Below are 115,343 nucleotides of genomic sequence, written 5' to 3' on the forward strand. Positions count from 1 at the left end.
AAAAGTTTTTCTTTTTTTAAAAAATAGAAAACGAGAAGCGTATTCTTCTCGTTCTCTTATGATTATACAAGTTCTTTATATTTTTTCTGTTCTGCTTTATTTGCCCAAACGTAATGTCCAGGTTTGATTTCAACCATTTCTGGTTTGTCGGTTGAATAATCATGCTGATCAGGATCATAAACTTTCAGAACTTTTTTGCGTTCTAGAATTGGATCTGGAATCGGTACAGCTGATAGTAGAGATTGTGTGTATGGATGAATTGGATTATTAAACAATTCTTCCGTTTCAGCTACTTCTACAATAACTCCTTTGTAAATAACCGCAATACGATCAGAGATAAATCGAACGACTGAAAGATCGTGTGCGATAAAGAGATAGGTCAAGCCCAACTCTTTTTGGAATTTCTTAAGGAGATTTAAAACTTGCGCACGTACGGATACGTCAAGGGCTGAAATTGGCTCGTCTGCGATAACAAATTCTGGTTCCATTACCAAGGCACGAGCAATCCCAATCCGCTGGCGTTGTCCACCAGAAAATTCGTGAGGATAACGAGTTAAATGCTCTGCTAGAAGCCCCACTTCATGCATAATCTCTTTTACTTTACGTACTCGGTCTTCTTCATTTTCGAATAGGTGATAATTGTACAAACCTTCTGAAATAATGTAGTCGACCGTTGCACGCTCATTCAAACTTGCTGCCGGGTCTTGGAAGATCATTTGAATTTTTCGGATTAATTCATTTTCATCCTTACGCGATTGCTTCCCATTGATTTTTTTACCATCATACAGGATGTCACCTGCACTAGTGTCATTCAAACCAATGATTGCACGACCAATTGTTGTCTTCCCACTACCAGACTCACCAACAAGAGAAAATGTTTCCCCTTTGTTAATGAAGAAATTTGCATTCTTTACAGCTACAAATTTTTTATTTCCTTCACCGAAGGAAATTTCTAGATCTTTAACTTCTATTAATTTTTCTGTCATTTCCTTCTCCTAGTCCTTGATTGTAGTGAATCCCATTTTCGCACTGATCTTTTCATGAAGATTATCAATAATTTCTGGTTTATTGACTTTTGGTGCATCTTCATGTAAGAGCCATGTTTTAGCCCAATGTGTATCTGAAACGTTGAAGACTGGTGGATGTTCCTCGAAATCAATTTGCATCGCATAGTCTGAACGCAAAGCAAAGGCATCCCCTTTTACTGGTGAATACAATGATGGAGGAGTCCCTGGGATAGAATATAAATCACCTTTAGAGGTAGACAATTGTGGCAAACTTGAAAGGAGACTCCATGTATAAGGATGTCTTGGATCGTAGAAGATTTCTTCTACTTTACCAAATTCTACAATTTCACCAGCATACATTACAGCAACCTTATCTGCAATACTTGCGACTACACCTAAGTCGTGGGTAATAAAGATTGTTGTAAAGTTATATTCTTTTTGCAATGATTTCAACAAGTCAATGATCTGGGCTTGGATGGTTACGTCAAGGGCCGTTGTTGGCTCGTCACAGATCAAGATATCCGGACGACAAGCAAGCGCAATAGCAATAACGATCCGTTGACGCATCCCGCCTGAATATTGGAAAGGATATTCATCAAAACGACGTTCCGCTTCTGGGATTCCCACCTTTTCCATATAATCAATGGCCATTTCTCTGGCTTCTTTGGCACTCTTGCCTTGGTGTTTAATAATAACTTCCGTAATTTGTGATCCGATTGTATTAATCGGGTCCAAACTGGTCATTGGATCTTGGAAGATTGTTGCAATTTTTGCACCACGGATATCTTCCCAGTCTTTGTTTGACTTGAGTTCTGTTAATTCTTGCCCACGATAATTAATGTTACCATTGGCAATTCGGCCGTTGTCTTCTAACATTCCTGTGAAGGTTTTTGTCAGAACAGATTTACCAGAACCTGATTCACCAACAAGTGCCATGACTTCACCTTCAACAAGGTCTAAGGACACATTGCGAATGGCTGTTAAGACACGATCCCGAACATCAAATTCTACTACGATATCGCGAGCAGATAAGATTACATTTTTATCATTTGTCATACCTACTCCTCCTATCTATGTGTACGTGGATCGCTGGCATCTGCAAGGTTTTGTCCAACGATATAGAATGACAAGGATACCAAGACTAAGACTGTCAATGGAATCCAGAAAAGATACGCATTGGTTGTTACGTTTTGTGAGTAGTCTGAAATCAGACGACCTAAACTTGGAACTGTAATTGGCAATCCCAATCCAAAGAAGGAAAGGAAGGCTTCAGTTGAAATAAAGGCTGGCAACAATTGAGTTGTCGTCGTCACAATAACAGATACCAACTGCGGCAAAATATTTTTTGTCACGATTTTTAGAGTTGGAGTCCCCAAAGTACGGCTGGCCAAATTGTACTCTAAATCACGGTAACGCATAATTTGGACACGGATAGAATAAGCAATCCCAATCCATCCTGTTACCGTCATCGCCAAAATCAAGTTCCAGAAACCAGCACCGATTGAGTAAGTCAAGACAATAACAATCAACATGAATGGAACGTTTGAAATAACGTTATAAACTTCCATCATGAAGCGGTCGATTGATTTTGACACACCCCAAATCCCACCAATCACTACACCAATCACAACGTTGATCAAGGTAGCAATAAAAGAGATGATAATCGAATTGCGGGCACCAAACCAAACTCCATCAAACAACGATTTACCATTGTTATCTGTACCAAAGAAAGCTTTGGCACTTGGAGGATTCAAACGAGCAGTGAAATCATTTACTTTACTTACATCATTGTAATCAAAGTTTGAAAACATTGGATAAACAAAACTCATCAAGAGAATCCCCACCAAGACTGCTAACATAAAAATGGTTGATTTCTTTTTGAAAAATTGGCGAAATACTGATTTCCAGTAGGAGTACGACGGCGCATCAATTGTTTCAGAGGCAAAGTCGTCACGTTCAACAAATTGGAATTTCTTTTTATCGATTGTAGACATTATTTGCCTCCTTTCTTAGTTGTCAATTTGATACGAGGGTCTACCATAACCATGAGAATATCACCGGCCATCGCTCCAAATACAGCAAGAACGGTGAAGATGAAGACAAGACCCACCACCATAGTATTATTCGATGCTTTGATGGAATCAATCAACATTTTACCCATACCAGGGAAGGCAAAGACAGTTTCTGTCAAGGTAGCTCCTGAGATAACCAAGACCAATTGAACAGGAATACCTGTAACGATTGGAACCATTGCATTCTTGAAAATATGCTTGCGTGAAATTTCTTTTTCGGAAAGTCCTTTAGCACGTGCAAAACGGACAAAGTCTTGTGAGTGCAAGTCAATCATATAACGACGAATCCAAACAGCCAAACCTGGAGCGGTCAATAGTCCCAGGATGACAGAAGGAAGAACGTACGATCTCCAGTCCTGAGCTCCTAAGACTGGGAAAGAGTCTGGAAGACCAATTGTTGAACCAACCAAGCGGACGATGTAGACCAAGGCAATCGTTGGAAGAGCCATCATCAATGTCAAGACAGCTGTTGAGGCACTATCAAACCATGTGTTCTTCAACAAGGCCATGTATGATCCCAATGGAATTGCGATCAAGTAAGCAATTGCAATCCCGATCAAGCCGATAATAGAAGAGCTCACAATCATGGATGGATTTTCATAGTTACTCAAAGTTGCTGTATAAGCATCTCCTTCACCAAAGCGGGCAATATCTTGAGCATCTGCCTTGCTTGGTGATTTGTAAGTACGTGAGTAGATATCGATAGAAGATTCTTTTTTCCCTGTTGGGAAGTTTACTTCACTCTTCTTGGTAGTACCTTGTCCTTGTGTAATAACCTGAAGAACCGGCGTATTTGAATAAGTTGGATAAGATTCACCCAAGTTTAACGATACAAAATTTTGATGAACGAACGGGAATTGACCATTGAAATACAAAAGATATTTATGTTTAGTCCCCGAACCAACTACTGACCAACCAATAGCTGGATCATTTTCAATGCGAATATAGCGTTCAAGTTTTGGATTGGAAGCATCTTTGATGACATTTGGATGATCAATCTGAATCAGGTTGCCGTAGAATCCAATAACACGTTCAAAGACAGGGACTTCACGAGTTGCGTAAAAGCCTTTGTTTTCAGGGAAACGTTTCAATACCCAGCCATTTCCAAGATTAGAAATGTACTTTTTGTAGATCTTTTCGTTTTCTTTAGTAGGCTCTACAGTTACTGATGAGTCTTCCTTGCTTGCTTTTTCTTTCAAAGCTTTTGAATCAAGATATTCTATATACCCCATACGATCATAGACTGTGTTTTCATAATTGATTTTAGAATCCTTAGTCTTTGCAATCTTATTGTAGTTAGGGTCGTTTTTGAAAATTAAATTTCTTGGGGTTAGCGTATAAATAATTGTATACGTCAATGTCGTAACTAAAAAGATCGACACTAACGAACGTAAAATACGCATAAATATATATTTTTTCATATTCCGTTCCTTTAATGTTCAAAAGAACTTTCTCCCCTATTAGAGAAAGTTCTGATGAAGGTGATTATTTAACGTGTTTTTCTAGTTCTTGCTGAGCTTTTTTATTTGAATCAGCTTTTTCTTTCAACCATTTTTCACGTTCTTGATCATATTGTTTTTTAGTGACAGGTTCATCTTGAACTTCAACATATTTGAAATAAGTTGATCCTTTGTTACCTGTTTGTGATGATGGTCCAGAGAATGGAACTACTTTTGAAACAACTGTTCCAGCACCTGAACTTGTCATAGTTGGAATCACTAATGCGCTATCTGTTAACCAAGCTTGAGCTGCTGCAAATTTGTCGTAACGAGTCACTACATCTTGAGTTTCTTTTTCTGCATCATCAAGCAATTTCGCAAATTCATCTAAACCGACTGCTTTAGCAGAAGCATTGTCGACACCACCAGCAAATCCAAGGTAAGTCTTAGTTTGGTCTGGTGAAGATGGTTGCAAGGTGTCAAGGTAAGTAGATGGATCATCGTAGTCTGGATTCCATCCTACAAGCCCTTGAAGATCCCAGTCAGTTTCTGCAGCTGATGGTACGTTCAATGTAATGTTCAAGACTTCATCTTGGTCCATCATTTGAAGGTCCACAACAACGTTTTCTGTACCAAGTGTTTCTTCAACTGATTGTTTGAAGGATTGCATCCGTGACACAAAGTTTGTTGAGTTTTGTGCAACCGGAACATCCAAGTGGATTGGGAATTGAACACCATCTTTTTGGAGTTCAGCTTTTGCTTTTTCAAACTGAGCTTTTGCTTTTTCCTTGCTATAAAGTCCGTTTTGACCGTCTGCAAGATTCACACCACTCCATTGATCTCCATAAGTTTGCAACTTGTCTGCTACTACATCACCAAAGTCTTTACCATTTACTTGAACAAAGGCAGGTGCGGTGTACATGTTCCGAATAGCAGCCTTAGCATAGTCTTTACCATTGACTTGCGCTGAATAATTCTCACGGTTCAAGGCAAAGGTGATGGCTTGACGGAAATTCTTGTTCAAGATAGCTTTCTTCGTAGAAGATTTCTGCTCATCTGAAGTTTTAGATGTGTGGTTGTAGGCTTGACGGTCAATGTTGAAACCTAAGACTGCTACACCAGAACCAGGCTGTGTGTTGTAGATATTATCTTTGTATTTTTCTTCAACAGACGCAAAGTTTGAACTTGCTGGGAAGAGACGAGCAACTGTGTATGATCCATCACTAAAGCCACGCGCCAATGAATCTTGGTCTGATCCATCATAATAAGACAATTTGATCTTGTCGATATGAACGTTGTCTTTATCCCAATAATCTTCGTTTTTCTCAAAAGTAATTTCTGATTTAGAAGTGATTGATTTCAAAAGGAATGGACCATTGAACAAGATTGATTTGACATTACCTGGCTGACCAAATTCATCACCCTTGCTCTTCAAGAATTCTGTACTAATTGGGAAAAGAACCCCATTAGTTGTTTTTGAATTCCAGAAAGTTTCTGGTTGGTTCAAAGTATACTCAAGGGTATAGTCATCTACTGCTTTGACTCCAACCTCAGAGAAATCTGAAATTTTTCCTTCTGAGTAATCTTTCAATCCTTTGATTGAGTCTTTTACCAATGGAAGAGATTCTGACTTCTTGTCCGCCGCATGCTTCAATCCAGTAACAAAGTCATGAGCTGTTACTTCCCCATGCTCTTCACCATCAGCATCATACCATTTAACACCCTTACGGATTTTGTAGGTATAGGTCAAACCGTCTTTTGAAACAGACCAATCTTCAGCAATAGATGGTACAAGGTTTCCGTATTTGTCGTTCTCCAACAAACCATCTACACCGTTTGTTGTAATATCGTGTACGGAAGCTTTTGAAGATACAGTGTAATCCAAAGTTGTTGGATCATCTGTATAAACATAGCCATATGTTGTATCTTTTTTTGATGCAGACTTGCTATCTTTTGAGCCAGAACATGCTGCAAGGAAAGTTGCTGCGAGCAATGTTACTCCGGCAAATGCAAAAACTTTACTTTTTTTCATTTTGAGTCTCCATTTTATTGAATTTAGATAGAATTATAGCATAAGTGAGACAAAAAGTAAACTAAATTTTCTGAATATTTGGCAAGCGAAAGGAGCCACTAAGCGGAGGACTGTCTAAAAAATCAATCCTTTTTAGTGGCTCCTTCCCCTACTTGAACTTATGCGTTCTTACTTTCCCAGCTATTTCGATTCGATGTGGTTCTTTAATTCTTCTTGGGCTTTTTTATTGGATTCAGCCTTTTCTTTCAACCATTTTTCTTTACTTGCATCGTAATCCTTTGTCTTGATGACTTCTTCTGAAAGTTCAAGATATTTATAGTTGGTTCCTGTACCTTTTGTTCCAACCCATGAAGCAGCACGACTATATGGGACAGTCCGTTGCAACATTGGCGTTCCACCATTTGAAACAGTTGGTAAGATCAACGAACTATCGGTTAGCCATGCTTGAGCGGCTGCGTATTTCTCATACCGTACAGCTTGGTCACTCACTTCTGCATTGGCATCTTTTAAGAGCTCTGCATACTTCCCAAAGTCAACTGCTGTAATAGCAGGGCTGTTTGAACCTGCATCCACACCTAGATAGTAGAAAACAGAACCGTTAACAGGACTTAAACTCTCTAAATAAGTAGATGGATCTTGGTAGTCTGGAACCCATCCTCCGCCTGCAAGGTCATAATCTTTCTCAGCAGCAGTGTCTGTAAAGTAGGTAATATTGTTAAAGTCATCATCAGATAATTTCTGAATATCTACGACAACATTGTCTGCACCAAGAACAGCTTCTACGGATTGTTTGAAGGAGCTAGCTTGTTGTACCTGACTGTTATCTGTCTGACTAACAACGTAATCCAAATGAATTGGGAATTGTACCCCTTCTTTTTGCAGTTGTTCTTTAGCTTTTGCAAATTCAGCCTTGGCTTTTTCTTGATTGTAGAGGGTGGTTTGGGCATCATCTAGATTTACGTCTTTCCACTCATCCCCATAGGTCACCAATTGTTTCTCGACAACCTTACCGAACTCTTCGCCATTTACTTGAACAAAAGTCGGTGGAACCAAGGTGTTTCGAAGAATCTTGGTCGCTGCATCTGCGCCAGATGTTTGAGCAGCATAGGCTTCACGGTCAAAGGCAAAGTTGACAGCTTGACGGAAATCCTTATTTAAAATCGCTTGTTTTGTAGACGATTTTTGAGCATCTGTCGTTTTGGCTGTATGGTTATACTTCTGACGATCGATGTTGAAGCCTAGATAGTAAGATGTACCATATTGAACACCATAAACAATATTATCACCAAATTTCTTTTTCACACTCTTATAAGTAGAGCTATTTGGCATTACTGTCGCAAATGAATATTGACCATTTTCAAATTTCTTGATGACCGATTCTGGATCTGATCCATCATTGTAAGTCAACTTCACATTATCAATATGAACATTCTTTTCATCGTAGTATTCTTTATTTTTTACAAGTTCAATTTGAGATTTTGAAGTTAAATTCTTCAAATAATAGGGACCGTTATAGAGAATACTACTTGGTTTTAAAGAACCAAAGTCTTTTCCTTGAGATTCTAAGAACGCTGCGTTAACTGGGAAAAGGACACCTGATGTCGTCTTAGAATTCCAAAAGCTTTCTGGACGTTCCAAGGTATATTGAACGGTGTAATCATCTAGGGCTTTCACGCCAACTGTCTTGAAATCTGTTGTTTCACCCTTGGCATAGGCATCCAAACCTTTAATGGAGTTTTGGATTAAGAAGAGACCTTCAGATTTGGATTCCACAGCATGTTTGATCCCTGTCACAAAATCGTGAGCTGTTACAGCACCATACTCTTCCCCTTCACTGGTATACCATTTGGCATCTTTTCGAAGTTTATAGGTATATACTAAGCCATCTTCTGAAACTGTCCAGTCTTCTGCCAAACTTGGGATTAAATTTCCATATTTATCATTTTCTAACAAACCATCAACAAGGTTACTTGTAATATCAGACGTCGTTGTACGAGTCGATGCAATGTAGTCCAAAGTATTTGGATCCGTTGAATAAATATAAGAATAAGTAGATTGATTGCCGCTTCCACCACCGCATGCTGTTAATAGAAGAGCGCTGGCTAGAGAAACACCGGCCAGTACAAACCGTTTATTTACTTTCATCACTATCTCCTTATGTTAGGTTTTCTACCATTATACACTATTTCTTCCATTTTACCAACTATCTTTACAATTTACTTATAGAGTTTTAAATTAAGTGAAGGTGAAAATAGGATTAAAGCAGTTGCCTTCTTTTATGATACAATAGTAGAGACAAAAAACAATCGAGGATTCAAACGTGAAAAAAATAATCACTTTACTTCTTTGTATAATTCTTACCCTTCTCAGTACTTCTCCTGTAAGAGCGGAGGACCTAGACCTTGGAGCTCAGCATGCTATTGCAATCGATGGGACAACAGGTAAAATACTCTACGAAAAAAACAGCAATGAGAAAAAAGAAGTTGGTGGAATCAGCAATCTCTTGACTACTTATCTCGTTTACGAAGCCATTCAGCAAGGAAAAATCTCTTTAAATGATGACGTAGATATTTCGGACAAAGCCTACCAACTGACCGCTGTTGAAGGAATCAGCAATGTCCCCATGGAAGCTCGTAAATACAAAGTTAAGGACCTGCTCACTGCTCTCCTCGTATCAAACGCCAATAGCGCCGCCATTGCCTTAGCTGAAAAAGTAGCTGGTAACGAAGAACAATTCGTCCTGCTCATGAAAGCGAAGCTCAAAGATTGGGGGATTACAGATGCGACGATTGTGAATGCTAGTGGTTTGAACCAATCTATCATTGATGGGGATGAGGATGAGGAAAACAAAAAGAAAGATACAGAAAACAAGCTGAGTGCTTATGATGTAGCAGTCATCGCAAAACATCTTCTGGAAGACTATCCTGAAGTTACAAAAATCACCTCCCTTTCCCATGCAGAATTTGCTGGAATTCAATTGGAGAGCAGTAACTATATGTTGGAAAACATGCCCAACTATCGAGCAGGAGTGGATGGCCTAAAAACCGGAAATTCCGATAAAGGGGGGATTTCATTTGTTGCTTCTACCAATAAAAATGGTATTCGCATGATCACTGTTGTCATTGGTGTTGAGGCAATCGATGGAGATCCCTACGCACGATTTGTTGCAACAGCCAACCTGATGAATTATGTGAGCCAAAACTTCGTTCCAAGCCTCATTGTCAGTAAAGGCGAAGCTTACAACAACAGTAAATCAACGGTTCTTGATGGCAAGAAAACAAACGCCACTGCTGTTGCCAAGGATGACTTCATCGTGATCGAACGACAAGGAAGCCAAGCAGAACCTAAAATCACCTTTAAAAGTAGCCAATCTTCATTTAGCGCTCCTATAAAGAAAGGTACTTCTCTCGGAACCCTTACCTACACTGATCCAGAACCCATCGGTCGAGGGTATATCGAAGGTAAAGCCCCTAGTATGGAAATGGTGAGCGGAGAAAATATCCAAAAAAGTTTCTTCTTAAAAGTGTGGTGGAATCAATTTGTTCGTTACGTCAACGAAAAACTATAAATGCTCATAAACAAAAAAAGAGGTCACCCTCTTTTTTTGTTTATTCAATTCCGTCAACAGAACTTCTATCGAACTTCGAAATAAGGAAAAGCAGTGTCGCTGTCTATTGGATGAGTCGGAATCTCTTCTTCAATCACCGCACGCCAACCTGCTACCAATTCTTCAAAAGATAAGCTAGCTTCAGAGTAGCTGTTGTTAGCTTCCGACCAAACCACGCCATGGTCGCCGTTTCTAATTGAAGCATGGCATAGCTAATCACAGGAACATTGGCAGCTTCGTAATTTTCATTGACTGCATGGGATACAGCTGGGGCTTGAGGCAAGAGTTGAAGGCGGATTTTTTCTACAAGTTCTGGATCCAATTCTTGCCAAGAAATTAAATTCCCATCGACTTGATAATACAAATCAAATGTTTCTTGACCCGGTTTAAAATTCACTAGCATAAAGGCACGATCCGCTTTATCAGGACCGCCAACAGCCTTCACAGCATTGATCAAGAGGTTTTGTTCCATTTGTCTCCAATAATCATCTGCTTCTTCAGCTAAATCGTTTGCAAATGGCGGAATAATTTCTTCTGCAGGAATTTCGCCCTTATTCGCTTTTTCGACATTACCAAATAATTTTTTTAGGAATCCCATTGGCTTCTCCTTTTATCTCCTTAACCGACAGATCCTTCCATTTCGTAGCTAATCAATCGGTTCAACTCAACTGCATATTCCATTGGAAGTTCTTTAGTGAAGGGCTCTACAAATCCCATGACGATCATTTCAGTCGCTTCTGATTCTGATAAACCACGGCTCATGAGGTAATAGAGTTGTTCTTCTGAAATCTTAGATACTTTGGCTTCATGTTCCAAAGCAACTTGTGAATTATGAATTTCATTAAATGGGATGGTGTCAGATGCAGACAAGTCATCCATGATGATGGTATCACACTCAATGTGACTGACAGATTTCGCTGAATCTTTATTGAATGTCACTTGTCCACGGTAGTCAACCTTTCCTCCACCTTTCGCGATGGATTTTGAGACGATTGAAGAGCTGGTATGTGGAGCATTGTGGATCATCTTGGCACCAGTATCCTGGTGTTGCCCTGCATTAGCAAAGGCAATAGAAAGCATGGTACCACGCGCTCCTTCTCCATCTAAGTATACAGATGGATATTTCATAGTTGTTTTGGCACCCAAGTTCCCATCAATCCACTCAACAGTAGCATCTTTTTGAGCCTTAGCGCGTTTTGTAACCAAGTTATAGACGTTATCAGACCAGTTTTGGATAGTCGTATAACGCATGTAAGCTCCATCCAAAGCAAAGATTTCTACAATAGCAGCATGCAAGCTATTGCTTGAATAAGTCGGTGCTGTACATCCTTCTACATAGTGGACGCTAGCGCCTTCGTCAACAATAATCAAAGTCCGCTCAAACTGACCTGTATTTTCATTATTAATCCGGAAGTAGGTCTGCAAAGGAACATCGACCTTAACACCCTTCGGCACATAGATAAAGGTTCCACCTGACCAAACAGCTGAGTTGAGGGCTGCCAACTTATTATCCGTTGGAGGTACCAACTTAGCAAAGTATTGCTTAAACAAGTCTGGGTATTCCTTCAAAGCCGAATCTGTGTCCGTAAAGATAATTCCTAGCTTTTGGAATTCTTCCTTCATATTATGGTAAACTACTTCAGACTCATACTGAGCAGCTGCTCCGGCCAGGTAAGCACGCTCTGCTTCTGGAATACCAATCCGTTCAAATGTTTCCTTAATTTTTTCAGGCACTTCATCCCAGCTACGTGCAGGTTTATCAGATGGTTTTTGATAATAAATCAAATCATCAAAATCAATATCTGACAAGTCAGCCCCCCAAGTTTGCATCGGCATTTTTTTAAATGCTTCATAAGACTTTAAACGGAACTCCAGCATCCATTCTGGCTCATTTTTCGCAGCAGACAACTCGCGAATAACCGATTCATTCAACCCTTTTCCTGTTGACAAGATTGGGTCTACATCATCATGAAAGCCAAATTTATATTCACCAAGATCAATTGGTTTTGGTTCTACTCTTTCTTCTGTCATATCTTTCCTTTCATTTTCTTTTTTAGCACTCTTTCCATGTGATTACTCTTCTAGTCTGGACCATCAGCACCCGAATGTTAATAGCACTTCTCACCAGAAGCTCGGTTAAAAAACAGACTTGAATCTTCATCACTTTTATTCATCATTAGGCTTGAGCATCGATTGCTTTTTTGAGAGCATTCCAAGCCAGGGTCGAGCACTTGATCCGTTGTGGAAATTTAGCAACCCCAGCTAAAAAGGCTGCATCTCCCAACTGGTCTTGACGAGTATCTTCTTTGCCTTGGACCATTTCTGAAAAAATAGTCGCCAACTCTAGCACTTCTTCTTTGGATTTTCCTAGGACAACGTCTGTCATCATACTAGCAGAAGCCGTCGAAATCGTACAACCTGAGTTTACAAAGGCAATGTCTTTGATTACTCCTTCATCATCAAACTGAACAGACAAACTAATCACATCGCCACAGGTTGGATTGTTTAAGTTGATTTGTTCAACCCCTTCAATCTTTCCATGGTGATGGGGATTTTTTGAATGGTCAGCTACTACAGCCATATAGAGGCTATCTAATTTAGAAAGTGCCATTGAAAAACTCCTTTGTTTTTATCAGCGCTTCTACAAGCTTATCACAGTCTTCCTTTGTATTGTAGAGATAAAAGCTAGCTCGAGCAGTCGCTGGAACCTCCAAATACTGGATCAAAGGTTGAGCACAATGGTGGCCTGCCCGAACGGCAACTCCTTCATAATCCAAGGCAGTCGCAAGATCATGAGGATGCAGATCCCCTAAGTTGAAGGAAATCACCCCAGAGCGTTTCGCTAAATCTTGGGAGCCATAGATTTTCAAGCCTTCAATCGCTTGAAGTTTAGGAAAGACGTAGGCAATCAAGTCTTGCTCGTGGTGCTCAATGACATCCATGCCAATGGCCTCCAAATAATCAATTGCCGCAGCTAAACCAATTGCGCCAGCCATATTTGGAGTCCCTGCTTCGAATTTCCAAGGGAGTTCCTTCCAGGTTGCGGATTGTTCATAGACAAAGTCAATCATTTCCCCACCAAATTCAACAGGTGACATTTGGTTGAGATAGTGCTCTTTTCCATACAAGACTCCAATTCCTGTCGGTCCAGCCATTTTATGCCCGGAAAAGACAAAGAAGTCTGCATCTAGTTTTTGAACATCAATTTTCATATGGGGGACCGATTGAGCCCCATCCACTACCATAATAGCACCTTTTTCATGGGCTAATTGAGCGAGTTCCTGGATAGGATTAATTACCCCGAGTACGTTAGAAGCATGGGTAATGGAAACAAACTTGGTTCGATCTGTCAATTTTTCTCGGAAATCCTCTAAATCCAGACCACCGTCTTTCAAGTACGCATAGATCAACTTCGCCCCTGTCTTCCGACAAGCTTCCTGCCAAGGAAGGATGTTGGAATGGTGTTCCATAATAGAGATGAGGACCTCATCCCCCTCTTCGAGGATTTCCTCTGCAAACCGCCCAATCCAGTTCAAGCCTGTCGTAGTCCCTCTCGTAAACAAGACCTCTTTGGTCGAGGAAGCGTTTATAAAACGACGGACCGTTTCTCTTGCTGCTTCATAGGATGCGGTCGCCCGTTCCGCCAAGGTATGAACCCCGCGGTGAACATTGGCGTTATCCTCTTGGTAATAGCGATTCACCGCCTCTAAGACAGCTTTTGGTTTTTGTGTCGTCGCTGCATTATCTAAATAGACAAGCGGCTCATCATTCACTATTTGATCTAAAATCGGGAAATCTTTCCGAATCTTTTCGACATCTATCATGTTTATCTCTTCAATAATTTATCTTCAATGGTTTGGATCATTTCTTCACGAACTTCTTTGACTGGAATCTCCACAATCACCGATCCAAGGAAACCACGAACCACTAGGCGTTCTGCAGTTGCCTGATCCAAGCCACGGCTCATGAGGTAGTACATGTCTTCTGGATCTACCTGACCGATAGAAGCTGCGTGACCTGCAGTCACATCATTTTCATCGATCAAAAGAATTGGGTTAGCATCGGAACGAGCTTGGTCAGAAAGCATTAACACACGGCTTTCTTGTTGGGCATCTGCCCCTTTTGCTCCCTTGATAATGTGGCCAATCCCGTTGAAGGTCAAGGTTGCCTTTTCAAGAATGACCCCATGTTGGAGAATGTTCCCTACCGAATTGCAACCATAGTTGGTTACACGGGTATCAATCCCTTGTACCTGACGACCACTAGATAGGGCTACGACCTTCAAGTCAGCATGGCTGCCGTTTCCTATCAAGTCACTATCAAAGTCAGCAACGACATTTCCTTCGTTCATGACACCGATTGCCCAGTCAATGCTAGCATCCTTACCTAGTTTCCCACGGCGGCTAATGTAGGCAGTGACATTCTCACCAAGACGATCAATCGCAGCAAACTTCACTTGCGCACCTGAACGCGCAATCACTTCTACTGTGATATTGGCAGTTGCTTTAGCACTACCTTCTCCACGTGACTCTAACCGTTCAAGGTAACTGATCTTACTGTTCTTACCAGCGATAATCAAGATGTGCTTGTTAAATGGCACATCGCTATCACTATCCTGGTAGAAGACACCCTCGATTGGCTCCGCGATTTCTACATGATCTGGAATATAAAGAACAGCTCCACTATTGAAATAAGCTGTGTGGTAGGCTGCCAACTTGTCATCATCATATTTAACGGATGACATGAAAAATTCCTCTACGACCTCTGGAATTACTTCCAGGGCTGAGTGGAAGTCTGTAAAGATGACTCCCCGGTTGGCCAAGTCAACTGGAATCTGTTCAAATACTGTATGAGTTCCATGCTGAACCAATTTTAATTGATTGTCAATCGCAGTGAAGTCTGGCACAGCAGTGAGTGGTTCACTTTCTGTGATTGTTCCATCCCCAAGATTCCAACGATGAAATTTCACGCGTTCAATCACAGGTAGTTCTAAGTCATCAATTTTATCAAAAGCCCTCTGGCGCAAGTCCTGCAACCATTGGGGCTCTGCATGCATTTCTGAAAAAAGTTTGATATTTTCTTTGGTCATTTACTCCTCCTCAAAGATCCTGTTCAGTTTTGGACACAAGATTAGAGTTCTTCTTTGTAGTCGTAACCTAACTCTTCTGCTAATTTCGCGTATCCTTCACGCTCCAAACGCACAGCAAGTTCAGGACCACCTGAAAGGACGACACGACCTTCCATCATCACATGAACCACATCAGGAGTAATGTAGTTTAAAAGACGTTGGTAGTGGGTAATGATCATGGCACCAAAACCTTCGCCACGCATTTCATTGACCCCTTTTGAAACTACTTTAAGGGCATCAATATCCAAACCGGAGTCAATCTCATCAAGGAGGGCAAACTTCGGTTCCAACATCAACAATTGCAGAATCTCATTGCGTTTCTTCTCACCACCTGAGAAACCTTCGTTTAAATAGCGTTCTGCCATTTCTTCCTTCATATTGAGGAGTTCCATTTTCTGGTCTAATTTTGTGATGAATTCACGAACAGAAATTTTTTCGTCCTCTTCTTTGCCTGCATTCATGGCTGCACGAAGGAATTCAGCATTGGTAATTCCTGGAATTTCTGATGGGTATTGCATAGCCAAGAAAAGGCCCATGCGAGCACGCTCATCCACTTCCAATTCAAGGATATTCACTCCATCAAATAGAATTTCACCCTTGGTCACTTCATAGTTTGGATTCCCCATGATCGCTGCAGATAGGGTTGATTTCCCTGTCCCGTTAGGTCCCATGATGGCTGCAATTTCCCCTGTTTTAAGGGTCAAGTTCACGCCTTTTAAAATTTCCTTGCCTTCAATTTCTACATGAAGATCTTTAATCTCTAATACTGACATTTGTATTCCTTTCTGCTATAGAGTTTTGTCTTATCTAGTATAACAAAAAAAAGCCTAAAAGGCTTTTCTGGTGTTTAGAATCGTTCTTATTTAGTCTTGTTTTTTCTATTTTGTCGAACTTCCTCTCGATAGGCAGAATTTCCTATATAGCGTAAGCAATTGAGGAGCGGACTATGGTTAGGACCTAGGACTCCAATCAATTCTGCTAATAATTCAACTCCTAATACCAAACCGATGACAAGCAGAACGCCACCAATACGAGTCGAAATATTCAATAGAAGAGAAATCATAGCAAAAATCATCGAAATTCCATAGATAACCAAGACAGTTCCACGATGCGTTAAGCCCAAAGAAAGTAGGCGATGGTGCAAGTGATTCCGGTCTGGGGCATAGAACTTCTGACCAGAGAGAGTCCGACGAACAATCGCTAAAAAGGTATCCGTAATGGGAACTCCCAAGATAATCATCGGCGTAACAACCGCAACTGCCGTCGCATTCTTAAGACCTTGCAAGGACAAAACAGCGATCATAAAACCAATGAAGAGGGCTCCTGTATCCCCCAAATAAAGAATCGCTGGATGATAATTAAAGGGGAAGAAACCAGCAATGGCCATGACTAATACAAAAATCGTCATAGTTAGGAAGAGATTGGGCACTGGGAGAAAGAAATGAGAAACAATCCCCATCGTCACCAAGGAAATAATCGAAACCCCACTGACCAGACCATCCAAACCATCAATCAAATTGACTGCATTGGTAATCGAAATGATCCAAATGACTGTTAAAATATAGGACAACCAGGGATCAAAATGAAGAAATGGCCCTCCAAAAGGGATCTTGAAATCATTTAAGCGAAAATCTGTAAAGATCCAGATCACACTGGCCCCTAGGAAAATCCCCAGCATCTTTAACCGCGGTGATAGTTCTTTTATATCATCGATTAAACCAGTCAGACCAATGATCCATCCTCCAACGACAACTGGTAAAGTATAGGTCAGATAAGATGTCTTGGCTACATAGCCTTTGGTAATCATCGGTAGCAATACCACGGTTGCAATGGTAAAAGCAAGAAGAATGGCTAAACCACCAGCGCTGGGCATGGGTTTTTTATTGATCCGACGCGCATTTGGATAGTCTACGGCATCTATTTTAAAGGCCAATAACCTCACAAAGGGAGTTAGAATCAAACTGATCAAAAAAGTTGCAATCAGGACCAGGATAAATTGTAATGGAAAAGTAATCATACCAAATTAACCTTTTGAAGTTCGTGAATAGCATCTGAGACGAGCAAGAGATGACCATGTTCCTGGAGGACAGCTCTAGTAGTATCTGTGTCTTCTGCATATTCACGCATGGTTGCCAAGAGCCAACCTGGATAATCTTGCGGGCACCCTTCCAAATCAATCAAGACGGTTAAATAGTAAATCCCGTCCATTTTATAAAGCTCCGAAGTCTCGACCGCATAATGAACTGTCTTTGTAAACCGAATCACTTCTTCTAACTGAGAAAACTGGAGGATATAATAAATATACCGTGTATCTACTGGATGATTCGGCGTATCTTCTTCTGAAAGCTGATTCTCATCAGCCAATTCCTCAGCTTCTAAATGACGGATAGCATCGCCGTCTCCCTTACTCTTTTCAGAGATGGTTTTTTCCAAGGTCTTGATAAATTCGTCTGGAGACATTTGCGACAATTCTTCCATATCAGGCAAGTCGGAAAAATCTTCAAAATTTAGATGCTGATCAATTTTTGATTTGGTCACAAAAACATCAAGCTTATCTGGCTTAGGAGTCACTCGGAAACTCAACATACCACTGTCTAAGAAGCTTTCTGGCATTTCCAATTCATCTAAGATGGTATAGAAAAATTCTTCTGTTTTTTCTTGAGGCACCAAAAAATCGGCCATTTCCATGCCTCGTTCTTCTAAATCCTCTAATTGAATCGTGATTTTAATCGTTGAATCACTGATTTGCTTCATCTTCATGACTGCACCTCATACTGTTAGTCTTTCTATTATACTAAAAAGGGACATATTTTTCAAAACATGACCCCCCACCTCAGATATGAAAAAACCTTAAACAAAAGAGCACTTCCTCTCCCCTCAAACATAGCCATTTGAAGAGAAAGAAGAAGCACTCCTATCTCATGATTAGATAAAGATTTTTATTACTGCATAGACCAGCAAAATCGCTCCCAAAACAATCCGATATTTTCCAAAAACCGTGAAGTCATGAGTTTTAACATAATCTGTCAAGAAGCGAATCGCTACCATACTGACTCCGAAGGCAACTGCCATAGCGACCAAAAGGATCGTCCCTTGGCTGAAACTTAAAGCATTTCCTCCCAAGACAAACTTAGCGACCTTTAATAGGCTAGCTCCAAACATGGCAGGAATCCCCAGATAGAAGGTAAATTCTGTCACAACAGAACGGCTAACTCCATTGACCAAACCACCTACAATCGTTGCACCTGACCGACTGGTCCCTGGGAAAAGTGACAAGACTTGGAACAAACCAATATAGAGAGCAGTCTTATAAGGCAACTTGTGTAATTCCGTCACTTCTGGTTCTACTTGCTCCCGTTTTTCAAGGTAAATAAAGGCCCAACCATAGGTGATCAGCATGATGGCTACAGAAAAAGAGTTATGAAAATGAGCTTCAAACCAATCATCTAATTTAAAGACAAAGAGCAAAGGCAGGGTCGCCACAGCAACCTTGGCCCACAATTGCCAAGTCCGTCTCACCTCTTTTTTCGATTTTCCAGGCTTAAAGGGATAAAGCTTGTCGAAGTAAATCACGACGACGGCCATAATTGCACCAAGCTGAATAACGACATTAAACATCTCCATAAAGGCAGGGTTTTGATCCTTAAACTGGATAAAGTCTTGGATCAAAATCAAATGACCTGTACTTGAGATTGGAAGCCACTCGGTGACTCCTTCAACGATTCCAAAAAGAATCGCTTTTATCACTTCAATGATAAACATCTTCTTCTCCTAAACTTACATTTGCTATATTATAACACATTTCTAGCCATAGAACCAGATGTGCTTGCAAGGATGCATAGACTAAAAAAAGTGAGGTAGATCCTACCTCACTTCTTTAAAATTGTAACTACAACTGTGGCTAGCTAGCACTTGTGCGACTCTAAAAAGCACCGAAACCACCGCCACCACCGCCACCAGAGAAGCCACCACCAGAACTACCGCTTGAAGACACTGTAAAATGACTAGCAGTTGTCGCGGTCGTTCCATAAGTAGATAAGAGATGGCTGGAATGGATCAGATTACTACGAAATGGAGTGTAGACATAGGCATCCATACTTGGGTTATCCAAGTGGATTTGACGAAGTTTCATCACTTTACTTACTTGATCTGCAAAACCAAACAGAGTAGCATAGACTAATAAGCGATTCCATAAAACCAGCGATTGAACTTCTGCTTCTTCCAAATGAGCGATATCCCGCAACATATTACGGAAGCTATCCCAGTAATAGCGCTGTTCTGCACCGAGGTCCGTTGGGACTCCATCCCGTCGATAGAGGGTGAACTTCCCTTGGAAGGATGCCGGAAGAATCCACATTATCAACACATAGATCACACAAAAGATAGAGAGCCAATTCAAGATGAAATAAGCAATTAGGCCGGCTACCAAAGCAATGCTCCACGCAGCCCATCCAAAGAAGAGACACATACGGCCTGCACGTTCCTCCCCTACCTCTAAAGGACGGTAGTAAGGAGAAAGGGCAAAGGTTTGGATCTTTTGTTGAACTGCCTGAGCGACACGAGAAATCGCTGCATCAATCCGATCTTGCGCTTGTTTTCCTCTCTTGCGAATGGCATCTTGCTCTTTCTCAGACGCATATTTATAGAGAGAATCCGAAATTTCATAATCTGAAAACAAGTCATCTGTTCTACAATATTTTTGAGAACCGAAAGCAAGTCTAAGAAACTCGCGCTCAAATTCATCCAATGTATCTTCATTTTGAATGGTTAAAACTGTATGAGTGTCGTATTGCTCACAGATGATATTTTTTCGATCAATCAAATCAAGTAAGGTTGCTTGCACCAACTGATCAAATTTAAAGGCGCCCCGAGCATGTTTTTTGGTTGGAGAAATCTCATCTAGCTCTGTAGAGTATACAATCGAGGCCATTAGTAGAGGCGCAACGTCATTTGGAATCTCATACAAGCGGCTATTTTTTGGGAAAACTCTGGTAGAAGTCACAGATTGCATGAATCGATAACGATAATAAATAGCAAGAAGAAGGATGAACAGAATAAGGATTGGGAGTAGGACCTTCATAAATAGGCGAATCCAGGTCCGTTTTTGAACAATTCCTGCTTCCGTCCGATGATAGTTGGACTCCTCCATCAAACCTGTATCGCGATAGGATTCCCCAAAGGAAGCTACATCCGATTTCCGCCAGTAAGCATAAATCTCAACACCTTCTTTTCGTTTCAGATTCTCTAGAGTAGCCTTATAGTTTGCTTCTTCTTTCTGAACAGTTGCCTCAGCCCCCATATAAGCCGTATGGATATTCAGTTCCGATTTCGAGGCAGGCGTGGCAAATTTCGGGATAACCTGTAACTCTACTTTTTTGACCTCTTGATCCCCATCACTGATTGGTTTCCAGTTCAATAATAGGATATCTTGGTGAACATAGAGCAGGTTTTTTAAGCGCCAGGTAACCTTTATCTTGACAGTATCCCCTGCACTTCCGCCGTTATAAATCTTCACCTGATAACCATCGCCTAAATTATGAACTTCTGGTTCTTGCGACAAGGTTCTACCTTCCACTTCCACCAAAGGAGGAATTACTATTTCAAAACCTTGAGGCATTTTACCCGCACTTCCCAAGGTGACATATTGACCATTATAGGAAGTTGTAAAATGATAGACCAATTCTTCCTCATAGGTAGCATCGTCCCAAGTTTCCAAGGTAAGAGTCCCCCGATAAGACTGAACCTCATAGGAAGGACCATCCGCTTTTACAAAACCTGTTATAAATAGACAGGCCATCACTGCCAATAGAACATACAGAATTTTTTTCATTTCCCCTATACTCCTTTGGTTTATTATAGCATTTTTTCATGAAAAGGTTATCAGGTTTGAAAAGTAGACCAATTTCCTGTACAATAAGATGATACTATTTATAAAGGAAGAGGAGACTACATGAAAAAAACAATTTATGCTCTCTTTACCGGACTACTTTTGTGTCTGGGAATGAGCCATATTGTCAAAGCAGATGAGTATCTCCGGATTGGAATGGAGGCTGCGTATGCTCCTTTCAACTGGACTCAAGAAGATGATTCAAATGGAGCCGTAAAGATTGATGGCACCAATCAATATGCCAACGGGTACGATGTTCAAATCGCCAAAAAGGTTGCTGAGGGACTAGGTAAAAAACCTCTGATCGTAAAAACATCTTGGAACGGACTAATTCCAGCCCTCACTTCTGGGAAAATCGATATGATTATCGCCGGGATGAGTCCTACTGCTGAGCGCAAAAAAGAGGTTGCTTTTTCTAATAGCTACTATACTAGTGAGCCAGTCATGCTGGTCCGCAAAGATGGAAACTATGCGAATGCCTCTAGTCTAGATGACTTTAAGGATGCAAAGGTCACCTCTCAACAAGGGGTCTACCTCTACTCTCTCATCTCCCAACTCAAGGGTGCAAAACAAGAAACTGCAATGGGTGATTTTGCCCAGATGCGTCAAGCTTTAGAATCTGGTGTTATCGATGCCTATGTTTCTGAGCGTCCAGAAGCCTTGACAGCTGAGTCCGCTAATTCAAAATTTAAGATGATCCAATTCAAAAAAGGTTTTGAAGTTGGGGAGGAAGATGCAACCATCGCTATCGGGATGAAGAAAGGGGACAGTCGAATTGACCAAGTCAATGCTACACTAGCTAAGATTTCATCTGAAGACCAAGTCAAACTCATGGATGATATGATCAAGAAGCAACCCGCTTCCAGTGATGCTAGCGATGATGAGCAGACTTTCTTCAGCCAAATGATGAAGATTTTGAAAGATAATGGCCCACAGTTCTTACGTGGAACTGGTATGACCCTCCTCATCTCCATGACAGGGACAATCGCTGGTTTGATCATCGGTTTGTTAATCGGTGTCTTCCGGACTGCTCCTACGTCTAAAAACAAGGCTCTCGCTGCCTTGCAATCATTCTTTGGTTGGTTCCTCAATGTCTACATTGAAATCTTCCGCGGAACTCCGATGATCGTTCAATCCATGGTTATTTTCTACGGTTCGGCCCAAGCCTTCAACATTTCCTTGGATCGTACCTGGGCCGCCATCTTTATCGTTTCGATCAATACAGGGGCTTATATGAGTGAGATTGTTCGTGGAGGAATCTTGGCAGTGGATACTGGTCAGTTTGAAGCAGCGACTGCTCTAGGAATGACCCATGGACAAACCATGCGCAAGGTCATCCTTCCTCAGGTCGTTCGGAATATCTTGCCAGCGACAGGGAATGAATTTGTCATCAACATCAAGGACACATCTGTCTTGAATGTTATCTCTGTGGTCGAACTTTACTTTACAGGAAATACGGTCGCAACTCAAAACTACCAATACTTCCCAACCTTTACTATTATTGCGGTTATTTACTTTATCCTGACTTTCACTATCACCCGTATCCTTCGTTACATTGAACGTCGCTTAGATTCTGATACTTATACTACAGGTGCCAATCAAATGCAAGTCAATGAGGTGAAATAATGGCAGAAAAAATTCTTGAAATCCAACATTTAAAAAAATCTTATGGTCAAAATGAGGTTTTGAAAGATATTTCCCTTACGGTTGAAAAAGGAGAGGTGATCTCCATCATAGGGAGCTCTGGTAGCGGAAAATCAACCTTCCTTCGCTCCATCAATCTTCTAGAAACTCCTACAGCTGGAGAGATTCTCTATCGTGGACAAAATGTTCTTGATCCTGAGTATGATCTTACCCACTACCGCGAGAAATTAGGGATGGTTTTCCAAAGCTTTAATCTCTTCGAAAATTTAAATGTCTTGGAAAATACGATCGTTGCACAAACGACCGTCCTCAAGCGTGATCGTGAAACCGCAGAAAAAGTTGCCAAAGAAAACCTTGAAAAAGTCGGTATGGGATCTCAATATTGGGCTGCCCGTCCGAAACAACTTTCAGGTGGTCAAAAGCAACGGGTCGCTATCGCGCGTGCCCTTTCCATGGATCCTGATGCCATCCTCTTTGATGAACCAACTTCCGCCCTGGACCCTGAAATGGTTGGGGAAGTTTTGAAGATCATGCAGGACCTCGCTAAAGAAGGTTTGACCATGATCGTCGTAACCCACGAAATGGAATTTGCTCGCGATGTCTCAAGTCGTGTTATCTTTATGGACAAGGGGGTCATCGCTGAACAAGGTGATCCGAAAGAAATCTTTACCAATCCAAAAGAAGAACGGACCAAAGAATTCTTACAACGTTTCTTAAACTAAAACAAACTCCCTCACTGGAAATCCTTCCGATGAGGGAGTTTTTAAATACCATCAATTGAAAGCACGATTCCACACATAAACTTGTTGAAATCCTTTGATAGATATGAAGTAAGCTAGTGATACTTTCCTACGATATCCTGATTTATACTATATAAAAAGAAGGGAAGCTTTTTCCCTTCTTTTTTATATCTAAGTTTAATTTTCGAATTTTTGATGATTCTTATCATAAAAATCGATCAAGCCAAGCGCAGTTTCAAACGAAATGTTCTTCACTTTTGCACGACCTTGCGCAAGTGCAATGATAGACATTTCACGGGCATTCGTTTCTTTACTGATACGATAGCCAGTGATCTTTTTATCACGTACCCAACCAACAACTGATTCCACTTTTTCGAAGTTCGATTTAGCCATGATTCTTCTCCTATATTATTATTTCCAATACTAATATAAAATTTTTTGCATATTTTGTCAACCATAATAACTGAAAATACGAACAATTTTAAAAAAGTCAGATATTTTGTTATTTAGCTTTTAAAGCTGAGAGGATTTGGGTGCGAATATTCTCTACGCCATCCGGATTTGCTGGTAAGAAGAGGGTATTGGTGCCTTGTTTTTCTGCAAAGTTATTCAAAGTATCCAAATATTGGTTGGTCAAAAGAATCGACATAATCTGTTCTTCTGTCAAATTCACATTGGTGTCTTTCAATTCCTTGATAGAATCTGCCAAACCATCTACAATAGCCTTCCGTTGTTCTGCAATCCCGACCCCGTGAAGGCGATCTTTTTCAGCTTCCGCTTCGGCTGCGGTAACAATCTTAATCTTGTCCGCTTCAGCCAATTCTTGGGCAGCCACACGTTTCCGTTGAGCAGCGTTGATCTCATTCATTGACTGCTTGACTTCAGCATCTGGTTCAACCTTGGTAATCAAGGTTTTTACAATGATATACCCGTAGGTTGACATTTCTTCAGCTACTTGTTTTTGAACCTCAAGGGCGATTTCATCCTTTTTCTCAAACAATTCATCCAAGGTTAACTTTGGAACAGAGGAGCGCAAGGCATCTTCGATGTAAGATTTGATCTGAGCTTCTGGACGCATCAATTTGTAGTAAGCATCCGTTACATTGTTTTCATTTACGCGGTATTGTGTCGCGACATTCATGGTAACGAATACGTTATCTTGTGTCTTAGTTTCAACTACAATCTCGCTTTGCAAGAGACGCAATTGCACACGCGCAGCAATTTTATCGATACCAAATGGTGCACGGACATGAATCCCACTGTTGCTGATCTTTTGGTAGCGTCCAAAACGCTCAATAATCGCAACAGATTGTTGTTTCACCACATAGAGTGAGCTAATGAATACAGTAGCTCCAACTACTAGAATAGCCAATAGAAAAATCCAAATCATTTCCTGATTCTCCTTTATATTTTATTACTTTTTTGAAGTGACTCTTTGTTAAAGAAGCCATCATACCAACATGTTATAGAGGGTTTCATTTCCATTTAGGTTAATGAAAGAAGGGTCAAATTGTTCAATCCGATTGATCAGACCTGCATAGTCATGCTTATCTGCCAAAGCAACCCCAATCAAGACTGGGCCAGTCCCCTTACTTGCTCGTTTGATGTACTCAAACCGCGTGATATCGTCATTTGGTCCTAAGATATCATTTACAAATTCTCGAAGAGCTCCTGGACGTTGCGGGAAGTTGACGATAAAGTAGTGTTTGATACCATCATAGATCAAAGCTCGCTCTTCCATCTCTGGCATCCGGTTAATATCATTGTTCCCCCCAGAAATCACACAGCAAATGGTCTTTCCTTTGATATACTCTCTCAACACTTCTAAAGCCGCTACACTGGCAGCTCCAGCTGGTTCTGCAACCAAGCCTTGCTTAGAATAAAGATCAATCAAGGTCTCAGAGATCAAGCCCTCGTTGACGCCAATCAAGGTCTCAACATTTTTTTTCGTTGCCTCATAAGTCAACTGGCCTACCTTTTGAACAGCAATCCCATCCGCAAACTTATCAATCTGTTTGAGTTTTACCGGGCCTCCAGCTTCAAAGGCTGCCTTCATCGACCGAGCCCCATCTGCTTCAATTCCAATAACCTCGATGTCCGGCGCTTGTTCCTTGATATAGGTAGATACTCCGGCGATGAGGCCACCTCCACCAACTGGTACTAACACCGCATCGAAGTCGATGGACTCTTTTTTAGCTTCCTCTAGAATTTCGTAGGCTACAGTTCCTTGACCTGCTTGGACATTGGCATCATCAAATGGATCAATGAAGGTACAGTTTTTAAGCTCGGTATATTCCTGCGCAGCCTTAGAAGAAGCATCAAAAGTATCTCCTACTAATTTAATGGTCACATATTCTCCACCGAAGAAACGAACCTGGCTAATCTTTTGCTGAGGTGTCGTAATCGGCATAAAGATGGTCGCTGGGATTTTCATCTCCCGGCAGGTGTAGGCAACTCCTTGAGCGTGGTTGCCCGCTGAGGCACAGACCACTCCTCGTTCTCTCTCTTTCGCATGTAACTGAGAAATCGCGTAGTAGGCTCCACGAATCTTAAAGGAACGAACCCGTTGCGCATTTTCCTTCTTTAAATAGATTTTTGCTCCATACTTTTCGGATAAATAATGATCATAATCTAAGGGAGTCTCAACAACCACACCCTTTAAGACCTTGTGGGCTTTTATGATATCTTTCGATGTTATCATGGTCTTCCTCTTCTTCTCCTTATTTCATCTAATTATATCAAAAGACTGCAAAAATTTCAGCGTGTTTTCCAAATTTTCAGAAAAATCACCCAAAATGTTCGATATGCCACGTCTCTTCATACAGATTCTGCTAAATGGTTGAAAATACCTTCCAATCCATCTCTGCTATTGATGAAAAAGAAGTTGGGATTTCTCCCAACTTCACCATCACCTCATTAGTTATAGATTTTAAAGGCGTCGTCGTCATTTTTTCCAACGAATGGCATTGCTTTACGCAATTCAGCACCAACTTTTTCGATTTCAAGGTTAGCCGCTTGTTCACGGTAAGCAGTCAATTTTGGACGACCAGCTTTGTAGTCGTTCACAAAGTCGTTGGCGAATTTACCATTTTGGATATCCGCAAGAACGGCTTTCATGTTTTCTTTCACTTGTTCAGTGATGACACGTGGACCTGACACATAGTCACCGTATTCAGCAGTGTTTGAAATTGATTGACGCATTTTCTTGAATCCACCTTCGTAGATCAAGTCAACGATGAGTTTCATTTCGTGAAGTACTTCAAAGTAAGCCAATTCTGGAGCGTATCCAGCTTCCGTCAAGACTTCAAAACCTGCTTCGATAAGGGCAGTCAAACCACCACAGAGAACGGCTTGTTCACCAAACAAATCTTCTTCAGTTTCTTCTTTGTATGTTGTTTCCAAAAGACCAACACGTGCTGAACCAACACCTTTACACCAGTCCATAGCGATATCTTTAGCATTTCCTGTAGCATCTTGGTAGACAGCGTAAAGCGCAGGAACACCAAATCCTTCTTCATACGTACGACGTACCAAGTGACCAGGTCCTTTAGGCGCACACATGAAGACATCTACATCTGCAGGAACTTTGATGAATTCGAAGTGGATGTTGAAACCATGTGCAAATCCAACAGCATTACCAGCTTCCAAGTTTGGAGCAATTTCTGCTTCGTACAATTCTTGTTGGATTTCGTCTGGAGCCAAGATCATGATGACATCAGCCAATTTAGTTGCTTCTGCTACTGTGTAAGTATCAAAACCATCTTCTTTTGCTTTATCAAAAGATTTACCTGGACGTACACCGATAATCACATCATGACCTGAGTCACGCAAGTTTTGAGCGTGGGCATGACCTTGTGAGCCATAACCGATAACGGCGATTTTTTTACCGTCAAGTGCTGCTACTTTTACATCTTTTTCGTATTCCATTTGAACTGCCATAGTTTTTTCTCTCTTTTCTATTTTTATTGCCTCTTAGGCTGTTTTAACAAATTTAGGTTGGATTTTAATCGCGGGTAAAGCCAGTTGCACCAGTCCGTGCGACATTTTTAATCCCATAAGGACGAATGACACGCAAGAGAGCTTCGTTCTTCTCTGCATTTCCTGTCATCTGCACGGTGATGGAGCTTGGAGCCACGTCAACCACAGTCGCGCGGAAGGGCTGGATAATAGCCAACAATTCTGCTCGTTTCTCTGCTGGTGCAGAGACCTTGATCAGAATAACTTCACGCTCTAGGTGAGGTTTATCTGTAATGTCTCGGACGCGAATTACATCGACCTGGCGATTGAGTTGCTTGATGATTTGTTCGACTTCATCATGAGATGCAACATCGATGATGATGGTAATCCGCGATACATTCGGATTTTCTGTCGCTCCCACTGAGATGCTCTCAATGTTGACTTGTCGTCTAGACAAGACACCGGTAAAGCGGTTGAGAACCCCAGACCGGTTTTGAAGTTTGGCTGTTAACATTCTACGCATTAAACTTCACCCCCAACATCTCATGATTGCTCTTACCAGCTGGTACCATTGGTAGAACGTGTTCTTTCCGAGAAATGTCAATCTCGATGAACATTGGTACATCTTCGGTAATGACTTCCAAATCCTTCTCGAGGGTCTCGGGATTGTCAAATTTGTAGTTCTTAATCCCATAGGCTTGCGCCATCAATTGGAAGTCTGGCAAGGTTTCAAAGACGGACTCTGATGTTCGTCCATCATAGAAGGCTTCTTGCCACTGCCGAACCATCCCAAGTGAATGGTTATTGAGCATGATGACCTTGATCGGAATCTTGTAAACATTCAAGATTGCCAATTCTTGGTTGGTCATCTGGAAGCCACCATCTCCGACAAAGAGCACGACTTCTTTGTCTGGATTGGCAATCTTAGCACCAATTGCAGCTGGTACACCGAATCCCATGGTCCCTAGACCACCAGAAGTCACTAATTGCCGTTCGTTTTGATATGGGTAGTACTGAGCTGCCCACATTTGGTGTTGGCCAACGTCTGTCACGACGATGGCATCCCCCTTGGTCAACTCACCCACGCGTTCAATAACTGCTTGGGGTTGGACCACGCGTTCTTTCTTATCGTAAGAACGAACCCGGTTCTTATCTTTTGTGACCTTCTCGATCCATTTCTCCGTATTGTTGTGAACGACTGGCTCTGCCAACAATTGTTGTAGAGCTTTCTTCGCATCGCCAACGACGGGAATATCGACTGCAATGATTTTACCAATCTCTGCTGGGTCAATATCAATATGAGCGACTTTGGCATTCTTCGCAAAGGTCTTTGGATTTCCTGTCAGACGGTCATCGAAACGACAGCCAATACTGATCATGAAATCCGCTTCGGTCATGGCAATGTTGGCCGCAAAGGATCCGTGCATCCCACCCATTCCAAGGAAGAGAGGATGGTTTGTCGCAATCGTTCCCTGACCTAAAAGGCTAGTCACTACAGGGATCTGATAGCGTTCTGCTAAGGCTACCAATTCTTCTGCCGCTTCCGCATAGCTAACGCCACCCCCAGCCAAAAGGACTGGTTTCTTAGCCTTGCCCAATTGCTTCAAGATTTTCTTAATCTGCAATTCATTTGGCTCAATGGTCGGTTGGTAACTTGGAATGTTGATTGCTGGGTTGAATACATAATCTGTTTCTAAGGCAGAGACATCTTTTGGAAGGTCAATGACGACAGGGCCTGGACGACCAGTTGTCGCAATATGGACCGCTTCAGTAATAATCCGTGGAATATCTGCTGTCTCTCGTACTTGGTAATTGTACTTGGTGATCGGCATGGTAATCCCAACAATATCTGCCTCTTGGAAGGCATCCTTCCCGATACCGGAACGGTTGACCTGTCCAGTAAATACAAGAAGAGGGACACTATCACTCATGGCGTCAGCAATACCTGTAATGGCATTGGTTGCCCCAGGTCCACTAGTGACGACTGCGACACCCAACTTTCCAGTTGATTTGGCGTAGCCTTCCGCTTCATGCAAACACCCTTGTTCATGTCGACCAAGAATGTGTTTGATCCCTTTAAAACTATAAATAGCATCGTAAAGGGGCAAAACCGCTCCACCTGGGTACCCAAAAATGGTATCAATCCCAAGATCTCGAAGCGTTTCTAGCACAAGCTCTGAACCTGTCTTTGCAGTTTCTAAGGTAATTTTCTCCATGTCTCTCCTTTCTGTTTCTTTGATTATCAAATGAGCATGCTACTATCATATCATTTTTGGAAAATATTTCAAGTAAAAATCACAAATTTTCTGAATTTTCTATCCAAATCCGAATAATGAGAGCTCTCCTAAAAAATTGACAAATCTAATCAAAAAAGAGGCTGGGACAAAAGTCCTAGCCTCTCAATTGTCTTTGGATTGTCGAGCAAGACGCAGTGGTTGAGTGGGCTCTACTACGCTGATTTCATCAGCTTTTACAGCCCTACTCAACTGTGCGGAGGTGGGACGACGAAATCGAATTCTAACCAATTACCGATTTCTGTCCCACTCTCTTTTCTTCCTTATAACCAACCCTTTTCTTGGGCAATCTTTGCTGCCTCAGTCCGATTCTCTGCATTTAACTTGGTCAGAATGGCTGACATATAATTGCGGATGGTCCCGTTAGAGAGAAATAATCGATCAGCAATTTCTTGGTTGGAAGCTCCTTTGGCGACTTCTTTTAGGACTGCTTGCTCCTGAGAACTTAGAGGATTGGGATGGGTCAAGATTCCCTCCATTAATTCAGGAGAATATTCTTTTTGACCTGCCAAAACGGTATGAAGGGTCCCCATCAAGTCCGTGATCCGGCGTTCTTTTAAGACATAGGCATCGACTCCAGCCTTCAGGGCCCGCTCAAAGTAACCCGGTCGCTTAAAGGTGGTAACGATGACAACCTTGAGCTGGGGTTGTTGACTTTTGGCCCATTCCAACACTTCTAGCCCTGTTTTGATGGGCATCTCAATATCTAAGATAGCAATATCAACTGGATGGGTTTCGAGTAAGCGAATAGCTTCTTGCCCGTCTCCAGCCTGCAAGACTTCTTCTACATCCTCTTGCAAAAGCAAGAGCTGGCAGAGGGCATCGCGCAACATACTTTGGTCTTCAGCAACTAATAAGCGCATCTTATTTCCTTTCTTGATAGGGGATCCGTATTTCTATGCGGGTTGGCTTGTGACGACGACTGATCTCTAACTCTCCTCCCAATAAGGCAATCCGTTCGCGGATCGAGTGCAGATCCTTATCGGAAACTTTACTAAAGCCGATGCCATTGTCTTCTGCAACCATTTCTACACCTGTCTCGGTGGAGCAATAAGAGAGAAAGGCCTGCGTCGCTTTGGCATGTTTGATCATATTAGTGGCTAATTCCAGAGACACCATGGCCAGAGCAGACTCTAGGATCGGCGAGATGCTAGCTGTATCGAGCTCATTCTGAATCTCCACTTTGACTTGCGCCACTTCTAGCATTTGCTGGACAGTTTCTAGCTCTCTTGTCAGGGTTCGCTGCTTCAAGTTCTCCACAATCTCTCGGACTTGGTGCATGGACTCTTGACTGATAGCTTGAATCTCTTGCACCTGCTCCTGCGCCTTCTCAACCTGACCCAATGCTAAGAATTGATCAGCTAGGTCCGCCTTGACACTGAGCATGGCAAAGGTGTGTCCTAGACTGTCATGCAGATCGCGGCCAATCCGATGGCGCTCGTTTTCTGCCAACAAGAGATTGATCTGGGCATTTTGCTTGGCATGGTCAGCTTTCAACTCTTCCACCATCCGAATCCGAATCATGCCGTAGGTCATGGCATGGGTAAAAAAGAAAATAATGATTAAAAATACCCATTCATACTCCATCGCACTCTGTTTGAAAAAGATGGCCCCAAAAAGCAGGAATTGCGATAGAAAAACTGTCCAAAGATAGGGAGAGCGAAAATTGCGAATCTCAAAGTGATAGACCAATAGGTTGCTGATGAAGAAATAAAACCAAAAATAGTTGGCGTTAATAAAAAGAGTATTTCCTGCTACATAGGCTAGGAGGTATAGCCAACAAATCCAGGTCAGCTTTTTGTTTTCAGTAATCAAGACTCCTAGATAGGAAGCAATAAACAAGAGGGCTAAAAAGAAGTGCCAGTAGGGGACCTCCCCTAATAAAATAGAGATAAAGGGAAAGCCCATAAAGACTAGGCTAGCGTAAAACATATAATGGATACGCTTGAGTTTTTCAATCATGAACGAACCTCAGAATGACGACGATAAACAATGACAAGGGTAAACAAGACCAGGGTAAACAAGGTTAAATAGAGACTAGCAACAACATTGATCTGCCCCTTGTTTAAAAAGGTCTTGATCAGCTCCATCAATTGATAGGTTGGTAGGCATTTGCCGATGGCTTGCATCCATTCTGGAAAGAGGCTAATGGGCATCCAAAGGCCACCCATGACAGCGAGCCCCATGTAAAGGAGATTACCCACAACAGACATCAATTGACTAGAAGGAAGCAGGGTCAAGACCAGACCCAAAGCCACAAACGCTAGGCTTCCTAGGATGAGAATAAAGGCCGACAAAATCCAATCTTGTAGGGACATATTCACATGGCGCACCACATGGCCCACGGTAAAGACAACTCCAATCGATAGGAGAAAATCGACAAAGAGACCCGCAACCTTTATTAGATAATATTCTACCATAGATACCGGGGTATGGCGCAAGACTTTTTGCCAATTGTTGAGTCGATCGGTTTCAAGAACTGTTGGAAAAGAAAAGATAGCCGTAGACATCATGGAAAAAGCCGTCATGGAGAGGAGATAATCCCTCATAAAGTGAGCGGGTGCCCCTGGTGTGTCCTGGTACATCCCTGAAAAGAAGAGATAAAAGGCCGTGGGCATCCCAATTGATAACAAGTAATAAATGGCTTGGCGTCTAGTCAAATGCCACTCAACCACGCCGAGAGCTTTCATGCGTTTCATCTTCTCTACCTACTTCCTTTGTATTTTCAAAAATAGAATCCAATAAACTTCTATTGGTCACTTCGATCTCTTGGATTGAACATCCTTCTTCCTGCAATCGCCTCCACAAACGATCGGCATCGCCTGTCACAACTTGAAGGGCATCGGGTTTGACCGTCACTTGACCAATCCCTTCCATATCTGCCACTAGAGCTTGGTATCGCAAAGGCAGAGTAAAATGTTTTTCTACCTCTTCACTTCTCATAGCTAGTGGTGTCGTATCTCGAAGCAAATGGCCCTGGTGCAAGACTAGGATCCGATCAGCTGTATGCTCTACTTCCTCGATGTAATGGGAAGAATAGACAATAGTCACACCTTGGTCCTTTAAATGCCCGACGATCTCCCAAAAGCGTTGGCGAGTGGACGTATCCATGGCAGCCGTTGGCTCATCCAGAAACAGAAGACTGGGACGACCAATCAAGGTCAACACAAAGGATAGGAGACGCTTTTGCCCACCAGACAGCTTACTGGCTAATTGCTTCTTTTGTTCTGGAGTAAAACGCAATAAATCATCAATGTCATTGACCGTTAAAGGGTTGGGATAAATGGAGCGAAAGAAACTGATCAGTTCCTGCACGGTTAGCTTTTGCACGATGGCATTCTCTTGAGGGAGATAAGAGACACTATCCTTTAACTGAGGATGACCAGGAGCTTTTCCTTCTATTTTAATGATTCCAGAAGTCACCTTCCTATCTCCTAGGAGGCAATCCATCAAGGTTGTTTTCCCAGCTCCGTTTGGCCCAATCAAAGCCAAGCAATCCCCTCTCTCAACTGTGAAAGAAAGATCTTCTAGGATCACCTTTCCTTTAATACTTTTGTTCAAGTTCTCTACTCTAATGACACTCATGAGACTCTCCTTTCAACCAAATCTGGGCAGCTGGAATGATGACATAGACGACCAAGGTCACTCCCCAAACCGTTTGGAAAAACCAGCTAGGAAAATGGGCAGAAAACCAGCCCGTCATCATCTCAGTTGCCCAAAGGAGCAAACACAAAACAGCTACCAATCCAATTTCAAGTTTCTTTTTCATTGCTCCATCTCCTTTTTAACAGCCTTGACCATTTTTAGACCTTCTTGGACCGCCCAGCTCATGATGCCAATCCCGGCAAACAATTCCCAAGGGAAATGGTAATAGAGACTATCATCCTTTGAAAAGATCAAATAGACGACCATTCCAACCACTGTTAACGTAAACACTTTATAGAACCATTGTTTCATTTTTCCTTACCTCTTACTTTCTGACTATATTATAGCGAAAGGAATAACAGGCCACTAGATGATTTTGTCACTGGCTCACATGACAAATGTCATGGAGAATAAAAAAAGGTCGGACAAGAGTCCAAACCTATGGTGCTGGGGTTTCTTCTTTGAAACCATGGAGTTTTAATCCTGTGAAAACAGTAGACGCCTTGATGTCTTTTAGGTCACCGATACCAAGATCTTTAAAGTAAGATAGATCTTTAACCTTGTCCCAATCAATGGTTTCCATATCAACAGAGACTGTTGAGGCTAATTTTTTCTCTGGAGTGACCTTATATTCGATACTGAAGCCAGCTGTGTCTTTCAGAGCCTTGTATTCTGAATCTGACTGCAAACCTTCATTGATAATTTTTGTCATTTCTTCAGGACTTAAATTAGCTGAATTAGTGGCAATTTTTTCTGGTAGGGCCGATAAAACATCTAACTTTAATTTCTGAACCTTATCACCTTTTGTCGTGATGGTGTAGCGATGTTGATTGCCATTGATTTCTGCAGTGAGAACCTTGGTTTCTTCCTTTGCCTCACTGGTAACAGTTTCACTTTTTTCTATCGAAGTAGTGGTTGAGCTTTTTGATGTTTCTGTGGACTGGGACTTAGTAGCACAACCCGTCATCACAAAAAGCAAAGCTCCTAAAAAGCAGATTACCTTTTTCATTTGCTTTTTTCTCCTATTTCTATTTTTCTAAAGTATAACATATCAAATAAAAATTGTCTAAAAACACCTATCTAATCGCTTTCATAAAGCTTTTTTTATCAAAAAAAGGGCCAAAAAATCATTTTTTGGCTCTTTTTCCTGCTATTTTTGAAATTTTTTGATTATTCAACGCTAAACAAATATGGGTAAACTGGTTGATTTCCTTGATGAATTTCGACTTCGACGTCCTCATATTTAGCCATCAAGTTTTGAGCCAAGTCATTGGCTACTTCTTCTTTACCATCTTCACCGATATAAATCGTGACAATTTCACTATCTTCGTCTAACATCTTGTCAAAGGTTGCTGTCAAGGTTTCCATCATATCTGGATTGGAAACGACGATCTTACCATCAACCATTCCAAGATTGTCGTTTTCATGGATTTCAAGACCATCAATAGTGGTATCACGAACGGCTGTCGTCACACTACCTGAAACAACATCTTCCAATGAAGCGCTCATGCGTTCGTAGTTTTCTTCGATCGACTTGCTCTCATCAAAGGCAAGAAGACTGGTCAATCCTTGAGGGATGGTCTTCGTCTCTACGACTGCTGCTGGTTGCTCAATGACTTCTGCTGCAGATTGAGCCGCCATCAAGATGTTCTTGTTGTTTGGCAAGATAATGATGTTGCGCGCATTCAACTCTTCAACAGCTTTGACAAAGTCTTCTGTTGAAGGGTTCATAGTTTGACCACCAGAGATGATGTAATCCACTCCTTGCGCTTTGAAGATATCCGCTAAACCGTCACCCGCAACGACTGCAATAATCGCATATTCTTTTGCTTCAGCTGGTTTCGCTTGACGTTCTTCTTTTTCAACTTGTGCTTCGTGCTGGTTGCGCATGTTGTCAACTTTTACTTTGACCAAGCTACCATATTTCAATCCTTCTTGCATAACAAGACCTGGATCTTCAGTATGGACGTGGACTTTGACGATTTCATCATCGTTGACGACTAATAGAGAATCCCCAAGATTGTTCAAATAATTACGGAATTCGTCGTAGTCAAAGTCTTTGACATAGGTTGGACCTTGTTTCAAAGCGACCATGATCTCTGTACAGTAACCAAAGGTAATATCTTCGGTTGCCACATGACCTGCTACGGACTTGTGGTGCTCTGCGTTGATCATTTCTGACATGGTTGCTGGAGTCGCCACAAATTCTTCAGAAGCGATAAATTCTCCTGTCAAAGCTGATAGGAATCCTTCATAGATGAAGACCAAACCTTGACCACCAGAGTCCACCACACCGACTTCCTTCAATACTGGAAGCATATCTGGTGTTTTGGCAAGGGCTGTTTTAGCTCCTTCAAGGGCTGCACGCATGACTTCTACTGCATCATTGGTAGATTCTGCTTTTTTCTTGGCACCGATAGCAGCACCGCGAGAAACGGTCAAGATGGTTCCTTCTACTGGCTTCATAACCGCTTTATAGGCTACTTCAACCCCTGCTTGGAAGGCTGCCGCAAGAGCTGCCCCATCCAATTCATCCTTGTCTTTGACACTTTGAGAAAATCCTCGGAACAACTGAGAAGTAATCACTCCTGAGTTTCCACGCGCTCCCATCAAAAGCCCTTTCGCAAAGATATTTGCTGCTTCACCAACAGTTGAAGCAGAGCGATCGGCTACTTCTTTTGCACCATTTTCAATGGTCATCCCCATGTTGGTTCCAGTATCACCATCTGGTACAGGAAAAACGTTCAATGAATTGACATACTCGGCTTGTTTATTTAAGCGAGTAGCCCCTGCTTGGACCATTTCTTGAAATAAACTAGTTGTAATTTTAGACACGATTATTCTCCCACAATTTTAATGTTTTGGATATAGACGTTGACTGTATCCGTTGTGATTCCAAGTTGATTTTCTAAACTGAATTTGACACGCTCTTGAATATTTTTTGAGACTTCGCTAATCTTTGTACCATAGCTCAAAACAGTGTAAACATCAACCGCAATACTTCCTGCTTCCGCTGTTTTCACAACGACACCCTTAGAGTAGTTTTCCTTACCTAAGAGAGCTTGGAAATTATCTTTAATCGCGTTTTTGCTGGCCATCCCAACCACTCCAAAAATTTCAGTGGCTGCACCGCCTACAACAGTTGCGATGACATCATCGGTCAATTCAATTTGACCATCTTTTGTATTGATTTTTACTGTCATAATTTCTACCTCAAAAGTATTTTATATTCTATTTTACCATAAAAGAGGGCGCGTGTAAAAGGGATACACCTTTCTCCTATCGGTTGATACAAATGTCCAAAAAGAGGAAAAATGAAGAAAAAGAAAAGGGAGTGGGAAAGAACTCTGTAAAATAAAAAAAGTTGAAAAGGTTCCCCAAACCTTTTCAATTTTCCCACCCCCGCGCAGTTGATTAGGAAGTACGAATGTTTCAAACATGAGTAGTTCCAATCAACCACTGCGTCATACTACTATTCCTATCAAAAAGCGAAGGCTGGACACTTTATGCCCAGCCTTCTTTCTTTATTAAACGCGTTCTACTTTACCAGATTTCAATGCACGAGCTGAAGCCCAAACTTTTTTAGGTTTACCATCGATAAGGACAGTTACTTTTTGAAGGTTTGGTTTTACGGCACGTTTGGTTTGGTTCATCGCGTGTGAACGGTTGTTTCCTGATACAGTCTTACGACCAGTAAAATAACATACTTTAGCCATTCTGTTTTGCCTCCTATTAGATCTAATATTACGGATGTGCTAGCACCACATACCGTACTATATTACCAAAAAAACTTTCTCTTGGCAAGACCTTTGAATAAGTTTTTCTTAGATCGGCTTATGAAAAGGAATTCTCACCTACATAGATGATTTCTAGGTTCCCCAGTGAGACCTCTCCGACGATGTAAAAGTCCTTGCTGGTTAAATTGCTAGGATTTTCCTGGTGTTGGATGGCTGACAGAGAACTTTCTACATTGACATGAACCCGCCAGTCACTCGGGACATAGAGACTCAAACTTCCAAGGGAGACATCCACCGCAAACTGGGCTGACGGCCCTTCGATCCGGCAATTGTCAAAATAGATAGAAGCTTCTCCCAAACTCACATCCGCACTCCCACCCGTAAAATTCTGGTCATTCAAATACTTGGTCACTGTAGAGAAGGAAACATCGATGTCATTGCCAGCAGTTTGAGAAGATGTTCCTGCTGAGTAAGAGTTCCAAGTCGCTTTTGCTTTTTTGGAAGGCTTGAAGAGAATATTGAGACCGATCACCGCTAAAATAGAAGAAAAGATGACCACTGAATTGGATACTGGAAGAAAATGATATTGGCCGTTAAGGGAGAAGAGGGCCAAAATCCCATATAGGAAGCCCCAACCAAAGTGGCGCTTCAAGAAACTAGAGAGGGAAAGGACTGCGAGCAAGACAACCCAAGCCAGCGTCCAGATACTGATCTCCCATTTTACAAAATAGCCTTGTAAGAGCACCAAAGCTGCTAGGAGGATTAAGAAAATCCCAATTAATTTATTTTTCATTTTGTTACCTCATTTCCTTTAACCGTTCTTTTAAGAGTTGATAATAGTGTCGGGACACGTGTACCTGCTTATGGGTTTGATAAAAGTTTACTGTACTGGTTCCCGAAAAAGATTTTTCGATAGCATAAATCTGCTTGGTATTGACGATGGTCGACTTGGAGATGCGACAGAAAGCAATCGGCAAGATCTCTTCCAACTCGTAGAGTTTTTGGCGGACCTCGTAAGCTTCTTCTTTGGTATGCCCATAGATCTTTTCACCATCTGTCTCAAAAAAGAGAATTTCTGACACATCTACAAAGTACTCGCTTCGGTCCTTGTAAAAGGTCAAGGGCGTCATTTTTTGCTCCAAGATCAGCTGTTGCAAGCGGGCGACATCCTCCGTCAATCGAGGAGCCCGAATGATCATTTCTGGCTCATCCATCTGCGGATCTAATTCGATACGAACTTTCATAGGACTCCTTTCTTAACCTTTGTTAGTAACATTATAACAGGTGTTCAAAATCTTACAAGACCTTTTCGGTAAGTGGTTCTTTTCAGCCCCTAAGTGGTGCTTTCAAACAGCTAAAAAGGACTCGGTCTGAAGAAATCTCTTCATACCAAGTCCCTGAAGCGAATAAAATTGGAAGCATTATTTTTCTTTCGGTGCGTCTGGAAAGAGAAAGCTAAGACCAAGACAAGCCAAGACACCCGCAGTAATCACGACCCCATTTGAAATCGGAAGAAGGTCATAGATGCCATTGGCGATGATAAAACCAATGACGGCACAAATCAAGCTGGACTTGTAGTCTTTCTTGAGTGCATTTTCAAACGTAAAGAAAGCAAACAAGACAACTGGAACCAAGGGCCAAAGATTGGCATCTATTTTCGGATAACCAATGATACTAAAAGTGATAACGGCGAGAGCTGCAAGGATAAATCCAAACCCAATTAATTTTTTCATGATACTACCTCTTTTTATAATGTTATCAGAAGACTGGCTTCTTTTGATAAACCTACTATAACAAACAGAAGCAAAGGTGACAAGGAAATTTGGATAAGCGGTCAAATTATCGGACTATCTGGTTACATGAACATGAATGAACCAGACGAACTAGCCATTTTTAGGGGATGCTTCCTCTCCTTCGTAAAACCATTATAGTTCATGACAATTGAGAAAAGCAAAGATGAGTTTGAAAATTTTTATAATCATTTGGTACAAATTTTGGTACAAAAAGTGATTCAACATCAAAAAAAGCTCGTCACAATAGGCTTTTTCTTGTGTGGTTTGATGCCGAATGCAGGGATCGAACCTGTGACCTACGCGTTACGAGTGCGTTGCTCTACCAACTGAGCTAATTCGGCGATTACCTTCTCAGTATAGCACTCTGATTGCGGATGTCAAGCACTTTTAGTTGATCTTTTTAATCAAAATCTGACAAGGATTTTTAAGATCCCATAGTTGAGGAAAAATCTCTAATTTTTTAAAACCTCAGCGACAACTGCCATTTTTTGCTCTTCATCCTTAACTTCTTTAATAACAAGCATCATAAGTTCCTTTCTTGATTTTAGTCTTACTTTAGCTCTTACGAACCTGCACTTTCGTATGCATCTAATCCCCTATCCCAGAGTTTCAGAGAGATGCAAAAGAAGATAATAGAAATCAGAAGCAAACCACCAATATTAAAGAGTCCATCCTTGCCCTGCAAGAAATAGCTGGCAGGATAGTAGGCCGTAAAGGCGAAAGGTACAATAAAGCTAATTAACCAACGAAGGAGCGAATTGTAAATGGAAATCGGGTACTTGGCAAAATCATTAAACATATAGAAAATGTAAATCATGGCACCTGACTGCTTGGTCCAAAAAGCGATACTGGCTGTTGCAATTTTCAAGGAAGTATAAATCAAGGTCGCAAAAGGAATACAAACTAGAAAAATCAGGAATTTTGGAAGAGTCCAAGCAATGCTAGTCGCCGTTGTCGCTAGTAAAATTCCACCGACCAAAAGTTCACCCAAGGCATCAATCTGAAAGGTCTCAACGAGGATGTGAAAGAGAGGATTGATAGGACGAGTCAGATACTTGTCAAACTCTCCTTTTCGAACTAGTCGTTGACCTAAAGCCCAGAGATTGTCAAAAAAGAGATGATCTAATCCCTTTGGAATTAAGGAAAATCCATAGATAAAGGCAATTTCTTGAAAAGTCCAACCTTCTAGAGAGGGAATGTGTTGAAAGATGACATTGAGAAACAAGAGGTTCAGGCCTTGAGTCAGAAAGACTCCCAACACACCAACCACAAAATCTACCTTGTATTCCATGATTTGCTTGATGTACTGTCTGATAAAAATCAGATGCATGCGTTGATATTTTTTCATACTAACCTCCCTGAATGGTGATAAATGACTGGACTCGTTTCCAAATCAACTGAGACAAGCCCACCATCACTATAAGCCAGAAAAGCTGAAGCAAAAGTGCTTGAAGAATCTGACTAGCATCGTATTTCCCAACAATAATCATGACCGGAGTGTAAATTAAGGATGAGAAAGGTAAGAAGGACAGAATATCTGAAATGACCTTTGGAAAGAAAGCCAAGGGAATCAAACTCCCAGACATAAAGGCCACTATGGAAGTCTTAAGTAGGTTGGAACCCCAAAGATTTTTAAATACAAAGGCTGAAAATCCAAAGCAGATATTAAAGAAAAAGTTAATCAGATAGGCCAGCGTTAAGCTAAAAAGATAAAGGGTAGTTAGTCCCAGCACTTCTACAATCCCTTGCCCAGATAAGATTTTCATCAAAACAATGACACTTAAAAATGGCAGTCCAACAGAGATAAAAATCAACCACTTGGAACCAAGCTCCGTAAAGAGGTAAGAAGCCGCAAAATGCACTGGTCGCAACAAGCGCATGATAATGGAACCATCCTTGACCTCATCACCAATCATAAAGGAAGAATCCGACCTAGTCAGAAGATTAGTCACAAAACTCATGATGATGTAGAGGGTGATATCCGCCATACTGAAGCCCTGAATCAAAGGCTCCTGGGAGGAATCAAAGACAGCCTTCCAGAGATAAAAGGCCACAAAAGCCCCCATGACATCGCCAATCCGATAAAGAATAAAGTTGACTCGATAGCTAATCAACTCCTGAATCCCTGCATTGATAAAGGGTTTATAACGTCTCCACAATTTGACCATCTTAGAGCTCCTTTCGATAGAAGCGACGGATAATATCTTCAATATCCGTATCTACCATCTTCAAATCACGGACCTCAAAATCAGATAAGGTTTGCTTGATAATATCAGCTGATTGGTAGCGGGAACTATCAAATTCAATAGTCAGGTTATTTCCTTGTCTATCAATGGATATATCAGGTAAGCCTTCATAATGAGAGACGAGATGACTTTGACCTGGCGTCAGATCGAAGGAGAGAGTCTTCATCTTGCCAAAGGTCTCCTTGAGCTGGCTCACCGTCCCATCAAAAATCTCCTGCCCCTTGTCAATCATAAAAATCCGATCACAGAGTTGCTCAATATCACTCAGGTCGTGAGTGGTCAAGAGAATAGTAGTTTCTTCCTCTTGATTGATCTGAGTTATGGCTCGACGAATGTTGTCCTTGACCGAAACGTCCAAACCAATAGTCGGCTCATCTAAAAAGAGAACTTTGGGATTGTGAAGCAAGGAAGCTGCAATATCCGCCCGCATCCGTTGACCCAATGAAAGAGTCCGCACAGGATCCTTGATAAATTCCTTCAAATCCAAGACTTCATTCAAAAAGTCCATGCGTTTATGGAAAAGCGAGTCTGGCACATCGTAAATCTCCTTCAAGACCGTGTAGGTCTCTTGCAGTGCCAAATCCCACCATAGCTGGGTGCGTTGTCCGAAAACGACTCCAATATCCTTGACATAATCTTGGCGATTGTCCTGTGGAATCTTGCCGTTAATCCGACAAAAACCAGATGTCGGCTTTAAAATTCCTGTCAGCATTTTGATGGTTGTCGACTTCCCAGCACCATTTGCCCCGATAAATCCTAAAATCTGCCCTTTTGGAACTTCAAAGGTTAAATCCTTGACTGCTTCAAAGATCTGCTTTTCAGGATGAATAAAGGAGCGCAAGGCACCCTTTAACCCCGGCTCCTTAACTGTCTTCACAAAATTTTTCTGAAGATGTTCCACTTCTATCATTGCCATATCTATCTCCCTATCGTAAGAAGCAACATTGTATTTTTGACTACAAATATTCTAAATCCTTACTTTCTACACTTTTTCAATATTATTACAGAAGGCTTTATACCAACCTATTATAATCTAATAAAAATAGGAATGCAAGCGTTTGCTTATTGATTATGAAATTAGAGATTTCTCTCTTAAAATGAAACTTTTAATCAAAAATTCTGTTAAATAGTTTCCTTAAGACACCAAAAAAACCACCCTCACGAGAATGTTTATTGTTAAGAAAAAGAATTTTTTTAATCGAGAAAATTAACGATTCTACTGTTAATCCTCCAGCATTTAATTATTATCATCAGTCTCAATGGATTTTTAAGCCCTCAATTATTCTCCAAAAATTCTTTAATGTGAGAAACAATAGCATCGCTTTGATAATGATAGAGGTCGTGAGGCGCATCCATATAGACGACTCGAACATTAGACTGATCGCTTGCAAATCTCTCTGCATAACGTTGCCACTCTGATTGGCTAAAGGTCGTGCCTTCACCGTTAGAAACCAGGAGTAAGGCTGGAATTTTCGGATTAATGCTAGATGGAACTTTCTTGGCATTTTCCTTTGCCAAACGGGATTCATGAAGCATGGCTTGTGACATCAACTGCTTATATGCTAGTAATTTATATTGTTGTCGTTCAGTTTCAGTCAGAGTTGGATTTTTTATATAAAAGGACTCAGGGAAATAGCGTAATAAGCCAATCTTACTGCTCCAATAAGCCACAGTAAGCAAGGCCTGATTATCCTTTAAATTTTCATAACTCGCTGGCAAGGCCCAATCCAGACCAACCAAGGCTTTCACTTCATTAGGATATTTCTCTTGCCAAGCAAGGCTCTCAAGGCTAGCCATTGAATGAGAAACAATCACATAAGGCCCCGAAACTTCGGCTTGAGACAAAGCTTGACGGGTCTCAGAAAGAACCGTCATCACATCTCTTGATTGATCACTATCTTCACTAAAACCATATCCCGCTCGCTCTACGACGACTACTTTGTATTTTTTGGATAGGGAATCTGTTAGATTCTTAAAGTCTAATATAGGTGAAGCAATACCTGCACCTGAAAGAAATACTATCGTTTCAGATCCTTCACCTTTAATGTATACATTCATTTGATGTCCATTGACTACAACCTTCTTACCTATAGGCATGAGAAGCTTACTTTCATTTCGTAAACTGAATTGATGAAAAACAAATGTAGCACCTAAAAAGAGGATAAGAAAGCCACAAAGAATCCAACTCCACTGTTTAAATTTTTTCATAGCGTTATTGTACAAGTTTTAGAGTATTTTAGCAATACGACTTAGAAATCTTTGTTGCAATTATAAAAGAGATAAATAATCACCTCCAATACCAACAAAAAAGGCTTATCCTTGCGGATAGACCTTCTTACATGTTTATTTCTTTATTCAATCACTTGGCTTTCTGCTACTTTCTTGTACCAATGTGCAGATTTCTTAGGATAACGTTCTTGCGTTTCAAAGTCCACATAAAAGAGACCATAGCGTTTTTCGTAACCATTTGACCAAGAGAAGACGTCCATAAGAGACCAGATGAAGTATCCTTTAACATTTGCTCCATCCGCAATCGCATCGGACAAGACTTCCAAGTGTTGCTTCACATAATCAATCCGGCCATCATCGTAAACAGTGTTGTCCACAAACTCATCTTTGTATCCCAGCCCGTTTTCGGTGATGTAGATCTTTTTGTAGTTTGGATAATCTTTCTTAACACGCATGATTTGATCATACAAACCTTGAGGGTAGATGATCCAGTCCCAGTCAGTGCGAGGTACATAGTCAGGAGCTACACGACGACCAACACCTTTAATTTGGTACTTAGAGCTTCCTTTTTCCCCTTTACCGTTGTGGATGATTTCAGTTTCACCATCAAATGCTTCCATCCAATCACTCATGTAGTAGTTAATTCCAAGGAAGTCGTTCAAGTCTTTTGCTGCTTCAAGCGCTACAAAATCTTCGTCACGAAGATCTAAGCTACCACCATTGACGGATAAGATGTGATGGACCCCTTCCATAGTTTTTTCAGAATAGTGTCCAAGGTAGGTTGCGTCTAAAATAAACTTGTTATGAATAATATCTTCCAACTCAGCCGCACGAACATCTGCTGGATTTTCAGGATTTAGAGGATACTTAGTAGGAAGGGCATGTACCACTCCGATTTCACCTGCATAACCTTTATCTTTGTACAATTTCACAGCACGTGCATGAGAAACCATCATATTGTGATGTGATTGGAAGACTTTGGCAAGGTCATACTGAATTCCTGGTGGGAATTTTCCGACTAAGTACTGACCATCTCCGATAGGGCCAATTTCATTGAAGGTTGTCCAGTAGTTGACTTCTGGGAATTCTTCAAAACAGAAGGTAGCATAGTCTACAAAGTGTTCGATATTTTCACGATTCAAGAAGTCTCCGTTTGAGTGAAGAGCTTCAGGAGTATCAAAGTGGTGAAGCGTTACGAATGGTTCTACATGACGTTTGTGGCATTCCGCAAATAGTTTGTGGTAGAATTCAACCCCTTTCTGATTTACTTCACCATAGCCAGTTGGGAAAATACGTGACCAAGCAATAGAAATACGAATTCCGTTTACGCCATATTCTTCAGCCAACTGTAAGTCTACTGGATATTTATGGTAGAAATCGCTTGCTGGTTCTGCTGTATACCAATAGTTATCAGCTAAGTATTTGTCCCAAGCAACTGGTCCTTTTCCGTCAGTATGGGTAGCTCCTTCTGCTTGATAGGCAGCCGTTGCCCCACCAAAAATAAAATCTTTAGGAAGTGTTTTTGTCATTTTTTCACCTATTTCTTGATTGGATATAATGAAAAGTGAGGGGAGAGGAGTTAGTGAGCCATCCATCTCCATCTCACTTATTCGTTCTTATTCTTCAAATTGAGCTTGAACAAAGGCTAGAGCACCTTGTCCATCGCGTGTCAATTTAATGTACTGAGCACCTTCTGTCTTCGCCAATTTGATGCCTAGTTTATCTGTTTCAGCCTTCATATCTTCGAAGTTGGAAGCAACCTGAGGCGCCAAGATAACAAGGTCAAATTCTGGCAACATTTCACGGTGAGCACCGTAGCCACCGGCTGCCGCTTTAACTGGAACTTTGTATTCTGCCGCAGCCTTGTTCAAGGCGTTGGCAAGGAGTCCACTAGTACCGCCACCGGCACAGAGAACCAAGACATTAGTTTCTTCTGTAATGGTATTTTCAGCTGGTGCATCTTCAACACCTGCTTTTTCAAGAATAGCGTCTGCTTTAGCAGTGTTAAAGTTTGCAGCGACTTTTTCTTTCAAATCATCATTGGCTTTACCAGAGCGCTCTTCTTCAAGAATTTGCTCATCGTAAACCTTCACAAATGGGTAGTAAATAACCACGTCTACTACTACTAGAAGAGCTGCAAGGATGAAGGAGAGAACTTGGAAGTTTGTACCAAGGACAATCCCCAAAGGTCCAGGAGTAACCCATGGAAGGTTAGCCGTGAAGGAGTTCATTCCCAAGGTATCAACAAAGAATTTGAAGATCCAAACGTTGGCAATTGGTGCAAAAATGAATGGAATAAAGAAGATCGGATTCAATACGATAGGTGCACCAAACAAGATTGGTTCGTTTACACCGAAGAATGTAGGAACAACAGAAGCACGTCCGATTGCACGGTTCCGTTCTGATTTACACAACCACATGAATAGGAAGGGAACAATCAAGGTTGCACCAGTACCACCCATGGTAACGATAAACATTTGAGTACCAGAAGTAATAACCTTATCTGCATGTTGACCAGCTTGAGACAGAGCCAAGTTGGCATCGATATTTGCGTAAGTGATCGCTGCAATCGCAGGCTCTACGATAGAAGGGCCGTGGATTCCCACAAACCAGAAGAAAGCATACGCACCAAAAATAAGCGTGATTCCAAGATAGCCATCTGCTGCTGAGAAGAGAGGCGCAAGGAGAGTACCAATAGATTCAGCTACTGTTACACCCAGACTTCCCTTCACAATCAATTCAAGTCCATAAAGGAGAACAACAGATACAGTGAATGGGATCAAGTCTTTAAATACTTGAGAGATATTTGGTGGAACTTCGTCTGGCATGCGAATAGTCACATTATTTTTCACGCAGACCTTATAAACATTAACAGTGACAAAGGCTGCGATAAAGGCTGTCAAAAGACCTTTTGTTCCCATGAAAGCAGTCAGAAAACCACCTTCCTTAGCAGGTTCAGCTGCCATTAGAAGGAAACCAACCATAGATGCCAACATGGTTGACAAGAAGTTGATCTGGTTTGTTGCAGGTAAATCACGGTTGACAGAATCTGTCAAAGCTTTGGCTGTGGTTCCACCTACGAAGAAAGCCAGAATTCCCATCGAATAGCTATAAGGTGTCATCAAGAAATTCTCAATTTCTTTTGACCAATGGAAGCCCCACGCATTTGGAACATAGGCAATCAAGATAAAGATAGATGAGAATAAGATGACTGGCATCCCTGCGATAAACCCATCACGGATGGCACGCAAATATTTATTACGAGAAATCTTCTCGAAGAAAGGTTTTCCTTTCTCAATCAATTCAATTAATTTATGCATTATTTTACTCCTCTTTTGTATAGTTCAATGAGATGATGAATCACATCTTTTAATAGGATTGTTGTCATTAAGTGGTCCTGCCCATGCATCATGGTAATGCTGTAGGGGAGGTCTTCTCCTGCTGCTTCTTGCGCTAGCATAGTTGTTTGAGATTTGTGAGCCTCTGCGATACAGCTTCCTGCTTCTTCTACCAAGCTTTCAGCCTGAGCGAATTCACCCTTTTCAGCCGCCTTAAGGGCTTCCAAGAGTTTAGAGCGAGCATCCCCTGCATACGCAACGATTTCGAAACCTAGTAATGTCATTTCTTCTTTGGTCATGACCAATTCCTCCAATTTGAATTTCTTAATATTTAAAAGTTGTTACAATAAGCGTTGAATGTGTAAGACCAGATAGACCCGTTCACTCTTGTACAAGTCAACCCCGGTCTCCCTAGAAATCACATCATAAATCTTAGAACCAATCTCAAAGGCTTTGGGATAGGAGCTTTTTATATGTTCCTCCATATCTAGAAGCGATTGATTATCATCCCGATTGCGATCCAGGTAATCCAAGAAGTAGTTAAGATGAATCATGAAACGGTCATAAAAGTTGTTGTTGGTCTCGGTTCGTTTGATTGAATAACTATTCAAAACCTCTTCCACAGCTTTTAAGATTTCTTTACGCTGGTCCATGGAATCCACGACCTCCGCTCCATTTTCACCTTCTGCGTTGATGAAATGATAGGCGATACGAGTGACCTCATCTTCAGGGAAGCTAGTTGTGAGCTTCTCCCGATAGATATCAACTGCCTCTTTAGCAATCTCAAAAGCCACTGGGTAGTTTTCTGAGATATCCAAAAGATTACTTTCCTTATACCTGCCTTGAGTCACTGCCTGATAAGAGCAAAACATGTGGTCGGTCAAGGTCACATAGATATATTCTTGAACGGGGTAGTGATACTTTTTGCTCAAGTAATCAATCATCTCGTAGGTCACTGTGATGAAGTCTAATGGAACATCTTTTAACAGGGTCATAAAGTTCTCTCGGGATTCCTCTGTTTTCATCCGAAAGAGCTTTTCTACCTTTTCTTTAGGGACTAGGTCGCCCTTCTTTTTGCCAAAAACGATTCCTTTTCCAATGACAATCAGTTCTTCCCCTTTGTCATTCCTCACCAGAGCAACATTGTGATTGAGTGGATTTAAAATCCGATACATGGTACTCTCCTTGCTAGTTTATTTAAGGTTAAGGGTATAAAAAATGACCACAAATGAGATCAGAGAGGCTTCTCCCTGATTCATCTGTGATCATGCGTAATCTAACTTACTAACACTCACCTTGTATTCACTTATGGATTAAGTATAGCACACGCTTTTGTTTTTGTAAACCCTTTCTTAACAACTTTTTAACTTTTTTGTTTTTTTCTAACAAATAGCTGTTTATCGTTGTATTCTCTGGGCTATTCAAGGAAATTCGAACGCCCATCGTTAAAGGAGTGGTCTACACTGTTAAATACGCTCTTTCCAAGAAGTTGCGACTTGGTCCAAGACTTGGTTGAGTTCTTCAATGTTGCGACGACCTTCGGTACGCAACCATTCACGAGCTGCTTCTTCCCCATTCTTGATGTAGGCTTCTACAGATCCAGCCCAAGTTGCACGGCCACAAAGGACCCCGTTGAAGTTCGCTCCTGCTTCATGGGCAAAGACTAAGGTTTCTTGGAAGAGTTTGGCAGAGACACCCGCACTCAAGTAGATGTATGGAAGGTTGGTTGCTTCTTCTTGTTCTTTAAAGAAAGCTGCAGCTTCCTCACGACTGTGCACGATTTCACCATCGCCAAAGCCTTCTACGTATTTGACGTTGACAGGAACTTCTACTTTCAAAACATCGATGTTAAAGCGTGGGTCTGAGAAGACTTTCATAGCTTCGATGACTTTGCGAGGTTTCACTTTAGCATATTCTACAGAACCTGCATCAGCGATTGTTTCATCGTAAGCCAAGATTTCAAGGAAGAATGGAATTTCTTCTGCCGCACATTCTGAACCGATGCGTTCGATGTAAGCTTGTTTTTCTTGGTTGAGTTCATCAGCACTATCCACATCATAGTAGAGCAAGAATTTCACTGCATCTGCACCTTGTTCTTTGATGCGTTTAGCTGACCAAAGGTTGAGGCAGTCTGGTAGACGCTTGGTGCTCGAAGTGTCGTAGCCTGTTTTTTCATAAGCCAACAAGAGACCTGCTTCCGCATCCAAAACTTTGGTCGCTGGAAGTCCATACTCAGGGTCCAAGAGCATAGAAGATGCGAATGGTGTCAATTCTTCAGCCACTAGGACCTTCAACTCTTCCATTTGAGCAACGGTTGGTTCTGTGTCTTGGTATTGAGCCATGAGGCGTTTCAAAGCGCCGCGTTGGTCAAAGGCCAAGGCTGAGATTACACCCTCTTTGGTGCTCAATTTTTCTAAATAGTTGCGTTTTTGTTCTGTTAATACCATCTTATACCTCTTTTACATTTATCTGTTGATACAAATCATCATAGCGATGAATATTGATATGGCCTGTCGTTGCTTCTTGAGCATTCAACATGCCAAGGACATTGGCTTTGGTTAAAAGTGCTTGGTCGTCTTCCTGATGATAGAGAGCTGAGGCAATCCCAGCAACTGTCGAATCACCAGATCCCACTGGATTAACCACTTCAATTTTTGGAATATCCACTTTATAGAAGACATCACCATGTTTGGCAAAGGCACCGTCAGCTCCTAGGGAGACGATGACCCAGTCAATCCCTTTAAACAAGTTAGATTGAAGGACCTCTTTTAATTGATCCAGATCCTTGGTCACCTCGTAGCCTAAGAGTTGAGACAATTCTTCATTATTGGGCTTGATAACCGTTGGTTTAATAGGAGCTGCTAGAGCTTTTTCCAAGGAAACACCTGAACAATCAAGAACAACTGGTTTTCCTGCCTTCTTAGCACGCTCGACTAATTTCACATAATAATCAACTGGTAAACCAGCTGGTAAACTTCCTGAGATAGCAACAACTGCTACATCTGGAAGCAAAGCTTCAAAGTGAGCCAGAAAGCCTTGCCCTTCTTCTTCAGAAACAGACGGACCTTTTTCTAAGATTTCTGTTTGTTGACCTTCGTGAAGGATTGCAATACAATTCCGGGTCTCCCCTTGAATTTCAAAGAATTCTTTGCCGATTTCCTGATCCAGATGGTCCAAGATAAATTGGCCTGTTGAACCACCAATCAGACCAGTCGCTGAGACAGGATCTCCAATCTCTGCTAGGACCCGTGTGACATTGAGTCCCTTACCACCTGCGGTTTTGCTTACCTTGTCAACTCGATTGACCGTATCCAAGTGTAAAGTTTCTAATGGATAGGAAATGTCGATTGAAGGGTTCATGGTTACCGTTAGTATCATAGACTCACCTCTTAGTCGTGGTATTCCCCACGGTCCCATTTTTCAAGGAATTCTGTGAAGAAATCCTCATCTTCTTGATGGTCGTTATGGGTTTCCAAATGTTGAATCTTGGCAATCAATTTCTTGTTTTCTTCACTTGGTTTGTATTCCGCATGGATGAAGGCTTCCAAAATATCACACATCAGAAGTTCTCCTGTGACCTTCCCACCAAAACCAATCACATTGGCATTGAGTTCTTCTTTGGCATAAAGTGCAGAGGTCATATCGCGGACCAAGGCTGAACGGACACCCGGAACCTTGTTAACCGCGTTGTTAATTCCAACGCCAGTTCCACAGATACATACACCAAGATCTGCTTGACCACTCACTACTGCTTCCCCAACCTTCTTCCCAAAAATTGGATAGTGGGTCCGAGCATGGTCATAGGTTCCGAAGTCAAGGACTTCATAGCCTTTTGATTTCAAAAATTCAGAAACAGCCATTTTTTCATTTGTGACGATATGGTCACATCCAATTGCAATTTTCATTCGTTTACTCCTCCCCTTAGCACATCTTGTTGAGCATATCGACACGGATTTGGTGGCGACCACCGTCATACTTACCGTTTACAAAACCTTTGGCAATATTTTTGGCCAATTGATCACCCACGATTTGAGCCCCTATGGTGATCATACGAGAATTGTTGTGTCCACGAGTCATGTAGGCAGAGCGTTCATCTGAAACTTCTGCGGCAACCATTCCTTTAATCTTAGTCGCTACCATAAATGGACCTGCACCATAAGCATCAATGACAATGCCCAGATTATCTTCTGCTTGTTTGACTTCTTTAGCAACAGCCAAGGTCACATCAACAAAGTCTTGCCCTTCTTCAGTGACATCCACCACTTGGAAACCTTCTGCTTCCAAATATTCTTTGACTACTTCTTTTAAACGGATACCAGCCGCATCCGCACCAACTACAATTGCCATATGCTTCTCCTTTTTGCATTTCCGTCAACAAAGAAAGTTCTCCTCTTTCTCATTCGACTTCGTTTTGTTATTCACAAACACAGTATAGCGCTAATTTTGTTTGTTGTCAACTATTTTTGTTTATTTTCTTTATTTTTTATTATTTTTTAGTTCTAAATTGTTTGTAATAAACAAAAAAAGAGAGAATCGCTCTCTCTTTTCAGTTTATTATTTATACAATCACACGTGTATATTCCTCTAATTCTTCATGTGCTTTCTCAGTTGCATCGTCCGTTATCACCGCAGTTACTTTTTTCAAGGAACAGATAGAGGTAAAGTCTTCCTTGCCAATCTTGGAGGAATCAATCAGTAGGTAAGCTTCAGAAGAACGTTCTAAGGCTAACTTTTGCGTATAGGCTTCTTCAAAAGAAGAGGTCAGAACGCGTCCATCCACAATGCCATTCCCACTAAAAAACATCTTGTGGAAGTACATTCTTTCCATGAGAGTGTTCGTTATCTCGCCGACAAAAGCTTGACTGGTTTCTCGAAGTTCCCCTCCTAAGAGGATTACCTTAAAGGTATCACTTTTCTTCTTTAACAACTCTTGGAAAATCGGCAGACAGTTGGTCACCACACGCAATTCCTTATTATTAATGGCTTCGGAAAGAACCTCAACAGAGGTCCCCGGCCCAAGGAAGATACTCTCACCTTCTTTTATCAGTTCGCTAGCTTTCTTCGCTACCTCACGCTTAGCCAGAATATTCTTGAGTAACTTCTCTTCATGGGGAAGCTCTCGTGAAGGGAGGAATTGGTTACTTTTGGCTCCATTTCGAACCCGAATAAGGAGCCCTTGCTTTTCCAATTCAATCAAATCCCGACGGACAGTCATATCCGACACCTGCATACTTTCCATGATGTCTTGAACATAAACGGTTCCAGCCTTATTGACCAGATTGATGATCTCATTCAGTCTTTCCTGTTTTTTCATTTCCTACCTACTTGCTTCGTTTTTGTTTATTATAACCTTAAACTGACAGAATCGCAATCATTTTTTGTTTGAAATAAACACTTTTCTAAATAAGAGAACCAAAAAAGGCTTATCCTTACGGATAAACCTCTGGTTAATAACGTTTCAAGCAAGATTAAGCTTTGTTTTCGCTACCAAATACGTCGATACGTTCTTCAACTGAAGCTGTGATTGCTTCGAATCCTGGTTTTAAGAATTTACGTGGGTCGAAGAGTTTCTTCTTGTCGTATTCTGCTTCGTTTGCATCGTATTCACGTACGAATTGACGAGTTGCGTTAGCGAATGCGATTTGGCACTCAGTGTTAACGTTAACTTTCGCAACACCAAGTTTGATAGCTTCTTGGATTTGCTCATCAGGGATACCTGAACCACCGTGCAATACGATTGGGAATCCTGGAAGAGCTTCTGTCAATTTCTTCAAGTGATCAAGGTCAAGACCTTCCCAGTTTGCTGGGTATGGACCGTGGATGTTACCAATACCTGCAGCCAAGAAGTCGATTCCTGTAGCAACCATTGCTTTAGCATCTTCGATTGGTGCCAATTCACCTTTACCAACGATACCGTCTTCTTCACCACCGATTGTACCAACTTCAGCTTCAACTGAGATACCTTTAGCGTGAGCTTTTTCTACAACTTCTTTCGCCAATTTAAGGTTTTCTTCAACTGGAAGGTGTGATCCGTCGAACATGATTGAAGTATAACCAACTTCGATACACTCAAGAGCATCTTCATAGTGACCATGGTCCAAGTGGATTGCAACTGGTACAGTGATACCCATTGCTTCAACAAGGTTAGCGATCATGTTGCGAGCTACTTTGTAACCACCCATGTATTTAGCAGCACCCATAGAAGTTTGGATCAAAACTGGAGCTTTTTTAGCTTCTGCTGCACGCAAGATAGCTTGAGTCCACTCAAGGTTGTTTGTGTTAAATCCACCAACTGCGTAACCATTGTCACGAGCTGCTTGGACAAATTTTTCTGCTGAAACGATTGCCATTAGTTGTAGGCCTCCTCTTATTTTTTGTGGTTAAACCACTTACATTGTTTATTTTATCACTTTTTCATTGAAAATGCTAGCTTTTCCTGAACCTTTAAAGCGTTTTCTTCTCTTTCAAGCATTCTTTCTGCTAAATGAACAAGAAAAAAGACAGCCGAAGCTGCCTTTATCATCCGATGCGGAGAGAGGGACTTGAACCCTCACGACCTAAAGCGGTCACAGGATCCTTAGTCCTGCGCGTCTGCCAATTCCGCCATCCCCGCGATTGAGTACCTTACTAGTATATCAATCTTATACTTTCTTGTCAAGATTTTTTTCAAACTTTTTTCAAACTTTGAACTTTATTACAGGGCCAGAAGAGCATTGGCTCCTTCACTTCACTCGCCTGTTCAGATGTTGACAAATCTTCTTTACTGAAGGGCTTCTTTATGGGACTGGAATTGTCTCACTGGGGGTAACCAGATATTTTTCAAATTCTAAATCGGGCATGCAAGAGGACAAATCTTCTCTAATCCGCTCCAGTGCTTCCAAGCGCATCTCTACAGAGGTCGCTCTGTTTCCCTGGATGATAAAGAGGGCATTGCGGGTAGTCTCCTCCATCTTATAGCGCTCACCATCTCTCACATCTAGCCAGGCCATAATACCCTCTTGATCTCGGTAGACCGGATCGGTTTCACTAACATGCTTTTCTGTTGATAAGATGGGCAAAAAGGTATCCTCTCTTTGACTAATCGTAAACTCGATTGGTCCCTGGATTTTATCCAGATCATGCCCTCCAATGGCTAAAAAGGAACGGATACATTCAACATTATAGATATCAATCACACTATTGATCGTCGGAAGGAAGCCTCGACTTTGGATATTCTTAACCAAAGCAAGAATAGTCGGCGGGTTCTTCTTGACACTACGCCCCACTTCCTTCAACAAATCCATATAGCCTTGTACAACTGCCTCCTCTTTCACCGAGCTGAGATCACAATTTAAGGCCCAGGCTTCCATCTCCTTCTTTTTAGCTAGAAAAGTTGCAGACAAGGGAGCTTGTGGATCCACCTGTTTGGCCACTCCTATTACAACTGTCTCAATCCCCAAATCCACCAAACTTTGATCAAGTATCCAGTCCATATGCCCTTCCTCCTTCTGCGCTACGTCAGGCTTACACTCTTATTATACTCCTCCTTGAAGCCTCCTTCAAGCAAAAAAAAAAAAACAAGGAACGAATTCCTTGTTTTTTTGGATTATTCTTCTTCGTCGTAAGACTCTTCTTCGTCTTCTTCGTCACTTAACTCAACTTCTTCATCCAACTCGTCTGGTGAGATTTCATTGATTTCAGCGTCATAGGCTTCCACTTCATCCTTCTCATCTTCTGGGTTTTCATCATCGTAAGTAAGCGCTGGATCTGCTTCGTAGACATCTTCGTCTTCTGGATCATCCGCATTGTAATCGATCGCATCTTCGTCTCCATCCATAAAGGCGTTGACACGTTTTTTCTTACGTTTCTTAGGCTCTTCGTCTTCATCTGTTTCTTCAAGAGCGATGATTTCTTCATCTACTTCATCGATCGCATACCATGAGCGAAGTCCCCATTTGTTGTCTCCTAGTGGGATAAAGCTTCCATCCACATTTAATTCTGTATAGAACAATGGAAGAGCTTCACGAATTTCACTGTTTGATTTTTCGAGGTAGTTTTGAATTTCATTGACCAGGTCATTGAAATACATTTCATGATCACGGCCACGTGACTCTAAGATCGCACGGGCTACTTCAATCATTGAAAGTTCACTTTTTTCTTGTCCAGCAAATACTTCTAATTCCAAGGTAGATCTCCTTCATTTTTATCTCAAGGCAACACTCTTTTTCATTAAAAAAGAGGATACCCCTAGAATACATCATTTATCGTTACACTCTATTGTACGATAATTTTCCCCTTTCGTCAAAGGAAAATTCCGTGCCAATAAGAAGAGAAAAGCCGGGACACATGGCCTCAGCTTTTCTTCTTATGACTTGTTTCCATCAAGATGGAAGATCGTCTTTTTTATTTTACTTTTGCAGTGCTTGTGATCACTTCAACAGCTTTCTTCACAGCGATGTCGTGTTTCAACATTTCTGGTGAAAGCAAGCTACGAACTTGTTCAACTGGCATGTTGTAGTCTGCCGCCAATTGTTCGATTTCTGCAGTTACTTCTTCGTCAGTTGCTTCGAAGCCTTCTGCTTTAGCAACTGCTTCTACGACAAGGTTTGTCTTAGTACGTGCTGCTGCATCTGCTTCATATTGTTTGTGAAGATCTTCTTGAGTTGTACCAGTGATTTGGAAATACATGTCTGGAGAGATTCCTTGACGTTGCATGTTTCCAAGGAATTCATTTACAGCACGGTGTACTTCTTCGTGGATCATTTCTTCTGGAAGGTCAACGATTTCTGCATTTTCTACTGCAAGGTCAATCGCTGCTGACTCAACTGCATCTTTGTATGCTTCTTCTTTCGCTTCAGCCAACTCTTTGCGGTATTTTTCTTTCAATTCAGCAAGAGTTTCAACTTCTTCATCGATGTCTTTTGCCAATTCATCATCAAGAGCTGGTACTTCTTTTGCTTTTACCTCGTGGATGGTTGTCACGAATTTTGCTTCTTTACCTGCAAGGTCAGTTGCTTGGTAGTTTTCTGGGAAAGTTACGATGACATCAACTGTTTCACCAGCTGAGTGTCCAACCAATTGGTCTTCGAAACCTGGGATGAATTGACCTGAACCAAGTCCAAGTGAGAAGTTATCTCCTTTTCCTCCATCAAACTCAACACCGTCAACAGAACCTACAAAGTCGATCACAACAGTATCACCTTCAGCTGCTGGTCCTTCTTTGATTACCAATTCAGCCAAGTTGTTGCGTTCACGTTCGATACGTGCATCTACATCTTCATCTGTTACTTCTTTAGAAACTTCTACAGATACTTCAAGGTCTTTGTAAGCACCCAATTTTACTTCTGGTTTTGTAACAACATTAGCTGTCAATGTCCAGTCTTGACCTTTTTCCATTGATACAACGTCAAAAGTTGGTTGAGCAACCACTTCAAGGCCTGCTTCTTTTACTGCTGCTTCATAAGCTGCTGGAAGAAGATCGTTCAAAGCATCTTGATAAAGTGATTCTTCACCAAAACGTTGGTTGAAGATCGGACGTGGAAGGTGACCTTTACGGAATCCTGGTACGTTCAAGTTTTTCTTAACAGACTCAAACACGCGGTCTAAAGCTGGTTTAATTTGGTCTTGACTGATGGTAAAAGTCAATACTCCGCGGTTTGTTTCTTTGTTTTCAAATGATACAGACATTCTGTCTCTCCTTAAAATAATATAGTCATTCCTAATAATTTTACCATAAAACTTCGAAAATGCAAGTTTTTGGGCATCTTGGTTTTGTGGAAACTGCTTCTTTTTAGAGGAATTTTATTGGCGTTTCTGGAGACCAAAAGATTAAAAATCTCTTTCCTATCTCAAAAATTGTCCCGGAACAAAAAAACTAGTCCATGCCTGAACTAGTTTTCTTCCTATTAGGACTTTCGAAGCGGGTCTTCCTGGTAAGTAGCACGCGCCCCACCGATCAACTTTGGACGACTGGCTAGAGCCGTCACATGAGCACCACCCAGTTCTTTCAAGACAGGGCGAACGGGTACTTGCACATGCTTGACATGCATCCCGATAGAAGTATCCCCGATGTCCAAACCAGCCTGAGCTGTGATGTATTCCACTTCGACAGGGTCTTTCATATAACCGAAGGCTGCCAACTGACCGGCACCCCCCGCATGGAGACTCGGTAGTACATTGACGATTTCTAAGTCTTTCTTTTCTGCTAGTTCACGTTCGACCACCAGAGCGCGGTTAAGATGCTCACATCCTTGGACAGCTAAGTAAATCCCTTTGGGAGTCAGGGTATCCAAGATGGTTTTCACAATGGCTTGTCCAATCTCTAGGCTTGAGTTCTTCCCGATACTTGCACCAGCGACTTCACTGGTGGACAGGCCTAATACGAGGATTTGTCCCTGATGCAGATTGGCCTTGGATAAAAGATCCAGCAAGATCTCCTGGGTTTCTCTTTTTAATTGCTCTAACTCCATCCTCTAATTTCCCTTCTTTGGTAAGAAATGATACAGAGCATATCCCAGAGCCATCCCAACGAAGTTTTGAACCAGATTATGAGGAACCTCTTCAATGGCCGCTACCCAGGTATTTCCTAAAAAGAGCGCTGATGCTAGGGCATAGCCGCCTACCATGATAACCGTTCCTAGAAGCAGACCGATGTAACGGGCTTTTCCTTTAAAGCCAGCAAAGTAACCTTGAGCTCCGTGAAAAAGAAGACTAAAGAACATCCATTGAGGATAGCCAGAGAGGAGGTCTAAGAGAAAGGCACCAAGACCACCAACCACTGCTCCTTCTTTGCGCCCCAGATAAAAGGCGGTAAAGTAGACACCTAGATCCAACAAGGTCACCATCCCGGTTGGAGTTGGCAACTTGGTATAATAGCCTAGCACAACTGTCAAGGCGGTTAAAATGGCTAAATGCGCGATTACTTGGGTCCGTTTATTGGTCATATTGAACTACTCCATATTGATCTGATTTTTGAATGGCTTGGTAGACAAAGTCTTTAGAGGCTTTGACAGCTTCTAAGGTTGCCTTCCCTTGGACTAACTGGCTTGCTATGCTAGAGGCAAAGGTACAACCAGCTCCTGTATTATTCTTTTCTAAAACGTCTTCTTCGAAGATGGTAAAGTCTTGGCCGTCATAAAAGACATCGATGGCTTTTTCCTTGTTAAGGCGGTTGCCCCCTTTGACCACGACAGTCGCCGCTCCCAATTCATGGAGCTTACGAGCAGCCTCTTTCATATCATCGAGCGATTGAATCTTGCTTTGGGTCAAGATCTCAGCTTCTGGTAAGTTTGGCGTGATGATGGTCACATAAGGGAAGAACTTGATCAATTCGTCTCGAAGGGCTGATACTTCCACGTCATGTGTTTCCTTGCAGACCAAGACGGGGTCTAGTACCACAGGAATCTCCGCATGGGCTTTGACATAGTCCAAGGCTAAGTCTGCCACTTCAACATTTGGCAAGAGGCCGAGTTTAATAGCAGAAAAAGGAACATCCTTGAGAGAGTTGAGCTGTTGAGCAAAGGTCGTCGGATCCACCGGAATCACTTCAAAACCGTGCTCCGTCATAGCGGTCAAACAAGTCACTGCTACAAAGCCATGCTGTTTGTTGGTTGTATAGGTGGCCAGGTCAGCGTGAAGACCTCCCCCACTAAAAATATCATTTCCTGAAATAGCTAGAATCAATTCATTACTCATAACGGATCTCCTTTAAATATAAGCCATTTGGCGCTGCTGTAGGACCTGCTAGATTGCGGTCCTTCTTTTCTAAAATCAGATCGATCTGCTCGATCGGCATCCGATCATTTCCGATCTTCAACAAAGTTCCCACCATATTGCGGATCTGCTTATAGAGAAAGCCATTGCCTGAAAAGGTAAAGAGGAGGCGATGATGTTCTGCATCCTCGTCCAAGCGAGCCTCTGTAATCGTCCGCACCTTGTCTTCCACACTGGTACCCGAAGCTGTGAAGCCCGTGAAATCATGGGTCCCCTCCAACTTTCGGATGGCTGCTTGCATCTTGACCACATCCAAAGGATAAGGGTAGTGGGTTGCATAGTGGCGCATCATGGGATTCTTGGGACGACCATAATCCACGATAAATTCATAGGTCTTGCTGTGCTTCTGGTAGCGCGAGTGAAAGTCATCGGGAACTTGCTCCACCCGGATAAAGTCAATATCCTCTGGGGTTTGGGTATCGAGGGCGAAGCGGAGCTTCTCCTCGTCCCGTGGCTGGGGGAGATCAAAGTGGATGACCTGCCCAAGGGCATGGACACCTGCATCCGTCCGGCCTGCTCCATGTATGGTCACAGGATTTCCTTGATTGAGACGCATCAAGGTCTTCTCGATTTCTTCTTGCACACTACGGGCATGCGGTTGGCGTTGGAAACCAGCAAATAGAGTTCCATCGTAAGAAATAGTTGCTTTGTATCGTGTCATGTTTTTATTTTATCAAGTTCATCCAAGCTGAACAAGGCGGAAAAGAGAGAACTGTCCGGGTACAATTTCCGAGACAAAAAAAGAACCAAGTCTTTCCTTTTCCATCTCTAGAAAATAGAAAGACTTAGTTCAATCGGGGGGCTGATTAGTCTTCTTTCCGTCCTTTGAGACTCATCCCTGTCGCTCCTAAGATCGCTCCAAGCAAGGCCAAACCTAGGACAGATTCTTGTCCAGTCTCAGGAAGCTGATGACTAGACGGTGTTTGATCTTGCATTGGTGTTAGCTTAGCCTCTTCTACTGTTTTTTGTTCTGAAGCGACTGGAGCTGGTTGAGCGTTCACAAGTGGCTTCACTTCAGGAGTTACTGGTCTTACTTGATGATGACCTCCTTGATCAACTTGAGGTAAGTCTGGTTGAGGACTTGGACCATCCTGTAAACCTGGAGTCGGAGTGATCACTTCTGCCTCCTTGGTTCCCACTTCTACAATCTCAGCAACAGCTTCTTTCGAAACTTCAGTTCCTACTACTTGGCGGCTCTCATCAAGGGCAGAAACCGCAACAAATTCACGCTGCTGGCCTTTGACACCTGCTTGAACCACTTTTCGTTCACCCTTGGCTAGTTCTGGATTGGTCCGTTCAACAACTTCAAAATCCAGTTCTTTTTCAATGACTTCCAAGCTTGGTTTGTCTGCTACCAAGGCTCTGACATCATCTTCTGCTTGGCTTCCCACTTGGGTGATTGGTTTCAATTGACTGAGAGCTTGAGTTACCTGTTCAACCTGCTCTGCCACTTTTTCTTGGTGAGCACGACTGATCTTCCAATTTAACTGATCTAGCACCGTTGCAAGAGCTGAACGAGATTCCTCAGTGTAGATGGAAAGATCTGTTGGAACATTGGCAAGGACCGCACGAAGGGCTGTATAGTCAGCTTTGAAGTAGTCCTTATTGTGGTTGGCAAATGCTTCCATGACCTGGAAGACTTCTTCTTCCTTGTATTCATTAGCTGGTTCATCTGCCCAAATTCCCAACATACTTCCGGACACTGGTAATTTCACATCAGGGTATTTGGTTGAAGCTAATTGTTCAAATGGAACGGTTTCTGAATGTTGGATAGCTTTATCGAGTGGATAGCTTTGATCTCCTCTGTGGCCCAAAACATAGTACCAGTCCCCGTTTGTATTGAGGAATTTGTAGCCCTTGTCTGCTAGGTACTGTGGTGATGCGAGATTGTAGCCCCACCATCCTTTAGACCAGTAAGAAATCAAGACGTCCTTGTCAAAGGTCACATCATCTTCGTCTCCATAGTAGAAGCCATCGTTAAAGGCCATTGGTTGCAAGCCTTTTTCACGGGCCATGGCTGCCAGACTATTAGAGTAGTCCGCAAACTTACCATAGAGTTCATACCATTTGAGGTAGTACCAGCCTTGGGCATTGGTAGCATCATTAGCGTATTCGTCTGTTCCGTAGTTAAAGATCTTAGACTTGCCTTTGAAATAGTCCATGTACTTGCCAATGAGGGCCTTGGTGAAATTAACCGCTTCTTCGTTGGTCAAATCCATAGTTGTCTTAGAAACCGTATCAAAGGTCGCTTGCGGATGTTCGATACCTAGTTTTTCCATCGCTACTAAGATGGCATCCATATGACCTGGACTATTGACTGCTGGAATCAAGCCAATTCCTTTAGAAGTCGCATAAGCAAGCAATTCGTCCATTTCTTCTTGAGTCAAGGCTTGACCATTTGGATCGTCATAGTAGGCCTTAGTTCCTTCGATAAGCGCCTGTTTCACGTCATCGCTAGCATAAGTCTTGCCATTGGCTTCCACCGTCATATCATCGAGGACGAAGCGCATGCCATCGTTTCCGACAAGGAGGTGCAAGTCAGAGTAGCCTAGCTCACTGGCCTTGTCCACGATTCGTTTCAGCTGATCTAGCGAAAAGTATTTGCGTCCTGCGTCAATGGAAATCACCTTGCTCTTAGCTAGTTTTTCAGCAGCTTCCTTGTCTGCCAACTCTTTGGCATAGCTTTCTGTATAGACTAAGGACTCTTGAGCGGCTTTGAGAGAAGCAATCAGTTCCTTAGCTTCTGCTCGAGTCGTCTCTGCTCCTACTCCTTCCAGCGCCTTTTTTGCTGCAGTAAAGGCTACTAGGGATTCTGGTGTGTAGTGGTCCAAATCAGTTGGAGCTTCCGCCAGAGCTTTTTCAACGACTTCAGGATCTGCTACAAAGTAGTCCGCATTCTTATCCGCAAAAGCGTGCATGAGCTTGAAGAGTAGCTCTTTTTTGTAGGTTGCAGATGGCGTATCTGCCCAGGCAGCTACCATCCCACCAATGAAGGGAACCTTAGCCCCATCATTTTTTTGAACAACATCAATCGCTGACTTGGAAATCCCTTCAAGTCCTTGATCGAGATTGTACCAGCCAGATCCAGCCTTATCCCGGCCGAGGACATAATACCAAGCATCATTGGTATTAAGAATTTGATGGCCTAGTTCAGATAGGAATTTTGACGAAGCCACATCATAGCCGTTCCAACCACCTGTCCAATAGGATACAATGATATCCTTATCAAAGGTTCCGTAGGAGGTATCGCCATTGTAGTAGATACCGTCGTTGAAGGCCATTGGTTTCATCTTGTGTTTTTTTACAATAGCCGCTAGATCATTGGCATATTGGATGAATTTTTCGTAGCCTTTATCTGGATAGCCTTCATCTGGCCAATGCTTGCTAGCTTGAAGGACCTGCCAACCATGGGCATCTGTTGCATCATTGGCATATTCGTCCAAGCCGATGTTAAAGATTTCTGTCTTGCCACTGAAATAAGCCGCATACTTGTCCACCAAGGCTTTGGTGAAATCTAGAGCTTTTTGGTTGTCTAAATCAACGGTCCGTTCTGACTTTTTCGTACCAAAGTAATTAAAGTGAGGGTTTTCAATCCCCAATTGCTCCATAGCCGTCAGAATTGCATCCATGTGCCCTGGGCTATTAATCGTTGGAATGACGCCTATATTCTTGGATTTGGCATAAGCCAAAATCTCATCCATTTGAGCCTGAGTCAAGGCTGTTCCATTTGGATCGTCATAGTAGGCTTTGGTTCCTTTTTCTACAGCCTCTTTGACCGCTTGACTTGAGTAGGACGCATCTCCCACTTGCAAGGACATGTCATCAAGGACAAAGCGTAAGCCGTCATTTCCCACTAAGAGATGCAAATCGGTATAACCCGTCTTGCTAGCTTCATCAATGATTTCCTTGATTTGATCCGGTGAGAAGTACTTGCGACCGGCATCAATAGAGATGACCTTTTTCTTGGCCAATTTTTCTTCTTGCTCTGGATCTTTAGCGGGTGTTTCCGTCGCTGCTGTCACCGGTTGAGCTGTCCCATTAGCTTCTGTAACAGAGATCGCTTCTTCGCGAATCAAGCGATCAAGATCGGATGCGCGCAATTCTCGATCAGGTAGGGTCGGTTGACTTTGCTCGACGATTGGAGCCGGAACAATTGGTTTTTCTACTGCCGGCTGAGCAGTTTCCTCGGTAGCAGACTGAGGCAAGTCTCCTTCACTTGGCTGTGTCGGAGGAGTCGTTGCAGGGCTTTCTGTAACACTCGGCGTATCTGCTGCTACGACTTGACCGCTGGCAAAAAAGCCAACCAGTACCGAAGCAACTCCTACAGCATACTTGCGAATAGCATAACGTGGTTGATGTGATTTCATCAGGACCTCCTAAAATTTGTTGTGTGTAAACGCTTACTTCCAGTCTATCTAGAAAGCAGGCCCTCGTCAAGGCTTCTTTGAAATGTTCTTTAATTAAGAGAAGAAGCTATAAAATTTTATCCCTATATTTCATTAAAACTAGCGGACACAAAAAAGAGCTTAGTCGTTAAAACCAAACTCTTTATTTTTATTCTTGAAAAACAAAGGCTCTAAGTAGCTCATTTCCGTCTCTCGGCGCAGTGGTTGATGGCTCAAAACACTGTTTTGAGGTGGTGGATAGGGATTGCGGAGCAAGGCCCTTCCTAATCAACTGTGTGGGGCCAGGACTACGAAATCGAGACTGCGTCTACCGATTTCTGTCTCTCGGCACAGTGGTTGATGGCCCAAAACACTATTTTGAGGCGGCGAATAGGGATTGCGGAGCAAGGCCCCTTCCTAATCAACTGGGCGGGGGTACTAAAAAGGTCCTGTGGACCTTTTTTGCCCGAGCTTTGAATCCAAAAAGCGAGGAAGAAATCGAGACTGCGTCTACCGATTTCTGTCTCTCGGCGCAGTGGTCGATTGGAACTACTCCTACCTACGGTACTCGTACTTCCTAATCAACTGTGCGGGGGCAAAACTACGAAATCAAACTCTTCGAGTTACTGATTTCTGTTTTGCTCCCTATATTGCCCAATCTCCGTTGCGGAAGACTGGGACGCGGGTGCCGTCTTCTCGGATGCCGTCGATATCCATTTGGCTTGAACCGATCATGAAGTCGACGTGAACGTCTGAGCGGTTAAGGCCAGCTGCTTCGAGTTCTTCTTCTGTGAACTCTGCGCCACCTTCTACACTGGTTGCATAGGCTGCTCCGATGGCCAAGTGGTTAGAAGCATTTTCATCAAAGAGAGTGTTGAAGAAGGTGATGCCTGATTGGGAAATTGGGCTTGGGTCTGGTACGAGGGCACATTCACCTAAGGCACGCGCTCCCTTGTTTTTGAAGACCAAATCTTTCATGACTTGATCGCCTTTTTCTGCTGTGATATCCACAATTTCTCCATTTTCAAAGGTCACTTTGATGCCTTCGATGATGTTCCCATTGTAGCTAAGCGGTTTTGTAGACGTTACATATCCTTCTGCACGACGGAAGTCAGGAGCTGTGAAGACCTCTTCTGTCGGCATGTTTGGCAAGAAGCCTTCGCCCTGGGCATTGATAGCCCCCGCAGATTCCCAGACGTGGTTCTTCGGCAAGCCAAGAGTCAAATCTGTTCCTGGTGCTGTGTAATGAAGGGCTGAGAATTGTTCCTTATTAAGTGTATCTGCCTTGCTCTTGAGAACAGCTGCATGCTCTTCCCAAGCCTTGACTGGATCTTCTTCGTATACCCGGCAGGTCTTGAAGATTTGATCCCAAAGGAGATCCACTGCTTCTTCATCGCTCGCCGCATTTGGGAAGACTTTTTTCGCCCATTCTAAACCTGCTGCAGCAGCAACTGTCCAGCTGACCTTGTTAGATTGAGTGGCGATGCGCATTGGTTTCATGGCCATGCCCAAAGCTTTAGCAGAAGCAGAAAGCTTCTCTGCATCGACACCATTTAAGGCACCTGGATCAGATGAACGCACACCCAAGCGACTTGCCTTGTGTTCCAAGAGGTAGTTCATCTCTGCAATCTTGTAATCAGGTACATTGTCCAAGCGATCCATCGGTGCATGGAGGAATTTCTCCCGGGTAGTAAAATCATCTGCCCATTGTATGATCACTTCATGTGCCCCCAAGGCATAGGCTTCCTTCACGATCAAGTGGGCCAATTCTCTTTGCTCCACATCAATGTTCAAAGCCAAGGTATGGCCAGGTTGCACGTTGATGCCATTTGCAACCAACAATTTTGCGTATTTTTCTAAGTTTTCTTTAAAATTTGGTAAAACCATGTTCAATCCTTTTCTATATTAATCTTTTAAGAGTGACAAGAGGTTTGCTACCACGACAGTGGAGCAGACCAGGCCAGTAACTTTTAAAATTGTATCGGTATCTAGCTCTAATTGATAGCTAAATGTTTTTTGAGCAGGTTTGTCTTCTGCAAAAATTTTTACTCTCATCGTTCTATTCCTTTCTTAGCATCCTCCTCACCTAGATAGAGACGTCGTGCCTCTGGGCTGTTAGTGAGGATATCTACATAAGTTTCATAGTCATCAAGCAAGGGCTTTCCCAAAGAGATATCTAGCTCTGGATTCACATTTTTCCCATAGAGAAAGCAGAGATAAAGACGTTCATTGAGCGTCGGAAAGACTTCTAGAGACATGAGCTCAGCCTGACCGACCCGCTCCCAATCTTGCTCTTGGATATCTGGTAGGATATAGGCTTGGAAGAGTCCCATCAGAGGATTATCCTCTGGTTGGCCACTTTCCTTGTCCGCCTGAACCAAGGAAAGCCGATGACCAAAACCAGCTACTTGGCGCTCCTGTCCCTTCACCGAAACCGTAATCGGATGCCCTCCCATATGGCTATAAATCCATTCTTTAGGCAGCCTATAATCTAAGAGAGGGTCAAGATCTTTGACAATCGTTACAGGACTAGAGCGTAGAAACTGACGAGTGACTGCTTTACAAAAGAGAATATTCTCCTCTTTCAAGGTCACTCCCTTCCAGCTATTTTCCTCCTTAAAATGGTTAAAAAATACCAGATAGGGCTCCCGCACCATTTGTGCTAAGACATAAACACCATTTCGTAGGCGAATGGAAATGACTTTCCCTGACTTCCAGGGTGTTGCTCTTTTTTTCTTTTCTATCATTAACCAACCTCAAACTGAGCGAGGATCGTTGAATCCATCAGAACAAATCGCTATGACTTCCTGTCCTTAGCAAGTTTAAAATCAATTCGTCCTTATCTACTTTGTAAACCAAAAGCCAATCCGGCTGAATATGACACTCATGAACACCTTGAAAATGCTTGGAGTTGGTCAGTTGATGGTCACGATATCTGATAGGAAGTTCTTTTTCTTGAATCAGAAAATGCAAGACTTCTTCTAACAAATCTGCCTTCAATCCACGCTTCATTGCCAACTTAAAATCTTTTTTAAACTGTTTATGATAGCGAATCTCAAGCACGCAAGTCCTCCATCAAGTCTGAGACAGATTCAAAAGACTGGCTCATATTCCGATTTTGCTCTACATCCGTTACCACTTGAAGCAATTTCCTATTTTCATCTATCTTTACATCAAACGGTAGACCCTGATATTGAATAGCCTGACGGAGGAAAATGTTGATGGCTGTAGTCATATCCATCCCTAAATGGTTAAAAACCTGTTGAGCCTGTTCCTTAACCTCACTATCCAAACGAATACTCATACTCGTCTTAGACATATTCTCACCTTCTTTCTATTGATTATTGTAACAAAAAAGAAGGCTACTGTAAATCTATTAGATATACAATGGCGTTTTAACATTGATGATTAAGGCAATTCTTATGACTTACTTTCTATAAATTTTTTGACCATAGGTAAAATTTCTTTTTCTAATCCTTTTATCTGATCCGATTCCCATTTAGTTTTTTCTGTTATGCTAGCCATTATTTGTAATTTTAGACTCTGACGATCAAAAATTCCTTCCCACTGTTTATATTTTGCACTCGGAACTAAATTTCCAAATTTCGAATTTTGACTATCAGTAATAATACAAAGGTTACCAAATGAGTGTAAGAATTGATCATCCATTTTCTCAACTCTTTCATCACTATTTGGATGTTGTGGAAACCAATGCTCTATGGAACGACGATAAGCAAATTTGAAATGATCAAATTTAACACCTTTATACTCCCTTCCTAACTCTTCACGATTTTTCCATAAGATGTAATCAATAAAATTAAATGCATAAACAGGAATGTCACCATATTTCTTAATAATATCTTCCTCGGTGAACAATCTTCCCTCAGCATATCTCACAGCCATTTTTTCAAGAAAATCCTTAAATCGAATAGCAAATTCTTGATCATTTAGTTCCTCAATATTCTCGAAGAGGAATTGCAAAATTTCATATAACCAACGACTATCACGATTGGCAGTGAAAGTCACAGCAAACATAGATTGAAGAAGAATAATGTTTTGGTTAATTTCCGAATCTGAAAATGTATTCTTAGTAAAGCGTTCTTCAACTATGTAATGCTCTTTCGCTTTTCCGTTAGGTTGATATTCATAATAAGTTCCCTTCTGCAAAAACCATTCATCCTTATTTCTGCTTGAAGAATCCATATTTGAATTTCTAACGATGTAATTATCAAAAATATGTTTTATTTTAAGAAGAAATTCACTGAATTCAATAATCCAAGTCTTATTTTTATTTTTTATATCAAATAGAGTTAAGAGTTTCTTATCGTCTAGCTGAACCTCACTGGGATCTCTACCTTCCCAAATAGCCAATACATGGAGTAAGAAGGTAGGAAAATCTATAACTTGGGTATAATCACCAAAATCTTTTTCTACTTCTATATTTTTTTCATTTATCTTTTTTCCTAATACATCTGATAACTTTCTTCTTTCATTTTGATAAAAATCAATGTCATCATAAATATTATGAAATGAGTAATTTGAAAAGTGCCATCCAAAAATGCGTTCACGCTCCTGAAAACTGTCTGCCCTCTTCCGTCTCATCTTAAATTGACTTGCTACTGGCTTATCAAATTCAGCGCAAGCATCCCAGATTCTAGCAAATTTTTCTGCTGTTTCTTGATTTTCTCCAAACTTAGCCATCATTTGTGCCTTAAGAATTTCATGAGCTTCTAGTTGTTCTCCCCGAGAGTTAAAACGTTCGAAATAAAGATTCAAATCTAAATCTTCAGGAAGTATACTCCGAAAAATGATGACATTCTCAAAAAGATAATCAACGAAGGACTGAGGTTCAAGTTGGCGCTCTCCTAGCACTTTTTTCAGGGCATCTTTAGCATGTCTGTAACCTCTAGTTAATTCATTTTCATCGTCCTCAGAAATTTTTTCATTGATAAATAGATTTTGAATATTCTCATTTGATCTTCTCCGAGCCGGGAAAGTTAAGTTAACCGCCTCTAATTTGTCAAAATTAAACTCATTTTTCAAAACCAAAGCAATTAAATTAAGGGCTGTTGTTCGTTGTTGACCATCTATAATTTTAAAAAGACCATTCTCTTCATTGACAACTAATGTTCCAATATAGTAATTGTCTCTCTTTTCTTGATAAGCATCTGCTACATCGTTCAATAACTGCTCGATCTCATCATAAGTCCAGGAAAAATTTCTCTGATAAAGAGGAATAGCATAGCTATCTTCGTTTAATAAACGATCAACGGACAAGCTGATATGTGTCTCTACCATTTTCCTCTTTCCTCCTCTATAATCTGCTCCACAGTATAATTTTCAAATAATTCTCTATCTATCTTAAGCATGAAATCATTTGGAGTTACAGCATGGGCTAAAATTTGGAAAAGTTTTTGAACTTCTCTTTGTCTGAACTTCCCGCCTGCAGCGTAGTTTCCTAAAGTAGCATCATATATAGCACGAGACTTTACACGCGGGTAGTAAGCCCAAATAAACAAGGTCTCTACTATTTCTTTTGATAGCTCTTCTTTTCCAAATCTCTCTGCAAAAAGCAAGCAAATATTTAGAAACAAATTATGACACTTGATATAGCGTCCTTTTGAACTATTGTAAATTTTCAACATACCTTCTGGATAATCTGAACTATTTTCTGCCCTTTTAGAATCATTAGAAATTCCTAACTGTTTATTCAAAATATCTATATGATCTTTAATCGTTTGATGGACAGATTCAATATACTTAAAAAATTCACTTCCATCAATGATTGGCATGGTTATTGACATAGGGAAATTTTCAATATGACGGTATAATTCTAGGTATGGAAAATTCTGACTTAAATCAACACCTTTAAAATCATCAATAAAAGATTCTGTAAAACGCAGATATGAACCATAACGCTTATTGGTTAATCCTGTTTCTCCCCTCGACCAACGTCTCATACGAAAAAGATGCTTATCAAATAGATCTTTCAGACTTAAATCGTTATCTTCCACAAACTGCTCCCATTTCTCAATAATTTTTCCATCTTCTGAATCTTGTTGACGCAGATGGTAGGCTTTGAGTAAATCATGAGGTTCTAAAGATTTGCCACGATTATTCTGAGAGTCAAATAATTGAAAAGCTTCTGACAAACGTTCCTCTGGCATGACGATACAAGAGATAGAACAATTTTCTAATAAAAATTCGCAAATTCCTTTTGCCTGGTTTGAACCAACCAATTGAGCTAAATTTTCCCACTCACTATAATTTTCGCTCGCATGATAGCAGGATATCTCTCCAAATTCAGCACCTAAAAGTTGATTAGCACCTTCATAATTCTCTAATTTCTCTAATAAATGAAGAAATAAAGAAATAGAAATTAGCCGTTGTTGCCCATCTACAATATCTAAGTATCCATTATTATCATGCAAGATAACAGAGCCAACTTGATATTCCTTTTTTTCCATAGCATCTCGTAAATCATAAAAAAGATTACGGATATGCTTTCTGTTCCACTTATAAGGTCTTTGATAAGAAGGAATCCGCAAATTACCTTCTTTCAATAGTTCTCCAACCTTTTTAGAAGTAAATTGAATACCCATTTCATCCGCCTTTATTGTATTTTAAAAAAACTACAAATTCATATGAATCTATAGTTAAGAGTAGCTAATTCTTTGGAATAACACTTGTATTAGGAATATTTTTTGAATACTGCTCTGTTGCTTCCTTTGTCCAAAATCCTTGTGCAATCATATTACCAAACTGATCAATAACAATCCATTCAGTCATATCTACGCCTCCTTCCAACTTTTTTAATCATATATTAATCATTTATTATCAGAGATAGTATAGCATGTACAAACTATGAAATCAATATTATATAGAAAGAACATAATATTATTTTTCTCAATTTAAAATCAACTGCAATAAACTTTCTCTATTTGAGAATACAAGTATATAAAAATAGGAGTAAGGCAGTACGATTTTTAGTAAATTTCGTTCTGTCCTACTCCTGAAAAGATAATGTAACATTCTTCCAAACATAGAAAATGAACAATTCAATAAATTAGTTACTTCATCATGTAATTATGACTTTTGTTCATCTAAGATTGATAACTTTTGAATAAAAATCATTTACCCATCAAAACAAATCATCAAACAGGCTGAGCTGGTTATCCTCAGGCATATTGCCAAGGATTCCCATCTCATCCATCTTTTCTACCAAGGTTGAGGAGACGCCTCCACGTTTGCGTAACTCTGTTTTAGAGAGGAATTCTCCTTCTTTGCGAGCTCGCACAATCTGCTTGGCTACGTTCTCTCCCAATCCATCCATGGCGACAAATGGTGGGATAAGGGTGTCTCCATCGATGATGAATTCCGTTGCATCACTGCGATAGAGGTCCAGTTTGCCAAACTTGAAGCCACGCTCCCACATCTCATTGACAATTTCAAGGGTGGTGTAGAGGTCAATCTCCACATTGGAAGCTTCGTTGTTCTTACGTTTTTCAGCAATCTCCTTCATCCGCGCTTTCACGGCTTCTAGGCCTGCGCCCATGGTCTTGATATCAAAGGCCTTGGCACGGATAGAGAAGTAAGCACAGTAATAGTAGAGAGGATGATGAACCTTAAAGTAAGCCACCCGCAAGGCCATCATAACGTAGGCTGCCGCATGGGCTTTAGGGAACATATACTTGATTTTTCCACAAGACTCGATGTACCATTCAGGTACATTGTTAGCCTTCATGGCCTCGATATAACCATTGCGCTCTTCTTCAAGAATCTTGAGCCACATGCCTTTCCGCACCCGCTCCATGATGGTAAAGGCCATTTTTGGATCTAGTCCAGCGTGCATGAGGTAAACCATGATGTCATCCCGACATCCGATAACGGTTGATAGGTCAGCAATCCCAGCCTTGATCAAGTCTTGGGCATTTCCTAACCATACGTCGGTACCGTGAGACAGACCAGAAAGCTGAAGCAATTCGGCAAAGGTGGTCGGATGGGTCTCATCGACCATACCCCGAACGAAGTTAGTCCCAAACTCTGGGATTCCCAGCATACCGGTTGAAGTACCAATTTGCTCCGGTGTGACTCCTAGGATATCTGTACCTGAAAAGAGGGCCATGACACCAGGATCATCCATAGGAATATCGTTTGGATCAATGCCTGACAAGTCCTGGAGCTTGCGAATCATGGTCGGATCATCGTGTCCCAGGACATCAAGCTTGAGGACGTTCTCATCAATATCATGGAAGTTAAAGTGGGTGGTCTGCCATTCGGCGGTCACGTCATCAGCCGGGTACTGCACAGGAGTGAAGTCATAGACGTCCATATAGTTTGGAATAACAACGATTCCCCCTGGGTGCTGACCGGTCGTCCGTTTAACCCCAGCGGCTCCTTGGGCTAGACGTTCTACCTCTGCATCCCGGTAGTACTTGCCATAATCCCGCTCATAACCCTTGACAAAGCCATAGGCCGTCTTGGCAGCCACAGTACCAACCGTTCCTGCACGGAAGGCATATTCTTCCCCAAAGATATCCCGGACATCTAAGTGGGCACTCGGCTGGTCTTCCCCGGAGAAGTTCAAATCGATATCGGGTACCTTATCCCCATCAAAACCAAGGAAGGTCTCGAAAGGAATGTCCTGTCCATTTTTGCTGAGCTTGTGCCCACAGTTAGGACAGTCCTTATTAGGCATATCAAATCCGGAACCATAGGAACCATCGGTGATAAACTCACTGTACTGGCACTGACCACAGACATAGTGAGGCGAAAGTGGATTGACCTCGGTAATCCCGATCATGGTCGCCACAAAGCTGGACCCAACGGATCCACGCGATCCAACCAGGTAGCCCCGCTCATTGGAACGGTGCACCAAGAGTTGGGAGGCCAGATAGATCACAGCGAAGCCATTCCCCAGGATAGAGGTCAACTCCTTTTCAATCCGCAAATCGACGATATCTGGTAGCGGATTGCCATAGATTTCAAAGGCCCGCTTATAGGTCAATTCGGCAACTGTCTCTTCGGCCTTGTCGATAAATGGCGTATAGAGGTCCCCCTTGACCACTTCAACAGGTTCAAAGATTTCTGCCAGTGCGTTGGTATTTTCAATGACCAATTTTCGCGCCAAGTCTTCCCCTAGAAAGGCAAATTCATCCAGCATTTCATTGGTTGTGCGGAAATGAGCTTTTGGCAAAGGTGCTGGTTGAGCATTTTCTCCATGACCGATCGTCCGGTTAATGATAGCCCCTTGCCCAAGACTGCGGACAATAATTTCCCGATAAATCTCTTCCTCAGGCTCAAGATAGTGGACATTTCCTGTTGCCAGGACCGGTTTGCCAAGACGATCTCCCACCTCAATCAAGCTCTTGATGATGGTCTGGAGCTCGTCCATGTCCTTAACCTGCTCTTTGGCAATGAGGGGGGCATAGATGGCTGGAGGCATCACCTCAATAAAGTCATAGTACTTGGCTACTTCGACTGCTGCGTCAACTCCTTGAGAGACAACCGCATCAAAGACTTCTCCTTCAGAACAAGCAGATCCCAGGATCAACCCTTCTCGATGGGCATCTAAAACTGTCCGCGGAATCCGAGGAACACCCTCAAAATATTGAGTATTGGAAAGAGAGACCAATTTGAACATGTTTTTCAAGCCGGTCTGGTTCTTGACATAGATGGTCGCGTGTTTGACCCGTGCCTTTTTATAGGAATCTGGACTAATTAGATCCACATTCAACTTGGCTAGATTGGTCACGCCATGTTTTTCTGCGACGTCCTTGATAAAGATAAAGAGCAAGCGACCCGTCGCTTCCGCGTCATAGTTGGCCATGTGGTGGTGCTCCAAGGCAACGCCGAAGCGCTTGGTCAAGGGACCCAAACCATGACGCTTGTACTCTGGATAAAGGTTACGCGCGAACTCTAACGTATCAATCACTGGCTGAGTGATTTTTGGAAGGCCATGACGCTCATAGTTGGCATTCATGAAGCCCACGTCAAAGGTGGCATTATGGGCAACCAAAACCGCATCCTGACAGAATTCCTGAAACTCCTCTAGGACTTGTTTCAAGGGTTTGGCATTGCGAACATGATCATCGGTAATGCCTGTCAGGTCCGTTGTAAAGGCAGAGATAGGATGACCTGGATTGATGAACTCATCAAATTCAGCAATGATATTGCCCTTATGCATTTTAGATGCGGCAACCTGAATCAAATCATTGTAAATCGCTGAAAGTCCCGTCGTTTCCACGTCAAAAACCACATAGGTTGCTTCATGAAGGTCTAGGTCGACTTCATTGTAGGTAATCGGCACGCGGTCTTCGACGATATTGGCTTCCATCCCATAGATGAGTTGGATACCAGCTTTCTTGGCAGCCTTATAGCCATGAGGGAAGGACTGAACATTTCCATGGTCTGTGATAGCTACTGCTTTGTGACCCCATTTGGCTGCTTTTGCGACTAGCTCCTCTACCTCAGGTAGGGCATCCATGGTTGACATATTGGTATGGGCATGGAACTCGACCCGACGCTCGCCTTCTGGCATCAGATCCTTGCGCTCGTAGTGGACCACTTCTTGGACATCCTGGACATTCATGGTCAAATCGCGTGTGAAGTTATTGACCTCGATATTCCCACGAACCCGCAACCAAGAGTTTTTCTTAATCATGTCAAACTTCTGAGCTTCTTCTTCATTTTTAGCCCATTTCTGGAGCGAAAAACTAGAAGTATAGTCGGTCATCTTGAAATTGATCAAGACCCGACCTGTCCGCGTCACCTTGTGCTCAACATCAAAGACCACTCCTTCAAAGACAATGCGGTTCTCTTCTGTCGTGATATCAATCATAGGAGTGACCTCTGCCTTATCCAGCTTGGGCTTGGCCGCAGCCTTTTTGGCCTTGAAATCAAAGGCTGGTTTTTCCTCTGCTGGTGGTGGAGCCATTTGAGACAAGGACTCCATGGCCCGCAAGGTTTCTTCATTAGCTGCTTGGAAGATTTGATCCTTTTCAGCCTCGAAGGCCTGCTGGAGTTCTTCTGTCATCTGGTCATCCGCTTCGACCCGACACTGGAAATGAGGAAAACCAAACTTGGTCAATTGACTAGCAAGATTAGGCAGATGGTTTTTCCGGTGGTGCTCCGTATCCACAGATGAAGGGCCACTAATGATCAACTCTTCTCCTTGAGAGCGGACTTGTAGGTGTTGATACATGCTCTTAAAGCCCTGACTCGCACAGGGGCCATCTTCAAAAGCCTCCTGATAATAGGCTTGCAAGAGTTCCTCGCTAAAAGTTGGATTCTTCACATGAATCTCAAACACCGCTCGATTTCCTGTCTTTGAAAACTCCTCAGCCAAGCGGTTTTTGAGCTCCTGAAAAATCGTGATGGGAAGAATTTCGGCAAAAACAAAACGAAATTCCCAAACACGACTGAGCTTATGGACGATGACCTCTTGGATTTCAGCCCCTTTAAAAGCGTCTGATTCACGCATTTCCAAAGGCATTCCCAACTGATTCATTAAGATTTCAAAGCTAGTTGACATGATTTCTCCCTGACGAATTACTAGCCTTTATTTTATCATAATTCGCCTAACTTTTCGACTATAAGAAGATCCTTTCAGCTAGCTGGATCAGCTTACAAAAAAGAAGGCTAGGATGTTGAGAATCCTAGTCTTCTACCATTGCTTATTTATTTAAAATGGAAAGAGTTTCAATCAGGTTGTCTGCATGCACTTCAATCGTGTCGCCTGAAGCTTTGATTTTCACTTCTACGACACCGTCAGCTGCTTTCTTTCCGACAGTGATGCGGATTGGCAAACCAATCAAGTCACTATCGCTAAATTTAACACCAGCACGTTCGTTACGGTCGTCTACCAAGACTTCGTAGCCAGCCTTGACCAATTGGTCTTCGATCTTGCTTGTCAATTCAAGAGAAGCTTCATCCTTGACATTGACTGGAATCAAGTGCACATCAAACGGCGCCAATTCTTTAGGGAAGTTGATGCCCCAAGCGTAACGGTATTCACCTTTAGGCGTCTTGTTAACAAAGAGGCGAGCGTGTTGCTCCATAACGGCTGAAAGGAGACGGCTGACACCGATACCGTAACAGCCCATGATAATTGGCACAGCACGGCCATTTTCATCCAAGACATCTGCCCCCATACTTGCTGAGTAACGAGTACCCAGTTTAAAGATGTGACCAATCTCAATCCCACGCGCAAAATTGAGAACGCCTTGTCCGTCTGGAGAAATCTCACCCTCACGCACTTCACGGATATCGACATATTCCGCAGTGAAGTCACGACCTGGGTTGACACCCGTCAAGTGGTAGCCATCTTCGTTAGCCCCCACAACAGCATTGCGGCTATCTTGCACCTTGCGGTCAGCGATAATTTTAACATTTTCAGGAAGATTGACTGGGCCAAGGGAACCAAAGTCCGCTCCCAACAATTCTTTCACTTCCGCCTCAGTTGCAGGTTCCAAGAAGTCCGCTCCAAGGTGGTTTTTCAACTTAACTTCATTGAGTTGGTCATTGCCAACGAGTAGTGCCACAACTGGCTCCTCATCTGCGATATAAACCAAAGTCTTGATGGTTTGCTCTTCAGAGATATTCAAGAAGGCTGCGACTTCGTCAATCGATTTGACACCTGGTGTTTCCACGCGAACCACTTCTTCTTCCGTCACAACACGATTGCTTGGTTTGTAGGCGTTGGTTGCCATTTCCAAGTTAGCTGCATAGCTTGATTCACTTGAGTAGGCAATGGTGTCTTCACCAGAAACCATCCATTTGAGCAATTCTTCCTTGATTTCTTCTTGCACTTCTGCAGGAATCTCGTCAAATGATGCAACAGACTTGTCTAACACCACCCAACGGTCAAGGTCTGTACGCGAAGGTGTAATGGCCATAAATTCTTGGCTATCCTTACCACCCATGGCACCACCATCACCGATGATGGCTTTGAAGTCCAAACCACTGCGAGTGAAGATACGCTCGTAGGCTGCCTTGTACTCATCATAAGTTACATCCAAACTATCGTAGTTAGCGTGGAAGCTATAACCATCTTTCATGATAAATTCACGCGTACGAAGAAGGCCATTACGTGGACGTTTTTCATCACGGTATTTAGGCTGGATTTGGTACAAATTCAGTGGCAATTGCTTGTAAGACTTGACAGAATCACGGACAATCGCTGTGAAGGTTTCTTCGTGAGTTGGGCCCAAGATAAAGTCTGACTTCTCACGATTTTTCAATTTATACAAGTCTTCACCGTAAGTTTCATAACGGCCAGATTCGCGCCAAAGGTCAGCACTGAGAAGGGCTGGAGCCAACATCTCAACCGCACCAATCTTATCAAATTCTTGGCGCATGATCTTCTTAGCTTTTTCGATCACACGGTTAGCAAGTGGTAGGTATGAATAGACACCTGCTGAGACTTGACGAACATAACCCGCACGGAGCATCAAAGCGTGGCTGATGACCTGCGCATCACTTGGCATTTCGCGAAGTGTTGGAATAAGCATTTTACTTTGTTTCATTCAGATTCATTCCTTTTCTATTTCAAAAATAATTTCATAATATCGTTCCAAGTAACGGCAATCATCAAGATAACCATGACCGCCACTCCAGCAAGGGTCAAGTAGGTCTCTACCTCCTGCTTCAGCGGTTTTCTACGAACCAGCTCGATCAGATTGATCAAGATTTTTCCACCATCCAAGGCCGGAATGGGGATCAAGTTAAAGATTCCGATATTGATGGACAACATGGCCATCAGAGACAGGATAGCTGGAAGTCCAAGCTCCGCGGCTTGCGAACTCGCTTTGTAGATCGCTACCGGACCACCCAACTTGTTCAAACTAAAGTGGAAGAGGATATCCTTCAAGGCCGTTAAGATACGAGTTGCTGTGTACCAAGTATCTGTCACACCTGACAGAAGCTTATCGAGGAAGCCCGTCTTGACAGCATTGGTCACACCGATATAATAGCGTCCACCATCTTCTTCTGGTTGGACCGTCACTTTTTGAGTCTTCCCGTCTCGTTCATAGGTAATCGTTACTTCTGGATTTTTTCCTTGGTTACGGGTTGCCTTCTGGACAGAATCTGTCAACTCATCCCAGTTGGAAACCTTATATTCATTGATCTGAACGATCTGGTCATTATCTTTCAAACCAGCCTTAGCTACCACTCCTTGAGGAACAACCTGAACATGGTTGCTATAGTAGTCCACTGCTCCTCCTCGCATAAAGGCTAGGAGAGAGTAGACGACAATACTCAGGATAAAGTTGTTCATGGGACCAGCAAAGTTGGTAATGAGTCGTCCCCAGATACTAGCATTTTGATACTGCACATCTAGAGGAGCAATCCGTACTTCTGTCCCATCCTCCTCAACGATGGTCGCATCATGGTGGACAGGATAGGTCTTGGTCTCTTCGATGACGATTCCTGTGATTTCAAGTTTATCCTCAAAATCAAAATCTGTGACATTCATGGGAAGAGCCGTCTGGTCGATATTTTTCCCAGAAAGGTTGATCCGAACAACTGTTCCCTCAGGGTTCAAAGTTAGACTGACAGGCGTTCCTGTCTTAATCTCTGTCGTATCTTCGCCCCAGCCTGCCATTCGGACATAGCCCCCCAATGGAAGGATTCGAATAGTATAGGCTGTTCCGTCTTTGCCTACATGGGCAAAAATCTTTGGCCCCATCCCAATCGCAAACTCGCGAACAAGGATGCCTGATTTCTTTGCAAAATAGAAATGGCCGAACTCATGTACCAGGACAATGACGCCAAAAATGATAATAAAGGCAATAAATTGCATACACGCTCCTTCGTTTTATCTGATGATGGGATGATTTCTGTTTAAAACAGACCAAAGAATAGCATCAATGGGAAAACAAAAATCAAGCTATCAAATCGATCCAAGACACCACCATGACCAGGAATAAAACGGCCAGAGTCTTTCACTCCAAAATGGCGCTTGATGGCACTTTCAACTAGGTCACCAAACTGAGCTGCTATACTGAAAAGAATGGTAAAGAGAATCATGGTCATCCAACCGTAATCCCCCGCAACGGTGCGATCTAGCATCATAAAGATCATCGTCACAACGATAGCACAAGCGATCCCGCCTAGACTTCCTTCAACAGTCTTGTTAGGTGATACTCTTGGCAAGAGTTTTTTCTTACCGAACTGGCTCCCAATAAAGTAGGCCCCTGAATCCGTAGCCCAAACAATAAAGAGGGCCAAGAGAATTTTATCTACGCCTGCTAATCGTGCTTGAATCAAGGCATGGAAGCCAAATCCAACATAAAAACTTGAAGCAATCGGATAGACAACCTCGTCATAGGTATAGCCTTGCGCCAAGACAGTCGTCCCCATCAATAATAAGACCAAAAGGCCATAGGCGATGAAATTGCCACCCGCTGGTAAGAAGGGAAGGTAACTCTCTAAGGGCAACGCCAACACAAGAGCTGCTAGCATGGCCAAGGCTCCTTCGATGGTTTCAGTCTGCAGACCTTTCATCTTCAACAATTCATGAACACCCAACATAGCGATGAGTCCCACTACAATCTGGAACACAAGGCCTCCCATAAGGACAACTGGGATAAAGAATGCTAGGGCGATTCCTCCAAAAATCACTCGCTTCTGTAAATCTTTTCTCATCTATTTCTCTCCTATACACCACCAAAACGTCGATGACGATGGCTGTATTCTTCTATTGCTTCATGCAAGGCCTTTTCTCCAAAGTCAGGCCACATCACATCGGTAAAGTAAAGCTCACTGTAGGCTGCTTGCCAAGGTAAAAAGTTACTCAAGCGAAGCTCGCCACTGGTCCGAATAATCAGATCAGGATCTCGCAAGTCCTTGGGTAGACTACTGGTATACAAATAATTGGCAATGATCTCTTCTGAAATATCACCTGGATTTAAGTGCGCATCGAGAACTTCCTGGGCGATTTGTTTGACTGCTTGGGTCAGTTCCGCCCGTCCTCCATAGTTCAAGGCAAAATTCAAAATCAAGCCTGTATTGGAGTGGGTTAACGCCTCTGCCTTTTCCAGAGCCTCTAAGGTTTCCTTCGGAAGACGGGAAACCTCGCCAATCATCTGGATCTTCACATTATTTCTATGAAGTTCTGGAACAAAGCGATCGTAAAATTCAACTGGAAGATTCATGATAAAGCTCACTTCCTGTTGAGGACGTGTCCAGTTTTCCGTTGAGAAAGCATAGACCGTTAGGGCTTGCACTCCCATCTCCTTGGCTGCGATGGTTACTTCTTGCAGAGCCTCCATGCCAGCCTTGTGGCCAAAGACACGAGGTTGCATCCGTTTTTTGGCCCAACGACCGTTCCCATCCATAATGATTCCAATGTGCTTGGGCACTTCTAAGGGAACACTTAATTTTTCTTTCTTTTTAAAACGAAACATGTTTTTCTACCTATTTCACTGTTTTTATCGCTTCATTATATCATAAATCCGCTTAAAATGGCAGTCTAGCCCCTTTTCTAGGGGGCATCTAGCTAAAAATGAAAAAAGCGACCTTTTGATCGCTCTTTCTTATTATTCACCGTCGATGATAGAATCTGAGTCACCAGCGCCTTCAACTGCACCAGCTGTCACTCCTTCTGAAACTGGCAAAACTGTTTTAATAGCTGTCAATTCAAATGTGAGGTATACGCCATCCACATCCAAGACAACGGTTTTACGTTCAGTGTCTACTTCATCAACTGTTCCATACAAACCACCGATGGTAATCACTTCATACCCTTTTTGAAGCTTGTTCAAGCTCTCCATCCGTTTTTGGTATTGTTTCTTTTGGCTACGGCTCATGAAGAACATCATTCCGACCATTAGCGCAAGCATAAATAGCAAGGTTGTACCACTTTGCATACCGTTTCTCCTTTTTAAATCATATATGCTCTACTATAGCAAATTTTATAGGTATTTTCAATACGAACCCTTGATTTTCAAAAAAATAAGTCCATGGATGGAGGTGTCCAGCCACTATTCGATCCAGACAGCTTTTATGGTTTTTGCTAATCGATTGTGATTCCATACTTTTCATGATTTTTATCATACCATTCAATCAACAACATCGCTGTTTGATAGGTAATGTTTTTAATTTTACTGGTTCCTTTTGTCAAGGTAGCTAGACTCATCTTACTAATATCTGTCTCAGTTGCTACTCTATAACTTGTCACCTTTCCATCCACCATCAATTGAACGACAGCTTCAACTTTCTTATAATCTTTTGTCGAATAAATATCAATTGGATTTTTCATAAAATCATCCTATCCCCTTAAATTTAGTCTTTTATATATTATATAATTTATTTGTTCATTTATATGGAAATCTTGCTTACAGACGCTTTCTAAGGCATTTTCACGCTGTATTTAGCGTCAATTCATGAAAAAACATACCTATTTTTTATCATTTTTCACTTTCTGGGAAAAAAAACGATAAAACTATACCTTATATATTTTTCTTTTATCGATATCAAAAAGGCTAAGAATTTCTTCTTAGCCTTCTTTTTCAAACTGATTTTCTCCCGTTTATGGTGCTAGATGTCCTAGTTATTCTTCTGAGTTTGTATTCTCTTTAATGACCAATTCTCCATCTTCCATATCCGCTAACAAATGTTTAGCCTCAAGGTGATCCAAGTGGAAGTCGGTCACTTTGTCACGGATTTGTTGTTCAACCACCCGACGGAGTGGACGTACGCCCATGACTTCATCATAGCCTTCTTCAGTCATGTATTCTTTAGCAGCATCGCTCACTGTCAAGTCAATGTCTTTCTTCGCAAGAGTTTTGTTCACTTCTGCTAACATCAAGTCAACAATCTTAGAAAGGTCTTCCTTACTCAAGTGTGAGAATTCAATGACAGCGTTGAAACGGTTGAGGAATTCTGGACGGAAGAATGGTTTCAAACGATCCAAGAGTTCTGGTTTGTCCGCATCTTCTGTCAAGTTAGCTTCGTAACCAAAGCCAGCGTTTGAAGTAGCGATAATTACGGTATTCTTGAAGTTGACGGTGTTTCCTTGACCGTCTGTCAAACGACCATCATCCAATACTTGAAGGAGAAGGGTGATCACTTGAGGATCCGCCTTTTCAATCTCGTCAAGAAGGACGATAGAGTATGGATTACGGCGAACACGTTCTGTCAAAGTATTGTTGTTGTCGTCGTAACCGACATAACCGGCAGTTGTACCGATCAATTTAGACACGGCTGTACGGTCGCTGTATTCTGACATGTCCAAACGGATGATGGCATCTTTAGTACCAAACATATCAAGGGCCAATTGTTTAGCCAACTCAGTCTTCCCAACACCAGTAGGTCCTACAAAGAGGAAGCTACCGATTGGGCGGTTTCCTTCATCAAAGCCAGCACGGTTCCGACGAATTGCTTTGGCAACTGCTTCAACAGCCTTGTCTTGACCAATAACCTTGGTTTGCAAACGGTGACCCATATCTTTCAAGCGTTCGATATCGGTTGCCCCCATTTGTGATACTGGAATACCAGTCATCCGTTCGACAGACTCAGCTACGTCATTGACAGTTGCTGTCACCTTGTGATCTTCTGTATGGTTGGCAATTTGTTTTTCCAATTCTTCGATCCGAACTTTTGCATTAAGGGCTGCTTCGTAATCTTCTTTAGCAGCTGCAGCTTCTTGTTTCGCTTTTTCTTCTTCAATTTCATGTTCCACAGCATGGACATCTGTCACTGGGTGTTGTGCTGCCAAGTGAGCAGCTGTCACATCGACTAGGTCGATGGCCTTATCCGGCAAGCTACGTTGTGGAATGTATTGTACAGAGTAATCAACTGCTGCTTTCAAGACTTCATCTGGCAAGACAACATTGTGGTGTTGTTGATACAATTCACGGATTCCTTGGAGAATCTTGAAGGTATCTTCAGCAGATGGAGCATTAACCTTGACTTCGTTGAAACGACGTGCAAGAGCTGCATTTTTCAAGATAGTGTTGCGGTATTCATCTTGAGTCGTTGCCCCAATCACGGTCAATTCACCACGTGAAAGAGCTGGTTTCAAGATATCCGCAAGACCTTTAGAACCACTATCACCACCGATTGAGCCAGCACCAAGGATTTGGTGAATTTCATCAAAGAAGAGAATGACATTTCCCATGGCTTTGACTTCTTGGATCATATTTTGGATATTTTCTTCAAAGCTACCACGGTATTGCGTACCAGCTTCTAGACCAGAAATATCGATGGAGATGATTTCTTTGTTCTTGATGGCTGCTGGAACGTCACCATTCACGATAGCTTGGGCCAAGCCTTCTACAACAGCTGTCTTACCAACACCTGCATCCCCTACAAGGACAGGGTTATTCTTGGTACGACGAGACAAGATTTCAGCAGTTTCTTGAATTTCTTTGTTGCGTCCGATAACTGGATCCAATTTTCCTTCACGAGCTTCTTCAGTCAAGTTACGACCAAGCTTCGCAAGGATTCCATCTTGTTTCATGCCTTTGCCTTGTTGGTGTTGCACTGGTTCACTTCCTTCGGTTGGAAGTTGACCAGTTTGACGGTAAATGGCGAATTCTTCAGGTGTTACTTCACGACCATTGATCATGTAGCGACGGCTTTCAGAACGAAAACCACCCATGTTTCCCATTAGTTGATTGAAAAGATCATCCATATTGTTAAAGTTGTTGTTCATATTGTTTACCTCTAATTTACATAATTTTAATTCATTCTTGAAAATGAGTAGCCGATTTAGCTACTTTAAGTTTGTTTACATAATTTTATTTTGCTTTTAAATGAATAGCCTCGAGGGCTAGGAACTGTTATTTCTTCTTTTATCAATTAGTTTTCTATATTTTGGAAATAGCATCTTACCATCTCCTTTCCACTATTGATCCTGTAAACTTTTGAGATTTTCTCAACCTCTTTTTGTTTACATAAATTATTATAAAGCAGGATGATTTTTTTGTCAACACTTTTTACATAATTTTTAACATTTTTTTAAAAAATTTTTTCCTAAGACTAAAACGTTTATATTTAGGCGAAAATTAGCGGGTACTCTCTAAACCAACAACTTTTATACATGAGCCTTATTGAAATAAAACCTCGATAAGGCCACAGCCATAGCTTCTTTCAGCTATGGGTTTTTTAGCGTCTGGAAAAGAAACCATCCCTTCCGTAACTTCCTAATGATACTGCACATCCTTCCCTCCTAAAATATGGTATACTAAAGAAAAAGGAGGTGCCTATGTCTTCCATTCGTTTAATTGTCAGTGATATTGACGGAACTATTCTGGATCAGCAGCATCAGGTCGATCCCGACCTCATCGAACTCATCCCCCAGCTCCAAGAAAAAAAGATTCCTTTTATCTTGGCATCGGCTCGTTCTCCTATCGGGATTGCTCCTATCGCTAGAAGATTGGGCGTCCATCAGGAACCAATCGCTTGCTACAATGGAGCTCTCATCGTCAAGGGAGAAGAGATTCTATTTGAACACAACCTGAACAAAGATGAGATCCGCACCTTCCTCCATCATGTGGAAGAACTAGATCCCAGCATTTCGATTAATTGTTATAGTGGGTCAGTCTGGTTTAACTCCAGAGAGGACCAGTGGACCCAAGTTGAGGCTTCGATTACTGGTGAGACGCCACAGATTCAGCCACTTTCTCAGACCCTCTCTGACGATGCTCTCCATCTACACAAATTGCTCTTGATCGGCGAGACTCAGAACATTCAAGAACTCTATCAAAAGCTAGAGCCGCAAGAATTTCCGCAGACTGCCTTTTACCTTTCAAAGGAAAACTACCTAGAAGTCACCGCCAAGTCCGTCTCAAAAAGGGATGCTGTCCTTGAACTGGCTGCTTATTACCAGGTCCCTTTGGAACAGGTCATGACCATCGGAGATCACTTCAATGACCTCCCTATGATTCGTCTGGCTGGACTTGGAGTTGCCATGGGAAATGCTCCTGAAGCCGTCCAAAAGGAAGCTCAAGTTGTCACTACCAGCAACCAAGAACACGGTGTAGCGCAAGCTATCCAAGAGTATGTCTTACCGCCATCAAACAAATAGCCCATGGAGCTCCTGCTTTCATGGGTTTTCTAACTCACTGTTTTTTAACCCAGCCTCTGATAAAAGAAAAAGAAGCTAGGACTTGATCCTATCTTCTTTTCATTTTTATTCTACTGTTACGGACTTAGCAAGGTTCCGTGGTTTATCCACGTCGAGCCCACGGTGTAGGGTTGCAAAGTAAGCGACCAATTGCGTTGGTACGACCATTGAGATTGGCGAGAGGTAAGGGTGTACGGTCGTAAGAACGATATCGTCTGTATCTTTGGCAACATTTTCTTCTGCGATGGTGAGGACCTTAGCACCACGCGCTGCCACTTCTTGGATATTTCCACGAGTATGGTTGGCAAGAATTGGGTCAGACAAGAGGGCCAAGACAGGTGTTTCATCTTCGATCAAAGCAATGGTTCCGTGCTTGAGCTCTCCAGCCGCAAAACCTTCACACTGGATGTAAGAAATCTCTTTGAGCTTGAGACTGGCTTCCATGGCTACATAGTAATCTTGACCACGTCCGATGTAAAAGGCATTGCGTGTTGTTTCAAGAAGGTCACGAACTTTAGCATCAATCAATTCTTTTTCTGAAAGGGTTGATTCGATAGACTGAGCCACGATAGACAACTCGTGAACCAAATCGAAAGCTTTGGCTTTTTCATTGCCATTTGCTTCACCAACTGCTTTTGCAAGGAAGGCAAGGGTTGCGATTTGTGCTGTATAAGCCTTAGTTGATGCTACGGCAATTTCAGGACCTGCGTGAAGCAACATAGTATGGTTGGCTTCACGTGAAAGGGTTGATCCTGGCACGTTTGTCACTGTCAAGCTTGGAATTCCCATTTCATTAGCCTTAACCAAAACTTGACGGCTATCAGCTGTTTCACCAGATTGGCTGATAAAGATAAAGAGTGGTTTCTGGCTGAGAAGTGGCATCCCATAACCCCACTCAGAGGAGATGCCCAGTTCAACTGGTGTATCCGTCAATTCTTCCAACATCTTCTTAGAAGCAAATCCAGCATGGTAAGAGGTTCCAGCTGCAAGGATATAGATGCGATCAGCGTCTTGAACAGCCTTGATGATGGCTGGGTCTACCACTACTTTACCAGCCTCATCTGTGTAGGCTTGGATGAGCTTACGCATCACTGTTGGTTGCTCATCAATTTCTTTGAGCATGTAGTAAGGATAGGTTCCCTTTCCGATATCAGACAAGTCAAGCTCAGCAGTATAGCTAGCACGCTCACGGCTGTTGCCATCGTAGTCTTGCACTTCAACGCTATCAGCTTTCACAATTACCAACTCTTGGTCATGGATTTCCATATATTGGTTGGTTTCACGAATCATAGCCATGGCATCTGAGCAGACCATGTTGTATCCTTCCCCAAGACCAATCAAGAGTGGTGATTTATTCTTGGCTACATAGATGACATCTGGATTTTCAGAGTCAATCAAGGCAAAGGCATAAGAACCACGGATGATATGAAGAGCTTTTTTGAAGGCTTCAAGTACTGACAAGCCGTCTTCTTCTACAAATTTCCCAATCAAGTGAACAGCGATTTCTGTATCCGTTTGTCCTTTGAAATGGTGACCTGCAAGGTATTCTTCCTTGATTTCAAGATAGTTTTCGATCACCCCATTGTGGACCAAGACAAAACGTCCTGTCTCAGAGCGATGCGGGTGAGCGTTATCTTCTGTGGGTTTTCCGTGAGTGGCCCAACGAGTATGTCCGATACCAGTCGTCCCCTCAACATCAGCTGTCTTAGCAGACAATTCTGCAATACGACCAACAGCCTTCACTAAATGGTTCTCTGCACCACCTAGGACAAAAATCCCCGCAGAATCATAACCACGGTATTCGAGCTTTTCAAGCCCTTGAATCAAAATATCCGTTGCATTTGTGTTTCCAACAACACCAACAATTCCACACATAGTTTTTACGACACAGACAAGCTGTGCTTTCTCCTTCTATAAAAATGAAAAAAAATAGGTATCCATTCTTGAGTTCCCTTATTTTCTTAGCCAATTTATAAAATTGGTCTAGTCTGATTCGATAGAAAAATCATCAGCGGAGTCAGTATACAATGCTTTTTCCTGTTTGTCAACCTTTAAAACCCCAGAAATTGGTCTAGTTAAGGAAGGCTTAAGAAAAACCTATCAACATCTTGGTTGATAGGTTAGGATGATTGGCTTATTTTAAGATCGTCATTGATTCCAACTTATCTAAATGCGTATCCAATCATTTCATAAGCATCACTTCATTTTTTTACCTTCTTAATCATAAAATGAACTCCTAGTAAAACAACTATGATGATAGAAATATAGGCAAACATGAACTGAGTCGATAAATGTTCACCACTAGGATTCTGCAAGATTACTCCATAAGACTCTTTGTAGTTCATAATTACTGTAGACGGTGCATGATCGAAGACTTTACTAATTGCATCTTTCATCAAAATCTGTTTTAGTAGTGCATTTACCTGTGTTAGAGGGAACCAGGTCATGACCTGTTGCAAGCTTTCTCCTACAGAACCAATAGAAAGATAAACACCTGAAATGAATCCAATAAAGGTTCCAACAATTGTACTCAAAGTTGTAAATGCTGAACTGGTTCGAATAAAAGCTAAAATTGGAAGAATAATAGTTGCAGCTAGTACAGTTCCCATTGAGACAATTCCCAAAATAGATAAGTAGTCCGTCGTTGAAAAGTCAAGAAGAGAACTGAATCCATTAAACATACCAATTGCAAAGATACAAGAGAACATGGTCATAATAATCCCAAATAAAATCGCAAAGATCGCATACGATAGTTCAATTTTAAAGTTAGAAACTGGGCTGACTTTAAAATCCTCGCTCAATTTCTTTTCTTTATCTAATACCATCACTCCAAATGCACCAAGAGTACTCGTCATTGAAATAATGGTCGTTAAACCTGAGATTAACCAATAATTGACCATCTGGATGGTATCCGTAGATGCGGTATCACTATTTAAAGCCTCTTTAATAGCATCAATCTGAATTTGTCCTAAGAAGATTTGATAGACTAAGATTAAGATAATCACCGATAAAAAGGACATAAAGAAAGCTAATCGATCTCGTGTATAGACTTTCCGATTTCTAGAAATTAATTCAAGCATTCCCTTCTCCTCCTTTAGATTTTAGTAAGTTCAAATAAGCTGCTTCTAAATTTGAATATTCTACATTAAATGTTTCAATAATTGATTTTCCTTGATTTTCTGCAATAATTTCCATCATCTCTTCAACTGAAACATCTTTACATACGACTTCTGCCTCAGAAAGGATCTGACACTTATTAACAAACTTAGAGACAGACAATGATTTCAGTGATGTTCCTGGTTTTAAAGTAAGATTCAGGTTAGTGGTTGAATGCTGTTTAATAAAATTGGCAATATCTCCTGAATAATACAGGTTCCCTTCAATTAAAACATTTAAAATATCACAAGCAGCCATCTCTTCCAAATAATGAGTGATAAGAACGACTGTCATATTATCTTTTTTGTTCAACTGATTGATTGCTTCCCATAAATCATGACGAGATTGTGGATCTAAACCAGTTGTCGGCTCATCTAACAACAGTAAAGACGGTTGTGGTAGTAAAGCTCGGGCAATATCTACTTTCCGTTTTTGTCCTCCTGACAAACTTCCATATTTCTGCTTTTTAAGAGTTGCCACGTCTAAATAAGATTGCAAATCTGTAATACGTTTTTGTACTTGTGATTTTGATAACCCGTACAAAGCTCCACGAGATACTAAGTTTTCCTCTACCGTTAAGTTATCATCTAAACGATTACTTTGAAATACAATACCAATATGTCTATAAAAATCTTTAGTTGATATCTTTTTTCCATTTACGTCCCAAGAAATTTCTCCTGAACTTGGCTTGAAATTTTTAATCAACAAATTAAAGAGTGTTGTTTTCCCTGCACCATTTGGTCCAAGAAGTCCATAAAATTTACCTTCCTCAAGTACTAGATCAATTCCTTTCAAAGCCTCAAAGGAACCATAGCTTTTCTTTACATTGTGTAATCTAATTTCCATTTTCTGACACCAAGATCCTTTTTTCCTTTCTTGTAATCTCAGTATACCTAATTTCTATCCTCTAACGTGAGGACATTTATGTCCTGTCTAATCATCAATTTCACCAAAAAACACCTGTGAATCTTCACAGGTGTTCAATGTTCATTTTATATTTTTCAAGAACAACAGACGAAAGGATAAATACTTCTCTATACCTCAGTGTATGTTAGACCTTTTTTTGCAAGGTCCTCTTTCCATTCTTCTTGCATGTTCCTCTTCACTAGATCCTCAGATAATAAGTCCGCCATCAAGCATACTTTTTGATAATCATTTTTTGCTTTTTCTAGATCATCTTCTATAAATAAAGCAACTTTCCAATTTAAAGCATAAACAAAAATATTATCCTGAAAATCATGTCTCTTTGTCATAATATCATTTAAGGCTTTAACAATGTCTGGCAACCTGTCGTATATCCCATAATGGGCTAACACGCCTGCAGCTGAGATGAGCGTATTTTGTAGCATTTCCAACTCTGATAAGGGGAAATAAGCTATCGCAAGTATAATCTTCTCCACTAAGTGTATAAATTCATCTTGATCAAAGACTCCCAAAGCCAAAGAAAGCAAGCGCAATTTGATAATCTCCACATCGTTGAGACTTAACTCTTTTTTCTTCATGGCTTGTTCTAGATACTCATCTAATAAACCTTGATCAAAAGAAGGATTTTTGGATCCAATCATATCAACCGTAGCTTGGGCGACCTGGACAGACAGTTTTTCTTCCTCTGGCAGATTATCAAAATAGTTTTCGTAAATATCCTCAATAATTTCTTCATGCCGATGAAGACGATCTTGATCTCCATAATGGTATAACGTCCGTAGTTGATACTTCAAATTCAGATATTCTGCAGGCAATTCCAAACTAGTTTGATTCGTTAACGTATCTAGGGAAACACCTAGTTGCTCAGCAATATACTTCGCTGTTGCAATCGTTGGCAAAGACTGACCCTTTTCAATTCGCTGGAGTTGGCGCGTCGTTAATAGGTCCTCAATACCACAGATTGCTTGTCTACTTAATCCCTTACTTTCACGTAGAGTTTGTACTTTTTGTCCTAGTTCTGTTTTAAAATCCATCATACAAGCTCCTTTTCTTCTGATTTCATTATAGCACATATTGAAGTTGAAGGGTTTTGAACCTTTTCCAGCACTAAATGAAAAATCGGAAATGAAGAATGCCGTCAGAAACATCTGCATCTGATGGAGTTCCACACTTCCGAAAATAAAACTAGTCAGTCATTTACTGAAATGAACGGGCCTATCGTACTTAGATAACAGAATCCTCAAAAACTTACTCTTCAAATCCATTCTGCTGGCTCAATTCACGGAACCAATGACCGGATTTTTTCAGGCGTCTTTCTTGAGTGGCTAGGTCTAATTCGACAAGGCCGTAGCGGTTTTTATAGCCATTGAGCCAAGACCAGCAGTCGATAAAGGTCCACATAAGGTAGCCCTTACAGTTGGCCCCATCTTGGATAGCTCGGTGCAATTCACGCAGGTGGTCTTTGACGAAGTCAATCCGGTAGTCATCTTGAATTTCCCCGTTTTGACGGAATTTTTCTTCCCCTTCAACTCCCATCCCATTCTCTGTTAGGAGCCATTCGATGTTCCCGTAATTTTCCTTGATATTTTGGGCAATATCGTACAAGCCCTGTTCATAGATTTCCCAACCTCTGTGTGGGTTAATCTTTCTTCCTGGCATGACATAGGGTTCGTAGAACTGCTCAACCAGCATAGGAGACTCTGGGTTTGGCGCATAACGAGGCGCAGAGACCCGCATTGGCTGGTAATAGTTGACCCCTAAGAAGTCAACTGTATGTTCTTTGATCAGCTCTAAGTCACTTGGATCCACTTCTGGCAAAAGAGCACGCTCCCGCAAAATCTCTACCAACTCTGGTGGGTAGGTTCCAAGAACAGACGGATCGAGGAAGGATTTGGCTTGGAAGAGTTCAGCGATTCGTGCTGCCTTGACATCTGCTGGATGCTGACTCCGCGGATAGGCTGGCGTCAAGTTCAAGACCACTCCGATTCGATAGTTTGGATCCACCTCATGACAGACCTGAACAGCAAGGCTACTTGCCAACTGGGTATGGTAGGCAACTTTAACTGCTGCGGCCGCATCTACCTTATGTGGGTAATGGGCATCATAAAAGTAACCAAACTCTACAGGAACAATGGGTTCGTTAAAGGTGATCCACTGATCGACCAAATCCCCATAGGTTTCAAAGCAGAAACGAGCATAGTCGCGATAGGCGTAGACCGTCTCCTTATTTTCCCAGCCATCTCCTTGTTCTTGCAAAGCAAAAGGAAGGTCAAAGTGATAAAGATTGACCATCAAATGAATGCCTTTTTCCTTAATGCGTTCAAATACTTGGCGGTAAAAAGCCACTCCTACTGGATTGACTTCTCCACGTCCTTTAGGGAAAATCCGAGACCATTGGATAGAAGTCCGAAAGGCAGTATGCCCGGTCTCGACTAGAAGCTCAATGTCTTCTTCCCAATTTTCATAAAAGGTCGAAGTTAAGCCAGGTCCTTCTTGGAAGCGAAAGCGATGAGGCTCTACCTGGTACCAGTAGTCCCAAAGGTTGTCCCCCTTACCATCTCCGGCAAAGCGCCCTTCTGTCTGAGGACCAGATGTCGAAGTCCCCCATAAAAAATCTTGTGGAAAGTTGATCATGTGTTTATCCTCTCTCATTGTCTTCCTTTCTATTATACTCCCTTTCAGCCCTCTTCCTAGAGACTATTTTCAGTCATTTTTACGCAGATTATAGAAAAAACACGCTAGCTATCAGAAGACCCGATTTCTAACGTGTTTTGTTTCTATCATAGTTGATTAACGACATAATCAAAGAGAGCCTTGTCTCCCTCGCTTATCTGATAACGCAGTTCTGGATGCCACTGCACCCCGAGAAAGGCTGTCCCGTGGGATGATTGCACCGCTTCGATGATCTGATCTTCAGAGCTAAGAGCAATCACTTCTAGATGAGGAGCTAAATCTTTGATCGCTTGATGGTGGTAGGAATTGATCTGACCAACTTCCCCGAACAAGTCTCGCAAAACGGTCCCCTCGACGGTTTCGATTGAATGACTAGCTTCGCTGGCAGGATTTTCCTGCCAGTGATGATCGATATCTTGGTAAAGTGTCCCGCCCATGGCTACATTGTAGAGCTGCATGCCTCGGCAAACCGTAAAGATGGGCTTCTTAGCAGCTACTGCTTCCTTGATCAAGGCCAACTCGAAAAGGTCGCGCTCGAGCAAGTAATCATCGCTAACAATCTCCTTCTCTGCTCCATAAAACTGAGGAGAAACATGCTGACCACCTGTGATGATCAGCTTGTCAATCAAGGAAATATAGTGCTCAGCCGTTGCTGGGTCTCCAATCGGAAGGATGAGGGGGATGCCCCCCGCTTCTTGAACCCCCTGGACAAAGCCTGTCGGTGTATAACTGAGGTACATTCCATCTTCTTCACGGAAAGGGCGTTGATTGCCCGTAATCCCAATCACTGGTTTCTTCATCGCTCATTCTCCAATCTCTTCATAGCTAATATAGTTCCTTATTTTATCATACTCCGAAGGTGACTTTCAACTTTTTTCATGATTTTTCAAATAAGGAGAAGTTTTCTAGAATTTTTACGAATAGTATAGATGAAGAAGAAATTTTCTTCAAAGAAAGGATAAGATAGATGAACACAATTTCTATTCATTCTGATGACATACTATCAGATCATGAACTAGCCACTATTCAAGGTGGATTTATCCCAGCTGTAATCGCAGGGATAGCTACATGGAAAATTGCTGCAACTGCTGTCAGTAGTATCGGACTCGTTTTTGCTGCAGGAGCAGGACTAGGGTATCTAGCTAACCGTCCATAGGTAAGAACGATGAAAAAAAGACGCATATTCCATATCATCACGATATCTACTTTACTTTTTTCTAGAATCTTTTTAGCAGTTCTACAAATATTACACGACCTTCACTATCTCACACTCCCATTTGAAACTTATGGAGTGAGTGATTTACTTTCTGGGATTCTTGTTATTTGGATCCTCATCATTGCATATCGGGGAATCAGAAAGGAGAAAAGCAATGAACAATTTACAACTTTTAGCAACTGAAGAATTAGAAAACATCCAGGGCGGTGTTGGTCCAGCTGAAATCGTTGCTATTTGATGAGCCTTAACGGCCTCTCCCCCAAATACCAGAAGCTGATTGTCTCCTTGCTCCAAAAACTCAAAACAGCAGGAAAAACGATTGTCATTTCCTCCCACCATTTCGAGCAAATCGCTCCCATTGTGGAACGAGTTCTGCTCTTTTCTGAAGAGCACACCATTACTGGAAGCTACGATCGAGCGGATTGGGAACATCATCCAGATATTCAACAATCGTTTTTGTCATGTTAAAAAGCCTCGGTAGGGTTCTTCCTACCGAAGCTTTTTTGATGAAAGAGATAAGGGTTAATGTCCTTTATGCTTGTCTCTTCGTTTTTGCTGTTTGCGTTCAAATTTCTCTTGTTTGAGCAATTGCTTTTGGACACTAGATTGATGTTTTGAAATCTTTTTCCTTTCCTCATACTGCAACTGCAATAGTTCTTTCGACTTGGAAGAAACTTTTTGTTTTACTTGTTTCCTCACAATTCGCTGTAATCGTTTAGGATTCTTGATTTTTACATGTTGCTTAACTGTAGTTTCTGGACTAAAAGATAATTGAGTAAACTGAGTCTGTAAAATCTCTAGAATTTCATCATCTTTTGGCTCCTTACCAAATGTCACACGACAAACTTGATAAGTTTCTCGATACACTTGTTCGAACAAACCATGCCAAAATCCATCTTCAAAATAAACTGTCAATCCAATTGAAATTGTTTCCACGACAGCACCTCCTTAAATTTATCCCTAAGAATGGACAACCAAGGAGGAAGGTTACTGATAGGCTTGCCTACGTCTGGACTACCAACCAGAACTGTGTTTTTATCTTAGTTGGAACTATTATAGCATATTTATAATCTATTTTTATTTCTTCTTCAAATGCCTATCAAAAAAATGAATCGTAGCTAGCCAAGAATCCTTACTCTCTCTCATCAATAAACGCCAATCTTTTCGATAACGGTGATTTGGTTGATAAGCCACTGTCAACATGTGACCTGTTTCATGATATTTTTTAAATGTAATGTGGTGTCCTTTATAATCTGAGACAATATCATCAATTGCTGACGAGGCATCCCATATTTCATCAACAGTACTTCCGAGCAATAAGATTGGTGAATGCATTTGAACGATATCTATCTTAGCAGAACGATCTTTAGGGATAGGTTTTCTAAAAAGTTTGCTAAACAGATAATCTCTCAGTCGAAACTTTTGATAGGTAAGTTCCTTTTGCAAATTCGTCCAAGAAGAAGTATGGGAGTTCCATTTCCCTTTTATCCCTTCATACACCACATCAGAGGGTGAATTTAGTACCAAACATTGAACGTCATTAAAAATGCTCTCCTCAGCTAAAACTAACTCTGCTCCCTTAGAACGTCCATAGATTCCAATTCTTTCACTATCTACTTGATGATGCTGACGTAGATAATCCTTTGCTTCCACAAGGCACTCTAAAGGAATACGTTCCAAATGTTTTGGCAACCCCTCTAAACCAAAGTAGGCAACTGCTAGGCAAATATAACCTCTAGAAGATAGAAGCTGAGCTATATTCTGTGCCTTTTCAATCCTTCCTTCACTACCGCTCACAATAATCAATGCTGGTGCTTTTATTGCCTTTTTATCATAAAATAGTCTCCCTTGAAAATGTTTCCTGTAAATATCTTGATGACTAATTTGCGAACTCATGTAATGTCTTGTGAAAGTTCTCTCTGCGACGACAGTATTACCTTGTATAATTTTGATTTCCACAAAAAAGTGATCTAATAAGGGAATTTTAGAAAGAGAGTTTGGAAGTTTCTTTTTCCTATTGGTCAAGGGCTTGGCATTAAAGAATAACCCCATTGTTGCAATATCTTCATAAGAGCCAGAACAAGATGGAGTTTGTGAAATATCAATAATACCATTCTTATCTGATACAAAAGTCGCTGTTGATTTCCATAAAACATTATGAGCTAAAAGCATAGGAGCATTGATACAATAATAATCAGATAAATACATTTCGACTCGATAGGTTTCACTTGGTTTTAAGCCATCGATGACAATATTAAAAGATTCGTCTGCTAAATCAGACTCTGAGATCAGTTCAATTTGTATATTCATATCTTCCTCTTTTTGTTAATATAATTAACAATATAGTTTTAAAATTACCGTTATTTTTACCACGGCAATTCTTGCCATACCTGTTCAACATCATCCATCAGTTTAATAACCATTTGAAGATCCTCCTCACTATAGTTTCTTAAAACTGAAAAAATGGCCTTTTCAATATGTTCTTGCTGCTCTTTATGGATATTAAAAACTTCAACACCTTTTTTGGATAATATCAGATATTTATTTTTTTCATTATCCGGTGCAAATTCAAAAGTAACGAGGTCTTTTTTGGTTAAACGTCTAACACTCTGAGTAATGGCACTCCTAGATACTTCAAGTAACTCAGATAATTTCACTAGATTCACAGGCTGATTGCGACCTATCAGATCGATCAAATGGACTTCATTAATAGTGATTGATTTATCAATACTGTTCCTATGCTGAGCTTTTTTCAACTGTTCAAAAGCTAAAGCAAAGCTGTTAAAACGATTATTAAACTTATACAGTTCTTTCTTATTCATAGCGCCTCTCTTTTGTTAATGATATTAACAAAAATACTATTTATTGTCAAGCTGAGCCTAAAAAATCCTCCAGAGCTGAACTCTGAAGGATTCATTTTTTATTTCACAACAATGTTGACAAGCTTGTTCGGTACACTAATCACTTTTACGATTTCTTTGCCATCAATCTCTGCTTTGACTTTTTCGTCAGCCAGAGCGACCTCTTGCAATTCTTCGCGTGATAGGTCTTTTGCGACCATGAGTTTAGCACGGACTTTACCTTTGATTTGAACGACGATTTCGATTTCATCTTCAACCAATTTGCTTTCGTCCCATGTTGGCCAAGCTACGTAAGAGATAGACTCGCCAGTTGCTGCCACTGTTTGCCAGAGTTCTTCTGCCAAGTGAGGGGCAAATGGGGCAATCAATTGGATAAAGCCTTTGGCGTAGTCCACATAGAGTTTGTCTTCCTTGTTGGCCGCGTTGACAAAGACCATGAGCTGGGCAATGGCTGTGTTGAACTTCATCGACTCGATTTGCTCTGTGACAGCTTTAACGGTTTCGTTATAAACCTTGTCAAGAGAACCATTGTTGTCCGCAACGATTTCTTTACTTGTAATCAAACGGTACACACGGTCAAGGAATTTACGGCTTCCTTCCAGACCTTCTTCAGACCAAGCGATGGAAGCATCAAGTGGTCCCATGAACATTTCATAGACACGAAGGGTATCAGCACCGTATTGTTCCACCACATCGTCTGGGTTGACCACGTTCTTGAGGGATTTAGACATCTTGGCTGGTGCTTGCTCCAACACTTCTCCTGTTTCCACATGGAAGAAGGAACCATCACGTTTTTCAACCTTATCAGTCGCCACAAGAGCTCCACGGTGGTCACGGTAGCTTGTTCCCAAAATCATTCCTTGGTTAAAGAGTTTTTGGAATGGCTCCTTAGTTGGTACAACACCAAGGTCATAGAGGAATTTGTGCCAGAAACGAGCGTAAAGCAAGTGAAGCACAGCGTGTTCTGCACCACCCACATAGATATCGACTGGCAACCATTGTTTGAGGAGATCCTCGTCAGCCAATTTCTCAGTATTGTGTGGATCGATATAGCGGAGGTAGTACCAGCTTGAACCTGCCCATTGTGGCATCGTATTCGTCTCACGACGACCTTTGACACCATCCTCACGAGTCACTTCCAGCCAGTCTGTCAAGTTAGCCAATGGGCTTTCACCAGTACCTGAAGGGCGGATGTCCTTGGTTACTGGCAAGACAAGTGGGAGTTCACTTTCTGGAACAGCTGTTGAAGTTCCATCTTCCCAATGAATGATCGGGATTGGCTCACCCCAGTAACGTTGACGGCTAAAGAGCCAGTCGCGGAGACGGTAAGTCACCTTCTCTTGACCAAAGCCTTTTTCTTCCAACCAAGCCACAATCTTAGCAATAGCGTCTTCTTTGTTAAGGCCATCTAGGAAGTCTGAATTGACATGAAGACCATCTTCAGTATAGGCAGCTTCTTCAACGTTTCCACATTCTAGCACTTCTACGATTGGTAGGCCAAATTGTTTAGCAAATTCCCAGTCACGCTCATCATGGGCAGGTACAGCCATAACAGCACCTGTTCCATAGCTAGACAGAACGTAGTCGGCAATCCAGATTGGAATTTCTTTGCCATTAACAGGGTTGATAGCATAAGCACCCGTCCAAACCCCTGTTTTTTCCTTGGCAAGGTCTGTACGAGCCAAGTCTGACTTGAGGCTTGCTTGATGCTTGTAGTCCGCTACAGCCTCAGCTTGTTCAGGTGTCGTGATGGTATCTACCAGTTCATGCTCAGGCGCCAAAACAGTGAAGGTCGCACCAAAAAGGGTGTCAGGACGTGTCGTAAAGACAGTGAATTCCTTGTCTGTTCCTTTTACTTTGAAGGTGACATTGGCACCAGTTGATTTCCCAATCCAGTTGCGTTGCATGTCCTTGATAGATTCTGGCCAATCCAACTCATCCAAGTCAGTCAGCAAGCGCTCCGCATAGGCAGTAATCTTGAGCATCCATTGGCGCATTGGTTTGCGGACAACTGGATAGCCACCACGCTCAGAGGTTCCATCTGGAAGAACTTCTTCGTTGGCGATAGCTGTTCCTAGTTCCTCAACCCAGTTTACAGGCACTTCCGCTTCATAGGCCAAGCCTTTTTCATAAAGCTTAGTGAAGATCCATTGCGTCCACTTGTAGTAGTTTGGATCTGTCGTATTGACTTCACGGTCCCAGTCGTAAGAGAAGCCAAGCGCATTGATTTGGCGTTTGAAGTTGGCAATGTTTTCTGCTGTGAATTCCGCTGGGTCATTTCCTGTATCCATAGCGTATTGCTCTGCAGGCAAACCAAAGGCATCCCATCCCATTGGGTGAAGGACATTGTAGCCTTGCGCACGTTTGAAACGGCTGAGGATATCCGTCGCTGTGTAGCCTTCTGGGTGTCCTACGTGCAGACCTGCTCCAGATGGGTAAGGGAACATGTCCAATGCATAAAACTTAGGTTTTGAAGCATCTGTTCCTGTCTTAAAAGTGTGATGGTCAGCCCAGTATTTTTGCCACTTAGGCTCGATTTCTTTATGATTGTAAAAACTCATGCTGTCTCTCCAATTTTCGTGATGCTCCTATTATACCATTTTTAAGGGATTTTTAAAGGTTCTATCCATCAAAAAGAGGCTGGGACAAAAGTCCTAGCCTCTCAATTATTTTTGGATTGTTGAGCAAGACGCAGTGGTTGAGTGGGCTCTACTACGCTGATTTCACCAGCTTTTACAGCCCTACTCAACTGTGCGGAGGTGGGACGACGAAATCGAATTCTAACGAATTACCGATTTCTGTCCCATTCTCTTCCCTGTTCAATAGACAATTGCTCTTAAATTCCTAGTCTTCTACGTGACTTTCTAGTTCTTTTTGAACTTTCTTATTGGATTCTTCTTTTTCTTTCTTCCATTGTTCACGCGCTTCATCGTACTCTTTGGCTGTCAAAACTTTGTCTTGCAATTCCAAGTACTTGTAGTTGAAGGATTGACCCTTGTGTCCTGTCCAAGCAAAGGCAGCTGAGTATGGAACTGTCTTACGCACACCTGGAGAGGCACCATCTGAATGAATCGGGATCAAGAGGGCACTATCTGTCAACCAAGCCTGAGCCTTAGCATATTTTTCATAGCGGGCATTGACATCTTTGGTTTCATTGTGCGCATCTTCGATCAATTGATCATATTCATCAAAACCAGCTTCTTTGGCTGCGGCATTATTGGTACCCGCATCAAATCCAAAGTAGGCATTGGCATTTTCACCCGTCTTAGAGTTTGTGATATCTAGGTAAGAAGATGGATCGGTATAGTCTGGTCCCCAACCCAAGTTATTGTTCAAATCCCAGTCTTGTTGAGAAGCATTTTCAGCAAAGTAGGTCACTCGTTGAAGATCATCCTCAGAAACCATTTTTAGGTCGATAACAACATTTTCTGACCCTAGGGTTGATTCAATCGATTGTTTAAAAGATTGGGCCTGTTTAACGCCTACAGTATAAGTTGATGCTACTGGAAGATCCAAATGAATTGGGAATTCAACTCCTTGACTTTGAAGTACTGTTTTAGCCTTAGCAAATTCTTCTTTTGCCTTATTTGGATTATAAAGAGTATCTTTTCCATCTGTAACAGATACTCCTTGCCATTCTTCCCCATGTTCTCCTAGATATTTTTCTACCGAGTTACCAAATTCTTTTCCATCAATTTGAACAAAGCTAGGTGGAACAAAAGTATTTCGAATAACCTTATCGGCAGATGCCTCACCATTAGCTTGAGCTACATATGCCTGACGATTAAATGCAAACAAGACTGCTTGACGGAAGTCCTTATTCAAGATTGCTTTCTTGGTTGAGCTCTTTTGAGCATCTGTCGTCTTCGTCGTAATCTCATAAGCTTGACGGTCAATATTGAAGGACAAGTTATAAGTAGAAGATCCTTGGTCACTAAAGACGATGTCATCTTTGTGTTTCTTCTCTACACTCTTATAGTTGGAACCATTCGGAAAGACACGGGCAACCGTAAAGTCTCCGTTATCAAAGCCACGAATCAAAGATTCTGAATCTTGTCCATCATAATAGGTTAGCTTGACCTTAGAAATTTTTACATTATCAGCATCCCAATAAGAGGGATTTTTTTCAAGGGTCACAACAGATTTAGATGTGATGGATTTAATCAAATATGGGCCACAATAAAGAATACTAGAAGGGTTAGTGCCTTGACCGTAGTCATCCCCTTTAGAATCTAAGAATTCTTTATTAACTGGCATCAAAATGCCCATGGTGGTTTTAGAATTCCAGAAACTTTCAGGCTGACTCAACGTATACTCAACGGTATAATCATCAATAGCCTTGACTCCAACAGTAGAGAAATCTTTGGATTTTCCAGATACATAATCATCCAATCCTTTCACTGACTTCTGGACCAAGTAAAGAGCTTGAGACTTTTTATCCGCAGCATGTTGAAGCCCCGTCACAAAGTCTTGAGCCTTAACTTCTCCGAATTCTTCCCCCTCAGCGGTTACCCATTTAACCCCTTTACGGAGCTTATAAGTGTATGTCAAACCATCCTTTGAGACAGACCAATCCTTAGCAAGAGATGAAATTAAGTTCCCATACTGATCCACTTCTAATAAGCCATCTTCAGCATTTCCTGTAAATTCTGAAGTTGATTGCTTATTGGACAGAGAATAATCTAATGTATCTGGATCAGTAGTGTAAACATAGCTAAAAACTTTTTCACCCGAACTTGAAGATTTCCCTCCTTGTGAGCAGGCTACCAGTGCGCTTACAGACAAAAGTAGAGCGCCGGTGGCTAAGAGTAGCTTCCCTTTTTTCATATGGATCACCTCTGTATAAAATGTTATTCTTCATATTAAATTATAGCACTTTACGGAAAAATGTAAACGCTTTTACCGCGAAATTATTCTCTTTCTTCTTTCTTTTTCCACTTTCTTCTTTTTCTAGAATTTTTCTCGTTTTAATTCCTGGCCTGTATGATATAATGAAATCTATGAATTATGGGAGACATTTACACAAACGACTAAAACACAGCCTCTTGTCCCTCCTTGTAGGAGTCTTGACATTAGGCCCTATCTCTACTGCTTTTGCGGACGACCTTTACCAGCAAGAAGATGTGATGAAAATCGCAGCCGATGCTGGATTAGAATTGGATGATTTTTACAAACCCAAGGCAGACATCGTCATCGATGCCAATACTGGAGCCATTCTATACGGGGACAATATCGACACAGTCCGTGACTCAGGAAGCATGGCCAAGCTCATGAGTGCCTATGTGGTCTTTCGAGCCATTAAAGAAGGGAAGATCACGTACGATACCGTCGTCACAGCAACTGCAGCAGACCAAGCCATTTCGGAAAACAATCTGTTAAGTAACTCACCGATTGTAGCTGGCGTAGACTACAAAGTATCGGAATTGATCAAGATGCTCTTTGTTCCCTCTTCCAGCGCAGCTGTGATCATGCTAGCGAACGCTATCACTGACAACGATCCCGATAAGTTTTTGGATCTAATGAATCAGTACGCGCAAGAAATGGGGATGACAAATACCAAATGGCACAATCCAAATGGGGCGATGATTTCGGTGCTCCAAGGCTACTACAATCCGCAGCGCTATGATGTCAATGCCAACAACGAAATTACGGCGCGAGACATGTCTATTCTGGCTTATCACATCGTGAACGACCTGCCAGAGATGTTGGAATATACCAAGCAAGCCCATACCACCATCATGAAAGGGACCCCCTACGAGCAAAGCTACGATAATTACAACACCTCCCTCGAAGGTGGAAAGTTCTCCCTTAAGGGAACTGATGGACTAAAGACAGGATCTAGCCCAACTGCTGACTACAACTACACCGCAACAACCAAACGGGGTAAACAGCGGATTATCGAAGTCATCCTAGGCGTTGGAAACTACGATGTTGAGATCGCCGAAAGCTACCGCAATCAAATCGGAAATACTTTAGCCGAAAAAATGTTTGCAGATTACCAATACAAAAAAGTCCTCTCTGCAGGGGACCACACGATCGACGGAAAGACAGTACACTTGAAGCAAGACTTCTATGCAACCGTTAAAAAAGGCACGAATCCAGCAATTAAACTGGAAAACAATCGCCTGGACGTTCAAAATGGCTTGCAACAGGTATCTCCAAGTATTAAAGCGGGAATAGCCGTGAGCGATTCTAAAGCAACAAACTCTAGCAGTAATCATAAGAGACTAGATGTCATGTGGCTCTTCTGTTTCTTGCCAGCCGGAATCTTATACCTGATCTTTAAACAAACCGATCCAAAAAGAAGAAAATAAAACAAGAACTCCCTTGCCTGTTGGCAATGGGAGTTCTTATTTTAGAAAGGAGTTCCGTTCTATATAGATGATCGATCTTTCTTTAGCCTAAGGACTTGACATAAGCATCCACTGCTACAATGGCTTGGGCAATATCAGATGCTTTCACTTCAAATGGCATTTGATGGATAGTTTCCCCTTCAATCGTTGCTTGTTGGCCAACCTTGAGAAGATCTTCATAGCTTGCATTTTCAAGATGCATTTCTTTCAGAGTAGTTGGCATGCCAATTTGTTGATAGAAACGAATGTATTTGTTCAATTCTTCTTTTGGACGGTTTTCCAAGAACAATTGAACCAAGGTTCCATAGGCTACTTTTTCACCGTGGGTCAAATGGTGGATGTCCCCAGTGAGGGCCGTAAAGCCATTATGGATGGCGTGAGCTGCTGCCAAGCCACCACTTTCAAATCCAATCCCACTGAGAAGGGTATTGGCTTCAATGATGTTTTCAAGAGCAGGCGTTACCACTTTGGCTTCACAAGCAGCCATGGCTTGAAGTCCGTCTGCAAATAAGATTTCTTCACAACGTTGCGCAATCGCGACACCAGCTAAAGTTTGGTGTTTGCCTAGCATGGTTTTTCCGTTGGCTTGCATCACCGCACGCGCTTCAACCCAAGTCGCTAATCCATCTGCGATACCAGAAGCGAGCAAACGTTTCGGTGCTTGAGAGATGACTTTGCTATCCACCAAGACCAATTCTGGGTTTTTAGAATAGAAGATATAGCGAGCAAAGGCACCTTCATCCGTGTAGATAACTGACAAGGCTGAAACCGGAGCATCTGTAGAGGCAATGGTCGGAGCAATGACAACTGGTGATTTTAGAAGATCGGCAATGGCTTTTGCACTATCGATGGTCTTTCCTCCGCCAAGTCCGATGACTAAGTCACAGCCATTCTCTTCTGCCAGACTGACCACACGATTGATTTCATTATCAGAAGCTTCACCATTGAAGAATACTGGCAAAACTGTAAAGCCATACCGAAGGAGATACTTTTCAAAACGTTCCCCTACGATATCATAGACTACTGAATCACAGAGTAAAACGGGATGACTCCCCAGTTCTAAAATAGGTTTTGCATTTTCAAATAAAGCATTTTCACCTTGAATGTAACGAGATGGACTTGCAAAATTTCTCATACACTCCTCCTTTATCAAATTGTATTCTTATGATGAACGGCTGACCAATCTGCTTCGAAGTCATCTACTGCTTTTGCAATAGAAGGCATTCCAAAAGCTGCTTCAAATACATCTGCCCCTGCCGTAATTGCTTGTGTTCCTTCTTTAAATGCTCGATTAACTTGAGCTACATTTTTAAAGGAAGCTGCTAGAATTTTGCTTGATGAATGATTACGCTCTATGGCACTCGCTAACTGAGAAATAACCTGAGCTGAATCAATGTTTAAGTTTTCCATACGATTGTAATAAGGTGCTAAATAGTCGGCTCCTGCCTCAATCGCTAACAGCCCTTGAAAAACAGTATAGATTGCTGTTGCAGTAATTTTGTAACCCTCTGCTTTTAACACTTTAATTGCAGCAAGTCCTTCAGGTGTTACTGGGACTTTAATATAGGTGTTTTCATCGCATTGTTCGCGAATTTTAGCCGCATCTTTCAAAATTCCTTCATAATCTTTTGCGACAACTTGAACATGGATGGAAGGAGAGCCCCCAATGATTTCTCGCACCTTATGGATACGATCAAAAAAATCAATGTCCCCTTCTTTTTTAGCAATTGTTGGGTTCGAAGTTACCCCAGCAAGGGGTAACACTCGTGCCCATTTTTTTATCTCATCTAAATTTAAAGTATCAAGCATAAATTCCATATACATACCTCTTTACTATAGAGTATGCTCTGTCCGTCCAATAATATCATCTTGTGTAGCTCTTGATAGTACATTGAAGAAAGCTGAGTAGCCTGCAACACGTACAATTAAGTCACGGTGTTTTTCCGGATGTTTTTGAGCATCTAACAACGTTTCTCTAGAAACCACATTGTATTGAATATGGTATCCATGTAGACGATTAAAGAACGTACGGAGTAAAGCAATAAGTTTTAATTTATCTTCTTCTTTGGCTAAAGTTTGTGGGTTTACTTTTTGGTTCAGTAAAACACCACCAACAATTTCATCTGTTGGCAATTTAGAAACAGATTTTAGAACAGATGTTGGGCCATGTTGGTCCATATTGTGGGATGGAGAGCATCCTTCTGCTAGTGGAGTTCCAGCATTACGACCGTCCGGAGTAGCTAATGTTCCACGACCTTGTCCTACATTGGCTGAAATAGAAGATGTACCTGAGTAACGGATACCACCGATTGGCCCACGTCCATAGCGAGTATTTGGATATTTAGCAATTTCATCCACATAAATATCGTATGCTTCTCGAACTAAGCTGTCTGCATAGTCATCATCGTTTCCATACTTCGGTGCATCATGGATAAGCATCTCTTGGATTTCTTTTCCACGTTCGCCCTCGTAATCGGTTTCCAGAGCATGCCATAGCTCTTGTGGCGTTAAGCGTCCTTCTTCGAATACCAGTTTCTTGATTGCTGCAAGTGAATCGGATAAGTTTGCAATACCCACTTGTAAACCAGAAATATAATCGTAGACAGCTCCACCTTCTTTTAGGTGTTTTCCACGTCCAATACAGTCATCTGTCAAAGCTGAACAGAGGATATCTGGCACTTCTCTTTCAAGAGATAGGTCGATCGAGTTTTCTACGATCACACTCATGCGAGTTAAGTGGCGCAAAGTCTTGTCCCAAGCAGTCTGCAATTCATCGAAGCTCTTCATGTCTTTAAAATGACCGAAGCTTGGTGCAAATCGCTTGCCAGAAGCAGGATCGATTCCATCATTCATCGTGATGAGCAAAACTTTAGGGAAGTTCATATAACTCATACCTGTACAGCGATATCCCCATTTACCTGGAACAGCTGTTTCTACACAACCAATTGCACTGTAATCATAAGCATCTTCTTCAAGAACACCTTTTGAAATAAAGGATGGAATAATGATCTCATCATTATTGAAAGCAGGCATACCGAATCCGAGCTTCATAACTTCAATACATTCGTTCATGAAGCGGGCATCCAAACCAGCATGGTAACGAACTGTTAAGTTTGGTTGAGGAAGGTGAGTTTGAGCAACAGACTTCAACACTAAATAAGATAATGGGTTAACGGCATCTTTCTTATCACGCGTTTGACCACCAATCGTAACGTTTTGATAAAGCGGACTACCTGCAGATGAGAAGGTATGTGCTTGACTACGTACTTTGTTAATTGTAATAGTCTTAATCCACAGGTTGGTCAAGCGTTCAACAATACTCTCTTCAGTTTCCCGTCCACTTTCCAAATCAGCTTTAACGTATGGATACATATATTGGTCAAAACGGCCATATGAAAGTGAGTGTCCATTTGATTCAATCTGAAGAATACATTGGATAAACCAAACAGACTGAACAGCCTCTGCAAATGTACTTGCAGGCTCGTATGGAACTTTTGAGCAAATCTCTGCAATTTCAAGCAATTCCTTCTTACGTTCAGGAGTTGCTGTTTCAGCAAGTTGTTTAGCAAGTTCCACAAATCGTTGAGCATAGGTCTTAACAGCATCAACTACGATAAAGATTGAATCGTAAAAATGGTACTTATCAATGCTAGCTGGATCCGTTAGATCTAGGGCTGCTTTAGCTTGGCGAGCTCTTTCTTCAAAACCTTTCAAGCCATATTGCAATAATTTTTGATAATTGACTGCTAAGTGGGCATCTCCTGAATTCATCTTCCCTTCCATACCGAAGAATCCTGTTTCCATATAGACAGATACTTCTTCAGGTAGAAGAGCTCCAGCTCTTGCACGTAAGTTATTATTTTCCCAGAACGGTGCGATACTACGGAGCTGCTCTTTCGTTTCTTCCGTAATATAAAAGACGTCACCATCCCGCTTTTCAAAAAGATCCAATTCCTTCAGAACGAACTCTAAAGTATATTCTGGGAAGATCGGAGCATCTTTATTAGAGGATGCTTGGTTTCCAGCAATCATGGATTCATCCTCAATATAGATTGTCATATTTTCAAGAATCTCTTTCAACATATAGGCACGTTTAAGAACATTTGGTTGTTCCTTATAACGATCATATGCCTTAGTTGCAAGAACGGCACGTTCAGCGTCGATATAAGGCTTCTTGTTTAAGACATCTTCACGATACTTATTCATGCGTTCAGTGAGGCTTCCAAAATATTCTGTTTTAATGCTTGTACTCGCTACTTCTACTTGTTTCATTTTTTCAAAACCTTTCTTTTGAAATTATTTTGTTTTCTTTCGTAACTATAGTAGCATTAAATTTTACGAATTTCAATGAATTATGGATTATACCTATAAATTCTATTCTAGTCGCACATCTGTGCATTCCTAATAAACGCACTATTTTTCAGCTTGTAATTCATTGTTATAAGCAAGATTATCTTGGAATTTGAAGAATGGGAAATATACGACAGTCGAGGTTGCAAGAACTAGCACTTGAACGAAAGCACCTTGCCAACCTCCAACCATAAATCCAGAAATAATGGCTGGTGTACTCCAAGGAAGGGTCACACCTGAGAATGGATGCATGAACCCAATAGCAATTGAAGTATAAACAATTATCGCTGCTAAAATTGGAACGATAATAAATGGAAGGAACATCACTGGGTTCATTACAATTGGGAAGCCAAATACGACGGGTTCATTAACATTGAAGATTGCAGGAAAAGCTGCAACTTTCCCAAGTGCCTTATATTGTTTTGACTTAGCAGCAAATAACATAGCAATAACCAAACCAAAGGTTATACCTGATCCAGACAAAATAAGGAAACTATCTAGGAATTGTTGGGTTACAATGTGGGCACCATTTTCAACGGATAGCTTCCCAGCTGCCAACATTGATTTATTGGCATCCAGGTTAGAAAGTAGCAAGGCTGTTACTACACCATTGACAACTGATTGTCCGTGCACACCAAACCACCACAAGAACGAAATAAAGAAGGCAATTCCAATCGCTCCGTAAAGTGATCCTGTTAGACCTTGTAGAGGAACCTGAATGACATCATAGATCATTTCAATGAAGGTACCGCCACTTGTCACTACTTTTGATACGATATAGACAATCATTGATAGTAAGAAAATCACGAAAGCAGGAATCATCGCTTCAAATTGTTTGGCAATGGCTTGAGGTACTTGTTCTGGCATTTTAATAACAATATGTCTTTGGATAAACACAGTATAAATCGCACCAACTACCAGACCAATAATAATAGCACCAATAATCCCTTGACCACCAAACCATACTTTTGCAATGGCATCACCAATCGGTTCTCCCTTAGCTGGTACATAAGAAGATTTTAACAAGATAAAGAATGAAGATAAGGACAAAACTCCTGCTGGCAAGGGTTCTACTCCACTGTTTTTAGCATATGAATAACCAATGGAGAAGCAAGAAATTAATCCCATGATGGCGAATGTTCCTGAATAAACCTGCATAAATGGCTCTGTCCATGTATCGCCAAATACACTAGCAATAGCCTGATTAAGACCTTCAAATGGTAATTGCCCAATAATCAGAAACAAACTACCAACTACCGTTAATGGAAGGATCGCTAACATCCCATCTTTAAGAGCAATAATTCCTTTCATGTTTACAAAACGCATGATTGGAGCGATAATTTTCTGAGAATTAAAATTAGACATGGGAAGCCTCCTTATTTTTCTCCTAGCAATTCTAGAGCTAGATTTAGTACTTTCTTACCATCCAACATCCCATAATCTGCCATAGGGATGACAGCAATAGGAATATGGTTTGCCTCACAAATCGCTTTTGATTTATCCAAAGTATAAGCTACTTGAGGGCCCAACAATGCAACATCGATTTCTGGGGCAAAATCTGCTAATTTCGCTTGAGAATAGGCATCGATCTCAGCATCAATCCCTAATTCCTTAGCCGCCACCTTCATATTATTTACCAACATTCCTGTTGAAAATCCTGCTGCACAAAACAATCCAATTTTCATCTTCTTTTCCTCCTTATTGTTTCGCTGAAAGTTCTTTACGTAAGTCAATCATTTCTTTAATCAAGTTAATCTCTGTGATTGAAGTCATTAAGTGATCTTGTGAGTGCACAAACAGAGCTGTAATATCTGTCTTTGTCCCACCTGCTTCCTGGGCTAAAAATTGTGTTTGCAGGTTATGCGCTTCTAGCAATGCTGCATCTGCTTTTGCAATTTCGCCTTCAGAAGATGTAAAATCGCCCTCCTTAGCATATGATAAAGCTTGGTAAATATGCTGTTTAGCATCACCCGCATTTAAAATCAATCCCATAATAATTTGGTCTGCAACAATTATTTCCATGTGCACTACACTCCTTTGTCAATCTACTGAAAGCGCTTTTTCTATTGTCAATATACCATTTATATTTTTGCCGGTCAATAAAAATCGCAACATTTGATTGTTATTTTTGATTTTTGCACATTTGTGCTTTTTGACTCAAAAAAATAAGGACTGCATCCTTGCTGTCCTATTTTTTAGTAAATTGCTGATCACCATCTAATTCTAAAACTTTTAAGATCGTCGCTTCATCAGTGACTAAATGATTGATATAGTTGGCTTTCAAAACCGATAAAATTGCTTTTGCTTTTTGATCACCGTAGGCCAAAGAGATGGTGTTTGGTACCTTTCTCAATTCCTCCAATGTGATAGATATTGTTCTTTCCTGTAATTCAGGATAAACGGGGACACCTTCTTGATCAAAGAAACGACAGCATACTTCTCCTACAGCATGTTCTGACTCCAATTTCCTAAAATCATTTGATGTCAGCATATCAAACCACTGAGGATTCTTGCTATCTGCATAGCCACCAATCCCTACAGCCGCAACATCCAAACAACGCCAGCTAGCTTTCAAATCCTCAAAATACTTAGAAGATAAGATGCCTTCCGTCACCTCAGAATTTTCTTGAATGACACTCGCGTTTATAAAATGACATTCCCCATGAAATTTACTCGCCATACTGTAGATCAGCGTATTGACATGGTAGCGAGCATGAATATGACTGGGACCTCCAGCTAGGGGATAAAATTGAACACCATCCAAGCGCTTCGTTCCAACTTGTTCTACCATTAATCTGAGAGACTTGCCCCATGAAAATCCGACTGTCATTCCATCTTCAATCAAATTACGAAGCATGACCGCACTTGCTTGAGCCAGTCGCTTTTCAAGGCTTTCTCGAGGCTCATCAACTAGATTCGGTATAATCTCGATAGCTTTTAAGCCATATTTTTGTTTGATATAATTTTCTAAATGGAAGAGGCGAGTATCAAAGTTTTCGATTTCAATTTTTACAACTCCCTCTTTCTTGGCTTCTGCTAGCATTCTGCTGACAGTTGTACGGTAGATTCCAGTTTCTGCTGCGATTTGCGATTGACTTTTGTCTTCAACATAGTATAGATAGGCTAATTTAGCAAGTAACTTTTTCCGTTCATCTTTCAATTGGCTTCTCCTTCTTATACTAAAGTTAAAATCGTTTGCGAATCCTCAAGTTTTTCTTTCGCTTCTTGAGATATATTCTTATCTGTTATGACTCTCGAAACTTGTGAAAGTGCAAATCGTCTGACAGTTCCACATTTCCCAAATTTACTTGAGTCTGTCAAGACAACCACTTCCTTAGAAACATCAGACATAGCTTGAACAACTTCACTTCTCATCATATCTTTCCCAGTAAAGCCAAGTTCATCATCATATCCGTCAACCCCTACAAAAGCAAAGGGAACTCTAAACGAGCGGATTAATTCTTTCAAAAGCGGACCTACAGTCACTCTCGATTCTTTTTGAAATTCACCACCAAGTAGGATGATTTTACAGGAATCATATTCCTGAATATAATCTGCAATAAAATAAGAATTTGTCACAATCTTGACATTCTTTTTTGTTTGGCAAATTTCTTCTGCTAGCAAGGCACAAGTAGAGCCCGATTCAATCAAAACCGTGTCGTTATCCTTAATTAATTTAGCAGCTTCCCTGGCTATTCTTTTCTTGGTATCATATTGAAAGGACAATCGAACATTGATATCATCTCCACTATTCAAAACAGCATAGCCATGTTCTCTATGCAATAATCCTTTGGATTCTAGCTTGTCCAAATCCTTTCGAATGGTCACTTTAGAGACTTGTAATTTCTCAGACAAGCTATTAACATCAATCTTTTCAAACTCCGATACTAATTTCAATATTTCATCTAAACGTTGCATTGTTTTTACCTCTTCTCTATTTTAGCAAATTTTCGAGTGAATTCAAAACAAAATAAACTTTCGTTCGTAATTGAATTAGTTTCTTAAATAATGTATAATAGACTTACTAGATTGATAGGAGAGCAAAATATGGAACAAAATCGTGGCATAATCTTTAATATCCAACACTTTAGTATCCATGATGGCCCTGGAATCCGAACCACTGTATTTCTAAAAGGATGTCCTTTACGTTGTCCATGGTGCTCCAATCCTGAATCCCAGCGTGCAAATCCTGAAAAAATGTTAGATGCTGTTACTAAAAAGGAAACCATCACGGGAGAAGAAAAAACAGTTACCGAGATCATAGATGATGTCTTAAAAGACGTTGACTTCTACGAAGAATCTGGTGGTGGCCTTACTCTGTCTGGTGGAGAAATCTTCGCTCAATTTGAATTTGCCAAAGCAATCTTAAAAGCTGCGAAAGAAGTTGGACTTCATACTGCAATCGAAACGACAGCTTTTGTTGAACATGAGAAATTTGTCGATCTCATTCAGTATGTTGATTTTATTTATACAGACCTTAAACATTACAATACACTTAAACATAAGAAGGTTGTCGGAGTCAACAATCATCTGATTATTAAAAATATTCATTATGCCTTTGCTCAAAACAAAACAATTGTTTTACGTATTCCAGTCATTCCTAATTTCAATGACTCTTTAAATGATGCTGAAGAATTTGCTTCTCTTTTTAATTCTCTCGATATCGATGAAGTACAACTTCTCCCATTTCACCAGTTTGGAGAAAACAAATACAAGCTTTTAGGACGTCGCTATGAAATGGAAGGAATAAAGGCCCTACATCCAGAAGATTTATATGACTACCAGCAAGTTTTTTTAGATCATGACATTCACTGTTATTTCTAATCCACTCAAAAATCCCCAAAGCTAGTTTCAGTAGATTGAAACTTGGCTTTGGGGATTTCTTATTCTTTCACGAGCATCGAGAAAATCAATCAATCGCCTAACTGAAGTCGAGACTACTTCCTTTGAAAAAATGATAAATCACTATCACAAAATTGAACTCGCCCTAAAAGCGTCGAGAAAAAGAGAGATTGCCTGGTGAGCATGGCCCACATGGTCAAGAAAGTCAAGCAATCACTCAACTGAAGTCGAGACTACTTCCTTTTGAAAAAAGATAAATCAATTGGCATTCATGGAATGCGGCATTGATTTCCTATTTTTCTGCAGGAAGTTTCGGTAAACCGAATCGTCTCTCCTATCTTAATTTACCAAATAATCACGCGGTCTTCTGGTGCACGCCACATGCCGTCACCTTCTTTGACATCAAAGGTTTCAAAGAATTCGTCAAAGTTTGGTAATTGAACATTGGTACGGAGTTTTCCTGGTGCGTGGACATCGACACTTGCGAGGAGTTGCATGTACTCAGTCCGAGCTTTCATGCGCCAGATGCGAGCAAAGTTGGTGAAGAATTCTTCTGCTGAGAAATCTTCCTCTTTCTTAGCCGCTTCAAGGGCTGCAGCGATACCGCCGAGGTCTGCCACGTTTTCAGAAACGGTCAATTTCCCGTTAATCTTGGCACCGTATGAGTCTTGACCTTCGAACTGATCGATAACTTTTTGAGTCCGAGCGGTAAAGGCTTCGTAATCTTCTGGCTTCCACCAGTCTTTCAAGCTACCGTGCTCGTCAAAGGATGCTCCATTGGTGTCAAAGGCGTGGGAGATTTCATGGGCAATGACCGCACCGATTCCGCCGTAGTTGGCTGATGATGATTGGTGAAGGTCATAGAAAGGTGCTTGTAAAATCGCTGCTGGGAAGACGATTTGGTTTTGTTGCGGATCATAGTAGGCATTGACCATATTAGCTGGCATGTGCCATTCGCTCCGATCGACTGGTTGGTTCCACTTACTCCAGACATGCTCGATGGAAATTTGAGCCAATTTTTGAGCATTTTCCACCAAGGTCTTGCTCTCGTCGATGATCTTTTTGGCGTATGTTTCAGGTAACTTTTCAGGGTAACCGATATGTGGTGTGATGACATTGAGTTTGACAATGGCTTTTTCGCGAGTCTCAGGAGCGAGCCAGTCCGCTTTTTCTAAGCGATCCTTATAGACCTCAATCATGGTCGCTACTTTATGCTCTACGTCTGCTTTCGCTTCTGGTGAGAATTTTTCTCCTGCATACCAAAGGCCAAGTGCTTGGCTATAAGGTCCTTCTGCCAAAGCCAAAGCGGCTTTTTCTTTCGGACGTGCTTCTGGTGTCCCTGTAATCGTACGGCTATACTCTCCAGATAAGACACGGATTTCTTCAGTCAAGAAAGACGTCCAAGAAAGAGCTGCACCAAGTTTCAACTTGGCATGAAGGGTTTCCCAGTTAGCTGCTGAGTAGAATGTTGGTGCAAATTCCTTCCAGAAGCGCTCTTCTGGAACAATGATAGTATCTGGCGTTTGCCCGATCACTTCTGTAAAGAAGGTATCGAGTGGCAATTCTGGAACCAAGGCCTTGAAATCTGCCCACTCATATGGATGGTAGAGTTTGTTGTACTCTGATTTTTCTTCGTTTGACAAGACATATTTGGCCAATTCTGCATCGGCCGCAATCACCTTATCCAGGATATCTTTGATTTCTTCCTCTAAGAAATCAAATTTTGCCAAGAGCTTTTCAACCATTTGACGCCAAACAGCCAATAACTCTGGGCCTTTTTCATTGCCTTCTTCATAGTAGGTCGTATCAGGCAAGATCAAACCGAGTGCTTCTCCCCATAAGACATTCATTTGGGCATTCATAAAGTCTGGTGATACGCTAAATGGCAAGAGATTTGGTTTGCCAGCTAGTTCATAGGTGCCTAACTTGCTGGTATAGTCTTCAAAAGAAGACAAGGCCTTAATTTCATTGATCAAAGGCATAGCTGGAGCGACACCAGCTGCTTCCCGTGCATCAAAATCTGCCACCATTTTATGGTATTTGACAAAGTTTTGCAGAATGCTGTCTTCAGGCAGCTCTTCTCCCCGTTGCCATTTTCCGGTAATATCCAACATCAAGTTTTCGATGTCTTGGATCAAGTCCATAAAACCACCGGTTGACGGTTTGTCATCAGGAATCACTGCCGTCTCAGCCCATTTCCCATTGACGTAATCATAAAAATCATCTTGTAAACGTACCATGATCTTCTCGCTTTCATTCTTTTCTAATAACCTTATCAAAAATAGGTCTATTTTTCAATGATTACAAGAGATTTAACCTAAATTATTTTAAAAATTAACTTGACTTAATTTTTTCATTCATGTATATTAATGATAAAGGAGTAAAATCATGATTCAAATTGAACATCTAAGTGTTGCCTACCAGCAAACACTGGCCTTGGAGGATCTTTCCCTCACCATCCAGGGTCCAACTATCCTAGGAATTCTTGGGCCCAACGGAGCTGGGAAATCAACCCTAATCAAGGCCATGCTAGGACTTCTCCCCCATTCGGGAAAGGTCCAGCTCGATCAAAAGGACCTCGGCCAAGTTCTTCAACGAGTGGCCTACGTCGAACAGAAATCCGCTATTGATTTCCACTTCCCCATCACGGTGCGGGAGTGTGTCTCACTGGGCCTCTATCCCCATCTTTCGATCTTCAAGCGAAAAAGCAAAGAGGATCTCCAAAAGGTGGAAGATGCCCTAAAACTTGTCAATCTCCTTGATCTCGCGGATCGCCAGATTGGTCAACTCTCGGGAGGGCAATTCCAACGGGTCCTAATCGCCCGCTGCTTGGTCCAAGAAGCAGATGTCATCTTTTTGGATGAGCCCTTCGCTGGAATTGACTCTGTTAGCGAGGACATCATCATGCAGACACTCCAAACCCTGAAAAAGGAAGGCAAGACCATCCTGATCGTCCATCACGATCTCAGCAAGGTTCCAGCTTACTTTGACCAAGTCCTCCTCCTTCATCGCAAACTGATTGCTTTTGGGAAAACAGAGGAAACCTTTACCAAAGAGAATCTGCATGCAGCCTACGGGCATGAACTCTTTATAGGAGGTGAAATCAGATGATTGCAGAATTTATCGATGGATTACAACAATTTCATTTCCTCCAAAACGCTCTCATTACAGCTATTGCCATCGGGATCGTCGCCGGTGCGGTCGGATGTTTCATCATTCTGCGAGGCTTGTCTCTCATGGGGGACGCTATTTCGCACGCAGTCCTTCCAGGGGTGGCTTTGTCCTTTATCTTAGGTATCAACTTTTTTATTGGCGCCATCATCTTTGGCCTCTTAGCTTCCATCCTCATCACCTATATCAAGAGCAACTCCATCATCAAGAGCGACACGGCGATTGGGATTACCTTTTCTTCTTTCCTCGCCTTAGGGGTCATCTTGATTGGAGTCGCTAAAAGTTCCACCGACCTTTTCCACATCCTCTTTGGGAATATCTTGGCTGTTCAAGACCAGGATATGTGGATGACCATTGGTATTGGTGTGGCTGTCTTACTGGCGATTTGCCTGCTCTTTCGACCCTTGCTACTTACTTCCTTCGATCCTGTCCTCGCTCAATCCATGGGCGTTCGGGTCAAGGTCTATCACTACCTCCTCATGGTGCTCTTGACCTTGGTTTCTGTCACTGCTATGCAGAGTGTCGGGACCATTCTCATCGTCGCCATGCTCATCACACCTGCTGCGACGGCCTATCTCTATGCCAATAGCCTCTGGTCCATGATGCTCCTTTCATCCGGATTAGGTGCTCTTGCATCCATCCTAGGACTTTTTATTGGTTATAGCTTCAACATCGCTGTCGGATCTTGTATTGTCATCACTTCTGCCGTCTTCTTTCTCATTAGCTTCTTTATCGCTCCCAAGCAGAGAAAGAACAGACATTCCCCTTCGTACTAAGATTAATCTCATAAAGGAGAAAAAAATGAAAAAACTAACTTCCGTCTTAGCCCTCTTTGTGGCTCTCTTATTTGGTTTACTGGCTTGTAGCAAAGACTCTTCTTCCAAGTCCTCATCCGATAAATTGAAAGTGGTCACCACTAACTCCATCCTCGCAGATATGACCAAAAATATCGCTGGGGATAAAATCGAGCTACACAGTATTGTCCCTGTCGGCCAAGATCCCCACGAGTACGAACCGCTACCAGAAGATGTCAAAAAAACTTCACAAGCCGACCTGATCTTCTACAACGGGATCAATCTAGAAACCGGTGGTAATGCTTGGTTTACTAAATTGGTCAAAAATGCCAATAAAGTAGAAAACAAGGACTATTTCGCAGTGAGCGAGGGAGTCGACGTCATCTACCTGGAAGGCCAAAACCAAGCTGGAAAAGAAGACCCTCACGCTTGGCTCAATCTCGAAAATGGAATCATCTACGCTAAAAACATTGCCAAACAATTAATCGCCAAAGATCCAAAAAATAAGGACTTCTACGAAAAAAATCTAGCAGCCTATACTGAAAAACTCAGTAAGCTAGACCAAGAAGCCAAGCAAGCATTCAAGAACATCCCAGAGGATAAGAAGATGATCGTAACCAGCGAAGGTTGCTTCAAGTACTTCTCCAAAGCCTATGGCGTCCCATCTGCCTATATCTGGGAAATCAACACGGAAGAAGAAGGGACACCCGAACAAATCAAAACGTTGGTAGAGAAATTGCGTCAAACCAAGGTACCGTCCCTCTTTGTCGAATCCAGTGTCGATGAGCGTCCTATGAAAACTGTGTCTAAGGATACCAATATCCCTATCTTTGCAAAGATCTTCACTGACTCGATTGCCAAAGAAGGGGAAGAAGGCGACAGCTACTACAGCATGATGAAATGGAATTTAGAGAAAATCGCAGAAGGTTTGAACAAATAAGGTTCCTGGCTCGAAATGATTTTCCAGTCAAATGAGTGGCCCTCCCTCTTTCATTGATG

103 protein-coding genes, 2 tRNA genes and 2 pseudogenes are annotated in these 115,343 nt (G+C 41.7%); 10 read left to right on the forward strand and 97 right to left on the reverse strand.

The features are described 5' to 3' along the window. Positions 1-62 precede the first annotated feature (62 nt). From AC3E6G_RS06360 to AC3E6G_RS06385, 6 genes are all read right to left on the reverse strand, one after another. Positions 63-986, reverse strand: coding sequence for an ATP-binding cassette domain-containing protein (locus AC3E6G_RS06360; RefSeq protein ID WP_238656860.1), 924 nt, complete (start codon positions 984-986; stop codon positions 63-65). 9 nt (positions 987-995) lie between these two features. Further along, a complete protein-coding gene (locus AC3E6G_RS06365) occupies positions 996-2,063 on the reverse strand; it encodes an ABC transporter ATP-binding protein (RefSeq protein WP_048788750.1) in 1,068 nt (355 codons plus the stop codon). Positions 2,064-2,074: 11 nt separating this feature from the next. Further along, positions 2,075-3,001, reverse strand: a complete 927-nt coding sequence (gene oppC, locus AC3E6G_RS06370) for an oligopeptide ABC transporter permease OppC (RefSeq protein ID WP_048692005.1) — start codon at positions 2,999-3,001, stop codon at positions 2,075-2,077. Then, positions 3,001-4,500, reverse strand: coding sequence for an ABC transporter permease (locus tag AC3E6G_RS06375; protein ID WP_238656861.1), 1,500 nt, complete (start codon positions 4,498-4,500; stop codon positions 3,001-3,003). Before AC3E6G_RS06375 ends, oppC begins: the two co-directional genes overlap by 1 nt. Positions 4,501-4,564: 64 nt before the next feature. Continuing rightward, a complete protein-coding gene (locus AC3E6G_RS06380; RefSeq protein WP_233332422.1) occupies positions 4,565-6,550 on the reverse strand; it encodes a peptide ABC transporter substrate-binding protein in 1,986 nt (661 codons plus the stop codon). Positions 6,551-6,730: 180 nt separating this feature from the next. Continuing rightward, positions 6,731-8,695 (reverse strand): peptide ABC transporter substrate-binding protein, encoded by a 1,965-nt coding sequence (locus tag AC3E6G_RS06385; RefSeq protein ID WP_490700692.1) that lies wholly within the window; start codon positions 8,693-8,695, stop codon positions 6,731-6,733. A gap of 175 nt (positions 8,696-8,870) precedes the next feature. On the opposite strand from AC3E6G_RS06385, the gene pbp3 reads away from it, so the two are divergent. After that, the gene (pbp3, locus tag AC3E6G_RS06390) at positions 8,871-10,118 is read left to right on the forward strand and encodes a D-alanyl-D-alanine carboxypeptidase PBP3 (RefSeq protein WP_490700693.1); all 1,248 of its coding nucleotides are present in this window, start codon (positions 8,871-8,873) and stop codon (positions 10,116-10,118) included. Between the two features lie 65 nt (positions 10,119-10,183). On the opposite strand, the pseudogene AC3E6G_RS06395 reads toward pbp3, so the two are convergent. From AC3E6G_RS06395 to AC3E6G_RS06440, 10 genes and pseudogenes are all read right to left on the reverse strand, one after another. Continuing rightward, positions 10,184-10,755, reverse strand: a pseudogene (locus AC3E6G_RS06395) (hypothetical protein). Between the two features lie 20 nt (positions 10,756-10,775). Further along, the gene (gene sufB, locus AC3E6G_RS06400; RefSeq protein ID WP_061564746.1) at positions 10,776-12,188 is read right to left on the reverse strand and encodes a Fe-S cluster assembly protein SufB; all 1,413 of its coding nucleotides are present in this window, start codon (positions 12,186-12,188) and stop codon (positions 10,776-10,778) included. Positions 12,189-12,333: 145 nt separating this feature from the next. Continuing rightward, positions 12,334-12,768, reverse strand: coding sequence for a Fe-S cluster assembly sulfur transfer protein SufU (gene sufU, locus AC3E6G_RS06405; protein WP_154854567.1), 435 nt, complete (start codon positions 12,766-12,768; stop codon positions 12,334-12,336). Further along, complete coding sequence (locus AC3E6G_RS06410; RefSeq protein ID WP_314837143.1) at positions 12,755-13,981, reverse strand: cysteine desulfurase; 1,227 nt, start codon at positions 13,979-13,981, stop codon at positions 12,755-12,757. Before AC3E6G_RS06410 ends, sufU begins: the two co-directional genes overlap by 14 nt. Before the next feature lie 2 nt (positions 13,982-13,983). Next, positions 13,984-15,246 carry a Fe-S cluster assembly protein SufD gene (gene sufD / locus AC3E6G_RS06415; RefSeq protein WP_314837144.1) on the reverse strand — a complete coding sequence of 421 codons (1,263 nt, stop codon included), beginning with the start codon at positions 15,244-15,246 and terminating at the stop codon, positions 13,984-13,986. A gap of 41 nt (positions 15,247-15,287) precedes the next feature. Next, positions 15,288-16,058, reverse strand: a complete 771-nt coding sequence (gene sufC, locus AC3E6G_RS06420) for a Fe-S cluster assembly ATPase SufC (protein ID WP_314837145.1) — start codon at positions 16,056-16,058, stop codon at positions 15,288-15,290. A gap of 86 nt (positions 16,059-16,144) precedes the next feature. Continuing rightward, complete coding sequence (locus tag AC3E6G_RS06425; protein ID WP_314837146.1) at positions 16,145-17,302, reverse strand: glycosyltransferase family 4 protein; 1,158 nt, start codon at positions 17,300-17,302, stop codon at positions 16,145-16,147. After that, positions 17,299-18,045 (reverse strand): adaptor protein MecA, encoded by a 747-nt coding sequence (mecA, locus tag AC3E6G_RS06430; protein ID WP_061564740.1) that lies wholly within the window; start codon positions 18,043-18,045, stop codon positions 17,299-17,301. Before mecA ends, AC3E6G_RS06425 begins: the two co-directional genes overlap by 4 nt. 165 nt (positions 18,046-18,210) lie before the next feature. Beyond that, a complete protein-coding gene (locus tag AC3E6G_RS06435; protein WP_048692043.1) occupies positions 18,211-19,047 on the reverse strand; it encodes an undecaprenyl-diphosphate phosphatase in 837 nt (278 codons plus the stop codon). 160 nt (positions 19,048-19,207) lie between these two features. After that, a complete protein-coding gene (locus AC3E6G_RS06440; RefSeq protein ID WP_048691456.1) occupies positions 19,208-21,115 on the reverse strand; it encodes a DUF2207 domain-containing protein in 1,908 nt (635 codons plus the stop codon). A gap of 120 nt (positions 21,116-21,235) precedes the next feature. On the opposite strand from AC3E6G_RS06440, the gene AC3E6G_RS06445 reads away from it, so the two are divergent. Together AC3E6G_RS06445 and AC3E6G_RS06450 are read left to right on the forward strand one after the other, a co-directional pair. Further along, a complete protein-coding gene (locus tag AC3E6G_RS06445; protein WP_490700694.1) occupies positions 21,236-22,798 on the forward strand; it encodes an ABC transporter substrate-binding protein/permease in 1,563 nt (520 codons plus the stop codon). Continuing rightward, positions 22,798-23,538 carry an amino acid ABC transporter ATP-binding protein gene (locus tag AC3E6G_RS06450; protein ID WP_490700695.1) on the forward strand — a complete coding sequence of 247 codons (741 nt, stop codon included), beginning with the start codon at positions 22,798-22,800 and terminating at the stop codon, positions 23,536-23,538. Before AC3E6G_RS06445 ends, AC3E6G_RS06450 begins: the two co-directional genes overlap by 1 nt. A gap of 195 nt (positions 23,539-23,733) precedes the next feature. Here AC3E6G_RS06450 and AC3E6G_RS06455 read toward each other — a convergent pair whose 3' ends face one another. The 60 genes and pseudogenes from AC3E6G_RS06455 to AC3E6G_RS06750 form a co-directional block, all read right to left on the reverse strand. Further along, positions 23,734-23,949 (reverse strand): capsule biosynthesis transcriptional regulator, encoded by a 216-nt coding sequence (locus AC3E6G_RS06455; protein WP_006594972.1) that lies wholly within the window; start codon positions 23,947-23,949, stop codon positions 23,734-23,736. Between the two features lie 109 nt (positions 23,950-24,058). After that, positions 24,059-24,946, reverse strand: coding sequence for an SPFH domain-containing protein (locus AC3E6G_RS06460; RefSeq protein ID WP_023022202.1), 888 nt, complete (start codon positions 24,944-24,946; stop codon positions 24,059-24,061). Positions 24,947-25,006: 60 nt separating this feature from the next. Next, complete coding sequence (gene ilvA / locus AC3E6G_RS06465; RefSeq protein ID WP_195324786.1) at positions 25,007-26,257, reverse strand: threonine ammonia-lyase IlvA; 1,251 nt, start codon at positions 26,255-26,257, stop codon at positions 25,007-25,009. A gap of 215 nt (positions 26,258-26,472) precedes the next feature. Further along, positions 26,473-27,495 carry a ketol-acid reductoisomerase gene (gene ilvC, locus AC3E6G_RS06470; RefSeq protein ID WP_023027688.1) on the reverse strand — a complete coding sequence of 341 codons (1,023 nt, stop codon included), beginning with the start codon at positions 27,493-27,495 and terminating at the stop codon, positions 26,473-26,475. A 64-nt stretch (positions 27,496-27,559) separates the two neighbouring features. Continuing rightward, positions 27,560-28,036, reverse strand: coding sequence for an acetolactate synthase small subunit (ilvN, locus tag AC3E6G_RS06475; protein ID WP_006594976.1), 477 nt, complete (start codon positions 28,034-28,036; stop codon positions 27,560-27,562). Then, positions 28,029-29,729 (reverse strand): acetolactate synthase large subunit, encoded by a 1,701-nt coding sequence (locus tag AC3E6G_RS06480; protein ID WP_048788759.1) that lies wholly within the window; start codon positions 29,727-29,729, stop codon positions 28,029-28,031. The genes ilvN and AC3E6G_RS06480 overlap by 8 nt, the downstream gene beginning before the upstream one ends. 341 nt (positions 29,730-30,070) lie before the next feature. Beyond that, on the reverse strand, positions 30,071-30,670 hold the full coding sequence (locus AC3E6G_RS06485; protein WP_129270464.1) for a response regulator transcription factor: 600 nt from the start codon (positions 30,668-30,670) through the stop codon (positions 30,071-30,073). A 1-nt stretch (position 30,671) separates the two neighbouring features. Beyond that, entirely contained in the window at positions 30,672-31,769 is a 1,098-nt protein-coding gene (locus AC3E6G_RS06490; protein WP_048714776.1) for a sensor histidine kinase, read from the reverse strand. Continuing rightward, positions 31,766-32,506 carry an ABC transporter permease gene (locus AC3E6G_RS06495; protein ID WP_287516647.1) on the reverse strand — a complete coding sequence of 247 codons (741 nt, stop codon included), beginning with the start codon at positions 32,504-32,506 and terminating at the stop codon, positions 31,766-31,768. Before AC3E6G_RS06495 ends, AC3E6G_RS06490 begins: the two co-directional genes overlap by 4 nt. Beyond that, positions 32,475-33,392: an ABC transporter ATP-binding protein gene (locus tag AC3E6G_RS06500; protein ID WP_414279862.1), complete on the reverse strand. Its 918-nt coding sequence runs from the start codon at positions 33,390-33,392 to the stop codon at positions 32,475-32,477. Before AC3E6G_RS06500 ends, AC3E6G_RS06495 begins: the two co-directional genes overlap by 32 nt. Further along, positions 33,379-33,576, reverse strand: coding sequence for a hypothetical protein (locus tag AC3E6G_RS06505; protein ID WP_154854541.1), 198 nt, complete (start codon positions 33,574-33,576; stop codon positions 33,379-33,381). The genes AC3E6G_RS06500 and AC3E6G_RS06505 overlap by 14 nt, the downstream gene beginning before the upstream one ends. Then, positions 33,573-33,764: a hypothetical protein gene (locus AC3E6G_RS06510; RefSeq protein ID WP_023027681.1), complete on the reverse strand. Its 192-nt coding sequence runs from the start codon at positions 33,762-33,764 to the stop codon at positions 33,573-33,575. The genes AC3E6G_RS06505 and AC3E6G_RS06510 overlap by 4 nt, the downstream gene beginning before the upstream one ends. Before the next feature lie 127 nt (positions 33,765-33,891). Next, positions 33,892-34,461, reverse strand: coding sequence for an SP0191 family lipoprotein (locus AC3E6G_RS06515; protein WP_154854537.1), 570 nt, complete (start codon positions 34,459-34,461; stop codon positions 33,892-33,894). A 161-nt stretch (positions 34,462-34,622) separates the two neighbouring features. Then, positions 34,623-36,287 (reverse strand): DAK2 domain-containing protein, encoded by a 1,665-nt coding sequence (locus tag AC3E6G_RS06520; protein WP_048691480.1) that lies wholly within the window; start codon positions 36,285-36,287, stop codon positions 34,623-34,625. Positions 36,288-36,289: 2 nt separating this feature from the next. Continuing rightward, positions 36,290-36,655 (reverse strand): Asp23/Gls24 family envelope stress response protein, encoded by a 366-nt coding sequence (locus AC3E6G_RS06525; RefSeq protein ID WP_006594986.1) that lies wholly within the window; start codon positions 36,653-36,655, stop codon positions 36,290-36,292. 324 nt (positions 36,656-36,979) lie between these two features. Then, positions 36,980-37,168 (reverse strand): 50S ribosomal protein L28, encoded by a 189-nt coding sequence (gene rpmB, locus AC3E6G_RS06530; RefSeq protein ID WP_001140948.1) that lies wholly within the window; start codon positions 37,166-37,168, stop codon positions 36,980-36,982. A 118-nt stretch (positions 37,169-37,286) separates the two neighbouring features. Beyond that, complete coding sequence (locus AC3E6G_RS06535; RefSeq protein ID WP_154858860.1) at positions 37,287-37,982, reverse strand: LiaF transmembrane domain-containing protein; 696 nt, start codon at positions 37,980-37,982, stop codon at positions 37,287-37,289. A 4-nt stretch (positions 37,983-37,986) separates the two neighbouring features. Continuing rightward, positions 37,987-38,433: a LytTR family DNA-binding domain-containing protein gene (locus tag AC3E6G_RS06540; RefSeq protein ID WP_129822728.1), complete on the reverse strand. Its 447-nt coding sequence runs from the start codon at positions 38,431-38,433 to the stop codon at positions 37,987-37,989. Between the two features lie 177 nt (positions 38,434-38,610). Further along, on the reverse strand, positions 38,611-38,922 hold the full coding sequence (locus AC3E6G_RS06545; protein WP_287516663.1) for a hypothetical protein: 312 nt from the start codon (positions 38,920-38,922) through the stop codon (positions 38,611-38,613). A 328-nt stretch (positions 38,923-39,250) separates the two neighbouring features. Continuing rightward, a tRNA-Thr gene (locus tag AC3E6G_RS06550) sits at positions 39,251-39,323 on the reverse strand. Positions 39,324-39,369: 46 nt separating this feature from the next. Continuing rightward, positions 39,370-39,450 (reverse strand): annotated as a pseudogene (locus AC3E6G_RS06555) (GNAT family N-acetyltransferase); the annotation flags it as partial. A gap of 94 nt (positions 39,451-39,544) precedes the next feature. Beyond that, positions 39,545-40,330, reverse strand: a complete 786-nt coding sequence (locus tag AC3E6G_RS06560; RefSeq protein WP_061564710.1) for an ABC transporter permease — start codon at positions 40,328-40,330, stop codon at positions 39,545-39,547. Position 40,331: 1 nt separating this feature from the next. Beyond that, a complete protein-coding gene (locus AC3E6G_RS06565; RefSeq protein ID WP_003017344.1) occupies positions 40,332-41,150 on the reverse strand; it encodes an ABC transporter permease in 819 nt (272 codons plus the stop codon). A gap of 1 nt (position 41,151) precedes the next feature. Next, a complete protein-coding gene (locus tag AC3E6G_RS06570) occupies positions 41,152-42,144 on the reverse strand; it encodes an ABC transporter ATP-binding protein (protein ID WP_287516666.1) in 993 nt (330 codons plus the stop codon). A 359-nt stretch (positions 42,145-42,503) separates the two neighbouring features. Continuing rightward, entirely contained in the window at positions 42,504-43,436 is a 933-nt protein-coding gene (locus AC3E6G_RS06575; RefSeq protein ID WP_287516667.1) for an alpha/beta fold hydrolase, read from the reverse strand. Between the two features lie 143 nt (positions 43,437-43,579). Beyond that, positions 43,580-44,986: a 6-phospho-beta-galactosidase gene (gene lacG, locus AC3E6G_RS06580; RefSeq protein WP_490700696.1), complete on the reverse strand. Its 1,407-nt coding sequence runs from the start codon at positions 44,984-44,986 to the stop codon at positions 43,580-43,582. An 87-nt stretch (positions 44,987-45,073) separates the two neighbouring features. Then, a complete protein-coding gene (locus AC3E6G_RS06585) occupies positions 45,074-46,777 on the reverse strand; it encodes a lactose-specific PTS transporter subunit EIIC (RefSeq protein ID WP_195324741.1) in 1,704 nt (567 codons plus the stop codon). Continuing rightward, positions 46,777-47,094, reverse strand: coding sequence for a PTS lactose/cellobiose transporter subunit IIA (locus tag AC3E6G_RS06590; protein ID WP_048714813.1), 318 nt, complete (start codon positions 47,092-47,094; stop codon positions 46,777-46,779). Before AC3E6G_RS06590 ends, AC3E6G_RS06585 begins: the two co-directional genes overlap by 1 nt. A gap of 42 nt (positions 47,095-47,136) precedes the next feature. Beyond that, positions 47,137-47,970, reverse strand: coding sequence for a PRD domain-containing protein (locus tag AC3E6G_RS06595; protein WP_195610835.1), 834 nt, complete (start codon positions 47,968-47,970; stop codon positions 47,137-47,139). Between the two features lie 291 nt (positions 47,971-48,261). After that, positions 48,262-49,242, reverse strand: a complete 981-nt coding sequence (gene lacD / locus AC3E6G_RS06600) for a tagatose-bisphosphate aldolase (protein ID WP_123160838.1) — start codon at positions 49,240-49,242, stop codon at positions 48,262-48,264. Position 49,243: 1 nt separating this feature from the next. Then, positions 49,244-50,173 (reverse strand): tagatose-6-phosphate kinase, encoded by a 930-nt coding sequence (locus AC3E6G_RS06605; protein WP_414297218.1) that lies wholly within the window; start codon positions 50,171-50,173, stop codon positions 49,244-49,246. Positions 50,174-50,184: 11 nt separating this feature from the next. Then, on the reverse strand, positions 50,185-50,700 hold the full coding sequence (lacB, locus tag AC3E6G_RS06610) for a galactose-6-phosphate isomerase subunit LacB (RefSeq protein ID WP_048691514.1): 516 nt from the start codon (positions 50,698-50,700) through the stop codon (positions 50,185-50,187). 16 nt (positions 50,701-50,716) lie between these two features. Beyond that, on the reverse strand, positions 50,717-51,142 hold the full coding sequence (gene lacA, locus AC3E6G_RS06615) for a galactose-6-phosphate isomerase subunit LacA (protein WP_414297217.1): 426 nt from the start codon (positions 51,140-51,142) through the stop codon (positions 50,717-50,719). A 211-nt stretch (positions 51,143-51,353) separates the two neighbouring features. Further along, entirely contained in the window at positions 51,354-52,109 is a 756-nt protein-coding gene (locus tag AC3E6G_RS06620) for a DeoR/GlpR family DNA-binding transcription regulator (RefSeq protein WP_414297216.1), read from the reverse strand. A gap of 154 nt (positions 52,110-52,263) precedes the next feature. Further along, complete coding sequence (locus AC3E6G_RS06625; protein ID WP_006595009.1) at positions 52,264-53,145, reverse strand: class II fructose-bisphosphate aldolase; 882 nt, start codon at positions 53,143-53,145, stop codon at positions 52,264-52,266. Between the two features lie 177 nt (positions 53,146-53,322). Continuing rightward, positions 53,323-53,408: transfer RNA gene (locus tag AC3E6G_RS06630), tRNA-Leu, on the reverse strand. Positions 53,409-53,571: 163 nt separating this feature from the next. Next, entirely contained in the window at positions 53,572-54,267 is a 696-nt protein-coding gene (locus tag AC3E6G_RS06635; protein ID WP_490700697.1) for a B3/B4 domain-containing protein, read from the reverse strand. A gap of 113 nt (positions 54,268-54,380) precedes the next feature. Continuing rightward, positions 54,381-54,959, reverse strand: a complete 579-nt coding sequence (gene rpoE / locus AC3E6G_RS06640; protein WP_117744906.1) for a DNA-directed RNA polymerase subunit delta — start codon at positions 54,957-54,959, stop codon at positions 54,381-54,383. 218 nt (positions 54,960-55,177) lie between these two features. Beyond that, entirely contained in the window at positions 55,178-56,461 is a 1,284-nt protein-coding gene (gene tig / locus AC3E6G_RS06645; protein WP_048717652.1) for a trigger factor, read from the reverse strand. 218 nt (positions 56,462-56,679) lie between these two features. Then, positions 56,680-57,243, reverse strand: coding sequence for a TIGR01440 family protein (locus AC3E6G_RS06650; RefSeq protein ID WP_006595013.1), 564 nt, complete (start codon positions 57,241-57,243; stop codon positions 56,680-56,682). 3 nt (positions 57,244-57,246) lie between these two features. Then, positions 57,247-57,717, reverse strand: a complete 471-nt coding sequence (locus tag AC3E6G_RS06655; RefSeq protein WP_048789871.1) for an ECF transporter S component — start codon at positions 57,715-57,717, stop codon at positions 57,247-57,249. Then, positions 57,707-58,468, reverse strand: a complete 762-nt coding sequence (locus AC3E6G_RS06660) for a bifunctional hydroxymethylpyrimidine kinase/phosphomethylpyrimidine kinase (protein ID WP_490700698.1) — start codon at positions 58,466-58,468, stop codon at positions 57,707-57,709. Before AC3E6G_RS06660 ends, AC3E6G_RS06655 begins: the two co-directional genes overlap by 11 nt. After that, on the reverse strand, positions 58,461-59,207 hold the full coding sequence (truA, locus tag AC3E6G_RS06665; protein WP_490700699.1) for a tRNA pseudouridine(38-40) synthase TruA: 747 nt from the start codon (positions 59,205-59,207) through the stop codon (positions 58,461-58,463). Before truA ends, AC3E6G_RS06660 begins: the two co-directional genes overlap by 8 nt. Before the next feature lie 145 nt (positions 59,208-59,352). Continuing rightward, on the reverse strand, positions 59,353-62,913 hold the full coding sequence (locus tag AC3E6G_RS06670; protein WP_343094281.1) for a family 20 glycosylhydrolase: 3,561 nt from the start codon (positions 62,911-62,913) through the stop codon (positions 59,353-59,355). A gap of 663 nt (positions 62,914-63,576) precedes the next feature. Further along, entirely contained in the window at positions 63,577-64,818 is a 1,242-nt protein-coding gene (locus AC3E6G_RS06675; protein ID WP_490700700.1) for an aminopeptidase, read from the reverse strand. Positions 64,819-64,836: 18 nt separating this feature from the next. Further along, positions 64,837-64,986, reverse strand: coding sequence for a hypothetical protein (locus tag AC3E6G_RS06680; protein ID WP_023022162.1), 150 nt, complete (start codon positions 64,984-64,986; stop codon positions 64,837-64,839). Beyond that, complete coding sequence (locus tag AC3E6G_RS06685) at positions 64,983-65,678, reverse strand: hypothetical protein (protein WP_154853847.1); 696 nt, start codon at positions 65,676-65,678, stop codon at positions 64,983-64,985. The genes AC3E6G_RS06680 and AC3E6G_RS06685 overlap by 4 nt, the downstream gene beginning before the upstream one ends. A 37-nt stretch (positions 65,679-65,715) precedes the next feature. Continuing rightward, complete coding sequence (locus AC3E6G_RS06690; RefSeq protein ID WP_490700701.1) at positions 65,716-65,994, reverse strand: type II toxin-antitoxin system RelE/ParE family toxin; 279 nt, start codon at positions 65,992-65,994, stop codon at positions 65,716-65,718. Continuing rightward, on the reverse strand, positions 65,987-66,250 hold the full coding sequence (locus tag AC3E6G_RS06695; protein ID WP_045504412.1) for a type II toxin-antitoxin system RelB/DinJ family antitoxin: 264 nt from the start codon (positions 66,248-66,250) through the stop codon (positions 65,987-65,989). Before AC3E6G_RS06695 ends, AC3E6G_RS06690 begins: the two co-directional genes overlap by 8 nt. Before the next feature lie 101 nt (positions 66,251-66,351). Further along, positions 66,352-68,229, reverse strand: a complete 1,878-nt coding sequence (locus tag AC3E6G_RS06700) for a DUF262 domain-containing protein (RefSeq protein ID WP_129822709.1) — start codon at positions 68,227-68,229, stop codon at positions 66,352-66,354. Next, positions 68,223-69,533, reverse strand: a complete 1,311-nt coding sequence (locus tag AC3E6G_RS06705; RefSeq protein WP_129822708.1) for a DUF262 domain-containing protein — start codon at positions 69,531-69,533, stop codon at positions 68,223-68,225. The genes AC3E6G_RS06700 and AC3E6G_RS06705 overlap by 7 nt, the downstream gene beginning before the upstream one ends. A 64-nt stretch (positions 69,534-69,597) precedes the next feature. Continuing rightward, positions 69,598-69,720, reverse strand: a complete 123-nt coding sequence (locus AC3E6G_RS06710; RefSeq protein ID WP_275112102.1) for a hypothetical protein — start codon at positions 69,718-69,720, stop codon at positions 69,598-69,600. Positions 69,721-70,072: 352 nt separating this feature from the next. Further along, positions 70,073-74,464, reverse strand: coding sequence for a PolC-type DNA polymerase III (locus AC3E6G_RS06715; protein ID WP_490700702.1), 4,392 nt, complete (start codon positions 74,462-74,464; stop codon positions 70,073-70,075). A gap of 142 nt (positions 74,465-74,606) precedes the next feature. After that, the gene (locus tag AC3E6G_RS06720) at positions 74,607-76,457 is read right to left on the reverse strand and encodes a proline--tRNA ligase (protein WP_490700703.1); all 1,851 of its coding nucleotides are present in this window, start codon (positions 76,455-76,457) and stop codon (positions 74,607-74,609) included. 17 nt (positions 76,458-76,474) lie between these two features. Beyond that, a complete protein-coding gene (rseP, locus tag AC3E6G_RS06725) occupies positions 76,475-77,734 on the reverse strand; it encodes an RIP metalloprotease RseP (protein ID WP_061564691.1) in 1,260 nt (419 codons plus the stop codon). Between the two features lie 41 nt (positions 77,735-77,775). Further along, positions 77,776-78,579, reverse strand: a complete 804-nt coding sequence (locus AC3E6G_RS06730; protein WP_156676710.1) for a phosphatidate cytidylyltransferase — start codon at positions 78,577-78,579, stop codon at positions 77,776-77,778. Between the two features lie 11 nt (positions 78,580-78,590). Beyond that, on the reverse strand, positions 78,591-79,340 hold the full coding sequence (uppS, locus tag AC3E6G_RS06735; protein ID WP_048788712.1) for an undecaprenyl pyrophosphate synthase: 750 nt from the start codon (positions 79,338-79,340) through the stop codon (positions 78,591-78,593). A 132-nt stretch (positions 79,341-79,472) separates the two neighbouring features. Next, complete coding sequence (gene yajC, locus AC3E6G_RS06740; protein ID WP_006595033.1) at positions 79,473-79,802, reverse strand: preprotein translocase subunit YajC; 330 nt, start codon at positions 79,800-79,802, stop codon at positions 79,473-79,475. A gap of 146 nt (positions 79,803-79,948) precedes the next feature. Then, positions 79,949-80,194 carry a hypothetical protein gene (locus tag AC3E6G_RS06745; protein WP_023022151.1) on the reverse strand — a complete coding sequence of 82 codons (246 nt, stop codon included), beginning with the start codon at positions 80,192-80,194 and terminating at the stop codon, positions 79,949-79,951. 291 nt (positions 80,195-80,485) lie between these two features. Next, entirely contained in the window at positions 80,486-82,591 is a 2,106-nt protein-coding gene (locus AC3E6G_RS06750; RefSeq protein WP_061564688.1) for an AAA family ATPase, read from the reverse strand. A gap of 552 nt (positions 82,592-83,143) precedes the next feature. Here AC3E6G_RS06750 and AC3E6G_RS06755 point away from each other — a divergent pair. Continuing rightward, positions 83,144-83,965, forward strand: a complete 822-nt coding sequence (locus AC3E6G_RS06755; protein WP_490700704.1) for a Cof-type HAD-IIB family hydrolase — start codon at positions 83,144-83,146, stop codon at positions 83,963-83,965. Between the two features lie 105 nt (positions 83,966-84,070). Here the strand turns inward: AC3E6G_RS06755 and glmS are convergent, their stop codons facing one another. The 6 genes from glmS to AC3E6G_RS06785 all read right to left on the reverse strand — a co-directional run bounded on the left by glmS (position 84,071) and on the right by AC3E6G_RS06785 (position 91,557). Then, positions 84,071-85,879 carry a glutamine--fructose-6-phosphate transaminase (isomerizing) gene (gene glmS, locus AC3E6G_RS06760; protein ID WP_490700705.1) on the reverse strand — a complete coding sequence of 603 codons (1,809 nt, stop codon included), beginning with the start codon at positions 85,877-85,879 and terminating at the stop codon, positions 84,071-84,073. 326 nt (positions 85,880-86,205) lie between these two features. Beyond that, entirely contained in the window at positions 86,206-87,084 is an 879-nt protein-coding gene (locus AC3E6G_RS06765; protein ID WP_490700706.1) for an ABC transporter permease, read from the reverse strand. Next, positions 87,077-88,006 (reverse strand): ABC transporter ATP-binding protein, encoded by a 930-nt coding sequence (locus AC3E6G_RS06770; protein ID WP_414280334.1) that lies wholly within the window; start codon positions 88,004-88,006, stop codon positions 87,077-87,079. The genes AC3E6G_RS06765 and AC3E6G_RS06770 overlap by 8 nt, the downstream gene beginning before the upstream one ends. Positions 88,007-88,194: 188 nt before the next feature. Beyond that, positions 88,195-89,121 carry a helix-turn-helix domain-containing protein gene (locus tag AC3E6G_RS06775; protein ID WP_490700707.1) on the reverse strand — a complete coding sequence of 309 codons (927 nt, stop codon included), beginning with the start codon at positions 89,119-89,121 and terminating at the stop codon, positions 88,195-88,197. A gap of 211 nt (positions 89,122-89,332) precedes the next feature. Then, a complete protein-coding gene (locus tag AC3E6G_RS06780; RefSeq protein WP_048690334.1) occupies positions 89,333-90,718 on the reverse strand; it encodes a glycoside hydrolase family 1 protein in 1,386 nt (461 codons plus the stop codon). Positions 90,719-90,864: 146 nt separating this feature from the next. Then, the gene (locus AC3E6G_RS06785) at positions 90,865-91,557 is read right to left on the reverse strand and encodes a gamma-glutamyl-gamma-aminobutyrate hydrolase family protein (protein ID WP_120701304.1); all 693 of its coding nucleotides are present in this window, start codon (positions 91,555-91,557) and stop codon (positions 90,865-90,867) included. 167 nt (positions 91,558-91,724) lie between these two features. Between AC3E6G_RS06785 and AC3E6G_RS06790 the strand changes: the two genes are divergently transcribed. Further along, positions 91,725-91,913, forward strand: a complete 189-nt coding sequence (locus AC3E6G_RS06790; RefSeq protein WP_120701305.1) for a class IIb bacteriocin, lactobin A/cerein 7B family — start codon at positions 91,725-91,727, stop codon at positions 91,911-91,913. Positions 91,914-92,057: 144 nt separating this feature from the next. Here the strand turns inward: AC3E6G_RS06790 and AC3E6G_RS06795 are convergent, their stop codons facing one another. The 6 genes from AC3E6G_RS06795 to AC3E6G_RS06820 all read right to left on the reverse strand — a co-directional run bounded on the left by AC3E6G_RS06795 (position 92,058) and on the right by AC3E6G_RS06820 (position 99,661). Beyond that, positions 92,058-92,408 (reverse strand): hypothetical protein, encoded by a 351-nt coding sequence (locus AC3E6G_RS06795; protein ID WP_490700708.1) that lies wholly within the window; start codon positions 92,406-92,408, stop codon positions 92,058-92,060. An 87-nt stretch (positions 92,409-92,495) separates the two neighbouring features. Further along, on the reverse strand, positions 92,496-92,909 hold the full coding sequence (locus AC3E6G_RS06800; protein ID WP_120701306.1) for a YjdF family protein: 414 nt from the start codon (positions 92,907-92,909) through the stop codon (positions 92,496-92,498). Between the two features lie 141 nt (positions 92,910-93,050). Further along, positions 93,051-94,283, reverse strand: a complete 1,233-nt coding sequence (locus tag AC3E6G_RS06805) for an acyl-CoA thioesterase/BAAT N-terminal domain-containing protein (RefSeq protein ID WP_195612122.1) — start codon at positions 94,281-94,283, stop codon at positions 93,051-93,053. A 56-nt stretch (positions 94,284-94,339) separates the two neighbouring features. Continuing rightward, complete coding sequence (locus AC3E6G_RS06810) at positions 94,340-94,795, reverse strand: MarR family winged helix-turn-helix transcriptional regulator (protein WP_120701307.1); 456 nt, start codon at positions 94,793-94,795, stop codon at positions 94,340-94,342. A gap of 98 nt (positions 94,796-94,893) precedes the next feature. Beyond that, entirely contained in the window at positions 94,894-97,395 is a 2,502-nt protein-coding gene (gene leuS / locus AC3E6G_RS06815; RefSeq protein WP_490700709.1) for a leucine--tRNA ligase, read from the reverse strand. A 283-nt stretch (positions 97,396-97,678) separates the two neighbouring features. After that, positions 97,679-99,661: a peptide ABC transporter substrate-binding protein gene (locus AC3E6G_RS06820; protein WP_490700710.1), complete on the reverse strand. Its 1,983-nt coding sequence runs from the start codon at positions 99,659-99,661 to the stop codon at positions 97,679-97,681. Positions 99,662-99,825: 164 nt separating this feature from the next. Here AC3E6G_RS06820 and AC3E6G_RS06825 point away from each other — a divergent pair, with 164 nt between their 5' ends. Beyond that, positions 99,826-101,148 carry a DUF1958 domain-containing protein gene (locus AC3E6G_RS06825; protein WP_490700711.1) on the forward strand — a complete coding sequence of 441 codons (1,323 nt, stop codon included), beginning with the start codon at positions 99,826-99,828 and terminating at the stop codon, positions 101,146-101,148. 82 nt (positions 101,149-101,230) lie between these two features. Here AC3E6G_RS06825 and AC3E6G_RS06830 read toward each other — a convergent pair whose 3' ends face one another. The 8 genes from AC3E6G_RS06830 to AC3E6G_RS06865 form a co-directional block, all read right to left on the reverse strand. Continuing rightward, complete coding sequence (locus tag AC3E6G_RS06830) at positions 101,231-102,322, reverse strand: glycerol dehydrogenase (RefSeq protein WP_490700712.1); 1,092 nt, start codon at positions 102,320-102,322, stop codon at positions 101,231-101,233. 14 nt (positions 102,323-102,336) lie between these two features. Further along, entirely contained in the window at positions 102,337-103,005 is a 669-nt protein-coding gene (locus tag AC3E6G_RS06835; protein WP_342983640.1) for a fructose-6-phosphate aldolase, read from the reverse strand. Positions 103,006-103,020: 15 nt separating this feature from the next. Further along, positions 103,021-105,459, reverse strand: coding sequence for a glycyl radical protein (locus AC3E6G_RS06840; RefSeq protein ID WP_023027619.1), 2,439 nt, complete (start codon positions 105,457-105,459; stop codon positions 103,021-103,023). Positions 105,460-105,600: 141 nt separating this feature from the next. Continuing rightward, complete coding sequence (locus tag AC3E6G_RS06845; RefSeq protein ID WP_048691625.1) at positions 105,601-106,902, reverse strand: PTS sugar transporter subunit IIC; 1,302 nt, start codon at positions 106,900-106,902, stop codon at positions 105,601-105,603. Between the two features lie 11 nt (positions 106,903-106,913). Further along, on the reverse strand, positions 106,914-107,222 hold the full coding sequence (locus tag AC3E6G_RS06850) for a PTS sugar transporter subunit IIB (protein WP_013904534.1): 309 nt from the start codon (positions 107,220-107,222) through the stop codon (positions 106,914-106,916). Between the two features lie 13 nt (positions 107,223-107,235). After that, positions 107,236-107,559, reverse strand: a complete 324-nt coding sequence (locus AC3E6G_RS06855; protein ID WP_048691622.1) for a PTS lactose/cellobiose transporter subunit IIA — start codon at positions 107,557-107,559, stop codon at positions 107,236-107,238. A gap of 166 nt (positions 107,560-107,725) precedes the next feature. Further along, a complete protein-coding gene (locus AC3E6G_RS06860; protein ID WP_006595063.1) occupies positions 107,726-108,697 on the reverse strand; it encodes a sugar-binding transcriptional regulator in 972 nt (323 codons plus the stop codon). Positions 108,698-108,711: 14 nt separating this feature from the next. Next, complete coding sequence (locus AC3E6G_RS06865) at positions 108,712-109,455, reverse strand: DeoR/GlpR family DNA-binding transcription regulator (protein ID WP_048691618.1); 744 nt, start codon at positions 109,453-109,455, stop codon at positions 108,712-108,714. A gap of 129 nt (positions 109,456-109,584) precedes the next feature. Between AC3E6G_RS06865 and AC3E6G_RS06870 the strand changes: the two genes are divergently transcribed. Then, positions 109,585-110,361, forward strand: coding sequence for a glycyl-radical enzyme activating protein (locus AC3E6G_RS06870; protein ID WP_006595065.1), 777 nt, complete (start codon positions 109,585-109,587; stop codon positions 110,359-110,361). A 362-nt stretch (positions 110,362-110,723) separates the two neighbouring features. On the opposite strand, the gene AC3E6G_RS06875 is transcribed toward AC3E6G_RS06870, so the two are convergent. Further along, on the reverse strand, positions 110,724-112,619 hold the full coding sequence (locus AC3E6G_RS06875) for a M13 family metallopeptidase (protein ID WP_490700713.1): 1,896 nt from the start codon (positions 112,617-112,619) through the stop codon (positions 110,724-110,726). A gap of 148 nt (positions 112,620-112,767) precedes the next feature. On the opposite strand from AC3E6G_RS06875, the gene AC3E6G_RS06880 reads away from it, so the two are divergent. From AC3E6G_RS06880 to fimA, 3 genes are read left to right on the forward strand one after another with little or no spacing between them, the layout of a single operon-like run. Next, positions 112,768-113,490 carry a metal ABC transporter ATP-binding protein gene (locus tag AC3E6G_RS06880; RefSeq protein ID WP_490700714.1) on the forward strand — a complete coding sequence of 241 codons (723 nt, stop codon included), beginning with the start codon at positions 112,768-112,770 and terminating at the stop codon, positions 113,488-113,490. Beyond that, positions 113,487-114,326 (forward strand): metal ABC transporter permease, encoded by an 840-nt coding sequence (locus tag AC3E6G_RS06885; protein WP_009732123.1) that lies wholly within the window; start codon positions 113,487-113,489, stop codon positions 114,324-114,326. The genes AC3E6G_RS06880 and AC3E6G_RS06885 overlap by 4 nt, the downstream gene beginning before the upstream one ends. A gap of 25 nt (positions 114,327-114,351) precedes the next feature. Beyond that, on the forward strand, positions 114,352-115,284 hold the full coding sequence (fimA, locus tag AC3E6G_RS06890) for a metal ABC transporter substrate-binding lipoprotein/fibrin-binding adhesin FimA (RefSeq protein ID WP_490700715.1): 933 nt from the start codon (positions 114,352-114,354) through the stop codon (positions 115,282-115,284). Positions 115,285-115,343 lie beyond the last annotated feature (59 nt).

This window comes from Streptococcus sp. SCPM-O-B-23252 (M501) (assembly GCF_058200355.1).

Bases quoted from the DNA above. Each gene is read 5' to 3' on its own strand.
- AC3E6G_RS06870 (WP_006595065.1), top strand. From the start codon at position 109,585: ATGGAACAAAATCGTGGCATAATCTTTAATATCCAACACTTTAGTATC.
- ilvC (WP_023027688.1), bottom strand. From the start codon at position 27,495: ATGGCAGTTCAAATGGAATACGAAAAAGATGTAAAAGTAGCAGCACTT.
- AC3E6G_RS06705 (WP_129822708.1), bottom strand. From the start codon at position 69,533: ATGGGTATTCAATTTACTTCTAAAAAGGTTGGAGAACTATTGAAAGAA.
- AC3E6G_RS06855 (WP_048691622.1), bottom strand. From the start codon at position 107,559: ATGGAAATAATTGTTGCAGACCAAATTATTATGGGATTGATTTTAAAT.
- AC3E6G_RS06675 (WP_490700700.1), bottom strand. From the start codon at position 64,818: ATGGTTTTACCAAATTTTAAAGAAAACTTAGAAAAATACGCAAAATTG.
- AC3E6G_RS06680 (WP_023022162.1), bottom strand. From the start codon at position 64,986: ATGAGAGTAAAAATTTTTGCAGAAGACAAACCTGCTCAAAAAACATTT.
- AC3E6G_RS06570 (WP_287516666.1), bottom strand. From the start codon at position 42,144: ATGGCAATGATAGAAGTGGAACATCTTCAGAAAAATTTTGTGAAGACA.
- AC3E6G_RS06575 (WP_287516667.1), bottom strand. From the start codon at position 43,436: ATGAAAAAATTTAAACAGTGGAGTTGGATTCTTTGTGGCTTTCTTATC.
- AC3E6G_RS06745 (WP_023022151.1), bottom strand. From the start codon at position 80,194: ATGAAAAATCCAATTGATATTTATTCGACAAAAGATTATAAGAAAGTT.
- rseP (WP_061564691.1), bottom strand. From the start codon at position 77,734: ATGCAATTTATTGCCTTTATTATCATTTTTGGCGTCATTGTCCTGGTA.
- AC3E6G_RS06440 (WP_048691456.1), bottom strand. From the start codon at position 21,115: ATGAAAAAAATTCTGTATGTTCTATTGGCAGTGATGGCCTGTCTATTT.
- AC3E6G_RS06765 (WP_490700706.1), bottom strand. From the start codon at position 87,084: ATGCTTGAATTAATTTCTAGAAATCGGAAAGTCTATACACGAGATCGA.
- AC3E6G_RS06515 (WP_154854537.1), bottom strand. From the start codon at position 34,461: ATGAAAAAGGTAATCTGCTTTTTAGGAGCTTTGCTTTTTGTGATGACG.
- AC3E6G_RS06775 (WP_490700707.1), bottom strand. From the start codon at position 89,121: ATGATGGATTTTAAAACAGAACTAGGACAAAAAGTACAAACTCTACGT.
- AC3E6G_RS06525 (WP_006594986.1), bottom strand. From the start codon at position 36,655: ATGACAGTAAAAATCAATACAAAAGATGGTCAAATTGAATTGACCGAT.
- AC3E6G_RS06835 (WP_342983640.1), bottom strand. From the start codon at position 103,005: ATGGAATTTATGCTTGATACTTTAAATTTAGATGAGATAAAAAAATGG.
- AC3E6G_RS06535 (WP_154858860.1), bottom strand. From the start codon at position 37,982: ATGAAAAATAAATTAATTGGGATTTTCTTAATCCTCCTAGCAGCTTTG.
- AC3E6G_RS06710 (WP_275112102.1), bottom strand. From the start codon at position 69,720: ATGACTGAATGGATTGTTATTGATCAGTTTGGTAATATGATTGCACAA.
- lacB (WP_048691514.1), bottom strand. From the start codon at position 50,700: ATGAAAATTGCAATTGGATGTGACCATATCGTCACAAATGAAAAAATG.
- AC3E6G_RS06485 (WP_129270464.1), bottom strand. From the start codon at position 30,670: ATGCGCTTATTAGTTGCTGAAGACCAAAGTATGTTGCGCGATGCCCTC.
- AC3E6G_RS06730 (WP_156676710.1), bottom strand. From the start codon at position 78,579: ATGAGAAAAGATTTACAGAAGCGAGTGATTTTTGGAGGAATCGCCCTA.
- sufC (WP_314837145.1), bottom strand. From the start codon at position 16,058: ATGTCAGTATTAGAGATTAAAGATCTTCATGTAGAAATTGAAGGCAAG.
- AC3E6G_RS06810 (WP_120701307.1), bottom strand. From the start codon at position 94,795: ATGAATAAGAAAGAACTGTATAAGTTTAATAATCGTTTTAACAGCTTT.
- AC3E6G_RS06770 (WP_414280334.1), bottom strand. From the start codon at position 88,006: ATGGAAATTAGATTACACAATGTAAAGAAAAGCTATGGTTCCTTTGAG.
- AC3E6G_RS06490 (WP_048714776.1), bottom strand. From the start codon at position 31,769: ATGATTGAAAAACTCAAGCGTATCCATTATATGTTTTACGCTAGCCTA.
- AC3E6G_RS06885 (WP_009732123.1), top strand. From the start codon at position 113,487: ATGATTGCAGAATTTATCGATGGATTACAACAATTTCATTTCCTCCAA.
- AC3E6G_RS06670 (WP_343094281.1), bottom strand. From the start codon at position 62,913: ATGAAATCACATCAACCACGTTATGCTATTCGCAAGTATGCTGTAGGA.
- AC3E6G_RS06585 (WP_195324741.1), bottom strand. From the start codon at position 46,777: ATGCATAAATTAATTGAATTGATTGAGAAAGGAAAACCTTTCTTCGAG.
- AC3E6G_RS06695 (WP_045504412.1), bottom strand. From the start codon at position 66,250: ATGTCTAAGACGAGTATGAGTATTCGTTTGGATAGTGAGGTTAAGGAA.
- leuS (WP_490700709.1), bottom strand. From the start codon at position 97,395: ATGAGTTTTTACAATCATAAAGAAATCGAGCCTAAGTGGCAAAAATAC.
- AC3E6G_RS06715 (WP_490700702.1), bottom strand. From the start codon at position 74,464: ATGTCAACTAGCTTTGAAATCTTAATGAATCAGTTGGGAATGCCTTTG.
- AC3E6G_RS06545 (WP_287516663.1), bottom strand. From the start codon at position 38,922: ATGAAAAAATTAATTGGGTTTGGATTTATCCTTGCAGCTCTCGCCGTT.
- lacD (WP_123160838.1), bottom strand. From the start codon at position 49,242: ATGGTATTAACAGAACAAAAACGCAACTATTTAGAAAAATTGAGCACC.
- AC3E6G_RS06625 (WP_006595009.1), bottom strand. From the start codon at position 53,145: ATGGCAATCGTTTCAGCAGAAAAATTTGTCCAAGCAGCTCGTGACAAT.
- glmS (WP_490700705.1), bottom strand. From the start codon at position 85,879: ATGTGTGGAATTGTTGGTGTTGTTGGAAACACAAATGCAACGGATATT.
- AC3E6G_RS06825 (WP_490700711.1), top strand. From the start codon at position 99,826: ATGAAATCTATGAATTATGGGAGACATTTACACAAACGACTAAAACAC.
- truA (WP_490700699.1), bottom strand. From the start codon at position 59,207: ATGACACGATACAAAGCAACTATTTCTTACGATGGAACTCTATTTGCT.
- AC3E6G_RS06500 (WP_414279862.1), bottom strand. From the start codon at position 33,392: ATGAGTGTCATTAGAGTAGAGAACTTGAACAAAAGTATTAAAGGAAAG.
- AC3E6G_RS06540 (WP_129822728.1), bottom strand. From the start codon at position 38,433: ATGAAAGTTCGTATCGAATTAGATCCGCAGATGGATGAGCCAGAAATG.
- AC3E6G_RS06795 (WP_490700708.1), bottom strand. From the start codon at position 92,408: ATGATGTTCCCAATCCGCTCGATCGTAGCTTCCAGTAATGGTGTGCTC.
- AC3E6G_RS06780 (WP_048690334.1), bottom strand. From the start codon at position 90,718: ATGATCAACTTTCCACAAGATTTTTTATGGGGGACTTCGACATCTGGT.
- AC3E6G_RS06720 (WP_490700703.1), bottom strand. From the start codon at position 76,457: ATGAAACAAAGTAAAATGCTTATTCCAACACTTCGCGAAATGCCAAGT.
- AC3E6G_RS06435 (WP_048692043.1), bottom strand. From the start codon at position 19,047: ATGTTTATCATTGAAGTGATAAAAGCGATTCTTTTTGGAATCGTTGAA.
- AC3E6G_RS06480 (WP_048788759.1), bottom strand. From the start codon at position 29,729: ATGGAGAAAATTACCTTAGAAACTGCAAAGACAGGTTCAGAGCTTGTG.
- AC3E6G_RS06685 (WP_154853847.1), bottom strand. From the start codon at position 65,678: ATGATAGAAAAGAAAAAAAGAGCAACACCCTGGAAGTCAGGGAAAGTC.
- AC3E6G_RS06840 (WP_023027619.1), bottom strand. From the start codon at position 105,459: ATGAAACAAGTAGAAGTAGCGAGTACAAGCATTAAAACAGAATATTTT.
- AC3E6G_RS06510 (WP_023027681.1), bottom strand. From the start codon at position 33,764: ATGAAACAATGGTTCTATAAAGTGTTTACGTTAACAGTGGTTGGAATG.
- fimA (WP_490700715.1), top strand. From the start codon at position 114,352: ATGAAAAAACTAACTTCCGTCTTAGCCCTCTTTGTGGCTCTCTTATTT.
- AC3E6G_RS06650 (WP_006595013.1), bottom strand. From the start codon at position 57,243: ATGGAGTTAGAGCAATTAAAAAGAGAAACCCAGGAGATCTTGCTGGAT.
- sufB (WP_061564746.1), bottom strand. From the start codon at position 12,188: ATGACAGAAGAAAGAGTAGAACCAAAACCAATTGATCTTGGTGAATAT.
- AC3E6G_RS06595 (WP_195610835.1), bottom strand. From the start codon at position 47,970: ATGTATCGGATTTTAAATCCACTCAATCACAATGTTGCTCTGGTGAGG.
- AC3E6G_RS06445 (WP_490700694.1), top strand. From the start codon at position 21,236: ATGAAAAAAACAATTTATGCTCTCTTTACCGGACTACTTTTGTGTCTG.
- lacA (WP_414297217.1), bottom strand. From the start codon at position 51,142: ATGGCAATTGTAGTTGGTGCGGATGCGGCTGGTATCCGTTTAAAAGAA.
- AC3E6G_RS06385 (WP_490700692.1), bottom strand. From the start codon at position 8,695: ATGAAAGTAAATAAACGGTTTGTACTGGCCGGTGTTTCTCTAGCCAGC.
- AC3E6G_RS06590 (WP_048714813.1), bottom strand. From the start codon at position 47,094: ATGACCAAAGAAGAAATGACATTACTAGGTTTCGAAATCGTTGCGTAT.
- AC3E6G_RS06635 (WP_490700697.1), bottom strand. From the start codon at position 54,267: ATGGACTGGATACTTGATCAAAGTTTGGTGGATTTGGGGATTGAGACA.
- mecA (WP_061564740.1), bottom strand. From the start codon at position 18,045: ATGAAGATGAAGCAAATCAGTGATTCAACGATTAAAATCACGATTCAA.
- AC3E6G_RS06785 (WP_120701304.1), bottom strand. From the start codon at position 91,557: ATGAAGAAACCAGTGATTGGGATTACGGGCAATCAACGCCCTTTCCGT.
- uppS (WP_048788712.1), bottom strand. From the start codon at position 79,340: ATGTTTCGTTTTAAAAAGAAAGAAAAATTAAGTGTTCCCTTAGAAGTG.
- AC3E6G_RS06605 (WP_414297218.1), bottom strand. From the start codon at position 50,173: ATGATACTAACGGTAACCATGAACCCTTCAATCGACATTTCCTATCCA.
- tig (WP_048717652.1), bottom strand. From the start codon at position 56,461: ATGTCTGTATCATTTGAAAACAAAGAAACAAACCGCGGAGTATTGACT.
- AC3E6G_RS06820 (WP_490700710.1), bottom strand. From the start codon at position 99,661: ATGAAAAAAGGGAAGCTACTCTTAGCCACCGGCGCTCTACTTTTGTCT.
- AC3E6G_RS06750 (WP_061564688.1), bottom strand. From the start codon at position 82,591: ATGAACAACAACTTTAACAATATGGATGATCTTTTCAATCAACTAATG.
- AC3E6G_RS06845 (WP_048691625.1), bottom strand. From the start codon at position 106,902: ATGTCTAATTTTAATTCTCAGAAAATTATCGCTCCAATCATGCGTTTT.
- AC3E6G_RS06365 (WP_048788750.1), bottom strand. From the start codon at position 2,063: ATGACAAATGATAAAAATGTAATCTTATCTGCTCGCGATATCGTAGTA.
- AC3E6G_RS06375 (WP_238656861.1), bottom strand. From the start codon at position 4,500: ATGAAAAAATATATATTTATGCGTATTTTACGTTCGTTAGTGTCGATC.
- AC3E6G_RS06565 (WP_003017344.1), bottom strand. From the start codon at position 41,150: ATGGTCAAATTGTGGAGACGTTATAAACCCTTTATCAATGCAGGGATT.
- AC3E6G_RS06700 (WP_129822709.1), bottom strand. From the start codon at position 68,229: ATGGTAGAGACACATATCAGCTTGTCCGTTGATCGTTTATTAAACGAA.
- ilvA (WP_195324786.1), bottom strand. From the start codon at position 26,257: ATGATAACATCGAAAGATATCATAAAAGCCCACAAGGTCTTAAAGGGT.
- AC3E6G_RS06830 (WP_490700712.1), bottom strand. From the start codon at position 102,322: ATGAGAAATTTTGCAAGTCCATCTCGTTACATTCAAGGTGAAAATGCT.
- AC3E6G_RS06805 (WP_195612122.1), bottom strand. From the start codon at position 94,283: ATGAATATACAAATTGAACTGATCTCAGAGTCTGATTTAGCAGACGAA.
- AC3E6G_RS06865 (WP_048691618.1), bottom strand. From the start codon at position 109,455: ATGCAACGTTTAGATGAAATATTGAAATTAGTATCGGAGTTTGAAAAG.
- AC3E6G_RS06655 (WP_048789871.1), bottom strand. From the start codon at position 57,717: ATGACCAATAAACGGACCCAAGTAATCGCGCATTTAGCCATTTTAACC.
- oppC (WP_048692005.1), bottom strand. From the start codon at position 3,001: ATGTCTACAATCGATAAAAAGAAATTCCAATTTGTTGAACGTGACGAC.
- AC3E6G_RS06450 (WP_490700695.1), top strand. From the start codon at position 22,798: ATGGCAGAAAAAATTCTTGAAATCCAACATTTAAAAAAATCTTATGGT.
- AC3E6G_RS06875 (WP_490700713.1), bottom strand. From the start codon at position 112,619: ATGGTACGTTTACAAGATGATTTTTATGATTACGTCAATGGGAAATGG.
- AC3E6G_RS06660 (WP_490700698.1), bottom strand. From the start codon at position 58,468: ATGAGTAATGAATTGATTCTAGCTATTTCAGGAAATGATATTTTTAGT.
- lacG (WP_490700696.1), bottom strand. From the start codon at position 44,986: ATGACAAAAACACTTCCTAAAGATTTTATTTTTGGTGGGGCAACGGCT.
- AC3E6G_RS06455 (WP_006594972.1), bottom strand. From the start codon at position 23,949: ATGGCTAAATCGAACTTCGAAAAAGTGGAATCAGTTGTTGGTTGGGTA.
- AC3E6G_RS06495 (WP_287516647.1), bottom strand. From the start codon at position 32,506: ATGAAACGCATGAAAGCTCTCGGCGTGGTTGAGTGGCATTTGACTAGA.
- AC3E6G_RS06850 (WP_013904534.1), bottom strand. From the start codon at position 107,222: ATGAAAATTGGATTGTTTTGTGCAGCAGGATTTTCAACAGGAATGTTG.
- AC3E6G_RS06560 (WP_061564710.1), bottom strand. From the start codon at position 40,330: ATGAAAAAATATCAACGCATGCATCTGATTTTTATCAGACAGTACATC.
- sufD (WP_314837144.1), bottom strand. From the start codon at position 15,246: ATGACCAAAGAAAATATCAAACTTTTTTCAGAAATGCATGCAGAGCCC.
- AC3E6G_RS06380 (WP_233332422.1), bottom strand. From the start codon at position 6,550: ATGAAAAAAAGTAAAGTTTTTGCATTTGCCGGAGTAACATTGCTCGCA.
- ilvN (WP_006594976.1), bottom strand. From the start codon at position 28,036: ATGCGTAGAATGTTAACAGCCAAACTTCAAAACCGGTCTGGGGTTCTC.
- AC3E6G_RS06790 (WP_120701305.1), top strand. From the start codon at position 91,725: ATGAACACAATTTCTATTCATTCTGATGACATACTATCAGATCATGAA.
- sufU (WP_154854567.1), bottom strand. From the start codon at position 12,768: ATGGCACTTTCTAAATTAGATAGCCTCTATATGGCTGTAGTAGCTGAC.
- AC3E6G_RS06460 (WP_023022202.1), bottom strand. From the start codon at position 24,946: ATGATTTGGATTTTTCTATTGGCTATTCTAGTAGTTGGAGCTACTGTA.
- AC3E6G_RS06880 (WP_490700714.1), top strand. From the start codon at position 112,768: ATGATTCAAATTGAACATCTAAGTGTTGCCTACCAGCAAACACTGGCC.
- AC3E6G_RS06425 (WP_314837146.1), bottom strand. From the start codon at position 17,302: ATGATTACTTTTCCATTACAATTTATCCTGGTCCTGATTGCAACTTTT.
- rpmB (WP_001140948.1), bottom strand. From the start codon at position 37,168: ATGGCTAAAGTATGTTATTTTACTGGTCGTAAGACTGTATCAGGAAAC.
- yajC (WP_006595033.1), bottom strand. From the start codon at position 79,802: ATGCAAAGTGGTACAACCTTGCTATTTATGCTTGCGCTAATGGTCGGA.
- AC3E6G_RS06755 (WP_490700704.1), top strand. From the start codon at position 83,144: ATGTCTTCCATTCGTTTAATTGTCAGTGATATTGACGGAACTATTCTG.
- AC3E6G_RS06410 (WP_314837143.1), bottom strand. From the start codon at position 13,981: ATGATAGATGTCGAAAAGATTCGGAAAGATTTCCCGATTTTAGATCAA.
- AC3E6G_RS06620 (WP_414297216.1), bottom strand. From the start codon at position 52,109: ATGAAAAAACAGGAAAGACTGAATGAGATCATCAATCTGGTCAATAAG.
- AC3E6G_RS06360 (WP_238656860.1), bottom strand. From the start codon at position 986: ATGACAGAAAAATTAATAGAAGTTAAAGATCTAGAAATTTCCTTCGGT.
- AC3E6G_RS06505 (WP_154854541.1), bottom strand. From the start codon at position 33,576: ATGAAAAAGAAACTTGAAATTGGATTGGTAGCTGTTTTGTGTTTGCTC.